Raw genomic sequence first — 115,343 nt, 5'->3', positions numbered from 1 at the left:
AGACGCAGCCGGAAGCGTCCGCACGGCGCGGATCATCCGCGCGCTCCGAAGCCCCGACACAGGCAAAGACCTCCTCCCGGACGACGTCCGCCTCGCAGGCGAAATCATCGGCGCGAACCAAAGCCAGAGCACGTCGCTCGGATTTTCCCGCCGAACTCTCGCCCCAGCTGGCCACACTGGTGGACCAGCCGCCGCGGGGCGAAGGCTGGTCGTACGAACTGAAGTACGACGGCTACCGCATCCTGTGCAGGCTGGAAGGCGGCAAGGCGCGGTTGCTGAGCCGCACCGGCAAGGACTGGACGCGCCGCATGGCCCCGCTGGCCCGCGCGCTGGAGGCGCTGGACCTTCCCGACGGCTGGCTGGACGGTGAAGTCGTGGCGTTGGACGCTCGCGGCATGTCCGATTTCCAGCGCCTGCAGAACACGCTGGACGGTAATGGCAAGGACCTGCGCTACGTCGTCTTCGACCTGCCGTGGTGGGACGGCGAGGATCTGCGCAAGGAACCGCTGCACGCCCGCCAGGACCGGCTCGCCGGCATTCTGGAATCGCTGCCCGACGGCACCCCGATGCAGATGACCCAGCGCTTGCAGGTGGCCGACCACACCGAGGGCGCCGCCGCGCTCACCGAGGCATGCCGGCTGAGCCTGGAAGGCCTGATCTGCAAGAAGCTCGACGCGCCCTACTCGTCCACCCGCTCGGCAAGCTGGCTCAAGCTGAAGTGCCGGCCGCGCCAGGAATTCGTGATCGGCGGCTATACCGAGCCCGCCGGATCGCGCAAGCATCTCGGCGCCCTGCTGCTGGGACTGCGCGAGGGCAACAAGCTGCGCTACGCCGGCCGCGTCGGCACCGGCTTCAACGCCGCCACGCTGCGCGGCCTGGCCGAACGCCTCGAGCCGCTGCGCGCGGCGCGCAGCCCGTTCGCCGCGCCGGCTCCAGCCGACAAGGCGCAGATCCACTGGGTGAAACCGCAACTGGTGGCGGAAGTGCGCTACGCCGGCATTACCACCGACGGCCTGCTGCGCCAGGCCGCGTTCGTGGGCCTGCGCGAAGACAAGCCGGCCGACGAGGTGGCGGACGAGGTGCGCACGACGGTGGCATCGATTGCGCGCGAGAATACGTCGCCCGCACAGGCAGCGAAGACGAAGAACGCCGCAGCGTCGGGAAAGACCACATCCACGAAGGCAGCCAAGACAGGCAAGAAAGCCGGGTCGCGTGCCACCTCGCCCGACGCCGGGGGCAATGTCGTGCGCGGCATCACCATCACCCATCCCGACCGCGTGGTGTTCCACGACCCCGACCTCACCAAGCTCGACGTGGCCCGCTATTACGAATCCGTGGGCGATCTGATCATGCCGCATCTGCAGGGCCGCCGCGTGGCGCTGCTGCGCTGCCCCGAGGGCACCGCTTCCCAATGCTTCTTCCAGCGCCACCTGAGCCCGCGCATGCCCGACGGCGTTGCCCGCAGCGGCGGCCACCTGGCCATCGAGTCGCTGGAAGGACTCATCGGACTGGCCCAGCACGGCGTGATCGAGCTGCACACGTGGGGCTCGCGCGAGCCCGATCCCGACCGGCCGGACCGCATCACCCTGGACCTGGACCCCGACGCCAATGTGCCGTGGACACAGGTAGTCGAAGGCGCCCTGCACGCGCGCACGCTGATGAGGGAGGTCGGCCTGGAGCCTTTCCTGAAGACCACGGGCGGCAAGGGTCTGCACCTGGTCGCCCCGATCCGCGCTACCCAGTCGTGGGACGTGGTGCGCGAGTTCGCACGCCGCCTGGCCGAACAACTGGTGGCGGAAATGCCGGAGAAGTTCGTGGCGACGATGTCCAAGGCCCGCCGTCACGACCGCATCTTCGTGGACTATCTGCGCAACGGCGATTCCGCCACGGCGGTCGCGGCCTGGTCGCTGCGCGCGCGCAATGGCGCGCCGGTCTCGATGCCGTTGGACTGGGACGACCTGGATCCGAAGCGCGACCTGCGCGGCGCGGCCTTCAATCTGCGCAATGCGTTGGCCATGGCTCGCGACCGGGCCGATCCATGGCGCGATTACGCGAAGGCGCGCCGCACGCTGGGGCCGCGCATGTTGAATCGCCTGGGCGAAGGCGGCTGAGCGCCACAGGCGAAACCGCTCGCTGCCTGTGGCGACGGGCATGTCGCTTGCGGCCTCGTGCAGTCCCAGCAATTCGCGACAGGAGCACGCAATGGCATCGAAGCAAGGCAACCCGTCCGGCGACACGGCGGACCAGCAACGGCAGATCCAGCGCGAGCAGGACGAGCGCGACGCCTCCGGTTCCGACAAGCCGCAGACCAGCCCCGGCACCAGCCAGCCCGACCGGCATCCCGAGCCGCCGCAGCCCGCGCAGCACCTGGAGAAACCGGGCAACGAAGCCGATCTGAAGCAGGCGCCGCAATTCCTCGCGCCCGACTATCGCGGCAGCGGCAAGCTGCAAGGCCTGACCGCTCTGGTGACCGGCGGCGACTCGGGCATCGGCCGCGCGGTGGCGGTACTGTACGCGCGCGAGGGCGCGGACGTGGCCGTGGTCTACCTCGACGAGCACACCGACGCGCAGGAGACCGCCCGCTGCATCGAGAAAGAAGGCCGGCGCTGCGTGCTGATTCCCGGCGACGTGCGCGATCCGGCCTTCTGCCGCGAAGCCGTGGAACAGACCGTGCGCGAGTTCGGCAAGCTCGACATCCTGGTGAACAACGCCGCCTTCCAGGAACACGCCGAGTCGCTGCTCGACATCACCGACGAGCGGCTGGAACAGACCTTCCACACCAACATCTTCGGCTACATGCAGATGGCGCGCGCGGCCCTGCCCCACCTGAAGAAGGGAGCCGCCATCATCAACACGGGGTCCGTCACCGGCCTGCGGGGCAGCGCCAAGCTGCTGGACTACTCCAGCACCAAGGGCGCGATCCACGCTTTCACCTGGTCGCTGGCCTCGAACCTCGCGTCGCAGGGCATCCGCGTGAACGCGGTGGCGCCGGGACCGGTATGGACGCCGCTGAACCCGGCGGACCGCCCCGCCGACGAGGTGGCGGAGTTCGGCAAGCAGACGGTATTCGGTCGCCCGGCGCAGCCCGAGGAATTGTCGCCGGCCTACGTCTTCCTGGCCAGCGCCGCCTGCTCGAGCTACATCACCGGGCTGGTGCTGCCCATCACGGGCAACCCGGGGTTTTGAACGCCCTACGACCGGTTGCCTGACCGGTTGTCCACGGGCGGCGCGTCCGGCGTCTGCCGGCCCGGGTCGGCAACGTCCTCGGCGTCCACGCCGGGCGGAAACCTGCCCTTCGCCGGCAGGCTGTTGGCATCGACGGGGCGCTTGTTCAGCGAACGGTTCTGCACGTCCTTGGGCCCGGCATCGTCGCCGGCGGGACGATCGCCGCGTTCGGTGTTCTTCACTGAGGGGGTAGTCATGCGCGTTCTCCTGGATGGGCGGCTGTGCGCGAGGGAGACTCAGCCCCGTTTGCGATCGCCGCGCGGCTCGGATGAGCCGGTGCTGGCGGCATCCTTCTCGCTGCTCTGTCGAGCGCCGGGATAGCTGCCGCCCTGTTCGAACTCGGGCCCCTGGGGATTGGCGCGTCCGCCCTTGCCCGGGTTGGGCTTGTCGCCTTCCGAACGCCCGTAATCGGGCTCGTCGGCGCCGAAGCGGCCGGTCTGGCGCGTGTGCTTGTCCTGGCCGGGTTGTTTTTCGCGCGACTCGCCCTGTTCGTTGCCCTGCGGGCGCCGCGCAGTGTCGGTGGTGGTGTCGGATGACGGTTTCGCAGCCATGGCGACCTCCTGTCGAGTGACGCCGGCGCGCTTTTCTGTGTCGCAGGGCCAGGCCGCGCTGCGGCGTCCTGAATTTCTTACCTGGCCTTGTAAAGACCCGGCGCCGCCACCCGTGCGGCGCCGGCAATCCCGTCAGCGGCGTCGGCTGTGGTCGCTCATCAGGCATATGCCCGCCAGCAGGCCCAGGGCAACGCCGATCCCGATGACTTTCCAGCTGTTCTGGTGCACGTAGCCGTCGGCGGCACCGGCGATACGGCGGTAGCCGTCCACCGCCGAGCGCTCCCACCCGGCGCTATGTTCGCGCGCGCGTTCCAGCTGCTGCTTCAGCCGGTCGCGCGCCGACTCCATCTCGGCCCCGCCGAACGAGGCGGTGGCGCGCAGCAGCTCGTCGGCGCCATGGGTCAGGTCGCGCAGGCTGCGCTTGACGCGGAGACGGGACTCGGACGTGCGGTCATGTTCGGTACGGAAAAACATGGAATCTCCTTCTGCTGGTTGCACACGGCCTCGCGAGCGCCGTGCTTGAAACGGCCTGCGCCGCAAGTACCGTGCCGGGGGCCGGCTACGAGGCCCACCACTGTTTCAGGGTCGCGCGCAGCGCCTCGCCGCCGGTGCGTCCCTCGCGCCGCAGCGCCTGCATGTAAGCCTTCACCTGCTTGAGATCCATATGCGGCGGAATCGGCGGCACCTCGGGATCGGCGACCACTTCGATCACGGTCGGCCGGTCGGCGCGCAGCGCGGCGTCCCAGGCCGGCCCCACCTGCTCCGGCCGCTCGACCTTGATGCCGCCCAGGTCCAGCAGCCGCGCGTACTCGGCATACCGGAAAGACGGCAGCCACTGCGATGGTTCGTAGCGCGGACTGCCCGAATTCACGCGCTGCTCCCACGTGACCAGATTCAAGTCCCCGTTGTTCAACACCAGCACCACCAGGCGCGGGTCCTGCCACTGCTTCCAGCGGTCCGCGATGGTGATCAGTTCATTGATGCCGTTCATCTGCATGGCGCCGTCCCCCACCAGGGCGATCACCGGACGCGCGGGATGCGACAGTTTGGCCGCCAGCGCGTAGGGCACCGCGCACCCCATCGTGGCCAGGCCGCCCGACAGCGACGCCATCATGCCGTCGCGCAGGCGCACGTCGCGCGCGTACCAGTTGGCGGCGGACCCGGAGTCGCAGGTGATGATGCTGTCGTCCGGCAATCGCGACGACAGTTCCCAGAACGGCAGTTGCGGATTCACGGGCTTGGCCTCGACCATCGCGCGAGCCTGCATGGTGGACCACCAGCGCGCCACGCGGGACTCGATCTGCTCGCGCCACTGGCGCTTCGTCTTGCGCTCCAGCAGGGGAACGAGCGCGGACAGGGTCAGCCGGCTGTCGCCCACCAGGCCCACCTCGACCGGGTAGCGCAAGTTCATGTTGCGGCCGTCGATGTCGATCTGCACCGCGCGCGCCTGGCCTTCGGGCGGCAGGAATTCCCCGTACGGAAACGAGGTGCCCACCATGAGCAGCGTGTCGCACTCGTTCATCAGATACCAGCTGGGCTGCGTGCCCAACAGGCCGATGGACCCGGTGACGTACGGCAGGTCGTCCGGCAGCACCGCCTTGCCCAGCAGGGCCTTGGCCACGCCGGCCCCCAGCAGTTCGGCCACCTCCTGCACTTGTTGCCCCGCCTTGAGCGCGCCGGCGCCCACCAGTATGGCCACGCGCTCGCCGCAGTTCAGGATGGACGCGGCGTTCTCCAGGGCCTGGCGGTGGGGCACCGCCGCGTGCGACGTGAGCCCGATGCCGGTATGCACCGTGCCATGCGCGCGCGGCGGACTCTCGACCGCGGGCATCTCCTGGACGTCGTTCGGCAGGATCACGCAGGTCACGGCGCGCCGCTCCAGGGCGATGCGCATGGCGCGGTCGATCAGGTGCCTGACCTGGGATGCATCGGAGGCCAGCTGCACGTAGTCGTGCGCCACGTCCTTGAACAGCGCCACCAGGTCGACTTCCTGCTGGTAATCGCCGCCCAGCGAGCTGCGGGCCTGCTGGCCCACCAGCGCCACCACGGGCTGGTGATCGAGCTTGGCGTCGTACAGCCCGTTCAACAGATGTATGGCGCCCGGGCCGGACGTGGCCAGGCACACGCCTATCTGGCCGGTGAACTTGGCATGCGCGCAGGCCATGAAGGCTGCGGTTTCTTCGTGGCGGGTCTGTACGAATTCCAGCGCATCGCCGGCCCGGCCCAGGGCGCCCATCATGCCGTTGATGCCGTCGCCCGGGTAGCCGTACACGCGGCATATGCCCCATTGCGTCAGGCGGCGCACGATGAAATCGGAAACGGTGTCCATGCGGTCTCCCAAAAAGGCGCGCCCAGAAAAGAAAGGGGCGCGCCCGCCGGGGCCGCAAGACCCATGCCCGGCGGGAAGACTCAGCCTTCCTTGCGGCCTCCGTCGGCGGCGTCGCCTTCCTTGGGATCCGGCGCCGCGTAACCGGTGAGTTCGTACTCTTCGAGCCGGTTGTAGAGGGTCTTGGCACTGATGCCCAGCACCTCGGCCGTCTGCTTCTTCACGCCGCCGCAACGCTCCAGCGTGGCCAGGATCAGGCGCCGGTCGGCCTCGGCCAGCGTCACGCCCACCGGCACCACGATGCGCCCGCCCGCTTCCTCGCGGCCCTTGCCCGGCGACACCTGCGGCATCAGCGTATCGGCCTGCAGATCCGTGCCGTCGGCCATGATGTACGCGCGCCGCACGAAGTTCTTCAGTTCGCGCACGTTGCCCGGCCAGGCATAGGCCCGGATGGCCTCGCGCGCCGCGTCGGAGAATTTCTTGGACGTGCCGTGTTCGGCGTTCTGCGCATCCAGGAAGCGCTCGGCCAGCAGCATCACGTCCTCGCCGCGCTCGCGCAGCGGCGGCAGGTGCACGGGAAATACGCTGAGCCGGTAGTACAGGTCCTGGCGCAGGCGCCCTTCCCGCACGGCCTGTTCCGGATCCCGGTTGGTGGCGGCCACCACGCGCACGTCGCACGAGATGTCGCGGTTGGTGCCCACCCGCATGAAGCGGCCCGTCTCGAGGACGCGCAGCAGCTTCACCTGCAGGTCCATCGGCATCTCGGTGACTTCATCGAGGAACAGCGTGCCTTTGTCCGCGCGCTCGAAGTAGCCCTTGTGCTGGCGCTCCGCGCCGGTGAAGCTGCCGCGCTCGTGGCCGAACAGCTCGCTCTCGATCAGGTTGGGCGAAATCGCGCCGCAGTTCACGGCCACGAATGACTCGCGCCGCCGCGGGCTGAGGGCGTGCACCGCATGCGCGGCCAACTCCTTGCCCGTGCCGCTCTCGCCCACCAGCAGTGTGGTCACGTCGGTCGGGGCCACGCGGCGCAATTGCTGGTAGAGCTGCTCCATCAGCGGAGAGGCGCCCACCAATTGGCCCATGCGCCCGGGCTCCTGCACGGCCCAGCCGCCGGACGCGTCGCCGGCCTGGCTCGCCACGCGGTCCAGAATTTGCTGGAGGCGCTCCATGGATACCGGCTTGACCAGGTAATCGGTGGCGCCGCAGCGCAGCGCCTCGACCGCGCTGTCCAGGCTTCCGTAGCCCGTGATCACGACCACCGGCACGCTGGCTCCGGAAATTCTTTCAAAGATTTCCATGCCGCTGGCGCCGGGCAGCCGGACGTCGGTCAGCACGAGATCGGGCAGATGGCGCTCGAACTGCAGGAAGGCCTCTTTCAGCGAGGCGGCGCCTGCAACCGAGTAGCCACTTTCACGGGCGATCTCCGACAGGACGTCCCGCACATCGTCGTCATCGTCGACGATCAGTAGATGAGGCATTGGTACTCCGTAACGCTTGATCTTTCTGTCAGTGTTGCGGCCGTCTGGTCGCCGAAGTGTCCAGCCTGCGTACGGACACCGCGCACGACCACACAGTAGGATGGATACACCGCCCGCCTTTCGCCGGGCAGTGAAGTCGGACGTTCAGCGTACAACGATGCGCGTATCGGCGACGTAAATAATCGAGACAAGGGAAGAACGTTTTCGACTCCTTGCATTTCGTCGCATCGCTGCGCGGCCTTGGGCCTACCATTTGCTGAGAAGGCCGCGTCCGAGCCGCCCCCCAAGGATTTTCCGATGTTGAAAGATACCTCATCCCGCCAAGAAAGCGCCCCTGCCCCCGCACTGGGACGCAGCGCAGCCATGCGCGAGGTGCAAGCACTGATCTCACGGGCGGCCCCGACCGATGCCAGCGTGTTCCTGGTCGGCGAAAGCGGCACGGGCAAGGACATGATCGCGCAGCAGATCCATGCCCTCAGCGATCGCCGCGACGGTCCCTACATCGCGCTGAACTGCGGCGCGGTCAGCTCCACGCTGGCGCACGCGGAACTGTTCGGCCACGAAAAAGGCAGCTTCACCGGCGCCCTGGCGCGCACGCCCGGATACTTCGAGCATGCCAGCGGCGGCACGCTGTTCCTGGACGAAATCACCGAAATGCCGATCGACATGCAGGCGCATTTCCTGCGCGTGCTCGAAACCGGCACCTACCGCCGCGTAGGCGGCACCGACGTGCTGCGCACCAACGTGCGCATCATCTCGGCCACCAACCGCGACCCGCAGGAGGCCGTGGCGCAGGGGCTGCTGCGCGAAGACCTGCTGCACCGCCTGCTGGTGATTCCCGTGCGGGTCCCTCCGCTGCGCGAACGCGTCGAGGACATTGTGTTCCTGGCCGAACAGGTGCTGGACGACCTGAACCGCCGGTACGGTTCGCAGAAGCAGCTGGGCAAGCGGCTGATCGAGTCCATGGAGGCGTACGACTGGCCCGGCAATGTCCGGGAACTTCGCAACGTCGTGCAACGCGCCTACCTTATGTGTGACGATGTGCTGCAGCACGACCTGGTTCCCACTCACCGCACCCCGCCGCCCGACCGCGGCGCGGATTCGCTGGCCTTCGCGGTTGGCACCCAGCTCAGTGAAGCGCAGCGCGAATTGATCTCGGCCACCCTGGCCCTGCATCACGGCGACAAGCGGCGCGCTGCGGCCACGCTGGGTATCAGCCTGAAGACCCTGTACAACCGCTTGAACGCGTATGGGCTGGATGCCCATGGCGCCATCTGACCAACCAACATAGGACATCACACCGCTTGTAATTCGAGGAGAGTTTCGTGGCACATGCAGCACAAGAACTCCGCATGCGTCAGCAGACCCTGCTGGCGCCTCGCCTGCAACAATCCATACGTCTGTTGCAGATGTCGGCACTAGAGTTCACTACTGCCGTGCAAGACGCTTTGGCGACCAATCCTTTCCTCGAAGACGGGGAAGACGCCGAGCGCGGCAACGGCGCCGCAACTCCCGACCAAGAGACGTCCCATGCCGCGGCAGACGGCGCGGCAGCCGAAGCGCCCCCCGAGGCCGCTCCCGAGCCGCAACCCGACGTAGCCGATCCCACACTGAACGTCGCGGACAACACCTATTCGGGCGATTACCCCACGCACGCGCGCAACGACGGTCCCGCCACCGATCTGAGCCAATGGATCGCGGCGCCAGTATCGCTGCGGAACCGACTGTCAAGCGAACTGGGCAACTATCCGCTGAGCCTGCGCGATCGGCTGCTGGCGGAACACATCGTCGACGCGCTGGACGACGACGGCTACCTGCACACCGAACTCGACGAGCTCGCGGACGGCGCCGCCTTCGACCCCCCGCCGGACGCCTCGGAATGGCAGGCGGCCCTGAAGCTGGTGCAGCAGCTGGACGTGCCGGGGCTGGGCGCCCGGGACCTTGCCGAATGCCTGTCGCTGCAGCTGTACGCGCAGCCGGCGCTGCGCGAGGACGTGCGCGACGTCGCCCTCGCCATCGTGCGCGGCCACCTCGACCGGCTGGCGCGCAACGACCTGACCGGGCTGCAACGCCTGCTCGGCGCCGACATACAGCTGCTGCAGATCGCCTGCGACGTGGTGCGCGGCCTGGACCCCAAGCCGGGTCGCCGCTACGCGGCCGACGCGCCCAACTACGTGGTGCCTGACGTCATCGTCAGCAAGGTGCGCTCGCGCTGGCAGGTGGTGGCCAATCGCCAGGCCATGCCGCAGGCCCGCCTGAACCGCACCTATGCCGAACTCTTCCATCGTGCGCGCATGGACGAACGCAGCCCGATGGCGCAGGAGCTCCAGGAGGCGCGCTGGCTGGTGCGCAACGTCGAGCAGCGCTACGTCACGATCCGGCGCGTGGCCGAAGCCATCGTGAAACGTCAGCAGACGTTCTTCGAATACGGCGACGTCGCCTTGCGCCCCTTGATGCTGCGCGACGTGGCCGACGAGCTCGAGATGCACGAATCCACGGTCTCTCGCGCCACGGCCAACAAGTACATGAGCACCCCGCGCGGCCTGTTCGAGTTCCGCCACTTCTTCTCGCGCGAACTGGGCACCGACACGGGCGGCTCGTGTTCCGCGGCCGCGGTGCGCGCGCTCATCAAGGAATACATCGACGAGGAAGATCCGCGCATGCCCTTGTCCGACGTGGTGCTGGCGCAAAGGCTCGCCAGCAACGGCGTGGTGGTGGCGCGCCGCACGGTGTCCAAGTACCGCATACAGATGAAGCTGCCGCCGGCCGAAATGCGCCGCCAAAGCTGAGACGTGCCGCCTGGACCCGCCTCGCGCGGGCATGACAGGGGCGATGGCCACGCCGTCGCCCCGTTTTCTTTCCGCCCGGCTCCCATCCTCCGGATCGTTGGCGCGGCGGTGTCCACACCAGGCAAAAAAAACGGCGCTTCAAAAGAAGCGCCGCCTGGCCTTGCGGGGGCCGAAGTCCGCTATCGCTTACTTCGAGCCGCCGGTGTTGGGGTATCCCGGAGGGGGCGAACCGCCGCCGGGCTGGCCGGCCGGCACGTTGTCGTTGATGCCGCGCTCGCGCGGAGCCATCGTCGAACCGCCGGTCTGCGTGCCCGAACCCTGCATATGCGCGCCCGTGCTGGGCGAGTACGTGCCGGTGCTGCTCTGGTTCTGGGTGGGAGGACCACCGGCCGGGGCGTCGGTCGGAGCGGCAGGCTGGCGTCCCGGAGCCGGAGGCGTGTTGGGCTGAGTGGCCGTCGTGTCGTTCGGCGTCTTGGACGGGGTGTTGGGAGGAGCCGCCGTCGGTTGGGTCGACGAGGTCTGCGCCAGAGCAGCGCCGCCAAAGGTCATGCCACCGGCTACCAGGGCGGCAGCCACGATTTCATTCAGGTATTTCCGGGATCTCATGAGCAAGCTCCTTGGGAGATTTAACGGAGCACACCTATCCGCAAACACCGTGCCTGCACCGATGGCACACCCGTGCCGCCGCGGTGTTCGGATAAGGGGCCGGAAAGGCTCGCCAGGGCCGGCAACGTCGACCACACCGCCGATCGAATTTACCCACGCGTGCAAATATCGCTGGCCTTCGACACTGACGGAACGCGCCGGCGGCCGGATGACCGCCGCTTCCCCCGTGCAAGGTTCAGGAACGGCATTTGCGAACAAGGGCGCGGACAGCAAGTCCCCTTACTGAATCATTCCGGAGAAACACATGGCCACTGCCAAGACCCTGAAAGACCTGTTCATCCATGAACTGTCGGACGTATACAGTGCCGAGAAGCAGTTGACTCGCGCCCTGCCCAAGCTTGCGCGCGCGGCCACGGACCCCAAACTGGCCGAGGCCTTCCGCACCCACCTGGAAGAAACCCAGGGCCAAGTGGAACGCATCGACCGCATCGTCGAAGGCGCCGACTTCAAACTGAAGCGGGTGAAGTGCATGGCCATGGAAGGCCTGGTGGAAGAAGGCGCCGAGATCATCGAGGAAGTCGAGAAGGGCCCGGTGCGCGACGCCGCCCTGATCGCTGCCGCACAGAAGGTCGAGCACTACGAAATCGCCAGCTACGGCACGCTGTGCACCTACGCCAAGCTGTTGGGCCTGAACGACGCCGAGAAGCTGCTGAAGGAAACCCTGGCCGAAGAGAAGAGCACCGACGAAAAGCTCACCACCATGGCCATCGCCCAGACGAACCTCGAGGCGTCAACCGCCTGACGACGTCCTCGCCCCCCGGCCCGCGGGGGGCGATTTGCTTTACCCTCAGTCGACGTCGAAATCGCCGGTACCCAGTTCTATCACGCCCTCGGCCGGCACCCACTGCGCCTTCTTGGCAAGTTCCTGGATCGAGTCGCGGGCCCTCTCGAAGGCCTTCAGCAATTCGCTGCCGCTGCCGTCAGCTGCGCCGAAACGCTCTCGCAGCGCATCGCCCGATATCTCGAACGGCCGCACCACCCCTCCCGTCTCCAAAGAAAACACCACGTCATCGCCGCGTACCTGGGCGCCGGTCAGCGTTGCGAAATCACCCATGATCGGTCTCCTTGACATCGAAGATTGAAGGAAGTGCGCCGCGCGATGCGCGACGCGAACGTGGGCTGTGGAGCTGACTTGCTTTCATGCGCTCTCCTTGCAAAAAAGAAACGGGCGGTCCGTCCAGCGACAGACCGCCCGTCGGGATCAACGTCCCGTAGCGCCGCAAGCGGCATGCCGGCGGCAGCGCCGCCGGCATGGCCTGCGTCAGGCCGACTCGGTGACCGAGGCGGCGCTCTTCTTGCGGCCGGCGAAGAAGCGTCCCAGGCCCACCACCAGCAGCGCGCCGACGACCTCGGCCGCGATCTTCGTCGCGCCCGACACTTCGCCGAACTGCTCCACGACGACCACGTCGGTGACCAGCATGCCGCCCGCGATCCAGCCCAGCAGCGCCGCGCCGAACGTGACAACCAGCGGATAGCGGTCGATCAGCTTGAGCACCAGGGTGCTGCCCCAGATGATGATGGGCACGCTGATCACCAGGCCGAAGATGACCAGGCCGATCTGGTGGTCCGGATGCGCGCCCTGCGCCGCCCCGGCGATGGCGATGACGTTGTCCAGGCTCATCACGAAGTCGGCCACGATGATGGTCTTCACCGCGCCCCAGATCGACGCGCCGCCCTTGATCTTGTCATGGCCCTCGTCCTCCGGAATGAGGAGCTTCACGCCCACCCACAGCAGCAGCAGCGCGCCAACGATCTTCAGGTACGGGATGGTCAGCAGCGTGAGCGCGAACGCGATCAGCACCACGCGCAGGCCGATGGCCCCGGCGGTACCCCACAGGATGCCCTGCATGCGCTGCTTGGGTTCCAGGTTGCGGCAGGCCAGCGCGATGACCACCGCGTTGTCCCCGCCCAGCAGGATGTCGATGAGAATGATCTGGAACACCGCGGCCCAGCTCAGCGTCTGAAGAAACTCGAGCACGTCTTAACCTCCCGGAAAAATGTCTTGTCTGTAGACGATCGTGTCGGATTGATGGAATGGCCGGATCATCCGGCCGCAGAAATCACGCGGACGCCCCTAGGGGCGCCCGCGGGAAAAGGGAAAAAGTCAGATGTCGTCCATGCCGCCGTCGTCGAAGCCGGCGTCGTCATAGCCGCCCTGGTCGGCGGCGGGATCTTCCTGCGCGGCCTCGGGCGCGGGCTCGGCGGGCGTCTCGGCCGCCTGGGCCTCGTTGCCGCCGAACAATCCGCCCAGCAGATTGCCCAGCATCAGGCCGCCGGCCACGCCCACCGCGGTCTGCATGGCGCCGGCCAGGAAACCGCCGCCGGCGCTACGGCCGAAGCCCGCATTGGCGGACAGGCCGCTGGCCGCGGCGGGCGCCGCGCCCTGGCCGCGCTCGCCCAGCGCTCCCACCGTGCGCCCGAAGCCCTGGCCGCCGCCCAGGGCGCCGGCCGCGGCCGCCGGCGCAGCGCCGGACTGTCCGGCCTTCGCGCCTTCGAGCTGCGAAATGCGCTCTTGCGCGGCCTTCAGCGCCTGCTCCTGCACCATGACGGTCTGCGCCAGGTAATAGGCCGAGCCGGGCTGGGAGGCGATGCGGTCGCTGATGTAGCGCTCGGCCTCGCCATCGCGCGGGGCGCCTTGCCGCTCGACCTGCTGCAGGCGGGTGAAGATGCTTTCGATTGCGTCGCGATCCTGTTGATTCATGAAAGTACTCCTAGTCCATCCAAAATTCGTCTCGGCCCATGCGCCGGGGCTCCAGCCGATCGACGCGCCAAGGCGCCAGTTTAGCCTTTCTTACAACAACCTGAATATGAATCGGCCACTGGGGAAAAGTTCCGCAGCGTCGCGGGCCGAATCCGTCTCAGGTTTGGTAGAATTAGTTACATCTTTACATTTCTTGCGTTAAACTCCGCTCGCCTGCATCCCCGTCGGCACGCCCATCCTGTAGCGAGACCATGAGCAACATCGCCAGTCATCAGCGCACCCTGTTCGTATACACCGAAGAGCAACGCGGCAACCAGCTCGTAGAATCTGTCGTAGTTGGAATGTTTTCCGATGTTGCCGGCGCGGAGAAGCTCATCGTGGTCAAGGATCCGCACAGCGGTCTGCAATTTGTGTACCGCGTGCAGCACGACACCAACAATCTCGACGCGGCCGCCATCACCGATCTGCCCCCCGCCTCTTTCGACGGCCGCGGGTCCACGCAGATCAACGGCATGAATTACCGCCTGGGCACGGCCGACAACGCCATGCGCCTGCTGCGAGGCAAGGTCAAGTGGATCCAGGACAAGGGCTGCGTGCTGTCGGTGCTGCTGCAGAACGCGGCCGCCCGGCGCGCGAACTTCATCAGCCGCAGCATCCACCGCGATCGCGTCACCCAGGTGCCCAACGGCGTGCCCGTCGAATATCTGGCCGACCGCGACGCCAATGGCGACGGCGGCAGCGCGCCCGTTGCGGAGACCGCCGTCCCGGCCGCCCACGCCGAGGGCGACGCGCAGGCCTGAGTACGCGCCGCGCGCGCTACACTGACCGGTCGGGCGCTCCTTCCCGCGCCTACGTCATCACCACGTTAGATGCCCATCAAAGACACGCTATTTCTGGCCAGCCAATATCTCGCGCCGCACCACCTGGTGTCGCGTCTGGCGGGCCTGCTTGCCGACAGCCGCGAGCCCTGGCTGAAGAACCGCCTGATCAGCAACTTCGTGCATAGCTATGGCGTCAACATGAGCGAGGCGCTGCTCGAAGACGCGCTGGCCTACGAAAGCTTCAACACCTTCTTCACGCGCGCGCTGAAGGCCGATGCCCGGCCGCTGGCGCGCGACGCCGGTGCGGTGCTGTGCCCCACGGACGGCTTCATGAGCCAGTTCGGCGCCATCGATCGCGACCGCGTCTTCCAGGCCAAGGGCCATTCCTACAGCCTGAATGCCTTGCTGGGCGGCGACGCCGAACGCGCCGCGCCGTTCACCGGCGGCAGCTTCGCCACCATCTACCTGTCACCCAGCGACTACCATCGCGTGCACATGCCGGTGGCAGGCACCCTGCGCGAGATGGTGTACGTGCCGGGCCGCCTGTTCTCGGTCAATCCGCTTACCGCCCGCAACGTGCCCGGCCTGTTCGCACGCAACGAGCGGGTCGTGTGCCTGTTCGATACCGAGGCCTACGGTCCCATGGCCGTGGTGCTGGTGGGCGCCATGATCGTGGCTTCGATCGAAACCGTCTGGGCCGGCCGCGTCGCGCCGCACCGCCGCGCCGTGCGCAGCACCCGCTACGATCCTGACGCCACCGTGCCGGTGCGCCTGGACAAGGGCGCCGAAATGGGGCGCTTCCTGCTGGGGTCCACGGTCGTCGTGCTGTTCGGCCCCGGACGCGTGCGCTGGGCGGGCGACACCGCCCCGGGCCGCACCATGCGCATGGGCGAACTGCTGGGCCTGCCCGCCTGACGCGACGGCCGGGTCAGGCGGCGCCGGCCCGGCGCCCGGGCCTTGCCGGCGGTGTCACCACGGAAAGTCGATCAGGTCGCCATACAGGCGGCGCAGCGTGGCCTTCACCTGCGGCGATTCCTGATAGATGCGGATGAACTGCCGCAGGCGCGGGTCGTCCGCGCGCTCGGGCTTGGCCACCCAGCGGATGGCATAGCGACGCACCGTGTCCGGATCCGTGTTGTCGAAGGCCAGACCGTCCTTTTCATCGATGCCCGCATGCTTGGCGAAGGTGGTGTAAGTCACCGACGCCGTCACGTCGTCGAAAGTACGCGCCGCTTGCGATCCTTCCAATTGCACCAGGCGCAGCTTGCGCGGATTGGCCGCGATGTCCTGCAGCGTGGCCTGGTGGCCCACCCCGGGCCGCAGCTGGATCAGTCCGATGGACTGCAGCAGCAGCAACGCCCGGCCCGTATTGACCGGATCGTTGGGCACCGCGATGGACGCGCCCTCGGGCACAGTGTCCCCGCGCTTCAGTTTCTTCGAGAACAGCCCGATGGTGGTCGAATAGCCGTATGCGATGGGCGCCAGGTTCGCGCCCCGGCTCTTGTTGAACAGTTGCAGGAAGGGTTCGTGCTGGAAGAAGTTGGCGTCGATGGAGCCGTCGGCCACGGCGATGTTGGGCAGCACCCAGTCGCTGAACTCGACCAGTTTCACCTCCAATCCCTGTCGGCGCGCCTCTTCGATGGCGATCTCCGTGGCCTGGTTGGCCACGCTGGCGATGACGCCGATGCGCAGCGGGGCCGGCGAGGCCGCGTGGACGGCGCCGGCCCAGGCCAGTACGGCGGCCGCCAAGGTCAGGCGGCCCAGAAAAGAGAAGCAACGCGGCATGAGGAAATTCCCGGATCGATAAGCAAGGAGAGGCTTGCGATGCCGCTATCATAGGCGGCTTCCCGTCTTGCGCATGCCGCAATCCAGCCATGACCGACCGCCAATTCATCGTGCTCGCCGCCCTCAACATGATCGCCGCCGTGGGCGCCGGCGCCTTCGGCGCGCATGGTCTGCGCAACACGCTGTCGCAAGACCTGTTCGCGGTATGGCAGACCGGCGTGCTGTACCACCTGGTCCACGCGCTGGGCCTGTTCGCGGTGGCGCTGCTGGTCCCGCGCTACGGTTCGCCGCTGCTGTCGGCCGCAGGGGTGCTCATGTTCGTGGGCATCGTGCTGTTCTGCGGCAGCCTGTATGTGCTTGCCGTCACCGGCACGCGCTGGCTGGGCGCCGTCACGCCGTTGGGCGGCGTCGCCTTCCTGGCGGCGTGGGCGCTGGTGGCGTGGGCGGCCTGGCGCGCGCCTGCCTGAGCGCCGCGATGGAAGACGCATCCCGCCAGGCCTCGCCGCTGGCCGGCATCGCCTGCGTGACCGCCGGCGTGATGTTCCTCACCGTCAGCGACGCCGTCGCGAAGCTGCTGGGCGAACGCTACAGCCCTCCCCAGATCCTGTTCCTGCGCGCCGCGATCGCGCTGCCCGTGGTCATGGCGCTGGTGGCCGCGCTGGGCGGCGGCCGGCGCGCATTGCGCACGCGGCATCCCTGGCTGCACCTGGGCCGCGGGGCGATCAACGTGGTGTCGGCCTGTTGCTTCTACCTGGGCCTGCAGGCCATGCCGCTGGCCGAGGCCACCGCCATCTCGTATGCGGCGCCGATGTTCGTCACGGCGCTGTCGGTGCTGGTGCTGAAGGAACGCGTGGACGGCGCGCGCTGGCTGGCCGTGTGCGCGGGCTTCGCGGGCGTGCTGGTCATCGTGCAGCCCGGCTCGGCCAGCTTCCAGCCCGCGGCCCTGCTGCCGCTCACCACCGCCCTGCTCTACGCGTTCATGATGATCACCGCGCGCGCCATCGGCCGCGGCGAAGGCATGCTGACCACCATGTTCTACATCGTGGCCGCGCAGCTGGTGTGCAGCGCCGTGCTGGCGCCGTGGTTCTGGACAGAGGTGCTGTGGCGCGACCTGCCCCGGTTCGCCGCCGTGGCGGTGTTCAGCACCCTGGGACTGACCTTCATCACGCAGGGTTTTCGCATCGGACCGGCGTCGGTGGTGGCGCCGTACGACTACACCGGGCTGCTGTGGGCGACCCTGCTGGGTTGGCTGATCTGGCGCGATGCGCCGGGCCTGGCGGTATGCGTGGGCGCCGTCGTCATCGCCGCCAGCGGCGTCTACATCGCGTGGCGCGAGACGCGTCCGGCCGGCGTACCATAGCGCACGACGTACGCGTCGTCCCATCCATTCCAGGAGACCTGCATCCATGAAGCTGTACTACCTGCCCGGCGCCTGCTCGCTGGCCGCGCACATCGCCCTGAAGTGGGCCGGCCTGCCCCATGATCTGCACAAGCTCGAGCGCGACCGGCTGAAGTCGCCCGAATATCTGGCCGTGAACCCGCTGGGCGCCGTGCCGGCGCTCGAAGAGGACGGCTGGGTGCTGACCCAGAACTTCGCCATCCTGGAATACCTGGCCGAGAAGGCGCCCCACGCCGGCCTGCTGGGCGACGGTTCGGCGCGCGCCCGCGCCGAGGCGCGCCGCTGGCTGGGCTTCATCAATTCCGACGTGCACAAGACCTTCTCGCTGCTGTTCGGCGCACAGCGCTACGTGGCGGCCGAGACGACGCAGGAGGAACTGCGTGCCTCCGTCGCGAAAATGCTGCGCGGCCTGTTGGGCGTGGTGGACACGCACTTGAAGAATCGTTCGTACCTGGTGGGCGACAAGCCGTGCGTTGCCGATGCCTACCTGTTCGTGGTGCTGCGCTGGGCCCACGCCAAGGCCCTCGACCTGGCCGGGCTGGACGCGCTGGACGCCTTCTTCAAGCGCATGCAGGCCGATCCCGCGGTGCAGGCCGCCATGCGGGAAGAAGGCCTGTAGGCCCCCGCGCAAGAAAAAGCCGGCCATCGTGGCCGGCTTCCCGACAGGGACAGCCCGGGACAGCCCGCGGCCAGGCTCGCGCCTCTTACTCGTCCGTGCCCTGCGGCAGCGCCGGTCCGGGACCCACGCGCTCGGTGATCAGCGCATAGTGTTCGGGACGGCGATGGCGCGCGAAGTCGAACACGTTCTTGCGGAAGGTCTCGGCCAGGCCCAGGTCGGCGTTCACAACCAGCACTTCGTCGTCTTCCGTGGTCGCCTGCGCCGCGATCTCGCCGGTGGGCGCCACAATGACTGAACCGCCGATCATGTGGTGTCCGTCCTCGGAGCCGCACTTTGCAGCCGCGGCGGCCCACACGCAGTTCTGATAGGCGCTGGCCTGCAGCGTGATCAGGTGGTGATGCATGCGCAGGTGCACCGGCTCGGGCCAGTGGATGTTGACCGACGGCGTGTTGTAGCCCAGCACCACCAGTTCGGCGCTCTGCAGGGACATCACGCGCCAGGTCTCGGGCCAGCGGCGGTCGTTGCACAGGCACATGCCGATGCGCGCGCCCAGGGCCTCCCACACGCCGAACGGCCGGTTGCCGACCTTGAAGAACTTCTTTTCCAGGTGCTGGAACGGCGCGTCGGGCTTGTGGTCGTCGTGGCCCGGCAGGTGGATCTTGCGGTACTTGCCCACGATGGCGCCGTGCTCGTCCACCAGGATGGCGGTGTTGTACGGCACGCCCTCGGGCGTCAGCTCGGCATAGCCCAGGTAGAAGCCCACGCCCAACCGGCGGGCGTCGTCGAACAGCGGCTGCACGTCGGCATTGGGCATGGCGCTTTCGAAGAAGCGCGCCTGCGCCTCGCTGTCTTCCATCCAGTAGCGCGGGAAGAACGTGGTCAGCGCCAGTTCCGGAAACACGACGAGCTTGGCGCCGCGGCCGTGCGCCTCGGCCAGCATGTCGCGCAAGCGCTTCACCACCACCGCGCGCGTGTCGGCCAGGTGCACCGGACCCATCTGCGCCACCGCCAATCCAATCGTTCTCTTGTCTGCCACCCCGTTCTCCCTTGCGTCGTCGTTCGGCAAAGAGCGCAGCATGCCGTGCCGCGCGCCGCGCGTAAAACCCCCGCGGCGGCGCGCCTGGGACGGGCGCTCTCTGTCGCGATACCGGCAGGTTATGCAAGACCTACATAATTCGATGGGAGTCGCGCCCGTTCCGTCCCGTGCCAGCTCAGCTCGGTTTGGCGAGCACCGCGCGCACGGCGTCCAGGAAGCGGCGGCCCAGCAGGGGCAGCGGCGTCAGGTTTGAATGCGTGGCCCATACCTGCGCCGACAACGCCGGCTCGATGGGCTTTACGGCGACCTCGACCGATGTCCTGGACAGCGACGTGCTGTCCACCAGCGCCGGACCGATCCCCTGCTGCACGCAAGCCAGCGCCGACACCGGAGAATGGGCCTCGATGGCCGCCGGACACACCGGACCTGCGCCGAAGAACGACTGCAGCGCCTGGCCCAGCGGCGTGCCCGGGGGATAACCGATCCATGCGCCGGAGGAGAAATCCTCAGGCCGGATGACCTCGTGGGCCGCCAGGGGATGATCCGGCGGCACGATGCACACCAGCGGGTGTTCGCCCAGCTTCTCGGAATCCAGGCTGGGATGGTCGGGAGGCGACATCGAGAGGGACAGGTCGGCCTGCCCGGTCAGGAAATAGCCCACCAGTTCGTCATAGGTGGCGCTGCGGAAATCCACCCTGGCCCGCGGATTGCGCGCCAGCAGCCGCGCCAGCGCCTGCGGCACCAGGCGCTGCCCATAGCTGGCGCTGGCGACCACGCGCAGCATGCCTGCTCCATCGCGGCCCAGGCTGGCTGCCAGGTCGTTCACGCGCTGGATGCCGCCATAGACCTGCTCGACCTCGGCGAACAGCCGGCGCGCCTCCGGCGTGGGCGAGAGCCTGCCGCGCACGCGCTCGAAGAGCGGATACCCCAGCCGGCTTTCGGTGAGCGCCAGCACGCGGCTCAGCGCGGGCTGCGACACGTGCAGCGCCCGGCCCGCCGCGCTGATCGAGCCGGCCATCATGATGGCGCGGAACACTTCGAGCTGTCGCAGATTCAGCGGCCGCGCGGCCGTGCCGGTATCCTGGCGCAGGTCGTCACGCGGCTCGTCGAACGCTTCCATCCCCGATTTCCTTTGGCTTGCATCAATAACCGACGATTATAGATTTCGGACATTTTTCGATAATCGCCCTGCCGGCCGCGGTGATAACCTGCCTCTCTCGCACTGCAACATTTCTGAGGGGAATCACACATGCTGCATCAGTTCATCAAGCGCGGCGTCACCGCCCTGGCCGTGTCGGGCGCGCTCGCCGCGTCGGCTGCCCAGGCCCAGGAAGCCTATCCCACCAAGCCGGTCACGTTCATCGTGCCGTCGGCCGCGGGCGGTTCGCCCGACGTGCTGTCGCGCCTGTTCACGAACCAGCTGTCCAAGGACCTGAAGGCCACGTTCGTGGTCGAGAACAAGCCGGGCGCCGCGGGCAACATCGGCATCATGCAGATCAAGCGCGCCGCTGCCGACGGCTACACGATCGGCTACGGCAACATCAACACGCTGGCGGTGAACCGTTCGCTGTTCAAGAAGCTGCCCTATGACGTCGACGCGGATCTGACCCCCGTCGCGCACCTGTTCAATCTGTACAACGTGCTCATCGTTCCCGCCGACTCGCCCGTCAAGAACGTGCAGGACCTGATCGACCGCGCCAAGGCCAAGCCCGGCCTCATGTCCTACGGCGCTTCGGGCGTGGGCACCACCGGCCACATGGGCGGCGAGCTGTTCAAGAGCATGGCCAAGGTCGACGTCATGTTCATTCCGTACAACGGCGGCCCCGCCGCGCTGCAGGATCTGATGGGCGGCCGCCTGGACTTCATGTTCTCGAACACGTCCGAAGCCCTGCCGCTGGTCAAGAGCGGCAAACTGCGCGCCATTGGCGTCAGCAGCCTGAAGCGCCTGGCTCAATTGCCCGACGTGCCCACCCTGGACGAAGCCGGCCTGAAGGGCTACGAGACCATCGCCTGGGGCGGCGTGGTGGCCCCCAAGGGCACCCCGGCCGACCGCGTGGCCACGCTGAACGCCGCCATGCAGAAGGCGCTGAAGGAAAAAGCCGTGCTCGACGGCCTGGAAGCCCTGGGCGCCGAACCCGCTGGCGGCACGCCGGAGCAGTTCGCCAAGCTGATGGCCGATGAAACCGCGAAGTGGACGCGCATCATCGAAGACGCCAAGATCGAAAAGCTCGACTAAGGGAACATAGAAGACCATGCAGCTGGAGGCAGACTTCATCGTGACCGGCGCCATGCTGGTCGACGGCTCCGGCGCCCCCGCGCGCCAGGCCGACCTGGCCGTGGCGGGCGGACGCATCGTCCGCATCGGCACGATCGACGCGCCGCCGGGCGTGCCGGTGATAGACGGACGCGGCCAGGTGCTGGCGCCGGGCTTCATCGACTCGCACACCCACGATGACGGCTACCTGCTGGCGCATCCCGACATGCTGCCCAAGGTGTCGCAGGGCATCACCACCGTGGTGACCGGCAACTGCGGCATCAGCCTGGCGCCTGCCGTGGCCGCGCCGGTGCCCCAGCCGCTGGACCTGCTGGGCCCTGCCGAGCTGTTCCGCTTCGATACCTTCGGCGACTGGATGGACGCGCTGCGCGCCTCTCCGGCCGCCGTCAACGTCATTCCCCTGATCGGCCACACCACGCTGCGTGTGGCCACCATGTCCGACACCGGCCGCGGCGCCGACGACAGCGAACGCGCCGCCATGCGCCGGCTGCTGGACGACGCGCTGGGGGCCGGCGCCTTCGGCATGTCCACCGGCACGTTCTATCCGCCGGCGGCGGCAGCCGAAACCGCCGAGATCATCGACGTCGGCCAGCCGCTGCGCGGGCGCAAAGGCATCTACGCCACGCACCTGCGCGATGAAGGCGACAGGATCGTGCCGGCCATCGAGGAAGCGCTGGAAATCGGCCGCGCGCTGGATTGCCGCGTAGTGTTCTCGCACCACAAGCTGGCTGGCGAGCACAACCACGGCCGCTCGCGCGAGACGCTGGACATCATCTCGCGCGCGGCCGCCAGCCAGCCCGTGTGCCTGGACTGCCACCCCTACCCCGCGACCTCGACCATGCTGCGCCTGGACCGCGTGCGCCTGGCCAGCCGCACCATGGTGACCTGGTCGCAAGGCTATCCCGAAGCCACCGGCCGCGACTTCTCGGACGTGATGGCCGAGCTGGGTCTGGACGACGAGGCCACGCTGAAACGCCTGGCGCCCGCCGGCGCCATCTACTTCCTGATGAGCCAGGACGACGTCGACCGCATCTTCCAGCACCCGCTGACGATGGTGGGGTCGGACGGCCTGCCCTTCGACCCGCATCCGCATCCCCGCCAGTGGGGCACCTTCACCCGCGTGCTGCGCAGCATGGTGCGCGAACAGAAGCTGCTGACGCTGGAACAGGCCATCCACAAGATGACCGGCCTGGCGGCGGAGCAATACGGTCTGGCCGAACGCGGCCTGCTGCGCGAAGGCTACCAGGCCGACCTGGTGCTGCTGGATCCCGACCACGTGACCGACGCCGCGACTTTCGAGGCGCCGATCCAGGCCAGCCGCGGCGTCAACGCGGTGTGGGTCAATGGCCAACAGGTGTGGGACGGCCGGTCGACGGGCGCCGCGCGGCCCGGCCAGGTGCTGGCCCGCGCACAGGCGTAGAATGCCTGCCCGTATGAACGCATCGAACCTCGAGAACGCCTGCGAAGGCTACCTGGGCATTCTGGGCGGCATGGGCCCGCTGGCCGGCGCGCAGTTCGCGCTGCGCCTGGTGGCGCTCACGCCCGCCGATTCCGACCAGGCTCACATCCCCACCCTGCTGCGCAACGACCCGCGCATTCCCGACCGCAGCACCGCCTACATGGCGGACGGCCCCAGTCCGCTGCCGGCCATGCTGGAGGGCATCCGCTTCCTGGAGGCATCCGGCTCGCAGGTCATCGCCATTCCGTGCAACACGGCCCATCTCTGGTATGACGAACTGGCCGCGGCCGCCTCCGTGCCGGTGCTGCACATCGTGCAGGCGGTCGTCGACGACCTGAAGCGCCAGGGCGTGCCCAACGGCCGCATCGGCCTCATGGGCACCACGGCCACCCTGGCGCTGGGGCTGTACCAGCGCCATCTCGAGGCGGCCGGCTACGAATGCATCGTGCCCACGCCCGAGGAAGTCGAAGCCGACTGCATGGGCGCCATCCGCGCCGTGAAGGCGAATCGCCTGGAGGAATCCAGCGTACCCGCCGTGCGCTGCGTGAACCGGCTGCGCGATCGCGGCGCGGATGCCGTGGTGCTGGGTTGCACCGAGCTGCCGCTGGCAATACCGCACGCGTTGCGCGCGGGATTGGGGCCGTTGTCGGATTCCATCGATGCGTTGGCATTGGCCGCCATCGCCCATTGCCGGCCGGCGATGAAGCTGGGCTGACGCCGGCGCTTGCGCATGCCGGCGCCGAGCGGCGCGGACATGCGCCTACGCGCCCAGATACGCCTTGCGCACGTCGGTATTGGCCAGCAGGTTGGCGCCGGTGTCCTGCAGCACCACCCGGCCGTTTTCCAGCACATATCCGCGGTCGGCGACCTGCAGCGCCTTGTTGGCGTTCTGCTCGACCAGGAAGACCGTCACGCCCTGCTCGCGGATGGTGCGGATGATGTCGAAGATCTGCGCGATGATCAGCGGGGCCAGGCCCAGCGTGGGCTCATCGAGCAGCAGCAGGCGCGGACGGCTCATCAGCGCACGGCCAATGGCCAGCATCTGCTGTTCGCCGCCGGACATGGTGCCGGCGCGCTGCGAGGCCCGTTCCTTCAGGCGCGGGAACAGCTGATACACGTGCTCCAGCCCTTCCTCGATCTGCTGGCGGTTCGAGAAGAAGCCGCCCATCATCAGGTTCTCGGCCACCGTCAGGTCTTTGAAGACCCGCCGGCCTTCGGGCGAGACCGCGATGCCGCTGCGCATGATGTCGTGCGTCTGCGCATGGGTGATGTCGCGCCCCTCGAACGTGATGCGGCCTTCGCGGGCGCGCGGATTGCCGCACACCGTCATCAGCAGCGTGGTCTTGCCGGCGCCGTTGGCGCCGATCAGGGTGACGATCTCGCCCTTGTTGATCTCGACGGACACGCCGTTGAGCGCCTGGATCGCACCGTAGTAGGTGTGGATGTTCTCCAGCTTCAGCATCATTCCTCTCCCAGGTACGCCTTGATGACGCGTTCGTCGTTGCGTACCTGCTCGGGGGTGCCGGTGGCAATCGGCTTGCCATGCTCCATCACCAGGATACGATCGGAAATTCCCATGATCAGGCTCATGTCGTGCTCGATCAGCAGCACCGCGACGCCGAACTCGCGCCGCAACTGGTCGATCAGCGCCTGCAGATCGCGCTTTTCCTGCGGGTTCAGGCCCGCGGCCGGCTCGTCCAGCATGAGCAGGCGCGGCTTGGTGATCATGCAGCGCGCGATCTCGAGGCGGCGCTGGTGGCCGTAGGCCAGGTTGCCCGCCTCGCGGTTGGCGTACTGGCGCAGGCCCATGAAGTCCAGCCACTGCGCGGCGCGCGCCACTGCATCGGCTTCTGACTGGCGATACGACTTCAGCTTCAGCAGGCCGGGCAGCAGGCGCGTCTCGACCTGGGTGTGCTGCGCCACCAGCAGGTTCTCGAGCACCGTGAGCTGCTTGAACAGCCGCACGTTCTGGAAGGTGCGCACCAATCCATGGCGCGCCACCTTGTGGCTGGGCAGGCCCGTGATGGACTTGTCGTCCATGACGATCTCGCCCTCGGTGGGCCTGTAGAAACCACCCACGCAGTTGAACACCGTGGTCTTGCCCGCGCCGTTGGGGCCGATGATGGCGAAAACCTCGTCGCGCTTGACCTCGAAGCCCACCGTGTCGACGGCCAGCAGGCCGCCGAAGCGCATGCACAATCCGGATACTTTCAGCAGAGCTTCACTCATTTTCCAAGCTCCACTTGCGGGCGTTTCATGGGCAGCAGGCCTTGCGGACGCCACATCATCATCAGCACCATCACCAGGCCGAACACCAGCATGCGGTACTCGGCGAACTCACGGGCCAGCTCGGGCAGCACCGTCAGCAGAATGGCCGCCAGGATGACGCCCACCTGCGATCCCATGCCGCCCAGCACCACGATGGCCAGGATCAGCGCGGATTCGATGAACGTGAACGACTCGGGATTCACCATGCCCTGCCGCGCCGCGAAGAATGCGCCGCCGAAGCCGGCGAACATTGCGCCCAGCGTGAAGGCCGACAGCTTGATGCGCGTGGGATTGAGGCCGAGCGAGCGGCACGCGATCTCGTCCTCGCGCAGCGCTTCCCAGGCCCGCCCCACCGGCATGCGTATCAGCCGCGTGGACACCAGCAGCGTGATCAGCGCCAGCAGCAGCGCCATCAGGTACAGGTAGACGACCATGTGCTGGTTCTGGAAGGTCCAGCCCATGATCTCGTGGAACGTGCGCGAGCCCTCCTCGCTGGAGCGGCGCGCCATCTCCATGCCCAGCACCGACGGCTTGGGAATGCCCGAGATGCCGTCGGGACCGCCCGTGAGCGTGTTCAGGTTGATCAGCAGCAGCCGGATGATCTCGCCGAAGCCCAGCGTGACGATGGCGAGGTAATCGCCGCGCAGCCGCAGCACCGGAAAGCCCAGCAGGAAGCCGAACAGCGCCGACATGGCGCCCGCGAACGGCAGCGCTTCCCAGAAGCTCCAGCCGCCCCAGTGATAAAGCAGCGCATAGGTATAGGCGCCCACGGCGTAGAAGCCCACGAAGCCCAGGTCGAGCAGGCCGGCGAAGCCCACCACGATGTTCAGGCCCAGGCCCAGCATCACATAGATGAGCACCAGCGTGGCGATGTCCACGGAACTGCGGCCGGCGAAGAATGGCCACACGACGGCCAGCAGGATGACGAGCGCGGCCAGGCCGCGGCGGCCCCTGGTGGGCGCCGCGGGCAGCGTGGGCAGCCCGGTCTTGAGCGCCTTGAACGGCAGGGCCAGCCAGGGACGCAGCAGCTGGAAGATAAACACCGCCGCGCAGGCGATGGCCACGAGATCCCAGCGCGGCTCCATCAGCGTGCGCGCGCCCTGGCGCACCAGCTGCAGGCCAAATACGGGAGTGACGATGACCGCCGTCAGCACGGCCGCCATCGTGGCGGTCTTGAGAGTACTTTGATTGGCGGCCATCAGACTTTTTCCACCTCAGGTTTGCCCAGCAGTCCGGTAGGACGGAACAGCAGGATCAGCACCAGCAGTCCGAAGGCGACGATGTCCTTGTACTGCGACGATATGTATGCCGCGGCGAAGGTCTCGGCCAGCCCGAGCAGCACGCCGCCCAGCATGGCGCCGGGGATGCTGCCGATGCCGCCCAGCACCGCGGCGGTGAACGCCTTGATGCCGGCGATGAAGCCGATGAAGGGATTGAGCTTGCCGATGGTGACGGCGATCAGCACGCCGCCCACGGCCGCCAGCATGGCGCCCAGCACGAAGGTGAACGAGATGACCTTGTTGGTATCGATGCCCAGCAGGTTGGCCATGTGCATGTCCTGCGAGCAGGCGCGCGAGGCGCGGCCCATGCGGGAATGCTTGATGTAGAGCGTGAGCGCGATCATCAGCGCCACCGTCACCACGATGATGACGATGCGCGAGTACGGCAAGGTGACGTCGAAGCCCCCGCCCATCGGGACCTGCACCGCGCCCGACAACAGGGCCGGCACGGCCATGTCGCGCGCGCCCTGGCCCAGAGCCATCCAGTTCTGCAGGAAGATGGACATGCCGATGGCCGAGATGAGCGCCACCAGACGCGGGCTGCCGCGCACCGGCCGGTATGCCACGCGTTCGACGCTGAAGCCATACACGCCCGTGACGGCGATGGCCACCAGCAGCATGGCCGCGATGATGAAAGGCGCGGGCAGGCCGCTGTCGAAGCCGAACGCGGTGAGCGTGACCAGGCCGACGTAGGCTCCGATCATGTAGATCTCGCCGTGCGCGAAGTTGATCATACCGATGATGCCGTAGACCATTGTGTAGCCGATGGCGATCAGCGCGTAGATCGCACCCAGGGACAGTCCGTTGAAGAACTGCTGGGTAAGTTGGGGGATCAGTTCTGACATGGGAGGGAAATGCTCCAAATGGTTCCGGCCCCGGTAATGTGACCCGGAGCCGGAGGACCTGGACTACATCAGGTCACCGGCGGATGGCCGGCGCCTGCGCAAATACGACGCATATTGCAGCGCGCGCGTTACAGCTGAGTCTTCTTGCCAGCCTTGTCCCACTTGTAGACAGCGAACTCGAAGTCCTTCAGATCGCCCTTGGCGTCGTACTCGACCTTGCCGATGGCGGTGTTGAAGGAGGTCTTGTGCAGGTAATCGGCCACCTTGGCGGGGTCTTCGCCCACGGCGGTGATGCCTTCGGCGATCAGTTGCACGGCCGCATAGGCGGGCATCTGGAAGGCGCCGTCGGGGTTGCGCTTCTTGGCCTCGAAGGCCTTCACCACGCCCTCGTTGCCCGGCAGCTTGGTGAAGTCGGCCGGCAGCGTGACCAGCAGGCCATCGATGGCGGGACCGGCGATGGCGACCAGGTCCTGGTTGGCCGTGCCTTCGGGACCCATGAACTGCACGTTCAGGCCCTGCTCGCGCGACTGACGCAGCAGCAAGCCCAGTTCGGGGTGGTAGCCGCCGAAATACACGAAGTCGACGCCGGCCGACTTCAGCTTGGTGATGACGGCCGAGTAGTCGCTGTCGCCGACGTTGATGCCTTCGAAGATCGCCACGGGCACCTTGTTGCGCTCGAGCGTGTCCTTGACCTGCGTGGCCACGCCCGACCCGTAGGTCTGTTTGTCGTGCAGGACTGCCACTTTCTTGGGCTTGATGGTGTTGGCGACGTAGCGCGCGGCGAACGGACCCTGCTGGTCGTCGCGGCCGATGGTGCGGAAGAAGAAATGCGGCTTGATGGTATCGGTGACCAGCGGCGAGGTGGCGCCCGGGGTGATGGCGACGATGCCCTCCTGCTCGTACACGTTGACGGCGGGCACGGTGACGCCCGAGCACGCATGGGCCACGGCGAACTTGGCGCCGGAATTGACCACGCGGTTGGCCGCGGGAACCGCCTGCTTGGGCTCGCAGCCGTCGTCGATCAGGATGGGCTCGAGCTGCTTGCCCTTGACGCCGCCCTTGGCATTGATCGTCTCGATCGCGGTCAGCGCGCCGGCCTGGATCTGGTCGCCATACTGGGTATTGGGACCGGTCATGGGCTGGGGGATGCCGATCTTGATGGTCTCGGCTGCCTGGACGCTGCCGGCCAATACGAGGGCGCTCAGTGCAACGGCAAGGGGGGTAAAGCGTTGCGCGATATTCATGCAGACTTCTCCAGCGGGAGGGGAATGGGATGGCCTTGCGATCCGGCCGGGAGGGTTTCCCGGCGGTTCTGTGCCTGCGTTCTGCGCCCTGTTTGTGCGAGCGGTAACGTGGGCGGTATTCTCGTGGCTCGCCCCCAGCGTGTCACTGCGTGGAATCCCCAATATTTCATCCAGATGAACAAAGGGGGACGGGCTGGGCCCTTCCCGCGGGGACACGCCGCCCGGCCTCAGCGCGCCTGCCCGAGCGGCGCCGGCCTGGCCTCTGCAGGCCGCGCCAGGTTCCACATCAGCGCACGGAACGGCGCCAGCATCCCGAGGTTGACGGCCAGCTTGATGGCCAGGTCGCCCAGCAGCCACGTCAGCCACGGCAGGCCGGTGCCGCCGAAGGCCACCCCGAAGAAGATCACCGTGTCGCACAGCGCGCCGGCCGTGCCGGCCAGAAGGGGCGCACGCCACCAGCGTTGATCGCGCAGGCGATCGAAGACGCGGATGTCGATGAGCTGGGCGCACAGGTAGGCCAGGCCCGACGCCAGGGCGATGCGCGGGGATGCCACCCAGAACGACACTGCCAGCGCCAGGGCGAAACCGCACCAGGCCACGCGCCGCGCCGCCTGCGGGCCGAAGCGGCGGTTCAGCAGGTCGGTGACGAGAAAGGCCACCGGGTACGACAGGCCGCCCCAGGTCAGCCAGTCGTTCAGCGGCACCTGCACCAGGATGTTGGAACCCACCACCACCACGCCCATGGCCAGCACGGCCAGTGCGAACTGGACAGGCGTCATCGGGACATAGCGACGGTTCACTTGCCGAACTCTGCCGCCAGTTCGCGGGAGCGCAGGGCGGCGGCCTGCATGGCTCGCTCGACCAGGGCGGTGAAGCCGCCCTGCTCGAATTCCGCCAGCGCGGCGGCCGTGGTGCCGCCCTTGGAAGTGACACGCTGGCGCAGCACCGCGGGGGGATCGTCGGACTGCACGGCCAGCTTGGCCGCGCCTGACAGGGTAGCCAGGGCCAACTGGCGCGATTGCGCCTCGTCCAGGCCCACTGCCAGGCCGCCGGCCATCAAGGCCTCGATGAACAGGAACACATAAGCCGGACCGCTGCCCGACAACGCCGTCACGCCGTCCAGCGCCGCATCGTCGGCTACCCAGACCACCTCGCCCACCGCCTGCAGCAGACGGCCGGCCAGCTCGCGGTCGGCGGCGCTGGCGCCCGGTAATGCCGCCAGGCCGGTGATGCCCGCGCCCACCAGCGCGGGCGTGTTGGGCATGCAGCGCACCAGCCTCTGCCAGGGCTTGCCGGGCTCGCCCAGCCATTGCGCCAGCGTGTCGGCGCGCAGCCCGGCCGCCACGCTGATCACCAGCGTGTCGTCGCCCAGCAGGCCGCGGGTGTCGGCCACCGCCTGCCGCATGTTCTGCGGTTTGACGGCGTAGATCCAGACCTTGCAGCGCGCCAGCGCCTCGTCCGGCCCGGCCGCCACGGTGGCGCCGCGCGCCCGCCAGGCCTGGTGGCCGTCGATATTGACGTCGACGACGTGCAGGTTGCCTGCAGGGCAGACCTTGTCTGCCAGGCCCGCGGCCAGCGCGGCCGCCATGTTGCCGCCGCCGATAAAGGCGATAGATAGGGTGTTGTCCATGGGACGGAATTGTAAACCCGCCCCCTCCCGCCATGCCGACCCGCGGCCATGCGGCCGGCGATGACGCCAGCGGCACATCGGCGCGGCGACTCAGTGTGCGGGCTGGGCAAACACGGCGTCGAGGCTGGGCGCGTCGAGCATGGCGATGGCCCAATGGCCGAGCTGCTCGGGCGATGCCGCGTCCAGGCGCATACGCAATGACGGGGGCAAAGGGCCGAACCGGTGGGCGAGCAGTTGCTCGAGCAGCGCGTGGCGGCCTTGCTCGAGCCCCTGCTCGATCCCTTGCTCGCGCCCTTGCTCGAGCCCCTGCGCCCACCCGGCCGCCCGGGCATCGTTGGCCGACTCGTTCAATATTTCCTCGATCATCTTTCCCAGCATGGTCCTGATCTCCCTTGCATCGTCTGGTTCCAGCAGCATATCGGCCTGCTCGTGGAATAGACGTTGTTCACGCAACCATCGGACCAAATCCCTGCGCAACTCGGCCACGTCCGAGGTCGACGTGCCTTCGTACAGTGTGCGCACTGCCTGGGTGAGAGACTCGGATGAGCCCCAAGCCTGGATCTGGAAGAAAACCGCCGCCAGGTTATGGCTGGGCAGCGCGCCCGACTGAGCCAGCCGCACCTGATCGACCAGCAGGTACTGCAGGCGCGGCTGAAACGGTTTCAACCCCTCGGGAAACGGCGCGACCGACTCGCCGAGTTCCCGCGGCGCATGCCAGCGTTGCGCACCGCTGTACAACACCATCGGCAGCACCGCCGGAAGGGGTTGCCGTGCTCCGCCGATGCCCTGCAGAAGCAAATCCTCGTACAACAAGCCCAGGTACGTCATCATGCGCAGCGCCATGTGCGCGTCGACCCGCGACTGGAACTCGAGCAGCAGATACACGGTTCCTTTTCCGGCGCCAGCGCGCGCACGCCATACCAGGTCGCTGTGGCCTGCCCGTCGATCCCGCGCCACGAAAGAGCCGGACACTTTCTCCAGAGACAGCAGATCGACCTGCCCGGCCAGGCCCTCGGGCGTGAAGCCCTGCAGCAAGGCCCGCATCATCGGCGCGTGCGAGAAAAGACGTTTGTACAGGGCATCGTGGCGCGGCATGGCGAGGTTCCTGGAAGCGGCATCCGGGCACTCTATCCATCGGGCCTCCAGCGCGCGGCCGCAGTGCACGCTTTCATCTCTTGCGGCAACTACGTACCGCTACCGCGTTCGGCCATGCCCGAAGAATTGACACGCCGCGCCGACGATGTGAAAGTCACGCCACTGACACAAACAATTCATAAGGTGTGTCGCTTGCATCGACCACGATGCCGAAGCACACGAACGGAGGAACCCTCACATGCGCACCCCTCGTCTGGCGCTGGGCGCTGCCGCGATCCTGGCCGCCGTGGCCGGTCTGCCGGCCCATGCCGCCACTGAAATCCAGTTCTGGCACTCCATGGAAGGCGCCCTGGGCGACCGGGTGAATGCCCTGGTCAACGACTTCAACAAGAGCAACACCGAATACCAGGTCAGGGCCGTCTACAAGGGCAACTACGGCGAATCGATGAACGCGGGCATCGCCGCGTTCCGCGCCGGCAACGCGCCCGACATCCTGCAGGTATTCGAAGTCGGCACTGCCACCATGATGTACGCCAAGGGCGCCATCAAGCCGGTGCAGCAGATGTCCGAGGAAGCGGGCGACCCGATCGACCCGAAGGAATTCATCGGCGCGGTGGCGGGCTACTACTCGTCGCCCGACGGCAAGCTCGAGTCGATGCCCTTCAACAGCTCGACGGTCGTTTTCTACTACAACAAGGATGCCTTCAAGAAGGCCGGCCTGGATCCCGAAAAGCCGCCCAAGACCTGGGAAGAACTGGCCGCCGCCGGCCAGAAACTGAAGGCCGCCGGCCAGGAATGCGGCTACACCACCTCGTGGCCGTCGTGGGTGCAGCTGGAAACGTTCTCGGCCTGGCACAACGTGCCGTACGCCACCAAGGACAACGGCTTCGGCGGCCTGGACGCGCGCCTGGCGGTCAACACCGACCTGCACGTGCGCCACATGGAGAACCTGGCCAAGCTCGGCAAGGAAGGCATCTTCCAGTATGGCGGACGCGGCGACGAGCCGAACTCGCTGTTCATCAGCGGCAAATGCGCCATGATCACCGGTTCCAGCGGCCTGCGCGCCAACATCGCCAAGAATGCCAAGTTCGAGTTCGGCACCTCTACCGTGCCCTACTACGGCGACGTCAAGGGCGCGCCGCAGAACACCATCATCGGCGGCGCGTCGCTGTGGGTCTTCGCCAACAAGAAGCCCGAGGTCTACAAGGGCGTGACCAAGTTCTTCAAGTTCCTGGCCAGCCCCGCCATCGCCGCGCGCTGGCACCAGGAGACCGGCTACGTGCCCGTCACCAAGGCGGCCTACGAGCAGACGCTGAAGGACGGTTTCTACGGCAAGAATCCCGGCACCGACGTCGGCGTGAAGCAGCTCAACGTCGAGACCACCGCGCAGTCGCGCGGCGTTCGCCTGGGCTTCCTGCCGCAGATCCGCGAGATCGAGGATGCCGAGATCGAGCGCATCGTCTCGGGCAAGACCACGGCCAAGGATGGCCTGGCCAACATCACGAAGCGGGGCGACGAACTGCTCGAGAAGTTCCAGAAGAGCGCCAACTGAGTCCCGCCGCCCCGGGGCCCGGAGGTAGCGCGGACGTTCATTCGACGTTCCGATTCAAGCCGCGCCGCGCGCGGCCGTTATCCACGAAGGCGGCGGTTCACCGGAACCGCCGCCTCTCTCGTTTCTGCCGCCAGGGCCCGGAGCATCACATGGAAAAACGCGTCGTATTCGGCCACAAGACCCTGCCCTATCTGCTGCTGGCGCCACAGCTGGTCATCACGGCCGTGTTTTTCTTCCTGCCCGCCGGCCAGGCCATGTGGCAGTCGCTGCGCCTCGAAGACGCCTTCGGCCTGTCCTCGGAATTCGTCGGCCTGGCCAATTTCGCCGACCTGTTCTCGCAGGACAGCTATCTCGAATCCTTCCGCGTCACCGCCGTCTTCTCGGCGCTGGTGGCTTTCGTGGGGCTGGCCCTGGCGCTGCTGCTGGCGGTGATGGCGGACCGCGTGGTGCGCGGCGCCGGCCTGTACAAGACGCTGCTGATCTGGCCGTATGCCGTGGCCCCCGCCGTGGTGGGCGTACTGTGGCTGTTCCTGTTCTCGCCCTCGGTGGGTATCCTGGCCGCCGCCCTGAACGGCATGGGCGTGCCCTGGAATCCGCGCCTGGACGGCGACCAGGCCCTGATCCTGGTGCTCATCGCCGCGGTCTGGAAGCAGATCTCGTACAACTTCCTGTTTTTCCTCGCCGGCCTGCAATCGATTCCACGCTCGCTGATCGAGGCCGCCGCCATCGACGGCGCCTCGCCGTCGCGCCGCTTCTGGACCATCGTGTTTCCCCTGCTGTCGCCGACGACTTTCTTCCTGCTGGTGGTCAACGTCATCTATGCCTTCTTCGACACCTTCGCGGTAATCGACACCACCACGCAGGGCGGCCCCGGCACATCCACCGCCATCCTGGTCTACAAGGTATACAGCGACGGCTTTCGCGGCCTGGACCTGGGCTCGTCGGCAGCGCAGTCGGTCGTGCTGATGCTGATCGTGATCGCGCTCACGGTGGTGCAGTTCCGCTACATCGACCGCAAGGTCCAGTACTGATTCGGCGATACGAGGCATCCCATCATGGTAGAACGCCGTCCCTGGCTCGACGCGCTGGCGCACATCATCCTGCTGTGCGGGGTGGCGCTGGTGGCCTTTCCCATTTACGTGACCTTCGTCGCGTCGACCCAGACCGCGCAGGAGGTCGCCTCGGCGCCCATGTCGCTGATCCCCGGACCGCACTTCGTCGACAACTACATGCGCGCCCTCTTCGCGGGGTCCGGCGGCGGATCGTCGGGCGCGCCGGTGGGCCGCATGATGACGGTCAGCCTCATCATGGCGCTGGCGATCTCGCTGGGCAAGATCGCCATCTCGCTGCTGTCGGCCTTCGCGGTGGTGTACTTCCGATTCCCGGGCCGCATGTTCTTCTTCTGGATGATCTTCGTCACACTGATGCTGCCGGTCGAGGTCCGCATCGCGCCGACATACAAGGTGGTGGCCGACCTGGGACTGCTGAACAGCTACGCGGGCCTGACGCTGCCCCTGATCGCGTCGGCCACCGCCACGTTCCTGTTCCGCCAGTTCTTCCTGACCGTGCCCGACGAACTGATCGAGGCCGCCCGCATCGACGGCGCGGGGCCGATGCGCTTCTTCTTCGACGTGCTGCTGCCGCTGTCGCGCACCAGCATCGCGGCGCTGTTCGTCATCCAGTTCATCTATGGCTGGAACCAGTATCTGTGGCCGCTGCTGATTACCACGCAGGAAGACATGTATCCCGTGGTCATCGGCATCAAGCGCATGATCAGCGGTGGCGACAGCGTCACCGAATGGAACATCACCATGGCCACCGCCATCCTGGCGATGCTGCCGCCCGCGCTGGTGGTGATCCTGATGCAGAAGTGGTTCGTCAAGGGCCTGGTCGACACTGAAAAATGATGCCCCCACGCCGCGCCTTCGGCTTGCTGCCCCCCAAGGGGGCGCGTTCTTCGGCTTGACATTCTTAACCTAGATATCCGTATGGCAACTCTGAGCTTCGAGCGAGTCAAGAAGATCTACGCCGGCAACGTGCCGGCGATCCACGGCATCGACATGGAGGTGGCCGACGGCGAGTTCATCGTCATCGTGGGTCCGTCGGGATGCGGCAAGAGCACCCTGATGCGCATGGTGGCCGGGCTGGAGACCATCACCGAGGGCCAGATCCGCATCGACGGCCAGGTGGTCAACGACCTGGAGCCGGCCGAGCGCGACATCGCCATGGTGTTCCAGAACTACGCGCTGTACCCGCACATGAGCGTGTACGACAACATGGCCTACGGTCTGAAGATCCGCAAGCTGCCGCGCGACGAGATCCGCAAGCGCGTCGAAGCGGCCGCGCAGATCCTGGAACTGGGCAAGCTGCTCGACCGGCGGCCCCGCCAATTGTCGGGCGGCCAGCGCCAGCGCGTGGCCATGGGGCGGGCCATCGTGCGCGAGCCCAAGGTGTTCCTGTTCGACGAGCCGCTGTCCAACCTGGACGCCAAGCTGCGCGTGGCCATGCGCCTGGAGATCCTGAAACTTCACCGGCGCCTGGGCACCACCAGCCTGTACGTCACGCACGACCAGGTCGAGGCCATGACGCTGGCGCATCGCATGGTGGTGATGAACCAGGGCGTGCCCGAACAGATCGGCACCCCCATGGAAGTGTTCGAGAAACCGGCCTCGACGTTCGTGGCAGGCTTCATCGGCTCGCCGCCCATGAACCTGCTGCGGGTACAGGTGGCCGGCGATGGCACCGTGCAGACGGCCAACGGCGCGCCGCTCGACATATCGCCGCTGGACGTGCCGCAGGCCGTACGCGGCCGCCGCGTCGTCATGGGCATGCGGCCCGAACACATGCTGCTGAACACCCGCGGCGTCACGGCCACCGTCGAGATGATCGAGACGCTCGGCTCTGAGCAACTGGTGCATTGCCGCAGCGGAGATGCCATGCTGGTCGTGCGCTGCTCCACGCGGCAGCTGAGCGATTCGCCGTCGAAGGTCACCGACCAGGTGCAGATCGGTCCTGACGGACGTCATCCGCTGCATTGGTTCGAAACGGACAGCGGACGGCGCGTGGAAGGCCTGTAGAGCGTGCCTAGTCGAGAGCCCTCGCCTTTCCGGCCGTCCACCGCCATGGTGTATGCATGGCTGCCGCACGACTGTACAGGCAGGCAGCAGGGCCCGACCGAGCCACCCCGCTCAGCGCGGCAGACCTAGGCTGGCCGTCACGTGATTCAGCAGCCGCTGCAACTGCTCGAGTTCCTCTGCCCCGACGAGCGCCGTGATCTCGCCATAAGTGTCCTCGGTGAGCGGACCGACAATGGCCACGAGGTCTTTGCCGCCCTTGCTGATGGACAACTGGGCGACCCGCAGGTCGTCCTGGTGCGCCGCGCGCTCGATGGCGCCGCGTGCTTCCAGCGTTTTCAGCAGGCGCGACAGGCTTGGCATGCTGATGAACGTGCGGTCGGACAGTTCGCTGGCGCGCATGGGCTCGCTGGACGCGTTGAGGGCGCGCAGCACCCGCCATTGCTGTTCTGTCAGGCCATGGTCGCGCAGGATCACGCGGAAACGGCCCATCACGGCTTCGCGCGCGCGCAACAAGGTCATGGGAAGCGAGCGCGAGAAGGCGCGCAGGCCTTCCCGCATGTCGTCCGGTGGGGCCGCGCCCCGGCCAAGGTCTGTGTGTTCCACGCCGCTATTCTAGTTCGACCATAAGGATGGCTGACTGCGCACCTCGTGTCAGGCAACAATCGTTCGAAACCTTGCGCCGCAAGGGCCCGCTTGATATAGTTAACTTGTTAATTATCGAGCTGCACATTAACACACCCGCATAGGGTTCGGCGCTGCCCCAGGCCTCACAGGCAGCGCTGCAAAAAGCAAGCATGGCGAATTGCTTTTCCTCTCCTCGTGTCATCTACGGCACGCTGTTGAACGACCGGGCCACGCTCACGCGGATGGCTGGCGCATTCACCCAGCAGCCGTACAAGGCGCCGCCGGTGAACCCGGTGCTATATATCAAGCCGGCCAACACCTACGCCCCGCCGGGCGCGCAGGTCGAGGTACCGTCCGACCCCGGCGTGGTCCGCATCGATGCCACGCTGGGCGTCGTTTTCCTGTGCGACACGCGGCGCGTCGAGCCGCATAGCGCCATGAGCCACGTGGCAGGCTTCGTCATCGCCAGCGACATCACGCTGCCCCATGACGACCTGTACCGTCCGCCGCTGCTGCAGCGCTGCCGCGACGGCTTCTGCCCGATCACGCCGCGCCTGCTGCCCCAACCCGACTTCGAGCCCGACACGGCGCGCATCGACATCTCCATCAACGGCAAACTGGCGCACCGCCGCAGCCTCGAAGGACTGCACCGCTCCATCCCGCAGCTCATCGCCGACGTCAGCGCGGACATGACCCTGTCCGCCGGCGACGTGCTGCTGGTCGGCGCCCCCGAAGGCGCCCCGCTGGCGCGGCCCGGCGACCACGTCCGCATCGACGTCGCCGGGCTGGGCAGCCTGGAGCACAGCCTGGTCGCCGAAGGAGCCCACGCATGAAGCGCGCCCGCGTCCTCTACGAAGGCGAAACCTACGACGCCACCGACGTCGACGGCGACAAGATCCAGCTCAGCGACGGTCGCGTCCTGGAAGAGACCGAGGTCACCTGGCTGCCGCCGCTCGAAGTGGGCACCATTTTCGTGCTCGCGTTGAATTACGCCGACCATGCCAAGGAGATCGCCTTCAAGAAGGCGCCCGACGCGCCGGTGGTATTCCTGAAGGGCCCGGGCTCGCTGACCGGGCATCGCCGCACCACCCGCCGGCCGGCCGGCGTGGCCTACATGCATTACGAGTGCGAACTGGCGGTGGTCATCGGCCAGCGCTGCAAGCACGTGCCGAAGGAACGCGCGTACGAGGTCATCGGCGGCTACACCGTGGCCAACGACTACGCCATCCGCGACTACCTGGAAAACTACTACCGCCCCAACCTGCGCGTGAAAAGCCGGGATGCCGGCACGCCCATCGGCCCGTGGCTGGTGGACGCCGCCGACGTGCCCGATCCCATGAACCTGCGGCTGCGCAGCTGGGTCAACGGCAAGCCCACGCAGGACGGCAACACGCGCGACATGGTGTTCGACATCCCGACGCTGATCGCATATCTGTCGAGCTTCATGACGCTGAACCCCGGCGACGTCATCCTGACCGGCACGCCCGACGGCGTGTCCGATGCCGCCGTGGGCGACGAGATCATTACCGAAGTCGAAGGAATCGGCCGCCTGATCAACACCATCGTCGGCGACGACGTGCCCGCCTGACATCCGCCGCGGCCGGGTTGCCGACCCGAGGCCGCGGTCCGCCTCTCACCGCCGCATCACAGTCCGCCCATGCTCTCGTCCGACACCGTCTCCTCGCTTGCCCGCCAGCTCTACCAGGCGCGCAAGACACGCACGCAGCTGCGCCATTTCTCCGCCCAGCATCCGGACATGACGATCGAGGACGGCTACCGCATCCAGTCGGAATGGGTGCGCCTGGAAATGGCGGACGGGCGCAGCATCCGCGGCCGCAAGATCGGCCTGACCTCGCGCGCGATGCAGCTCTCGTCGCAGATAGACGAGCCCGATTATGCGCCTCTGATGGACGACATGTTCTTCCAGACCGGCAGCGACATCCCCTTCGACCGCTTCATTTCGCCCCGCATCGAGGTCGAACTGGCCTTCGTGCTGCGCGAGCCGCTGCGCGGCCCCGACGTCAACCTGTACCAGGCCCTGGCGGTCACCGACTACGTCGTGCCGGCGGTGGAGATCATCGACGCGCGCATCGAGCAGTTCGACCGCGAGACCCGGGCGCCGCGCAAGGTGTTCGACACCATCTCGGACTTCGCCGCCAACGCGGGCGTGGTGCTGGGCGGCCGGCCCATCAAGCCCGACAGCGTGGACCTGCGCTGGGTCGGCGCGCTGCTGCACCGCAATGGCGTCATCGAAGAGTCGGGCCTGGCCGCCGCCGTGCTGAACCATCCCGCCAACGGCATCGCCTGGCTGGCCAACAAGATCGCGGCGCATGGCGAGCAGCTCGACGCCGGCGACATCGTGCTGGCGGGCTCGTTCACCCGTCCCACGCCGGGCCGCCCCGGCGACACCTTCCACGTCGACTACGGCCCGCTGGGCGCCGTGTCGTTCCGTTTCGTCTGAACAAGGCGCTTCCATGGACCTGCCCCACAATCACTTCAAGCAAGCGCTGCTGGCCGGCCGGCCGCAGATCGGCCTGTGGGTCGGCCTGGCCGACGCCTATGCCGCCGAACTGCTGGCAGGCTCCGGCTTCGACTGGCTGCTGATCGACGGCGAACATGCGCCCAACGACGTGCGCAGCGTGCTGGCGCAGCTTCAGGCGATCGCGCCCTATCCCTCGCATCCCGCGGTGCGCCCGCCCATCGGCGACGTGGCGCTGATCAAGCAACTGCTGGACGTGGGCGCGCAGACCCTGCTGATTCCGATGGTCGAGACCGCCGAGCAGGCGGCGCGGATGGTGGTCGCCACGCGCTATCCGCCCGCCGGCATACGCGGGGTGGGCAGCGTACTGGCCCGGTCCTCGCGCTGGAATCAGATCCCCGACTACGTGCACCGAGCCGATGCGGAGATGTGCCTGCTGGTGCAGGTCGAAAGCGCGGCGGCCCTGCGCAACCTGGACGCGATCGCGCGCGTCGACGGCGTCGATGGCGTGTTCTTCGGCCCCGCCGACCTCTCGGCTTCGATGGGACACTTGGGCAATCCCGGCCATCCCGACGTGCAGCGCGCGATCCTGTCAGGCATCGCGCAGGTGCGAGCCGCCGGCAAGGCTCCCGGCATCCTGGCGTCCGATCCCAAGCTGGCGCGGCAGTATCTGCAGGCCGGCGCGCTGTTCGTGGCGGTGGGCGTGGACACTTCCCTGCTGGCCGGCGCCGCGCGCACGCTCGCGGCCAGTTTCAAAGACCCCGCGGCGCCGCGACGGCCGGCCGCCGGCGACGCCACATACTGACGAAGCGCCCTCCGCGCCCGTAGAAAAGCACAGGGCCGGCGGCCCGTTCCATCGGAACGAGGCGGCCGGCCCCGCGCAGCCACTGGCGCTTACTTGAACGCGGTCTTGCTGCCGTCCTTGTGCCAGGTGAACACTTCGAACTCGAAGTTGGTCAGGTCGCCCTGCTTGTTCCAGGAAGCCTTGCCGATGGGCGTGTCGAAGCTGTTGGCGTGCAGGTACGCCGCCACCTTGGCGGGATCGGTGCTGCCCGCGCCCTTGATGCCGTCCGCAATGACCTGCGTGGCCGAATAGGCCGTCATCTGGAACGCGCCGCCCGGGTTGCGCTTCTTGTCCTTGAACGCCTTCACGATGTCGGCATTGGCCGGGTTCTGCGTGAAGTCGGCGGGCAGCGTCACCAGCATGCCTTCGACCGCGCCGCCGGCGATGGCATTGATGTCGGGATTGCCCACGCCCTCGGGGCCCATGAAGCGCGCCTTCAGGCCCTGTTCGGAAGCCTGGCGCAGCAGCAGGCCCATCTCGGGGTGGTAGCCGCCGTAGTAGACGAAGTCCACGCCCGCGCTCTTCAGCTTGGTGATGACCGCCGAGTAGTCGCTGTCGCCGGCATTGATGCCTTCGAACATCGCGACCTCGATGCCGCTCTTGCCCAGCGTGTCGCGCACCGCGGTGGCGATGCCCTGGCCGTACGACTGCTTGTCGTGCAGCACGCCCACTTTCTTGGGCTTGATCTTCTGCGCGATGAAGGTGGCAGCGGCGGGACCCTGCTGGTCGTCGCGGCCGATGGTGCGGAAGATGAACTCGTAGTTCTTCCCGTCGGTCACGGCGGGCGACGTGGCCGAGGGGGTGACCATGACCACGCCTTCGTTGTTGTAGATCTCGGTGGCCGCGATGGTCGCGCCCGAACACACGTGGCCCACGACGAAGCCGATCTTGTCATTGACGACGCGATTGGCCGCCACCGGACCCTGCTTGGGTTCGCAGCCGTCGTCGATCAGCACGGCCTCCAGCTTCTTGCCGTTGATGCCGCCCTGGGCATTGACGCGTTCGATGGCGGTCTCGACGCCCTCGCGCACCATGTCGCCGTACTGCGTCAGCGCGCCGGTGGTGGGGCCAACGACGGCGATCTTGATGTTCTGCGCCTGGGCGCCGGTCGACAGCGACAGGCCGGCCACCATGGCCAGGGCAGCGCAGATGGGCGCCAGCCGGATGTGGGATTGCTTGCTCATGCGAACCTCCTTTGTCGTCTTGTGATCTCCGGCCCCGGGCGAGTAGCCTGCGGCCTGCTCCCGTGCCTGGTCAGGCACGGGCGCAAGCATACACCCAAGGCTGCGCCCGCCGTACTCGCATCGTTATATGCATTGCAGCATATGCAATGGAGGATTAATTCGTTTGCGTTGTATAAGACGGGCGGCATGATCCTGCCCATGAGACTTCAACCCATTATCGTCCCCGGGTGGAAAGACTCCGGCCCCGGCCATTGGCAAACGCTGTGGGAACAGTCGTTGCCGCATGCCGTGCGCGTGCGCCAGCCCAGTTGGACCGAGCCGCGTCCGGCGACATGGCATGCCGCGGTCGCCGCCAGCGTGGATGCCGCTACCTGCCCCGCCCTGTTGATCGCGCACAGCCTGGGATGCCTGGCCGTGGCCAGCCTTCCCGTGCCGTTGCGCTCGCGCGTGGCGGGCGCCATGCTGGTCGCGCCTGCGGACGTCGAACGGCCCGACGCGCCCGAGTGCCTGCGCGGCTTCGCCCCGATCCCCAGGCTGCCGCTACCCTTTCAGAGCGTGGTGGTGGCGAGTGACGACGATCCTTATTGCAGCCTGAATCGCGCCGAGCAGTTCGCGCGAGATTGGGGCAGCCGGCTGGTGGTGGTACACGGCGGTGGACACCTGAATGCCGAGAGCGGGTTGCGGGACTGGCCGGCGGGGCTGAAGGTGCTGACCGCGCTGCGGCGGCGCGCGGCCTGGCGTGTGGCGGCGCCTTTGCCGAAGGTTCCGGCGGTGTCGTGTTGAACCCGCAGGTCTCACCACAGCCCGGTTTATTGTAAATAAGTATTTCAAAAATGTGTCGGCCATAATGCGGATGGCCGGCATGACGCGCCTGCAATCAGGCATTTACCAACGTGCCAGCGGCAAAACGGTCTTCCCTGCCGCGAGGTTCCTTAAGCTTCGGAGATATCGCGCCGTAAACAGGGCCGATTGCGCCTTGACGGGTACATCAAGTAGCAAATCCAAGAGCGCCGCTCGGGGGCCTCGGGGCGGCGTTCCAGGCGATTCCAATAAAATGCGTGACCTGTGTCCGACAGTGGACGCCGCTGCATTCAATGGAACACCGTGAAGGCCCCTCCTCCTCCGACGTACGATCGCCGCTTTCTGTGCCGCGCTTATCCCGGCATTTCCCTGGCCACCTGCGACAGCAGCAGTTGATGTTCGGCTTAGCGGTTACGGACTGCCCGTCACCGCCCGATGCCCCCCAGGGCGCCCCTCCCAAGCATGCCCGAGTCGTTACTCGAAGGAAAAAGAATTCATATGGCAAAGCGTGTTGCTATCGTCGGAATGTCGTTCCGGTTTCCCAGTACCAATACCCAGCAGTACTGGAACGATCTTCTCGAGGGCAAGGATCTCGTAACCGAGGTCGCGCCTGATCGATGGTCCCGCGATGCCTACCTGCATCCTGGCAAAGAGCACCCCGGCACCTCCTATACATTCTCCGCAGGCTCCCTCGGCGACGTCTCCGGGTTCGATGCCGATTTTTTCGGCATCTCGCCCCGCGAAGCAGCCCTGATGGATCCGCAGCAGCGCGTGCTGCTGGAATTGTGTTGGGAAGCCATCGAAAATGCGGGCGTCAGGCCCTCGGCAATGCGCGGCACCGACTGTGGCGTATATATCGGGATCGCGAGCGCGGATTATTCGTATCGGCTCGCGGAGGATTTCAACGCGCTGGACGCCTCTTTTGCAACCGGAAATACCGCCAGCATCGCAGCCAATCGCCTGTCTTATGTGTTCGACCTGCATGGGCCGAGCATGGCGGTGGACACGGCCTGCTCGTCCGCCTTGGTCGCCTTTCACCAGGCATGCCGCGCCATATCCAATGGCGAAATCAGCCAGGCCATCGCAGGGGGCATCAGCCTGCATCTGCACCCTTATGGCTTCATCACGTTCTCGAAAGCCTCGATGCTGTCGCCCCATGGCCGCTGCCGCGTCTTCGATGCGGCGGGAGACGGCTACGTGCGATCCGAGGGTGGCGGTCTGTTCCTGCTGAAGGACTACGAGCAGGCGGTGAACGATGGCAATACGATCCTGGCAGTGGTCGCTGGCACGTCAGTAAACACCGACGGCCGCAAGTCGGGCTTGACGGTACCGAACCCGGATGCGCAGATCGCATTGATGCGACAGATCTATGATGAGGCCGGCATTGCCGCGTCCGACATAGACTACATCGAAGCGCACGGCACCGGCACACCGGTGGGCGACCCGATCGAAGCGCGAGCCATCGGCTTTGCCCTTGGCCAGCTCCGTCCCACGGGGACGCCGCTGCCTATCGGCTCGATCAAAAGTAATCTGGGCCATCTCGAGGCTGCGTCGGGCGTCGCGGGCCTGGTCAAGGCCATCTACAGTCTGCGGCATCGCGTCGTACCCGCCACCATCGGCATCAGCGCGCTCAACCCTCACATTTGCTTCGACGAGTGGAATATCGAAGTCGTCACGCGTGCCCGCAAGCTGCGCGACACCGGCACACTGACGATAGGCGTGAATTCCTTCGGCTTCGGTGGCTCGAACGCGCATGCCATTCTGCAGACGCCTCCAAAGCTCGGGGCGCCGCGTGCCGCCGAACTGACAAATACCGCCGCCATACCGGTTGTAATTTCGGGTCGCACCAAGGCGGCGCTGCAGGATGCCGCGCGCGGCATGGCGCAGGCCCTGCGCAGCCATTCCCCTCGCGCGCTTTATGATGTGGCATACCACGCCGCCCATCGCCGCGACTGGCACGAAGAGCGCGCCGTAGTCTATGGCAACGACAACGAGGCCATCGCGCAATTGCTGGAGCAGTTCGCGCAGGGGGAAGCCCCCAGCCACCATATCAGTTCCGGCCAGCGGCTCGGCGATGCCAACGGGCCGGTATTTGTCTACTCCGGCAATGGGTCGCAGTGGCTCGGCATGGGCCGCAAACTGATGACCGACCCGGTATTTGCCGAAACCGTGGAGCAGATCGACACGCTGTTCGCCCAGCATGCCGATTGGTCCATTGCCCAGAGACTGCGGCGTACGGACGGCCCAACCGACTACGAGCGCACCGAGATCGCGCAACCGGCCCTATTCGCTGTGCAGTTGGGCATTACCCGCATGCTGGCTCAACGCGGCGTACGACCCGAAGCGGTGGTCGGCCACAGCGTTGGCGAAGTCGCCGCGGCCTGGGCGTGCGGCGCTCTCTCCCTGGACGACGCCGTAGCAGTAATCTTCCATCGCAGCCGGCTGCAGGGCGCCACCCGTGGCCACGGACGCATGGCGGCCGTCGGCATCGACGGCATTTCCGCCACGGCATTGATTGCTCAGCTTGGCCTGGAGGACGCGGTCTGCGTCGCGGGCAGCAACAGCACACGCGGCGCGACGCTAGCAGGCGATCCTGCCGCGTTGGAACGCATCGGCAGGATGATGGCGGAGCAGCGCCTGTTCTATCGACTGCTGGACCTCGACTACGCGTTCCACAGCAGTGCCATGGATACGCTGAAGACTCCGCTGCTGGAAGCGCTGAGCTCCCTGACGCCCGGAGAGAACCACACGCCGTACTTCTCCACCGTGACCGGCGCGGAAATCCATGGCACCCAGCTTGACGCGGCATACTGGTGGCACAACATCCGCCAGCCCGTGTGTTTCGAACAGGCGCTGGCCCAACTCGCCAAGCTGCGATTCAACGTCTATGCCGAGATCGGTCCGCATCCCGTGCTGCGTTCGTATGTCAACGATGCGTTGAAAGCCGCGTCCTTGACTGGCCGGGTCGTCGTCACCGCCACCCGGGGCGACGATGACCCGATCCGGGTACGGGATGCTGCGGGTCAATTGCTGCTCAGCGGTGCCAGCATCGACTGGTCCTTCCTATTCCCATGGGCTGGCCGCCACGTCACGCTGCCCTCTTATCCCTGGCAGCGGGAACGCCATTGGCATCCCGTCACACCCCAGACGCTGGGGCAGCTTGAACGCAAACGTGTACATGAACTGCTGGGCTATCGGTTGCGCCAGCACGATCACACCTGGGAGAACCAGCTCGACACGCAGTCTTCATCGTGGCTCGCCGACCATGTGGTCGGCGATGCCACCGTGTTCCCGGGGTCGGGCTTCGCGGAACTGGCGCTGGCGGTCGCACTGCAATGGCAGCCGGCCGAGTTCGCCCACGTCGAAGAAATCGAGATCCATGCGCCCCTGCTGTTGAACGCCGCGCCCTCGAAGCTGGTGCGCCTGTCGCTGGACACATCAGACGGTCGGTTCGCCGTGTTGGGCAACGACGTCGGGAGCTCCGCGCCCTGGACCCGCCATGCCAGCGGACGAGTGTTGGCCGAAGCGGGCAGCATGCTGCTGGACCGGCCGGCGCCCGCCCTGCCCGACCGCCCTCATGATTTCACCGGTCAGGACCACGTGGCACTGACCAAGGCCGCGGGCCTGGATTACGGGCCGGCCTTTCAGGCCGTTGCTCGCGGGTGGGTCGAATCCCCTGGCGCCGTGGTGGCGACATTGCGGCCGGATACCGTGCTGGACGCCAGCTTGCCTGGCAGCCTGCTGCATCCCGCCCTGCTTGACTGCACGTTCCAACTGATCATCCACATGTTGAAGGACGATTCCGCGCTGGGACAGGGGATCGCTTTCGTACCGGCCAAGATCGGACGGTTGCGCTGGCAGCGGGGCGGCGTACCGCAGATCGTGCAGGCCCGCCTGCTGGCGCGCTCGCCGCACTCCTTGACGGCGGAATTCGCGCTGTTCGATGAGCAGGGACGCCAGATCGCCATCGTGCAGGATGCCCGGTTCCGCAGCGTGCGCCTTTCCAGGACAGCCGCCGACCATCTGAGCTTCTTGGACTACGCGGCCGTACCGTGTCCACATCCGACGGCGAGTGCCGAGGTCAACGCGGCCCTGCGGACTGCCGCTATGCGCGGCGCGCTAGCGGAAGTCGTACGCCATGCCGAGGCCGACCGACTCCACCAGCGCTACGTCCATGAGGTGGATCCCCTGCTCGAAAGCCTGTGCGACCGCTTTGCGGCGCACGCGCTATATGGCCTTTCGACGGATGGCCGCTTGAGCGCGGCAGTAGTGCGCTCGCGCCGCGACGCCGCCCCGGAAGTCGCCGCGCTGCTGGATTGGTTGATCGCCCGCGCCGAGCGATCGGGCGACCTGTCGTCGAATGGCCGCGGCGACCTGTCGCTCGCCGCGCCGCAGGACGGTGATCCGCATGCCGCGGACATCTGGAACAGTCTCGTGCGCGAGTATCCCGACTACTTCGCGATCGTGCACGCGGTGGGCAGGATCGGTCTGCATCTGCCCGAAGTACTGGCCGGCACTCGGCCGGCGGCCGACCTCTACCCGCGCGGCGTGACCCCGACCGCCCTCATCCAGCAGGTGTTGGGCGAGGACGCGAGCCAACGCATCGGAGCGGCACTGCGGCAGCGTCTGGTCCATGCCATGCAAACCCGCAGCGCCGGCCAGCGCATCGCCGTGCTGGAGATCGGCGGACCGCAGCCTTTGTTCGCGCATGACATCTGCCACGTGCTGGACCCCGCGTCCTGCGATTATGTCTACGCAACGCCGTCGCGCGCGGCGCTGGAAGATGCCGTCCGCTTGCAGGAACGCTATCCGGACCTGCGTACCTGTCTCATCGATGCCGCCGAACCTGCCGCGTGCGTTAGCGCCGACCTGGCTATCCTGCACTGCGATTTCGACACGCCCGAAGCCATCGAACAGGTGCTGCGCTATACGCGCGCAAACCTGAAGCCAGGGGGCACCCTGATCCTGCGCGGTTTCCATCCCGCCGCATGGCTGGACTTCATTTTCGGCGCCCAGCAGACCTGGTGGACCAGCGGCGTGGACGGCGGCAACACCTCGATCCAGTATCCGCTGGCCTACTGGCAGGCGCTGCTGATCCAGTGCGGCTTCCACTGCGAACAGCCCCTGGAGTTCGTTCCCGGCGCGGCCGGCGGCCCATACCTGTTGACGGCCAGGCGCGACGAGAAGCTGGATACCACGCCGACAGCCACGTCCGAAGGCGGCTGGCTGCTGCTTTCCGGAAGCGCCCCATCGGCCAGTCGCCAGTTGGCCGATGGGCTGGCGGCCGGCCTGGCGGAGGCCGGCACGCCTGTGCTGATACGAGAGGCCTGCCCGCCGGCGGAGCTGTCGGCGCTGCTGGCGCAAGTGCAGCCCCGTCTAGGCCGCATCCAGGGCATTGTGCTGCTGGACGGCCTCGCCCTGGATCCGAACGCCACTGATGCGCGCCAGATACTGGATACGCAGGTATACCGGTGTGCCCTGGCAGCCGGACTCGCCCAGGCCTGCGAGCATGGCGGGTTGACCACGACGCTGTGGCTGCTGACCGCTGGCGCCGCGCCGTTCCAGACGGCATCCGCGCCGACGTCCATGGGCCCTTGGGCGCTCAACGATGCGGCGCTCTGGAACTACGGACGCACGCTGATCAACGAAGTCGCCGGCTTCAGCGTGCGCCTGGTGGACCTGCCTCAGCAAGGCGGCCTGTCCATCAGCGCCTTGTTGCGGGAGTTCCTGTCACCCGATGCCGAGCAGGAAATCGTCCTCGGGCCCGATGGCACGCGCCAGGCGCCTCGCCTGCGGCACAATGCCCGTCCCGCGGCTGCCGCCCCTGCTGCCCAGGACGATGGCGCCGTGCGCCTGGACTTCGAGCTGCCGGGCCAGCTGCGCAACTTGAAGTGGACGCGGCATCCGTTGCCCGAGCCCGGGCCGGAGCAGCTCCAGATCCGCATCCAGGCCACCGGCCTGAACTTCCGCGATGTGATGTATGCCCTTGGGCTGCTGTCGGACGAAGCTATCGAGAACGGCTTCGCCGGTCCCACGCTGGGCCTGGAGTTCTCTGGGGTCGTCGAGCGCGTGGGCAGCGACGTATCGGACTACCGGCCTGGTGACGCGGTGGTGGGCTTCGGTCCCGCCAGCTTCGGCACCCGCGCCCTGACCCATATCGATGCGGTGTCGCGCATACCCGAAGGCATGTCTTTCGAGGCGGCCGCTACGATACCCAGCACCTTCTTCACGGTGTACTACGCGCTGCATCACCTGGCGCGACTCGAAGAAGGAGAGAAGGTCCTGATACACGGCGCTGCCGGGGGGGTGGGCATCGCCGCGATCCAGTACGCGCAGTGGCGCGGAGCGGAGATACATGCCACCGCAGGGTCCGATGAGAAACGGGACTTTCTACGGCTAATGGGGGTCGAGTACGTCTACGACTCGCGTTCATTGTCCTTCGCCGACGAGATCCTTGCCCGCACGGGCGGCAAAGGCGTCGACGTCGTGCTCAACTCGCTGGCCGGCGAAGCGATCAATCGCAACCTGCAGGTGCTCAAACCGTTCGGTCGCTTCCTGGAATTGGGCAAGCGCGACTTCTACGAGAACACGCGCATCGGGCTTCGACCATTCCGCAACAACATCAGTTACTTCGGCATCGACGCTGACCAACTGATGCAGGAACGTCCGGCGCTGACCCGCAAGCTGTTCGCGGAAGTCATGGCCCTCTTCCACGAAGGCGTGCTGCATCCGCTGCCCTACCAGGCCTTCGACGCCAACAACGTCGTCGATGCCTTCCGCCATATGCAGCAGGCGCGCCAGATCGGGAAGATCGTCGTGACGTACCGCAACGGCATCCGGGACGTCCGCGCGACCGCCGCCCCGTCTGCAAAACTCGCGTTGTCCCCCGATGCCACCTATCTGGTCACGGGCGGCCTCTCCGGATTCGGCTTGCGCACGGCCCAGTGGCTTGCGGACAAAGGGGCGCGCCATCTGGTTCTGCTCAGCCGCAGCGGCGCGACGTCGGACGTCGCCCGGACCTTGATTGCGGCTCTCCAGGCGCGTGGCGTGACCGTGCACGCGCAAGCCTGCGACGTCACAGACCGCGGGGCGCTGGCCGCCGTGCTGGCGCATGTCGACGCTCGGATGCCGCCCCTGCGCGGCCTGGTGCATGCCGCCATGGTCATCGACGACGGGCTGGTCCGCAGCGCCGACGCGGCGCAGATCGAACGCGTGCTGGCTCCGAAGGTGCTGGGCGCATTGCACCTGGACGCGCTGACGCGCGGCCTGCCGCTTGATTTTTTCGTGCTCTATTCTTCTGGCACCACGCTGTTCGGCAATCCCGGCCAGGCGAACTACGTCGCGGCCAACGGCTGGCTCGAGGCGCTGGCCCGCCAACGCCGGGCCAATGGACTGCCGGCCACCTGCGTACGTTGGGGCGCCATCGACGACGTCGGATATCTGGCGCGCAACAAGAAGGTGAAGGATGCACTGCAAAGCCGCATGGGCGGCAGCGCGTTGTCCTCCGAAGCGGCGTTGCAGGTGTTGGAAGACATGCTGCTGGCCGATGCGTCGGACCTCGGTGTGCTCGAGTTGGATTGGCGGGCCCTGACGCGCTTTCTGCCCAGCGCCAACAGTCCGAAGTTCGCCTGGGCGGCGCGGCGCGCCGGCACCGCCGATGCGGATGACGCCGGCAGCGTCGACATCGCGCATATCCTGGCGACGCTGAATGACGAGGAACTTCATCCGGTCTTCATGGACATGTTGAAGAGCGAAGTCGGCGAGATTCTGCGCGTCCCCGCCGAGAAGATCGATCCCGAACGATCGATCTACGACATGGGGCTGGACTCGTTGATGGGCGTGGAATTGGTGGTCGCCCTTGAAAACCGCTTCGGTATCCGTCTGCCCGTCATGGCGCTGAACGAAAGTCCGACGATTTCCAGGCTCGCCCGCAAGCTTATCGAGCTGCTGCGCGGCGAAGGCGCCGAGCAGCCCGACGCGGTGACCAGTCAGGTTGCTCAGGTGGTGGCGCAGCACGTCGACGACGATGTGCCCAGCGAGGTGGTGGCGCAGATTGCCGATCAGTTGAAGGCCGCGCCGCAGTCCTCCAAACAACGCATGATTCATTGAACACTCTGTGAGCGACAACAAAAAGGGATTGCCCGGCCTGACGACAGGCCTCAAGAACAAGCTGATCCAGCAGGCCCTGGAGCGCAAGATGCGCCAGGTGGACAAGGATCAGGAGCGACGTCCGGCGCCGACCGCGCCCCAGACCGGCCGGCCATCCATCCCCGAGGCCTACACTCGCTTCGATCACCACCCGGGCTACCGGCATCTGCGCATCATGAACGACGGCGCCGCGCGCATCGGCGTGCGCAGCCCATTCTTCAAGCTGCACGAAGGTGTGGCCGGCTCGGAGACGCGTATTGGCGGCAAGAAGTACGTCAACTTCGCCAGCTACAACTATCTGGGCATGTCAGGGGACCCGGTTGTCGCCCAGGCCGCCAAGGACGCGATCGACAGGTATGGCACCTCAGTGTCGGCCAGTCGTCTGGTGTCTGGCGAACGCCCGGTGCATCGCGAGCTCGAGCGGGCCTTGGCCGAACTGTACGGCGTCGACGACGCGGTGACGTTTGTCAGCGGCCATGCGGCCAACGTCACCACGATAGGCTACCTTTTCGGCCCCCGCGATCTGGTCGTCCACGACGAACTGATACACAACAGTGTGCTGCAGGGCATACAGCTGTCGGGCGCCAAGCGGCTGTCCTTTCCGCACAACGATGCCGAGTCACTGGACAGGCTGTTGGAGAACCAGCGCCCCCAGTTCGAACGGGTGCTGATCGTGCTGGAAGGCATATACAGCATGGACGGCGACTTCCCCGACCTGCCACGCTTCGTCGAGATCAAGCGCCGGCATCAGGCTTTCCTCATGGTGGACGAAGCGCATTCGCTGGGGGTGATGGGCGCTACCGGCCGAGGCATCCGCGAACACTTCGGCCTGCCCGGAAAGGCCGTGGACATCTGGATGGGCACTCTGAGCAAGGCGCTCGCGGGCTGCGGCGGCTACATCGCCGGGGAAACGGCGCTGGTCGAGCACTTGAAGTTCCTGGCGCCAGGGTTTCTGTACAGCGTGGGCATGCCGCCGCCGGTGGCGGCCGCATCCCTGGCGGCCCTGCGCCGCATGCTGGAAATGCCGGAACGAGTCAGCGCCGTGCAGCAGCGCGGCGCCCTGCTGCTGGACCAAGCCAGATCGGCGGGCATCGATACCGGATACAGTACCGGCTTCGCCGTGATTCCGGCGATAGTCGGCAGTTCCCTGCGCGCCGCCAAATTGTCGGCCACGTTGTTCGAGCGCGGCATCAATGTGCAGCCGATCCTGTACCCGGCGGTGCCTGAAAAATCGGCGCGGTTGCGGTTCTTCGTGTCGGCGTCTCATACCGAGAGTCAGATATTGGAGACGGTCGAGATGCTGGTTCAGGCTGGAGGCACTCGGTAATCACCATAAGAGCGCAGCGGGGACCCGTAGCGTTCCTTGTTGAGGGATGCCCGGACGAAGAAGTCAAGATCGCGAGCGTTCCAGCCTCTGGCCATCAAATGAGAACGGGTCTCTATCGGCATTGTCTGACCGAAAGGCTAGTGTAGACGTTAATCGGCGCCTTCTCGCCATAGAGCAAAAAGCCGCTCGGCGTACGCCCAGTCCGATAGCGTATCGATGTCGACCACTCGATTGGCATCTAGCATTACTGGACGCGCACCATCCCAAACCCGTAGCCCCGCCGTCCGCCAAGTTTTGGCGCGGGCCCAATAGAACTGTCCGGCATCAAAAAATGCCTGCGGCAGATCCTGCGATCGCATGGGCATGTATTCCGGCATTGCAGGCTCGACTAGCCCATCCTCCTTCAATAAATAGGCGCGCTGGATCGGTGTGCGGTAGGCGGCCACAGAAATAACCCACGGTACGCCGCCCTCCCGCAATGCCTCCAGCCCTGAAGCCAGGTCTCTCGCTTGCACAAACGCCGCCGTGGGATACAGACAACAGACCGCAGCGTCATCAGGCAACCGCAACCGGACCACAGCATCGCGAACAACGTCTGTCGTGCCTGTCACGTCGTCGGCCAGACTGGCATCCCGGAGGAACGGGACCTCGGCCCCACCAGCGCGGGCAGCCTCGGCAATATCAGGATCATCCGTCGAGACAACAATCCGGTCGAAAAGGCCAGTGTCCTGAGCAGCGCGCAATGGCCAATGGAGCATCGGCTTGCCGTGAAACGGGCGCACATTCTTACGTGGCACCCGCTTAGACCCACCCCTTGCTGGTACGACGACGATGATAGGGTCACGCGCCATCAGGGCTTCCTTCCGGCGCAAGCCCGCACGCTTGCAATGACGTGAGCAATATCCCCTTCGAGCAGACCCGGAAACAGTGGCAGAGTGATCGCTTCGCCATAATATTCCTCAGCTTTCGGAAACTGGCCAAGTTTGAACCCGAGATCCTGATAATACGGCTGCAGATGCACAGGAATATAGTGCACGTTAACGTACAGACCATGCTCTTTAAGGTAATCGAAAGCCTGCCGACGTGTTCGCCCTCCGAGTCCGTCCGGCCAGCGGATCACATACAAATGGTAGCCCGAATACTGGCTTTTCGATTGAGCAGGGAGCCGGACTCCGATGTCGCGAAAGGCTTGGTCATACATGGACGCGATGTCGTGCCGGCGGGCGACGTAATCATCAACTCTCGTCAGTTGACTCAGCCCTAATGCAGCTTGGATATCCGTCATACGGTAGTTGTACCCAAGGCTTACCATCTCGTAATACCACGCGCCATGCTGAGACGCACGCATCAACGCCCCATCCCGGGTCACGCCATGAGCGCGGAACAAATCCATCCGGTTCTTCAACTCCGCGCTATTCGTGGTAGCCAGCCCCCCTTCGCCGGTCGTAATGATCTTCACGGGATGGAAGCTGAACACCGTTATATCGGAATAGCGGCAACTTCCTACCGGATGACCTTGGTAACGCCCACCAATCGCGTGGGAAGCGTCCTCGACAATACGGAACCCATAAGCCTTTGATAGAGCGGCAATTGCTTGCATGTCGCAGCATTGCCCTGCGAAGTGCACTGGGACCACGACTTTCGGCAGGCGCCCGAACTCCTTGGCTTGCTCGAGCTTACTTTGTAGCGCGTCGACGGACATGTTTAGCGTCGCTGCGTCAATGTCGACAAAATCCACGTCCGCACCCAGATAGAGGGCCGCGTTCGCCGTAGCTACGAACGTATTGGGCGTAGTCCACACCAAGTCGCCCGCGCCGACTCCGAGTGCATGATAAGCCCCATGCAAAGCCGCCGTAGCACTAGAGAATGCGGAACCTGCCGCTGCTTGGCAATAAGCAGCCACCGCGTTTTCGAAACGTCCGACTGCCGGTCCCTGAGTTAGAAAGTCGGACTGCAGGACTTCCTGCACCGCTAGGCAATCTTCACGAGTGATGTCCTGTCGCCCGTAGGGGATCATCGTTCAATATCCTGAATCTCGATTTCGGGAAAACGTCCCGCTTCCACATCGGCCAACGTGAAGCTCACTCCCGTCCGAGCCAATCGGTTGTACAGCCGGATCTCGTCCAGGGTAAGAAAGCGATCATTAGTGCCTGAATTGTACTCAAACATCTTTGGCACTAGTTCTCCCCGCTCGCCCAGCTCATTGGTCGTATAGTCGTGCTTTCCGCCGGCGAAGCTAATCGACGGAGAGATCACGAAATGGTCCTCGAACTCATAAGTGAGGTGGCAATCATCAGCGGGGCACATTATTTCGTGGAGCTTCTCGCCTGGCCTAATCCCCACTATTTCCTGGTCGAGGTCAGGACCCATAGCCTTCGCTAGGTCTACCATACGCGCAGAAGGGATCTTCGGAATGAAAATCTCTCCGCCCTGCATACGAGCAAAGTTCTTGATAACAAAATCCACGCCCTGCTGTAGTGTTATCCAAAACCGCGTCATCTCCCGGTCCGTAATCGGTAGCGCTCTAGCACCTTTCCTTATTAAGGACTCGAAAAATGGTACTACGGAGCCCGCCGACGCGCAGACATTTCCATAGCGCACGATGCTGAACTTCGTACCGGTGTTCCCAGCTATGTTGTTAGCTGCTGTAAATAGCTTGTCCGAGGCTAGCTTTGTAGCTCCATACAAATTGATGGGGTTGGCTGCCTTGTCCGTCGATAGAGCCATCACTGCCTTGACCTTGTTGGCCAACGCTGCTGCGATAACGTTCTCTGCTCCATGGATGTTCGTACGGATGCACTCCGTGGGGTTGTACTCAGCAAGGGGGACATGCTTCATTGCCGCGGCATGAATAACGTAGTCTATGCCGGCCATGGCAAAAATCAGGCGTTCACGGTCCCGGACGTCCCCGACGAAGTAGCGCAACCTCGGGTCGGAGAACTCTTGCTGCATCTGATAGTGCTTCTGCTCGTCGCGTGAGAATACGACGATCCGCGCGGGATCGAACCGATCCAATAGCGTGCGCACGTACTGCCGACCGAAGCTTCCAGTCCCGCCCGTAATAAGAATGGAAGAATTGTTTAGCATGCTGCTTCCCATTTTAAGCCTTTCCAATATGACGTATGAGTACAAATGCTTCGGCAGCTTGCGCGCCCACGCACGCGCCACGCCACCGAGCCAAATGCAGCAACGACTCGTTCGAACGAACATGCGGCCAGAGCCGCATCTCCGATTCGTAACAGCGCACTGCCGCCATTTTTTTGTCGAGAAACTGCGAGATATCCTCGTACCAATTGGGCACGAAAGCCGTCATCGGAGATGGTGCCCGCCATTCCGTACTGGAGACGGTCTCGAACGTTAGGATATCGGGTCGCGCACAATTAGGCTGAGGACGCCAGGCCGTCATTACGGCTTCGTGTGTAACCCGATGGTCGACATTCAAATCATGCGCGTGATGGGTATATATGACGTCCGGATCGAAGCCGGCGAACTGCCCCTCTATGGCTTGCACCACTTCAAGCAGCGGCACGCTGTCCATCGCGTTGTCCGGAAAATCCAACGCGACAGGATCCACCACGCCCAATTCGGCGCAGGCGGACTTGCAGGCCGCCATACGGGCCGCGGCGGCTTCCTGCCTATGCCCCCTCGAGCCGACACCGTCTGTCATAAGCAGCACTCGAACTTCGTCACCGCCCGCGACATGTTTCGCAATGGTGCCACCGCACCCCAAGACCTCGTCGTCGGCATGCGCAGCCAAGACAGCAACTTTCATGGTTTCTCCAATATTCCCACCGCCCTGGCGGCGAGCTCAGGGTCTCTTGCTACCAGGACCCCTTCGGGCTTCTCCATCGCGCCGTCGAATAAATACGGTGCACCATTTGGCAGGCTAAGGACGGCCCCTACTGCAGCCAGCACAGGCGCCGCCGGCGCGATGTCCCAATCACGCGTCACCACATCCTTGACGAACACGTCGGCCGTACCATCTGCAATCAGGCAGCACTTGATACCCAAGGACCCGCTTTCGACGTAACCCGTTGCTGGAAGTCGATCAACTAGCGTCCTGGCGGCGCGCCTAGCGTCAGGATAGTTGTCGCATACCAGTAGACGGTCGGAGGGGACAAGGCGCGGCAACGACTCGCCATTTCGCCAGGCGCCCTTGCCACTAATGCCTTCCCATACGACGCCCAACGCCGGCGCGCATACTACACCGTACAGCACCATACCGCGATCTATAAAGGCGGCCTGGGTAGCAAATCCGGAATAGCCTTCGTACCAGCTGGCAGTTCCATCAATCGGGTCGATCAGCCAATATGCCGATGGACGCGATCGTTTCCACTCTGCCTCTTCGGAAAGAACGGGCAGGCCCGGATACAAGCCAGCCAGCCTATCAGAGATCCATTCATGAGCGCGTGCGTCCGCCTGAGTCTTGAAATCGCGGACGGAGTGCAGGCGACGCTGAGCCTTATCGTGCCGCCAGTCAAGTATGAGGTCACCAGCTTGGCGCAACACGTCGGCAACTGGAGCGAAGTCGATGGACGTCATTCAAGCTCCTGTTTCAGTTGTTCCAAGGCCTGCTTGAAATCGCGACGAGGAACAAGGCCGAGCTCTCGAGCACGACGCAGATCAAAAGAAAACTTCGGATGGACAATATCGTATGGAATAGGCTTGGCATAAAGTTCTTCCAGTATCTGAACGAAGTAGGACACGGAGAACGTGCCTTCATAGCCGACATTGACCGGCGCAAAACCCGGGCCGGGGGACCGAGCGCAGAGGCGAGCAACCTGCTCCGCCGCATCGCTGACGTGCATGGCGGCCCAGAGCAGCGGTCCTGGAGGTAATGTCGGCAACTCCCCGCGACCGAGGGCCTCCATCGCTCCGCGCACCAAGCCGCCACACCGCGACCCGCCGAACAAACCGGGCAGTCGAACGGCGAACCCGCTTCGATGGGCGCAGGCGAACTTTCGTTCGCCCTCCCACTTTGCAATGCCGTAAGATGATTGTGGCCTACCAGCATCGTCTTCGGAGCGCGGCACATGTGCCTCGCCGTCGCCGTAGACTGCCATTGAGGAAATGTAGATGACTGACGCGTCCGTGGCAGCCAATAGATTGTCGACCATTGCTAGACCTCGGGCGCTGCTCAGCTTGTCGCCATAACCCGCGCTGGTTTTCGGTGTTTCCCAGGCGGAGTGAATCACGACGGACGGCTTGGCCTCGTCCATGAACCGGGCCAACTGCTCGTAATCGAGCATGTCGCACAACTCGAGTCCGGCACGAGGCTGGCGCGAAAGTCCTATTGCATTCTTTCCCGAAGCCCTGACGCAGCGCAAGACCTCATCTCCAAGGTAGCCGCCCGCTCCTGTGACGACGACCAGTTCCATCGTCAGACCATATCCCAAGTAATCCACTCATCTGCTTCGATCCTGCGCCGAGCCGTCCGACCAAGGATGTGCGGGCGCAGGAACGGCGCCAATCCATGCCCTGGTCGCTTAATGACGAGCATGTCGGCCGATATCTTCTCACCTTCCTCGATGTCCCTGGCTGCGTGCAAGGAGCGCCGTACCTTCTCAGCCATCTCCTGCTCCTCTGGACGCGGGCCGTTCTTCGACCCGTCACCAAGAGCGCTCTCTATCTCGCGCATCCCGCGAACCATCTCGCTGAACTCCTGCGGCTCCATGGCGAAACTGTGATCGGGCCCAGGGAGGGTGCGGTCAAGCGTGAAGTGCTTCTCGATCATGCACGCACCGCGCGCCACAGCCGCCATAGAAACCGTACTCCCCAGCGTATGGTCGGAATAACCGGTCAACACGCCGAAGGCATGGCGCATCGTGTCCATCGCGCGCAGATTGGACAAGTGAGGCGGGGCAGGATACAGCGAAGTGCATTGCAGCAGCACAAGTTGGTCGTTGCCAAGCTTCTTGGCTGTGTCTATACCTCTCTGGATATCCATCCAGTCAGCCAGACCGGTCGATAGAATCATTGGCTTGCCGGTGCGCGCGATATACCCAATCAGGTCGGTGTCCGTGAGGTCGAAAGAAGCAACTTTGTGGGCGGGAGCTCCGATGGCTTCGAGGCCGTCTACGGCCTCGAAGTCGCAAGGCGATGAGAAGAAAATGCCTCCCTGGCCCTCCGTGTGCGCCTGCAGGCCTGCCTGCCAGTCACGGTTCAACTCCAGGCTCCGCAACAGGTCTTGAATATTGCGGTCCTTCAGATATGAGGGACTCTCCGCACGACGCGATACATGCCTGTCTGCTTTGAATGTCTGGAACTTGACAGCGTCCGCCCCGGCCATCAGCGCTGCATCAATCATCCGCAAAGCCAGATCGTAATCTTGATTATGGTTCGAGCCGATTTCGGCGATCACGAATGCGGGCTGTCCATCGCCCACCTTTCGCCCGTTGATCTCAATCTCCATATCTTCCCTCACCTCGTTTTCGTGATCGCGCTGAACCAGCTACGATGCAAGCTCCATTCCGCATGGCGTTCGAACTTCCCCATTTCGATCTCTCCGCCGAGCGCCATAGGAATGGGATCGAAACCCGTTGCGATAGCAAGAACGAACGTCGTCGAGATCCGTGGATTCACTTCAAATGGCAGCACTTTCCCATCCGGAGTCAACATACACTGTATGTTGTAGCAACCAGATGCGCGAAAATGCGCCTGAAATGCCTTCGCGTACTCAATTACCGATGTCGCGCGGTCGGTTTTCGCACGGAGCGTGATGCCGCGTTTCTCCATTGCGCGAACAGGAATCACCTCTCGCGGTAGGATGCCACCATCAGCTGCCACGCAGACCGTGTACTCGTCTCCGAGGACCAACTGCTGTGCGATGAAATCTTCCGGTTTCCCCGCTTGCAACGCCAGATATGCCGCAACCTGTTCGGGCCTATCAAGACGCATCACTCCTCGCGACCCTCGGCCCGTTCTTGGTTTCGCGATCAGCGGGAACCCGACCTCCGACGCCCGCTCCAGCGGCCGGGTCATCGGCACATCAAGTCCCGCCGCCTCGATTGCTTGAGCGCTGACCAACTTATCTAACATTTGCTCTATGAATTTGGTTTCGGGAAGCATGATGCGGGGCCACCCCGGCGCGCCGTGCATACGCGCGAACGCAAGCAACTCCTCGTCCACGCCGGGCACGATCAGATCGATCCTCTCCCGCTTGCATAGCGCGGCGACTGTTTCGGTGAACGCAGGGTCTCGAGCTAACGGAATCACGCAGCGCCGCGATTGCGGTATACCGGGAGGAAAAGCCTCTGGGTTCGCATCGGCAAAATAGAGCTCATAGCGTTCGGACCACTGCTCCTGCAACGATTGCGATGCCGAGCCACCGCCGCCAGTGAACAGTACTTTGGGCTTGGGCCGCTGGAATTCGGAGAAAAGTGCTTCGTGGATCGCCCCTCGAATGCCGGCCCACTCTTCAGCCAACAGCGCGTACTCATGTACGTCCATCCAGGTCCCCGCCTTGTGGACATGGGCAGTCCGAATCCCTTCACGGCGAAACCCCAGTCGTCGGTGCATGCGCAGCGACCTCTCGTTGTCCGCGAGCACTTCACCGCATAGTTTATGCCGGCCCAGCTCTCGGAACGCACGGTCCACGGCCAAGAATCCCATGGCAGTTCCAGCGCCTGGGATTCTCAGATCCGGGCGCACATGAAAGGTCCACCGCGCACGCAGATCCCGGTCGCCCATTTCTGAAAAACCTACTAGTCCCGCGGGGCGCTCAGCGATTTCGAAAATGAAATATGCACATGAAGGATCGCCAAGTGTCCGCGACAGCCAAGCCTCATGCTGGGAAATTTCAATCAGGTCGCCGCTGAACATGGCCTTTCGAACATTCGCATCGTTGCGCCACGCGAATATCAGCGAGGAATCTGAAACTGCCAGCGGGCGAAGCGTCAAGCTTTCATATCTCAATTGTATTGTCATAAAGAAATGCGCCCGTGGGTCAAGTGGGATGTAATTCCGACATCAAGGCCAGCAAACGGCTGACGCCGCCACCATCTATCATCTGTTTGCCACGCAAGCCAGCCCGCTGCCGCCACGCGGAATCCTCGACAGCATCAAACAGCGCAGCTCGCAAAGACATGACGTCAAGACTTCCCGCGAAGCCGAGGTTGCGGGCGCAGCCCAGACGGTCCAACTTGGCAGCCAAATCCCTTTGGTTATCCGCCAATACCAGCACCAACGCCGGCAGGCCCATGTAGCATCGCTCCCAAGCCGTGGTCCCGCCTGCCCCTAGGCAGAGATCGGCTTGCTCCATCAGGTCGACCATGCGGGAATGCTGCACGTATGCATTAACATTTGGCATATTGGCAGCCTTATCCTGCAAGCTTCGCAGGCGAGGGTTTGATGTACCCAAAGTAACGTCGACCTGAATATGCGCGAACTGGGCACTGTTCAGTGCGTCCAGTGCCAACTCGGTAGCATTCAAAGGGTCGTTTCCCCCTAGTGTCACCAGGATGCGTCGCACGTCATGGTGGCTACGCACCGGTGGTCGTCTCTCGAAAAACTCTCTCCGCAAGGGTACGTAACCTAACCCAATAGCCAGCCGGCACCCCGAGGGAGTTAGAGGACGGTATAGGCAGGACTCAGCAGGATCGTGAGAACTGTCGACCAACAAGTCGGATGCGTGCGGGCGGTTGGCTAGGTCATCGAAGACCGCGATGCGGTCAACATATGCCCTGACGGCGCTCTCCCAACGAGCATCCAAACCGTAATGGTCGACAACTAGCCAATCTACAGTGCCGATCGAACGTAGCACGTGGCTTGCGGCACGGGCATCAACCTCCCAGTCTTCATCGTCGTCCACAAAATGCACGCGGTACCCGCGTGCAGCCAGCAGCTCACCCAGATGCCCGGGTGCGGCTCGACAGATGAAAGCAACGGCCCAATCGCACATCCGGGCTTCGTCCGCTAACGCAAGACAGCGATACACATGACCCGTTCCAACGACCTCAGAGGCGTCGGCGCGGATCACTAAACTGCGCTTCATGAGCCCCATCAGTCGCAGGCTCCTTCGAACCGCTCCAGGATGCGTGCTGCTGCACGCGCCATCTCTGGATCCCCATTCCTGAGTAAGCTATCGACACGCTCCGGGCGCCACGACGGGACGCCCACACTATCGTTGGTCACAGGTCGCCAGGCGTAGTCGTTCCTGATCGTGACGTCGGACGTTTCCAGATAAGCGATCAGGTACGCTGCTCGACGTCTGGTCTCATCGTCGGGCCTCTTATAGAGGCCGCCTCGGATAAACGCTTCATAATCGTCGCGATCAGTCGGATAAAGCAAGTCGATGGGATAGTCGTGCCGCCCAAAATGCGAAGCCATCATTACGGGAACTCCGAGCGCGGCCAATTCTGCTGCTGATGAACCGTTCCACATCAGCGTCAAGTCTAGACAAGGCGCAAGCTGATGGTTATTGATCTCGCGATGGCCCAAGAGGCGGACATTCGACGGTATCGGCCCTTCGATCAGATCCGCGAAGCCATCCAACAGGTCCAGCGCGATGGACGGTTGAATCTCATGCGGATGCGGCTTGATCAACAGCAGGATATCTTCCTGGCCACGCACTACATCTATCGTGTGGTTCAGCCAGTCTTTCAGGTCCTCGTGGGCAGGCCCACCATCGAACGGCACTCCCAAGTCGATTGGTATTTTGCCTAGACAGCATACAACTCTCCGCCCTGTGGATCGCTGACCCTGCAGATACTCAATCAGCGCACGGCTTGCCCCATCTCCATGCGCATGTACGCGGTTAGTCTGAATCAGTTCGTCGGCGCGCTTCCGATAGACTTCATTATCCTTCTCAGCAGCGTACCAGCGCTCGAAACGGTCTGGGCGCGCGAGGAAGGGAGCGCGGTGGTTTGGAAACAATGTATGGTCGGTCACCGTCATCGTGGACGAGTAGCGCCCGCCCAGATTGGTGAAATAATTCTCGTAGCCGATGTTTACGTTGACATATGACAGCAACGGGTGATTCTGAGCGCGACAAAAATCGCGGAATATGGAATGTGGCACAACGTGCCCATCCCCGCTCAAGATTATGCAAGGCATCCCGCGCCGGACCACATCCCTATAAATGCGATTGCAAGCCTCCAGGCTATCGTCCGCTCGCACCAACCGGTAGAAAAAATTTCGCCTGACGGCTTGGTCGTTCAGGTCGACGACATAACGCCTGAAGAAATTAGAAAGTGACTCATAGAAGCCCTGGTAGTAATTGACACCATTGCAGGACACTTCCCTTTCGTTCCAGTGCACATACCAGTCATTCTTATGGCTGCTTTTCCGTGACGCTGTGGACGCTGGCAATAAGCCAATCAACTGGTCTATGAATGGCAACCCCGTCGGAGTTTGCCGCAGCACGCCATTGATCAGAGAAACGACAGCATAGCCTTTCCTACGAACCTCCATCAGTGCCGGCACTAGCATTGCCAATGCTTTATAGTCGGTGAATGTGCCGAGCACAACCACACCTTTAGGCAAATGTGGTTGCGGGACGGCGTCGAGAATGCGGCTAGCCTCCAGAGAGAACGCTATCTTCTCTTGCTGCTCGTATAGCAGCGCGCGCTTCCGACGCGTAATGTTCGTTTGGTTCAACGCAGCCCGCACGATGCGATGAGCCGACAAGAAGTCGCCTTGTTCCATAAGGGCGCGGACGTGCATTTCGTTCACATCCAGCCGCGCCTTCAGTTCCTCAGAGAGCCCGGCGTGCAGCGCATGGAACTTTGCGAACTCGTGCCGCTCCACTAGGATCCGCAGTCTTTGCAACACGGCCCGGTCGTCCTTCTGTTCGTCGCACTCAAGCGCGGCCATCAAGCGGTCGACCGTGTCGTGCATGGACTGACGGGTAAGATAAGAGACCAGCATGTATACCTGGCCACTATTCCTTTTGTACTGTTCGAGCAATGGTCGACTCTCACCCGCCGCCTCGGCATCCAGGCGCTCGAGCATCTCTTCGCAGACGGCTTTACAAGCATGCGGTGCGTCCAGCGCCAAGTCCGCCAGCGCCCTAGCAAATAGCGGGTCGGTTTTGCCTTCGAGCAAAAGACTGTTTTGGTAAAGTCGCGCCGCCCGTTCCGACAATTCGGCGCGCTTCCCCGCGTTACGCTCGCTGCGCGCTGGTTTGGCAGTTAACAGAGCCGTCAAGGCACGCAGCAGGGGGACGCCATATGCCATGCTGTCGGCAGCAGCGTGCTCGATGTTAAACACGACCCTCTCCAACAGATCGTACTGCAGGTTGTTGGATAGAGCCCGGGCGTATCCAAGGAGCAAGTCGTCGGGAATGATGTAGCCAGGAAATTTTTGGGGCGCGATCCAATCCACGACGTCCGGCAGCAAAAAGCCTACCCGGCCTCTGAGTGCCTTCTCATTGTCGACAATGATGTCAAGCACCCTCGCCATCAATGCCTTGCGGTTCTTGAGAATCTCGATCTCCGCGGAGAACTGGTGAACCGTTTTGGACAAATAAAGCGCCAGCGCATCGAATCGGCAGGCCTTGATAAGAAGTTCCGAGAACTGCGGAACGTCCTGATAACGCAAAGGCGATCCTGCAAGGCCGACGATCTCTTGCGGGCTGTCTACCCCGAGCCGCCCCACCCTAAGCAAGTGAAGGAACAGTTTGAGAGGCGGCGATAGGTAATCTGCAATCCGTTCAAGAGCCGGTACGTCCAACTCGTGGGCAGGAACGCCATCTAGAACCAAATGCTTGAACTTCTCTACGACGAAGTAGGAAGCAATATCGAAAAAATCCGCCAATTCGTCGCTGTCGGGATGCACATACTTCGGATAATCGAGGTAGACCGCCTGAAATAGCGCCGAAATGCCTAAACGCGGCATTGGCGTCACACGGGAACTCTGCAGGGAGCGGATCTTCTCGGTCGCGGCGTAGAACGGCAAGCCCAACGTAGTGACTGGAATGCCCCACAACGCGGCCTCCAACCCAACGAGAGAGGTGCCCACATAAACATGCTTCACATACGGGAAAACCGCATGAAGCGGGACCGTTGGCGCGATCATTGTACATAGACGCGCAATTTCTGCCTCGCGCCTAGACTTCCGGCCATTATGGAATGTATCGGGATGGGGTCGGTACAGCACACATGCGCCTGGGTGCGATTCTACTGCTTGCTTTACTAACAAGTAGTTCGAGAAGCGCGGTTCATGGGCGTGGCGCTTATAGCCCAAGCGAATCGACGCATCGTCTTCAACTTGCCCTACCACCAACACGAGAGCCTGCCCCCCTAAAGGCGGAGGCGTCCAAACTTCGCTTTCAATCCTCAGCGAATAGTACTTCGTTAGGAACGCAGCGCGCATAAGTGCAATGCCGGCCTCCGCTTTATTAGCGGCCACTTCGTCCTGGGTGGCTGGTGCGGACTCTAGTATTCGGCGGAGATCCGTGGTACTGCTTGTATCATAGTAAGGTGCCGAAGCGTCAATCGCTAGCGAGTAAGGTCGCGTATGAAGCGCACCGGGATGGAACGATCGCAGAAAGCCGTCCTCAACGAAGCGCATGCTAATACTATGTCGTTGCGCAAAACGCCGAGCGTATGCCGGCAGCTTGGTTCCCCAGCCGACAAAAATAACCTCACGGTGCTGCGGAAACCGAGTTAGAAACTTGGCCAAACCCAAGTACGTCCTCGTACCTCGCACGAATGCCAGCTTATGGCCAGGAAAGAACGCCTGCATGTACGGTCGCTTCCAGGGATTGAATCCCCAGAAAATAGCAATCGGGAGATCCTCATCTTGGAACCAGTTATCGCCTTGAAGGTCGAAGGGAGCGAGCGCATCGTGTATTACGCCGGGCATGCGATAATCCGGCAACTTGTAAATCGGCTCGCCAGGACCAGCTACGCGCCGGAGCGATTGTTTCGCGGCTTTGACGGCGGACGTCAGAAAATGAAGGCTATCGAATAACGCTTTTGCAGCTGCCATGCATCACTCTGGTTGTGGTCAGACGATCGGACGTAGAGTCCTAGGAATCTTCAGCCTCAAGCGCGAGCATCGCCCTACGCCAGTACAAGGCAAATCTGCACGCCCCGGCCTACCGGTAGCCCGTCAGACAAAGCCATTGGACCAACCCACCCAAACGAATCGCTTCAGACGCGCTACGCCGGGTTGCATGCTCGTTTTTGCCGGGCCATGTGTTTATTAGAGGGCGGCGAGATCCGTTGCCGCTTGCGAGGACACCCCACGCGCAAGCAGCCGGCCGGACCATAGAGGCGAGGAGCAGCTAGCGCCATGCATGTAGCAATCCGCCAGCAAGAACCTATTAGCACGCGGTCAGTTGGCGATTGCGCAAAGCAAGAGTGAACCCGCGGCCAGACCATCGTCGTGCGAGAAAGGAGAAACAACAGGAAGACCGACTTGAGAACCGCAGCGGGGAGCCAGTAGGCTACTCGGCGACGCAGCATTATTCCAGTAGTCCACCACAAAGGCAACTCGAACCATCATCGATCCGCCACCATTTCCTGATCGACCTTTCCGAATGCTACGAAACCCCAGCGATGTTTACTGCGATATCGGGCTCACGCGGATATTCCCCCTCCCGAGACCCCGACTGACCGCTAGACGTAACGTTAGTTACGAAAGGCCCGAGATCGGTATCCGTCGAACGATAGTCGCTGGATCCCGTGCCCGTAGCGTGACAGAGCCTCGTAGGCCTCGCATCGGACCCATGGTTGTTGGATGATCCGAGAGTATTGACATGTCCCCGACGCACACTCGACGGCAGCGACCCACTGGATAGCCCATGCCACGCTTCGGGGCCGCTAGGACAAATCGGAGCTTTGTGGCTCCGTCCACGAGCGGAGGGTTGGCGTCGGTGCGATCCCGCTACCTTCGAGCGAGCGATAGATCGGCACATTGTCTCTGAGTGCCTTAACGAGTCTAGGCGGCGGATCTATGAACGCCCCGGCATGGTTGACCGAGTTCGAGAGGATGCGGCGCACGATTTCCCGGCAAGCCACTTCCCTACCCGCCCGGTTGTAGAACGAGCCGCGTACTTGGATGGTGGCGGCCAGCGCATTGACGAATGCGTCGAGCAGGGCCCGATCCACCTTCTGCGGGTTCGTCCAGAATGAATCAAGTGGGCCGTCATGTGTCAGTCCGACGATGTCGTAGACGGCCACGCCCAACACTTTGACCGGCGACCCCGCACGCAGCGCATGCAGGCCGACCGTGGAATTGACGGTAATGACGCCTCGGCTGCGCTTGATGGTTCGCTTTAGGTCGCAGTCGCTAACAGCCACCACCCGATCGCCCACGCCGTGACGCTTGGCCAGCCGCATCACGACGCTCTCCCATCGTTCCATGCCATTGTCCAGCGGATGTAGCTTGACAATAAGGTGTCCGTCTCGCGGTGCGTGCGCTGCGAAGGAGCCGACGACCTCATCGATCATGTCGGACTGATGCTGAAAGCGAGAATTGGCGCGTAGCTGGTAATCGGCCTGCATTTGCAACGCAAGCACCCAATAGCGCTTGCGTTGACTGCCAATGCGCGTCGCGGTCCATACTCGCGCTGGCTCTCGGATGCGCTTGCCGATGATGCGCGGCAGCCAGCTCAGGTAGTCGACAAGAGGAGGATAGTACTTGTCGGATCGATAAAGTGGAAACAGATAGGGAACCAGCGATGCCAGCAGGTTGTACAGCACCTCGTTGAGCGCTTCCTGCCCGAAGCTATGAGAATAGCGAGCCACCTCGTTCAACTGCGGACCGACACGTTCGGCGATCGCCCGTATCGCTTCCGGGTCCGTGGGAAAATGGGATAACGCGCCCATGCCGCCGCGCTCTAGCGTCAACCAATCCGGACGCAGATAGCCGAACTCCAGCGAGTAGGTGCGCACGCCCAGTTCCCCGGCCACTTCACGAGCGACCGCGTGGTACGGCAGGCGGTCAGCATAGTAAAGGATATCCGTTATGCCATGCTGGATGATGTAGCGCCGCAAGAACTCGGCCCAGCGACTGAAGCGGCCGCGATAGTTGACGGCGCTGGGACGCCGCCAATAAGCCCAATCGCCCATGGACAGATTGATACGGCGCGTCTGCACACCAGCGTCATTGAAGTGATCGCAGAGCTGGCGCCAGAACGTGGAGGGGGGGCCTTGCAGGAATAGAATCGTCCGCCGCGCCTGAGACATACGGGAGAGCCAAGTCCGAAATCGAAGAATAGCGGAGTGTACTCGCAGCGACGCCAGCGGACTCTATCAGACGGCCCCTACGCGCCCATTTATCCATGATGAAATACGCCGGCTCCAGCGCTGCACGCGCCAAGACTACCGTGGAGCCGGATGCGCCGCAATTGACGAGCAACGATGAGGACGGAGCTCAACGTCGCTCTGATTCGGCCAGCTTAGAAGCCCCTCTCTAATGTTCTGCCGAACGCCATGGCTTGGATTATCGGGGAAATGATCTTCTGCCACTCATAGATGGCGGCATTCGTCACGTAGACCGCATCCTCAGGCTGCACCAGGAACTGGCGGGCCAGAAAAATCGCGGCAGGGTCGCGCATGTTCAAGCGGAAGACTTCGGGCACCGGACGTTCGACGCCGGCCACGCGCGACAATCGGAACACGAACACGCCTTGCGGATCCGCCTTCGTCTCGTCCAGCCACCCTGCTTCCCCGAGAACTTCCAGCAGGCTGGGTTGTTCAGACGGCAGGTCGTGCAGACCGGGGGTAGCCACCGCGCCCATGGCTACGAAACGCTTGCGAGCCCGCGAGACGACAATTTCAGACCTCGGAGCGACCGGCGCGTTAAGGCCCTGGAGCAGGCTCTGGTACGAATAGACGTTCGCGTCCTTACCGTTGCGCACGGTCACTTCGACCAAATGTGGCTCTAGCATGGGACCGCCGGCCAAGTTGATAGCGTCGAGCAACGTCAAGGGGCCTTGCAGCGCCGAAAACCGGCCGGGCTTGTTGACGGCCCCTGCCACCAGCACCGAACCAGATACGTCGCCCACCATACTAACCATGACTTGGGGATCGGCTGTGACGCCGCGTATGCGCTGCTTGATCTCGCGCTCTACCTCGCCCGGCGTGTGGCCGGCGACGCTGAAGCGACCTGCGTACGGCAAGGAGATCTTGCCGTCCACATCGACCCGGACGTCGAAGCTGGTGCCACCCGCAGCCAGGGGCGCGAACATTGCGTTGGTCTCGCCGATGTCGGCGATCATCACCTTGATTACGTCTCCTGGAACCAAGCTAATCTCGTATGCGGTGGTGGTGGAGGACACATTGGCGGCGGGTGCTGGTTCGGGCGGACGCACGTACGGCGCAATTGTCTCGCCGCTGAGATCGATGAGGGTATAGGGCACCGAGGGATTCGACGACTCGGCGTCGATCGCGCTGATACGTGGGCCGGCACCGGAAAGCAGCCCGCCGGCGCAACCGGTCAGAACGAGGAGCAGCGGTGCAACGAAGACGACACGCGCGGACGAGAAAAAGGAGAGAGCTGACCTAATCACGATGATCCTCAATGCTCGCGATGATGAAACGGGTGATGCCGTAAATGAAAACGAGTACGACGAGCAGAGTGAACAAGTCATATAGCTTGTACGGGTAAGTGGGGTCTTCCGGCATGTTCGGCTGGATAACCGTGACTAGGCTGTGCACTTTCTTGTTGGCCTCGATCTTCGCGTTCTGCAAAGCCGTGACACTGAGCTTATACGCTTCCTCGGCCACCTCCGCGTCTACCGACAATTTGCGGTAGGCGGCTGCCACGACGTTCAGATGGCCTTCCTGCGAAGATGACACCAATGTTGCCTTTTCGGCGGCCAACTGCCTCTCGAGCGCCGTGACCTTGTTCCTCTGCTGGCGCACCTGCGGAGAATCAGCATTCAGTGTGCTCACCAGCCCCTTCAGATTGGCGCGCTCGGTGGCCAAGGACGTCTCCAGGCTGACGATGATGCCAGCTTGCGCCTTTGCCGAGGCCTCTGCATCCAGCAGACGGTTCTTACTCTGAAAATCGATCAGTTCGGAACGCTTGTCTTCGTAGGCGACGCGAGCCTTGACCAGTTCTTCTTCGGCGAAGCGAACCTGATCGCGTGCGAGCTTGCGCGAGATGTCGTTGATGAACTGTTCGCTCTGCTGGAGCATTAGCGTCAGGGTTCGATTGGCGAATTCAGGCGACAAGCCTTGGACCTCCACCGTCAGTAGCCCCGTAAACTCGTCGACGTGCACCGTGACGAGCCGCTGGAAATATTCCAGCAGGTCTTCGCGCGAGATCTTCTGCGCCACCCAGTAGATGGGATCCGACCATTGCGCGGCGAAATGTTCGTGCCATTTGATCTTCTCCTGCAGCACGGCGAGCATGTCGGGCGAAGCCATGTACTCGAGCAGGAAGATCGTTTCCTGCCGCGCAACTGTACGCGCGCTAGGCGCCAGTACTGCAGCACCGGGCGCCTGTTGTCCAGCGCTGGCAGCATCGGCCGTGATAACCACAATTTGAGCCGTGCTGGCGTACCGATCTACCGCCAGAAGCGTAAAGTAAATGAACGCCAGCACCATAGGAAGGACTATGATCAAGAACGCCAGTAGTCTGTTCCGCCGTTTATTTTGATTGCTCATTTTCCCATGTCCGCCCATCATTTGGCACGATAGGCTGCGATGCCCTCGGCTACATCCTCGTATACGGTTATTGTCCCCGCGCCCACCAATAAAACGATGTCGCAGAGCCGTTCAACTTCTTTCATATTGTGCGTGGTCAGAAAGATCTTCGACCGAACAAGCTTTTCACGGAACACCTCCTGGCACTTCACCCTGAAAGAGTTGTCCCCCGCCGCCATGACTTCGTCGATCAGGTAGTAGTCGAAATCGAAGGCCATGCTCAGGCCAAAAGCGATGCGCGAACGCATCCCTGACGAATAGGTGCGCACCGGCTCATCGAACCACGAACCGATGTCGGCGAACTCTTCGACATAGCGCATCTTGCTGCGCATCTCATCGCCTTCGAATCCGTAGATCCGGCAGACAAATTTGACGTTGTCCCGCGCGCTCAGGCTACCTTGGAATCCGCCGGACTGGCCGACAGGCCAAGAGATACTTTTGTCGGTGCGTACGCTTCCCGAGTCAGGCGCATCGACCCCGGACAACAGGCGCATCAGCGTCGATTTGCCAGCGCCGTTTTTGCCAATCAAAGCAATGTTCCGGTCGGGTGGAATGACCATCGATAAGTCGCGGAATATGTATCTTCGTCCGGAGGTCGTCAGATATGACTTGGTGAGATTATTGAGGGTAAACATCTATCAGGTGATCCCCTTGATCGCCAGCATCCTGAGTCGACGCACGCGGAACAGCCCAAGTCCCGAAATTAGCAGCACACCCATGCATGCCAGCACGTAGCTCACCGATATGCCGTCGATCATCCGATAGAACGGGAACACCGCATCCCGCAGCAATTCGGTTAGGTGCAGGAAGGGATTCCAGAGTAGGTACTGCAGCAGATACGGATGTAGGCGGGACACCGGGAACATCGCCCCAGACGAGAAGTAAAGCACCAGGAAGAAGAAGCGGATGAAGGTGCGCACCTCGGGCAGCGCATCGGCGATTACCGCGAGCAGCATACCCATGCCGAACGACAGCGCGATGCCTACCACGAGAAGCCCGAACCACTCCAGCGGCGCGTGGACACTCATGTCGAATCCGTACCAAGCAAAAAGGCCCATGACGAACAGGTACGACAGGCTCGAGATACTACATTGCATGATCGTGCGCGCGACGAATGTATCCATCGGCATAATCTGCTTGTACGCAAACAGCCCACGGTTCGCCGAAATTCCATCCATCAGAAGCGTGGCCACGCTACGGAACATGATGAAGGGCGCAATACCGGTCAGCAGGAAGACGGGGAACGGGATGCCCTGCACGGGACCTCGACCGCGAAAGAGCCCTATCACGATCGTCAGCACGAAGAGTTGCACGATCGGCTCGGCCAGCATCCAGAACGCCCCCATTCGGCGTTGACCAAAGCGCGTGCGCATCTCGCGCAGAAGCAGCGCAAAAATAACGGCTCTTGCAATCTGTAGCGGTGAACGAGACTTCACTAACAAAGGCCCTTTGGTTCGAAGTTGCGCCGCAGTATACCGACGCCGGGAAACGAATGTAGGAGTCCCGCCCCGCGGCAGGAGGTCTCCCACCCCGCAGGGACGCACGTTTGCGAGCGATATTCGTGATCGTTAGGCACCGCGCGGGCATCCCTATTACGCCCGGGTGCGTTTCGAATAGCCAGCCGTAGGAACGGCCACGATGCATCGGCGGGCACGCAAAGTTCGTCCACGCATCGTCCGGTAAGAGTCCGCAGGCGCATGGCGGCGACTGACGCAGCATCGGACAGCCTGACGCTGCCCTCAGCACGTGGATCCCCGACGCCTACGCTGGCGTACAGCGCATCGCCCAACCCCGCCATCTCCGCCGTTCCAGACATTGCCACGAGCAACGGCTCATGGCCGCGCAGTGCTCGCTAATGAGCCGTCGACGCAGACCTCAGGCGCTGTCACTCATCCCAGGGACGAGATGATAACCGTTACCGGCGCACATTTGGAAGGCGCGGCATAGCGGAAGCGACGTCTAGCTGCCGTAGCAGCCTGCGCGCTTCAGCAGCACTGCTTGAACGAGCCAGCATTGAACGGCAGTACCGTTACGACTATGGGCCGGAGGACTAATAACGATGGTCGCAGGACCGTGGCAAGTAGCGCTGCCATGTTGGTCCCGCGGTGGTCACGGCTTCCTTTCCATGTTCAAAAATTTGCACCGGACCGGCACAGAACGTTCGCGCCCTCATGCCTGCCGGAAGACCCGGGCAATCAAGCGTATCCAAGCGGGCGTTGCTGTTGCCGCCGAACGCCACTCTTTCAGCTCTCGCAACGCCTGTTCCGGAGTCGTGTAACGATGCGTTATGCGGCTAACGTAGGTCGGATACAGTATCAGGACTCCCGCGACGAGTTCGTCCAACGCTAGCAACCGGCCGCGCCGCTTGCGAACCGCGCCCGTCAGCGACATGTCCTCGGTTAGGCCCCATCCGGCATAGAATGGCTGCCCGTACGTGACCACCGTCTTATCCCGCAAGAGCGCCTCGAATCCCGCCAGTGAGGTCAACGCGTGTACCTCGTCCACGTGCTCCAGCAATTCCGGCAGCGCTACTCTGCCAACGATTTCGTCGCACCAATGCCCGGCATCCCCTTCGCTTCGTCCCGCGGCGCGCAAGCCCGCCGCAACGTCGGGGTGAGGCTTGTACAAGATGTGGGCCTCCGGACGCGCTTCGCGCACTGCCCGGAGCAACGCGATGTTGCCCGCGATGCCATTGGCCCCGTAGCGTATGGATGCATCGGTTTCAACCTGCCCGGGCACCAAGATCACCCGCCGCACGGACGCTGGTCGTTGCCAATCCGCCGCTCCAGTAAGGTTGTACTTTGTGATCCCGGCCGCCCGGATTTCCCTCCGTAGCTGCGCCGCTCGGGCTACTAGCGAGTCTGGGAAGCGGGTTTCGGCAAGGATGCGCTCCAGCCGCGATGGCCGCGTTGCGTCGTAATAGATTCCCAAATCATCCTGGACCCAGGATATCGGTCGGGTCAACTCCGCACCGAGGCCCACCGAACGCAGGAAGCCATCCTCGACCCGGATAGACTGCCCTTGCGCCTCGGCGGCGCGCAGCGCTAGCGCATCGCTGCCCCATCCCGCCGTGGCATGCCCTTCGGGCAGTCGCCGTAGGTTGTGCACGAAATGAACGTCGCTGCCGTTGAAGAACTCGCGGACGTAACGCCGTTTCCATCCAGAAAAGCCCACCGCGGCGATACGAGGTTCGAACCGCTGGCGCATGCGGCGCTGCAAGGCAAGCCATGCCATGACGGTCTCGGGCTGGCAACGCTCGCCCGTTTCCGGATCAACGTAGCGACAATATTCCACCAGCACAGCATGGATCAGTTGCTCGATGTCGGCCGGGCACCGGCGAGCGGGTGCGGGCAATTCGTCCTGCGTCAAACCCCAGCCACCGTAGAAGGGCATGCCGAACAACCGGACGGGCAAGCCCCATAGCAAGGCCTCAAAGCCAAGTTGGGATGAAACCGCATACACGGCACACACTTGGTCCAACAGGCTTGCGGGATGCAAGTCCCGGTCGAGCACAGTCACGCGCGCATGGCCACGCAGGACGCTCAAGTCAAAGTGGCCGCGCTTACGTCCGGAGACGACGTCCGGATGAACCTTCAGCAGGATACGTCGATGCGGATGTTCGTCCAGTGCCGCCTGCAGCATGCGCGTGAACGAAGACGTGTCGGCGCCGCCGCATAGGATCGACGCATCGCCCATGGTTTGATCGACCACCAATACGCTATCGCGCCACAGACCTGGAGCCGCGTCCCGTGCGTGGTTGTACTTGGACAGACGCCCTTCCCGCCACGCAGCGGCCAAGGTATTGGCCCTTGCGCGCTGCTGCATCGTCAGCGGTCGAGGTATCAGGATTTCGAGCCGCGATGGATGCTCCGCGTCCAAGTAGAGGCCGACGTCGTCCGCCACAATGGACAAAGGCGGGTCGGACGGGCCCAAGCCGACGGACCGCAGGAACCCGTCCTCGACATGCAGCACACCGAGACCGCAGGCGCGCGCCCGCCGCTCCGCACGAATGGCGCTGGGGCGCTTTCCCCAGAGCAGCACGCGGTCGTGCGGCGCTGCGTCGGCCGGGAGGGCACCGTGCAGTTCGTAATCATCAAGCAGCGCGGCAAGCCGTGGGATACGGCGCACGCCGCGGGTAAGCAGAAAAAGTCGTGGACGCGTCATCAGCGATACAGCGGGGAGCAGCGGCTTACGCACGCACGCCGCGCCAAAAAAAGATCATCATTACAAGGATCGTGAGTTCACCTGCACAAGTGCCACGGGCCTCTTCTGGCGAGGTGTCGTAGAGACGCCCGGTGACGTCGGACAGCACCTTGAGTCGACGCGCGGGCCCATCCGGCACCCGAAGCTGGCAATTGTTGTCGCGGAGAGTAACGCGCCCGCAAATTTTCCGGAAGTGTGAGAGCCGCCCGGCGGGACGACCTTTACGTCGTAGATCTCGAAGTGGAATGCTCTGGCCAGTCCGCCTTTGGGCCATGGCGACACCGTCTTAGCGTAGAGAGTGAGGCGAACGATGTGAAAGGGTCTTCGCCCACTCAGCCCGGCGTCGCCTCCTATAAACCGCTGCGATAGCCAATTCGCGCCAGTATCCATCCAGACACCGCCGGATGAATCCCTGCCAGCAGAAAACACCCTAGGTTCAGCGGAAATGGGAAACTGATCCGCGCCCTATTGGCGCGGAGGCCTATACGAATGGCGCGCGCCGCGCGCGGCGCCGTCCACAGTAACGGCTTGGGCCCAGGCATTTCCGCGCACATGCGCGACTCGACATAGCCTGGCATGACGACGCTGATGCGCACCCCCTCGCCCGCCAGCGCATCACGCATGGCCTCTCCATAGGCCTTGACCGCGGCCTTGCTGGCGCTGTAGCTGGGCGTCTCCGGCAGTCCGCGCCACGCGGCTAGCGAGCTGATCAACGCGATCTGGCCATTGCGCCGCGCGCGCATTGCAGGCAACGAGGCGTGCATAGTCGCCATCACCGCCTTCACGTTGACGTCGAGCAATCGGTGCAAATCTTCCCACCGCTCGCCTTCGTGCCCGGGACCGGTGTTGATGTTCACGCCAGCGTTGGCGACGACAAGGTCGGGCGCGTATTCACGGCTCATCTCGACGAGCCACTGCATCAGCGCTTCATGGTCTCGCACATCGAGCGTCGCCGTGATGACACGAGAACCCGTCGCGCCACACTGGTCCGCTAGTGTCTGCAGACGCTGGCTGTCTCGGCCCTGCAGTATCAGGACTGCCGTACCGGCACGCGCATACTCCTGAGCCAATGCGCCGCCGATGCCTCCGGTGGCACCGGTGATGAGAACGCAGCGCGGCACGCCGCTGTTGTCGGTAGAACCCATGCGGATCGGCTCCTGGCCGGCGCACAATGTATGAACCATTGACCGCCGGCAATGACACGGCCTCCGCAAGGGAGGCCGTCGTTTGAAAGGTAGTGCAGGCCGGAGGCGGCCGCCTGGAAATCACTGCAGCAAGCTACGCAGCATCCACGCATTCTTCTCGTGGACATCCAGCCGCTGCGTGAGCAGATCCGCCGTGGGCTGGTCATTCGCGGCGTCGGCCTTGTCGAACGCGGCGCGGGCGGTCTGGGCCACGGCTTCATTGCCCTGGACCAGGATGCGGACCATTTCCAGGGCCTCGGGCACGGTCTTGGGCTCTTCGATGGAGGTGAGCTTGCCGTATTCGCGGTAGGTGCCGGGCGCGTAGTGGCCCAGGGCGCGGATGCGCTCGGCGATGCTGTCCAGCGCGTTCCACTCTTCGGTGTACTGCTCCATGAACATGGTGTGCAGCGTGTTGAACAGCGGACCGGTCACGTTCCAGTGGAAGTTGTGGGTCGTCAGGTAGAGCGTGTACGAATCGGCCAGCAGCTTGGAGAGCTCGGCGGCGACTGCGGCGCGGTCCTTGTCGGAGATGCCGATATTGATGCGGGGTGCCGAGGCAGCGCTGCTCTTGGAAGTCTTTGCCATCTAAATGCTCCTTCTAAGCGAACGGGGACCAGCGAAGGATACCACTATGGCGGCGCCGGTTCCGCGAAATATCCGCTTCGCCCGGCGGTCGATGACAACCGGCGAGCGTTCAGAAAACGTTCAGCGGGATGCGGAGATAGCGGGTGCCGTTGGCGTCGGGCGGCGGCGGATGGCCCGCGCGCAGATTGATCTGGATGGCAGGCAGCATCAGCGCGGGCAGCGGCAGGGTCGCGTCGCGACGCGTCCGCATGGCGACGAAATCGGCCTCGGATACGCCGTCGCGCACGTGGATGTTGCCGCGCCGCTGCTCGCCCACCGTGGTCTGCCAGGCGACGGCGCGGCCAGGCGGCGGATAGTCGTGGCAAACGAACATGCGCGTCGCGTCGGGCAGGGACAACAGCGTGCGCACCGAGGCATACAGGGCATGCGGATCGCCGCCCGGGAAGTCGCAGCGCGCGGTGCCCACGTCCGGCATGAAAAGGGTGTCGCCGACGAAGACCGCATCCTCGACCTGATAGGCCATGTCGGCGGGCGTATGGCCCGGCACGTGCAGCGCGCGGGCCGACAGATTGCCGATGCCGAAGGTCTCGCCCGGTGCGAACAGGTGGCCGAACTGCGAGCCATCGAGCCGGAATCCGGGCTCGAGGTTGTAGATGGGCTTGAAGACGTGCTGCACGGCGCTGACGCCCTGTCCGATGGCCAGCGTGCCGCCCAGCTGGCGCTGCAGATACGGCGCGGCCGACAGGTGATCGGCATGCACGTGGGTCTCGAGCAGCCACTGCACATGCAATCGATTCCGCCGGACGCAATCGGCGAGGCGGTCGGCCGACGCCGTGCCGGTGCGGGCGGCGCGGCTGTCGTAGTCGAGCACGGGATCGATGATGGCGCACGGTCCGCCGGGCGCCTCGTAGACCACGTAGCTGATGGTTGAGGTGGCGGAATCGAAAAAGCCCTCGACCTGGACATTCATGCCGGAATCTCCGATGGCGACATCACCTGGACAGGCCGGGATCCGGCCTTCGAAAACCGGCGCATCCGCAGGAAATGCGTAAATCTGTTGCAATGTAGCCCGTTCCAGACCGGAACGGACCGGGGCACACCCCGGATTTTCCCTTTGTACCTTCCTTCTACGGAGAACCCATTGATGAAGAAGACGCTGCTCGCTGCCACCCTGTCCATGCTCGGCATGGGTGTCGCACAGGCAGAGCCGTCGGTCACCCTGTACGGACTTATCGACACTGGTATCGGCTACAACAAAGTGAAGGGCGCGGGCTATGACGCCAGCCGCCTGGGAATGATCAATGGCATCGAAGCGGGCTCGCGCTGGGGCCTGCGCGGCATGGACGACCTGGGCGACGGCATGCGCGCCGAGTTCGTGCTGGAAAGCGGCTTCGACTCCAGCACCGGCGACCGCGCGCAGGGCGGGCGGCTGTTTGGCCGCCAGGCCACCATCGGGCTGGCCAACGACGCCTGGGGCAAGCTGGAATTCGGACGCCAGGTGACCGTGTCGTCGCGCTACCTGGCCGACATCGATCCCTTCTACACCAGCTACACGCAGTCGAACCTGGGCCTGGGCTTCAGCGCCTCGAACACCAACCGCTGGGACAACATGGTCATGTACCGCAGTCCCTCGATGGGCGGCCTGGAGATGAATGTCGGCTACTCGTTCAACGTCGACGCCAACGACGCCACGCAGACCGGCTTCGCCACCGCGGACAACGCGCGCGGCATCACGGCCGGCGTGCGCTACCTGAGCGGACCGCTGAACCTGACGGCGACGTTCGATCAACTGAACGGCAGCAACGCCGCCGGCAGCGAAGACGCGACGCCGCGCCAGTACGCCATCGGCGCCAGCTACGACTTCGAGGTGCTGAAGGTGGCCGCCGCGTATGGCCGAACGACGGACGGCTGGTTCGTCGGGCAGGACCTGCCCGCGGGCACGCCGTTCAGCAGCGAGCTGGGCATCAACCGATACGTCGATGGTTTCAAGGCCAACTCGTACATGCTGGGCGCCACGGTGCCGCTGAGCGCAGCGGCCAGCGTCTTCTTCTCGTGGCAGAACGTCAACCCCTCGAACGACCTGCTGACCGGGGACGACGAGACCATGAACTCGTACAGCGTGGGCTACACGTACGACCTGTCCAAGCGCACCAACCTGTATGCCTACGGGTCGTACGCCACCGACTACGCCTTCATCGACGGGCTGAAGAGCACCGCGGGCGGCGTGGGCATCATGCACCGCTTCTGACGAAGCGAGGCGTCTGACGCGCTACCCCTGCGTCTGCGCCTCGCCCGCCAGCATCTTCACGCCCGGCAGGCCGCAGGCATACACCGCCTCGGCCAGCGCCTCGATGGCGGCCAGTCGGGGGAAGCTGCGGCGCCAGGCCAGCACCACGCGGCGCTCGGGCGCGTGGCCCGCGAACGGCACATAGCGCAGCAGCGCCCTGGCGGGCGGATTCTCGGGCACGGCGGTGACCGGCAGCACGGTAACGCCGATGCCCGCGGCCACCATGTGGCGGATCGTTTCGAGCGAAGACCCTTCGAAGGTGCGCTGAATGCCGTCGCTGGCGGCCGAGAAGCGCGACAGCTCGGGGCAGACCTCCAGCACCTGGTCGCGGAAGCAGTGGCCGCTGCCCAACAACAGCATGGTCTGCTGCTTCAGGTCCTGCGCGTCGATGGACTTGGCGTCGGCCCACTCGTGATCCTGCGGCACGGCCACGACGAAGGGCTCGTCGTATAAGGGCTGCATCACCAGCCCGGCCTCGGGCAGGGGCAGCGCCATGATGGCGCAATCGATCTCGCCCTGGCGCAGCAGCTCGACCAGCCGCACCGTGAAGTTCTCCTGCAGCAGCAGGGGCATCTGCGGCGTGCGCTCGATCTGCACGGGCACCAGGCGCGGAAGCAGATAGGGGCCGATGGTGTGGATGATGCCCACGCGCAGCGGCCCGGCCAGGGGGTCGTGCCCCTGTCGCGCGATCTCCTTGATGCTCGCGCTCTCTTCCAGCACCTTCTGCGCCTGCGCGACGATGCGCTGGCCGATGGGCGTGACGCCCACCTCGTTGCCGCCACGCTCGAACAGCGTGACGCCCAGCTCGTCCTCGAGCTTGCGGATCGCCACCGACAGAGTCGGCTGGCTGACGAAACAGGCCTCGGCCGCACGGCCGAAATGGCGCTCGCGCGCCACGGCGACGATGTATTTCAGTTCGGTGAGGGTCATGGCTGGATCCGCAGTGGAGGAAAAAAGGAAGGCGGCGCGGCGGGCGCGCCTGCATGGCAACGGGCAATCGCGGCGATGCGCGGGGACGTGGAGATGGACATGGTCAGGTCCGCAGGAAGTCTTCGCGTCCGCGCATCCAGCGCGCCAGATGGGACTCGACCACGCCGGGATGGTCGCGCCGCAGCCATGCCGCGGCCTCGCGCGCCTGCTCGGCCAGGGCCGCGTCGGCGTCCAGATCGGCAAAGCGCAGCAGCGCCATGCCCGACTGGCGCTTGCCCAGGAACTCGCCGGGACCGCGCTGTTCCAGGTCGCGGCGCGCGATCTCGAAGCCGTCGGAGGTTTCGAACATGGCGCGCAGCCGTTCGCGCGCCACCTGCGACAGCGGCGTCTGGTACAGCAGCACACAGACGGATTCGGCGCTGCCCCGCCCTACCCGGCCGCGCAGCTGGTGCAACTGGGCCAGGCCGAAGCGCTCGGCGTGCTCGATGACCATGAGCGAGGCGTTGGGCACGTCCACGCCCACCTCGATGACGGTGGTGGCCACCAGCAGGTGGACCTCGCCGTCGCGGAAGGCCTGCATCACGGCGGCCTTCTCCGCCTGCGGCAGCCGGCCGTGGACAAGACCGATGCGCAGGTCGGGCAGATCGGCGCGCATGCCTTCGTATGTGTCCACCGCGGTCTGCAGTTCCAGCGCCTCGCTCTCCTCGACCAGCGGGCACACCCAGTAGGCCTGCCGCCCCTGGCGCGCAGCCTGGGCGATGTGGCCGATGACTTCTTCGCGGCGCGCATCGGAGACCAGCTTGGTGACGACCGGCGTGCGGCCGGGCGGCAGTTCGTCGATGACGGACACGTCCAGGTCGGCGAAGAAGGTCATGGCCAGCGTGCGCGGGATGGGCGTGGCGCTCATGTGCAGTTGATGCGGGGCCAGCTCCTCGTCCTCGCCCTTGCGGCTGAGCGCCAGGCGCTGGCCCACGCCGAAACGATGTTGTTCGTCGACGATGGACAGGCCCAGGTTGTGAAAGGACACGTGATCCTGCACCAGGGCCTGGGTGCCCACCACGAGTTGCACCGTGCCTTGCGCCGCGGCCGCCGCGGCCTCGCGGCGCGCGCGGGCGGGCAGGCTGCCGCTGAGCCAGGCCACGCCGACTCCCAGGGGTTCGAGCCAGGACACGAGCTTGCGGAAATGCTGTTCGGCCAGCAGTTCGGTGGGCGCCATCAGCGCCACCTGCGCCCCGCAGGCGATGGCCTGCGCCGCCGCCACCGCGGCCACCACGGTCTTGCCGCTGCCCACGTCGCCCTGCAGCAGGCGATGCATGGGATAGGGTTGGTCCAGGTCGGCGGCGATCTCGTCCACCACACGCTGCTGCGCGCTCGTCAGGGTGAAGGGCAGCGCGGCATACAGGCGCGCCACCAGGTTGTCCGGGTCGCGCGGCATGGGCAGCGGGGTGGCGCGCCGGCTGCGGCGCCCCGCCCGCGCGGCGGCCAGCGACAGTTGCTGGGCCAGCAGCTCATCGAACTTGATGCGCCGCCACGCGGGATGGGCGCGCTCGACCAGCTCTTTGCTGGAGACGCCGGGCGGCGGCGCATGCAGCAGGCGCAGCGCCGGCTCGAACGGCATCAGGCCATAGCGCTCGCGCACGGCTTCGGGCAGCGTGTCGGCCAGGTCTGCCTGGGCCAGGGCCTGCGCGACCGCGCGGCGCAGCGTGGGCTGCGGCAGGCCGTCGGTGCTGGGATACACCGGCGTGAGCGCATCGGGCAGCGGCGTATCGGCGTGGCTCATGCGCGGATGCACCATTTCGCGGCCGAACAGGCCGCCGCGCACGTCGCCGCGCGCGCGCAGCCGATGGCCCGCCTGCAGCTGCTTCTGCTGGCTGGGATAGAAGTTGAGCCAGCGCAGCTGCAGTTCGCCGCTGTCGTCGGCCAGCACGGCCGTCAATTGCCGGCGCGGCCGATACAGCACTTCAGAGCGCAGGACCTCGCCCTCGACCTGGGCCGGATAGCCGGGCCGCAGGCTGGCGATGGGCACCACGCGCGTCTCGTCTTCGTAGCGCAGGGGCAGGTGCAGGATGAAATCTTCGGGGGCCAGCAGGCCCAGCGACTGGAACTTGCGCTCGACCTGGCTGGCGGCCGGCCGGGCAGCGTCCTTGGATGCCGCGGGCGCCGCGGTCTTGCGGCCGGCGCGCGGCGCCGACGCTGGCTTGGAGGCCGCGGCCTGCCGGTTGCCCATGGAGGTGCCGGAGGAAGACAGGGCGTGGGCTCGGTGGCGGCCTTACAGCACTAGGACGGCTTCCACCTCGAACTGCGCGCCCTTGGGCAGACTGGCCACGCCCACGGTGGAACGCGCCGGGAACGGCTGGGGAATCAGCTCGGCCATGATGGCATTGGCGGCGGTGAACTTGCTGAGGTCGGTGAGGAACAACGTGAGCTTGACGATGTTTTCCAGCGTGCCGCCGGCGGCCTCGATGACGGCCTGCATGTTGGCGAAGGCCTGGCGCACCTGGGCGTCGAAGTTCTCGGACACCAGATCGCCGGTGCCGGGCTCCAGGCCGATCTGGCCCGACAGGTAGACGGTTCTGCCCGTAGCGGCCACTGCTTGCGAATACGGCCCGACCGCGGCGGGCGCGGCGTCGGTATGGATGATCTGCTTGCTCATGGCGTAGTCCTGGATAAGGGGATGCAATGGAGAACTATCGAAGTTTAAACAGCAATAGTTCAACTTGAAAGGGACATTTTTTTGCTTCAGCTTGCGGCCTCTTCAGCACGCGCGCAAGCGGGGTTCAGCCCAGCTCCGCCCGGTGCGCCATCAGCAGGTCATACAGCGTCTGCGCCGCCACGGACAGCGCCCTGCCCTTGCGGCGCACGAGGTACAGCGGCCGCGTCAGCGCGCGCCCCTGCAGCGGCTTGATGAGCAGCCCCGGACGCTGGAAATGGAACAGCGTCATGGCCGGCACCACGCTGATGCCCAGGCCGGCCGACACCAGGCCGGTGACCGTGGCCAGGTGCTCCACCTCGAGCAGCGGCGTGAAGGCGTCCGCGCCCAGGGTCTCGTCCAGGCGCTGCCGCACGCTGCTGCCGCGCGCCAGCTGGATGACGGGCCACTTGGCCACCTCGCGCAGCCGGATCTGGCGCTGCGAGGCCAGCGGGTGGTCTTCGCGGCACACCAGATAGTAGCGGTCGGCATGCAGGAAGGCGCTGTCCAGGCCGCTCATGTCGGCGCGGCGCGCGGCCACGGCGAAATCCACTTCGCCGTTGTGCACCATGTCGAGGCAGGGATCGAGCAGCGCATCGCGCAGATGCATGACGATGCCGGGATACTCGGCATGGAACTGCGCCAGCAGCCCCGGCAGCCAACCCGCGGCGAGGGAGGGCAGCGCCGCGACGGCTACGCGGCCCCGGCGCCGTTCGGCATGGTCGCGCAGCCCCTCCATGGTCAGCTCGAACTCGCCAAGCAGCCGCTTCGCGGTGGTCTCGAGCACGCGGCCCTCGACCGTCAGTTCGACGCGCCGCGTGTTGCGATCGAACAGGCGCACGCCGGCGGCCTCTTCGAGCGTGCGGATCAGCGCGCTGAAAGCGGGCTGGGTCAGGTGGCAACGCTGCGCGGCGCGCGTGAAGTGCTTTTCTTCGGCCAGGGCCACGAAGGCGCGCAATTGTCGGGTGGACAGATTCATACAAGAGTTGGATAAATCAATCTTATATTTCTATTTTACGTATGAAGCGGCCGTGCCTATAGTGCGTTCATTACATCGCTGTTGCGGGCGCATCGAACGCCCTGGAGACAATCGCAATGCCTGCCCTGCCCTCGCCTTGCCTGGTCGGATGCGCGACCGGGTTTTCCGGAGACCGCACCGATGGCGCGCAGCCCGTGGCGCGCACGCTCGCGCGGCAGGGCGGCGGCACGCTGATCTTCGAAACGCTGGCCGAGCGCACCCTGGCGCTGGCCCAGATGGCGCGCAACCAGGACCCCGAAGCCGGCTACGAGCCGCTGCTGGACGACCTGGTCGGCCCCGTGCTTCAAGACTGCCTGCGCCACGACATCCGCATCGTCAGCAACTTCGGCGCGGCCAATCCCCCGGCCGCGGCGCGACGCATCGCCGCGCTGGCCGCGCAGCGCGGACTGCCCGCGCCGCGCGTGGCGACGATCCATGGCGACGAACTCAACACACCCGAGCAGCGCGCGCTGCTGCGCGAGAAGCTGGGCCCGCGGCTGGACGAGCTGGACGTGGTCAGCGCCAACGCCTACCTGGGCGCCACCGAGATCGCGCAGGCCTTGCGCGCCGGCGCGCAGATCGTCGTGGCGGGCCGCGTCGCCGACCCCTCGCTTACCGTGGGACCCGCGCTGGCGCATTACGGCTGGGCGGAAGACGACTGGGCCAGGCTGGGCCGTGCCACCATGGCCGGCCACGTGCTGGAATGCGGCACGCAGGTCACCGGGGGCTATTTCAGCGTGCCCGGTCTGAAGGACGTGCCCGGCGGCCTGCATGAAACGGGCTTTCCCGTCGCCGAGATCGACGCGGACGGCGGCTTCGTGGTGGGCAAGGCGGATGGCACGGGCGGCCTGGTGGATGCCCGTACCGTGAAAGAGCAGCTGCTTTACGAAGTGCACGATCCGGCGCGCTATCTCACGCCGGACGTGATCGCCGACCTGAGCGGCGCCACCGTGCGCGAGCTGGGCGGGGACCGCGTCGCGGTGAACGGCGTCACGGGCCATGCACGTCCGGACGAGCTGAAGGTGAACGTGTGCTACCGCGGCGGGTGGCTGGCCGAGGCCGAGATCTCTTATGCCGGCGTGCAGGCCGAAGCGCGGGCGCGCCTGGCAGGCGAGACGGTGGCGCGCCGCATCGGCCCGGCCCTGCGGCTGCGCATCGACCTGATCGGCGCCATCAGCATCCTCGCCGATGACGGCGGCGCCATGCGCGAAGGCCGCGCGCCGGGCCATGGTCGCGACGTGCGCTTGCGCGTGGCCGCGGAGCATGCCGATCGGGCCGTGGCCGAGCGCGTGCTGCGCGAGGTGACCGCGCTGTACTGCTGCGGTCCGGCGGGCGGCGGCGGCGTGCGCACCTCGCTGCGGCCGCGACTGAACATGCTGTCGTGCACGGTGCCGCGCTCGGCCGTGGCGGCAGGCTGGACCATGATGGAGCCGCAGCGATGACGAATACCGTGGAAGTGCCGCTGTATCGCCTGGCGCACAGCCGCTCGGGCGACAAGGGCGACATCTCGAACCTGAGCCTGATCGGCTGGGACGACGAGTGCCATGCGGTGCTGCTCGAGCAGGTGACCGAGGAACGCGTGGCGCAGTGGTTCGCGTATCGCCGCCCGGCCCGTGTCACGCGCTACGTGCTGCCCGGCCTGTCGGCCATGAACTTCGTGCTGGAAGGCGTGCTGGACGGCGGCGTGAACGACGCGCTGAACCTGGACGCACACGGCAAGAGCCTGTCTTTCCATTTGCTGGACCTGCCCGTGACGGTACCCGCCGCACTGGCCGCGCGGCTGCCCGATGTACCGGGCTGACGCCTGCTTCATCCGTTTCGCGTTCAATAACGATATCCCTCAGGAGACACTCATGCGATTTGCCCCCCTGCCCCGATTGGCCGCGCTGTGCGCCGCTGCGATCCTGCCGCTGACCGCGGCGGCGCAGGACTTTCCGAACAAGCCGATCACCTTCGTGGTGCCGTTCGCCGCCGGCAGCGCGACGGACCAGATCGGCCGCGCGATCGCGCAAGGCGTGACGGAGCAGACGGGCCAGGCCGTGGTCATCGAGAACAAGCCGGGCGCCAGCGCCATGATCGGCGCACAGGACGTGGCGCGCGCCGCGCCGGACGGCTATCGCGTGCTGATCACCACCAACACCACGCATGCGGCGAACGAACACCTGTACAAGACGCTGCAGTACGACCCCGTGAAGGACTACGCGCCGATCACCCTGCTGGGCAAGGGCGGCCAGATCATGGTGGTCAATCCCAGCTCGCCGGCCAAGTCGGTGTCCGACTTCCTGGAGATGGCGCGCAAGACGCCGGGCAAGCTGAGCTTCGGCAGCGGCAGTTCCAGCAGCCGCATCGCGGGCGAACTGCTGCAGCAGATGGCCGGCGTGCAGCTGCTGCACGTGCCGTACAAGAGCAACCCGCCTGCGGTCACCGACCTGATGGGCGGCCAGATCGACATGATGATCACCGACACGGCCACCGGCCTGCCGCAGGTCAAGGCCGGCAAGCTGCGCGCATTGGGCGTGACCGGCCTGAAGCGCTCGCCGCTGGCCCCCGACGTGCCGACCATCGACGAGGCCGGCGTGCCGGGCTACGAGATGGGCTACTGGTTCGCCGCCTATGCGCCGGCCGGCACCCCGCAGGCCGTGGTGCAACGCCTGCATGAGCTGCTGAGCAAGGCCACCGAAGGCAACGCGGCCAAGCAGTTCTACGCCAACACCGGCACCGATCCCGCGACCTCGACGCCGCAAGAGCTGGCGCAGTTCCAGCAGGCCGAGTCGAAGAAATGGGGCGAGATCATCAAGAAGGCTGGCATCCAGCCTGAATGAGCCGATGCGGACGGCGCGTGGAGGCCGTCGCGCCAGTCCGATGGGCGATCCGCGATGATGCGCCCCGCTGGCCGGCCGCACCTGAAAAGCTGACCAGCCGCAGCCGGCCAGCCGCACTGGCCGGCCTTGCCTGACCGGACGCACCTGAGCGGTTCCGGCCGAAAACAATAAGACGCCGGCCGGCCGGCGCGCCCTTTCAAGACCGACAAGAGTTGCAGTCCCCGTGGACCTGCGGCGCGTTCCCGCGCGCCGCGGGCGCGGGACGCCGCCGGTACGGGACGTTCGCCACGGGGTGACCACCACGAGGAGACAAGATGAAACCCGTTCGTACCCCTGTATTGCGCATCCCCATGATGCTGGCGCTGGCAGCGGCCCTGGCCGCCTGCGGCGGCGATGGCGATGGATCCGGCGACGATGACGAGAACCCACCCGCGCAGCCGCCCGCGCAGAGCGCGCGCGCCTGCGATCCGGCCGCGTTCGCCGACGTGGAGCTGGATGGCGCGCGCATCACGGCCATCACGCCGGTCGCCGCCGGCGACTACACGCCGGAAGGCTCGCGGCAGGCGCTGAGCGACCTGCCGGCCTTCTGCCGCATCGACGCCGTGGCCACGCCCACGAGCAGTTCGCTCATCAACTTCCAGCTGTGGGTTCCGGACGGCGAGGCCTGGAACGGCAAGCTGGTGACCACGGGCAACGGCGGCTACAGCCCCGCGCTGAGCTACACGGACATGGCCTACGCGATGCGGCAGGGCTACGCCGTGATGGGCGGCGATACCGGCCACCAGACCGAGGACATGCTGTGGGGCGTGACCAGCGCCGAGAAAATCATCGACTGGGGCTCGCGCTCGATCAACGCCATCACGGTGCCGGGCAAGCAGTTGCTTGCCGAGCTGCGCGCCGAGGGCGCCAGACGCTCCTATTACATGGGCTGCTCCACCGGCGGCCACCAGGGCTTTGCCGAGGCGCAGCGCTATCCCGAGGATTTCGACGGCATCATCGCCGGCGCGCCGGGCAACAACCGCACCGCGCTCAACATCGAGTTCATGTGGCGCTTTCGCGCCAATCGGCCGGCCAACGACAACCTGACGCAATACCTTACCGGCGCCAAGCTGAACCTGCTGACGCGCGAGGCGGTGCAGGCTTGCGATGCGCTGGACGGCGTGACGGACGGCGTCATCGACGATCCGCGGCAATGCACTTCGGCGCGCTTCGACGTGGACGCGCTGCTGTGCACGGGCGCGGACTCGCCCGACTGCCTGACGGCCGACCAGCTGGCCGCGGCCAAGGCCATCTACCAGGGCCCGCGCAATCCCCGCACGAACGCGCAGCTGTATCCGGGCTGGCCGGTGGGCAGCGAATCGGGCTGGTCGGGCTACATGGGCGTGAACGAACCGGTGCGCGCGGACTTCTGGCGCTATTGGGTCTTCGACGATCCCAGCTGGAACTGGTGGACGTTCGACTTCGATCGGGACGTCTCGTACGCATACGCGAAGATCGCGCCGCTGGTCGACCAGACCAGCACCGACCTGTCGGCGTTCAAGTCCGCGGGCGGCAAGATGATTGTCTACCACGGCTGGAATGACCCGGTGGTCAGCACCTACGACAGCATCGACTACTACGGCAAGGTGCGCGACGCGCAGGGCTCGCAGGCGGCCATGGACGAGTTCTACCGCATGTTCCTGGTGCCCGGCATGGGGCACTGCGGCGGCGGTCCCGGCGCCACGGTCTTGCGCAGCGAGGACGGCAGGCCGACCGCGGATCGCGACATCCTGGCCGCCCTGGATCGATGGGTGGAACAGGGCCGGCCGCCCGACGACCTGGTGGCCTCGCGCGTGGCGGGCGGCGCGGTGCAGCGCACGCGTCCGCTGTGCGCCTATCCCGCGCAGGCCGCGTATGCGGGCACAGGCGACACCAACGACGCGGCCAACTACGTCTGCCGATAACCCAAGACCGCCGGGCCGGCGCGCGCCGGCCCGGCACGACCACGCTGGAGGAGACATGAAAGCACGATATGCCTTGCCCATGCTGGCGCTGCTGCTGGCCGCCTGCAATTCGGGCGGATCGGACGACGACTCGCATGAGCCCGACCCGCCGCCGCCCACGGCCAGCACGCCGCGGATATGGATGAGCGTCGATTCCGTCGAGAGCGTGCCCGCGGCCGATGGCGCGCCCGAATACGAGAAGCTGACCGGCCGCATCCGCGGCGAGGTGGACCCGGCCGCGCCCGCCAATGCCATCATCACCGACATCCAGCTGGCCCAGCCGCGCAACGACGCGGGCATGGTCGAGTACGTGTCGGACTTCGTGCTGTTCCGGCCGCGCAATGCGGCCGACGGCAACGGCATCCTGCGCTACGACGCGCCGAACCGCGGCAACCTGCTGACGCAGGTGGCCGGCAAGCCCGAACCGCTGCTGCTGCGGCGCGGCTACAGCGTGCTGTACTCGGCGTGGCAGGGCGACGTGCCCAAGAGCTCTCCGCAACGGCTCACGCTGCAAGTGCCCGTGGCGCGGGCGGCCGATGGCGGCGACATCACCGGGCCCTATCGCGCCGAACTGATCGCGCGCACCGCGACGCCGCAGCTGACGCTGCCGGGCGGCGTGTTCAACGGCACCATGATTCCGTATGCGCCCGTCAGCCTGGACAACACGCAGCCCGGCTATCAGCTGACGCGCCGGCTGCGCGAGACCGATCCCCGCGAGCCCATCCCCGCCGCGCGATGGAAGTTCGCGACGTGCGACACGGGATCGAATCCCTTCCCCGGCACACCGGACCCGGCCACCGTCTGCCTGCAGGGAGGCTTCGATCCGACGTATCTGTACGAGCTGACCTACGTGGCCAAGGACCCGAAGGTGATGGGCGTGGGGCTGGCCGCGCTGCGCGACACCGTCTCGTTCCTGCGCCATGGACAGCAGGACGCCGATGGACAGCCGAATCCGGTTGCCGGCCGCATCCGGCACGCGCTGGGACAAGGCACCTCGCAAAGCGGCAACTTCATGAAGACCTTCCTGCACCTGGGCTTCAATGCAGACCTGGCCGGACGCAAGGTGTTCGACGGCCTGTACGCCCACGTGGCGGCGCGGCAGACGAACCTGAACACCCGCTTCGCGGTGCCCGGCGGCGGCGGCGGGCTGCGCACCGACCACACGGCCTTCGGCCAGACGGCGCCGCGCGCGCTGGCGCCCGACTATGTGGACGCGCTGACCGGCCGGCAGAGCGGCGTGATGACGCGCTGCTCGCGCACCGATACCTGCCCGAAGTTCTTCCTGGGCCTGAGCGGCACCGAGTTCTGGGTGCTGCAGGGCTCGCCCGTGCTGACCGATGCGTTCGGGCTGCAGGACCTGCGGCAGCCGGACAATGCGCGCATCTACTACTACGCCGGTACGCAGCACGGCGACGGCACGCCCGCCTACGCGCCCGCGCAGGGCCGCTATCCGGTGGGCACCGAGGCAACGTTCGGCGCCACATTCCGTGCGCTATGGGTGGCGTTGGAAGAGTGGGTGGCGCAGGACCGCCTGCCGCCCGACAGCCGCACGCCGCGCCTGGACGACGGCACGCTGGTGCGCGCGGACACGCTGCGCTATCCCGCCATGCAGGGCCTGAACTGGCAAGGGGGCGCGGCGCTGCCGGCCTTCGAGTACCTGGGCCTGTACAACAGCTACCCGCTGCTGGACTTCGGCCCGGATTTCGTACATGAAGACGAGTCCGGCATTGCCAGCCGGCTGCCGCCCGACTACGCCGGCCGCGACTACGCCATCCTGGTGCCCAAGCCGGATGCGGACGGCATGGACATCGCGGGCATCCGCAGCGTGAATGCCATGGCGCCCACGGGCACCAGCCTGGGCTACAACTACACCCCGCCGGGGCCGTGGACCGACCTGCTGGGCCTGTCGGGCAGCTTCCTGCCCTTCCACACCACAGAGGCGCAGCGGCTGTCGGCTGGCGATGAACGTCCGTCGCTGGAGGAACGCTACGGCGACCATGCCGGGTATGTAAGGGCCATCGAGGCACGCGCCGAAACGCTGGTGCAGCAGCGCTTCCTGTTACGCGAGGATGCCGACCGCGCGATAGCGGCGGCGCGGGCGTCGAATGTGCTGCAGGGCACGATGCCCTGAAACGATCGTGGCCGCCCAAGGGCGGCCACGATGCGATGACACTGCGCGAGAATCAGGCGCGCGGCGTTACGCTGCCAAAAGCGGCTGCATACCCATCGCAGCCGCTGGTCCGGCGATTTACTTCTCGACGAAGGCCCGCTCGAACACGTAGTCGCCCGGCTCGCCCACGCCCGGGGACACCTGGAAGCCGCGGGCATCCAGCAGCGCACGGATGTCGGCCAGCATGTGCGGGCTGCCGCAGATCATGGCGCGGTCGACGGCCGGATCCAGCGGGGGCAGGCCCACGTCCGAGCACAGCTTGCCGTTTTCGATGAGCTGCGTGATGCGGCCCTGGTTGCGGAAGGGCTCGCGCGTGACCGTGGGGTAATACACCAGCTTCTCGCGCACCACGTTGCCGAAGAACTCGTTGTTCGGCAGTTCGTTCTCGATGAAGTCGGCGTAGGCCAGTTCGCTGACCCAGCGTACGCCGTGCACCAGCACGACCTTCTCGTAGCGCTCGTAGACGTCGGGGTCTTTGATGATGCTCATGAAGGGCGCCAGGCCGGTGCCCGTGCCGAACAGGTACAGGTGTTTGCCCGGTTTGAGGTCGTCGGCCACCAGCGTGCCCACCGGCTTGCGGCTGACCAGGATGGTGTCGCCTTCCTTCAGGTGCTGCAGCCGCGAGGTGAGCGGGCCGTCCTGCACCTTGATGCTGAGGAATTCGAGATTCTCTTCGTAGTTGGCGCTGGCGATGCTGTAGGCGCGCATGAGAGGCTTGCCCTCGACCTCCAGGCCGATCATGACGAAATGACCGTTGTGGAAGCGCAGCGCGGCATCGCGCGTGGTGGTGAAGGAGAACAGGGTGTCGTTCCAGTGGCGCACGGTGAGCACGCGCTCGGTATTGAAAGCTGCCATTGTCGGTATGAAAGATTGCGGCGCGGGCGCGCCGGATGGCCGGAAGGCGCGACAGAAAAAGCAGCGCGCGGGCCTGGGATCTCTCGAGTTTACCCGATCCATTCGAGAATCGCTCTCATCTTTCCGTTATACCCTTATTCCACAGGCGATTAATGGCCCCCTAGGCGCTCCGAAAAACCTCGGCTTTCACGTAGTTGAACGCCCCCGCGCTTCCTGTTATCGTCGCCCTTCTCGAGGTGTTGATAATCATTTTCGTTAGCATGGCGCGAGCGAGCGCGGCCATGCCGTCCTATCGGAGTTCCCATGTCCTTCCAGCGCACTCCCCTGTCACTGCTGCGCGTGCTGGCCCTGGCCGGCGCGGCCGCCCTGTCGATGCCCGTCCAGGCCGCCGACGGCGAAGTCAGCCTGTACACCACGCGCGAACCCAAGCTGATCCAGCCGCTGCTGGACGCCTTCACCAAGGAAAGCGGCATCAAGGTCAACACCGTGTTCGTCAAGGACGGCCTGCTCGAGCGCGTGAAGGCCGAGGGCGACAAGTCGCCCGCCGACGTGCTGATGACGGTGGACATCGGCAATCTGATCGACCTGGTCGACGGCGGCATCACGCAGCCGATCAAATCGCAGACGCTGGATTCGGTATTGCCGTCCAACCTGCGCGGCGCCGACGGCAGCTGGTACGCGCTGTCGCTGCGCGACCGCGTGCTGTACGCCGAGAAAGACCTGCCGCTTACCAGCTTCCGCTACGAAGATCTGGCCGATCCGAAGTACAAGGGCAAGGTCTGCATCCGCTCCGGCCAGCACCCGTACAACACCGCCATGGTGGCGGCCATGATCGCGCACGACGGCGCCGAGGCCACCGAGAAGTGGCTGCGCGGCGTGAAGGCCAACCTGGCCCGCAAGGCCACGGGCGGCGACCGCGACGTGGCGCGCGACATCCTGGGCGGCATCTGCGACATCGGCCTGGCCAACGCCTACTACGTGGGCCACATGAAGAACGCCGAGCCGGGCACCGACGCGCGCAAGTGGGGCGACGCCATCAAGGTCATCCGCCCCACGTTCGCCAACGACAAGAGCGGCGGCACGCACGTGAACATCAGCGGCGCCGCGGTCGCCCGGCACGCGCCCAACAAGGACAACGCGGTCAAGCTGCTCGAGTACCTGGTGTCCGAGCCCGCGCAGACCCTGTACGCGCAGGCCAACTACGAATACCCGATCCGCAAGGGCGTGAAGCTGGACCCGGTGGTGGCCAGCTTCGGCGAACTGAAGGTGGATCCGCTGCCCGTGGCCGAAATCGCCAAGTATCGCAAGCAGGCCAGCGAACTGGTCGACAAGGTCGGCTTCGACAACTGACGCGACGGTCCGCGCGCGGCGCGGACCCGCGGCGTGGCAAGCAAGGCGGCCGTGGGCCGCTTTGCGTTTTTTACGGCCGGGTCGGCCGCGGCTTCGGCTAAAGTCGCCCCCTGGCATTTTTTGAATTCTTCGCTGCATGCATACCGAAACGCTGCCGCGGGCGCTGCGCCCGCGAGCCGAACGCGGCGCGGGCTGGCTGATCGCAGCCATGCTGATCGCCCTGGCCGTGCTGGCGCCGCTGGCTGCGCTGGCCTGGTGGGCGTTGCAGGCCGATCTTGCCCACTGGACGCATCTGGCCGCCAACGTGCTGCCCACGGCATTGAGCAACACGGCCAGGCTGCTGCTGGGCGTGGGCGTGGTGGTGACGCTGCTGGGCACGGGCGCCGCGTGGCTGGTGACGGCCTATGACTTCCCCAGCCGGCGCGTGCTGACCTGGGCCCTGCTGCTGCCGCTGGCGGTGCCCACCTACATCATCGCCTTCGCGTACCTGGACCTGCTGCATCCCATCGGTCCGGTGCAGACTGCGATCCGCGCGCTGCTGGGCTACGACAGTCCGCGGCAGTTCCGCCTGCCCGACCTGCGCTCCATCTACGGCGCGATCTTCGTGCTGGGCTTCGTCCTGTATCCCTACGTGTATCTCAGCACCCGCGTGATGTTCATGACGCAGGCCGCCAGCCTGCTGGAAGCTGCCCGCACGCTGGGCGCGGGGCGGCTGGGCGTGTTCTTCCGCGTGGCGCTGCCGATGGCGCGGCCCGCCATCGCAGTGGGCGTGAGCCTGGCGCTGCTCGAGACCTTGAACGACATCGGCGCTTCGGAATTCCTGGGCGTGCAGACGCTCACCGTGTCCATCTACACCACCTGGGTCACGCGCTCCGACCTGGCCGGGGCCGCGCAGATCGCGCTGGCCATGCTGGTGCTCGTGGTGGCGCTGATCCTGCTGGAACGGCACGGACGGCGGCGCCAGCGCTATGCCAATACGCAGCGCATGCGGCCCATGCAGCCGCGCCGGCTGCGCGGCGCCGCGGCGCTGCTGGCGGTGGCGCTGGGCTGGATTCCGGTGTTGCTGGGCTTCGTGGCGCCCGCGCTGTACCTGGTGGCCGAGACGGCCAAGCGGCTGCATCTGGTGGGCGGGGTGTCCGACCAGTTGCTGCGCGGCCTGGGCAACACGATGCTGCTGGCCGCCACGGCCACGGCGGTGACCGTGCTGTGCGGCCTGATCGTGGCGTGGTCGGGCCGCACGCTGCGCGAAAGCTCGCGCGCAAATCCTGGCCGCGTGTGCCTGCGCATCGCCAGCCTGGGCTACGCGGTTCCGGGTACCGTGCTGGCCATCGGCCTGCTGACGCCCTACACCATGATCGATCATGCCCTGGCCGATCTGTTCTCGCTGAATCACCTGGTCCTGATGGGCTCGATGACCGCGCTGGTGATCGCCTACACGATGCGCTTCCTGGCCATGCCGGCCGGCGGCATCGAGGCCGGGCTGGCGCGCATTCCGCCCTCGCTGGAGCAGGCTTCGCGGCTGCTGGGCGAGGACGCCGCGGGCACGCTGCGGCGCGTGCACCTGCCGCTGCTGCGGCCCGCCATCGCGGCCGCCGCGCTGCTGGTGTTCGTGGACGCCATGAAGGAACTGCCCGCCACCCTGCTGCTGCGCCCCATGAATTTCGACACGCTGGCGACCTGGCTGTACGCCGAGGCCGCGCGCGGCACCTATGAAGAAGGCGCCGTGGCGGCCCTGGCCATCGTGCTCGCCGGCCTGCTGCCGGTGATCCTGCTGGCGCGCACCAACCTGAAGATGGGACATTGATGGCCGACCTGCTCGAACTCGACCATATCCTGCTGGGCTACGAGACGCCGCATGGCGACAAGCTCGTGGTCCGCGACCTGAGTCTGGGCTTGCCCGCCGGCCACATCGGCTGCCTGCTGGGCGCCTCGGGCTGCGGCAAGACCACCGCGCTGCGCGCCATCGCGGGTTTCGAGCCCGTACGCGCGGGCCGCATCCTGCTGGACGGCACGGTGATCTCGTCGCCGCAGGTGCAGGTGGCGCCCGAAAAGCGCCGCGTCGGCATGATGTTCCAGGACTATGCGTTGTTTCCGCACCTGACGGTGGCGCAGAACGTGGGCTTCGGCCTGCGCCGCATGGGGCGCGCGCAGCGCGAGTCGCGCATCGCCGAGATGCTGGAACTGGTGGGCCTGCGAACCGCCGGCGACAGCTATCCGCACGAACTGTCCGGCGGCATGCAGCAGCGCGTGGCGCTTGCGCGCGCGCTGGCGCCCTCGCCCGACCTGCTGCTGCTCGATGAACCGTTCTCGAACCTGGACGTGGACACGCGCGAACGCCTGGCGTTCGAGGTGCGGGACATCCTGAAGACCACGGGCCACACGGCCATCCTGGTGACGCACAACCAGGCCGAGGCCTTCGCCATCGCGGACCGCATCGGCATCATGTCCGAAGGCCGCCTGGCGCAATGGGACACGCCGCACAATCTGCTGCACAAGCCTGCGGATGGGTTCGTGCGCGATTTCGTGCGGCGCGAGGATCTGGCGGAGCAGCGGCAGCAGGCGTACGCCCGAGGGGCGTGAGCGATACGCCTGCTGTGCGGCGTCAGGCGCGCGGCTCGGGCAGCGGAATGAATTCCGTCTCGTCGCCCGGCACCGTCTGGCCGAAGCGGTCGCGCTGCCACTCCTGCTTGGCCTGCTCGATGCGATCCTTGCTGCTGGACACGAAGTTCCACCACAGGAAGCGCGGGCCATCGAGCGGCTCGCCGCCCACCACCGCGAAGCGGGCCGGCGTGCTGCCGGTGTTGGTGACGGTGACCGGCCGGCCGGGCGCGAACACCAGCAGGCGGCCGCGTTCGTGCTGTATGCCTTCGATGGTGACGCTGCCCTCGGCCAGGTAGGCCGCGCGTTCTTCGTGCTCGGCGGGCAGGTCCACCGACGCGCCCGGCTGCAGCGTGATGTCGCCGTAGAACAGGGGCGACAGGGTGCGCACCTGCGAGGTCTTCCCGAACAGTGAACCGGCCACTACCTGGGCCCGCACGCCCTCGCCTTCGACCACCGGCTGCGCGTCGCGGCCGTAGTGCACGAAGCCGGGGTCGGTTTCCTCGTGCTCGTGCGGCAGCGCCACCCACATCTGCAGGCCGAACAGGCGCTGGTCGACGGCACGCGCTTCGGGCGAGGATCGTTCGGAATGCACGATGCCGCGCCCGGCCGTCATCCAGTTGACCTCTCCGGGAAGAATGGTCTGCGTGTTGCCGGCGCTGTCGCGATGGACGATCGAGCCGTCGAACAGATAGGTGACCGTTTCCAGCCCGATGTGCGGATGAGGGCGCACGTCGATGCCGACCTCGGCCGGGATCACGGCCGGACCCATCTCGTCCAGGAACACGAAGGGGCCGACGGTGCGGCGCTGCGCCGAGGGCAGCGCGCGGCGCACCTCGAAATTGCCGATGTCGCTGGTGCGGGGGACGACGATGGTGTCGACGGAGGTGGACAGGTCGGACATGAGAGACTCCAGGTAAGCGCAAGAATGGGGCGCAGCACTGCGCGACGGATCAGGGAATGCTGTGTAGGAACGGGATGCGGCGATGGTTGCCGCGGCGTCGTTTGCGCAACGATGCCACGGCCAGCCGGCGGCCCGCAATCGCGCGGGCCGCCGGACGCCGTTACGGCAGGTCGAAGACCAGCACTTCGGCGCCCTGTCCTTTCGACAGGTCGAGCGCGGCCTCTTGCGACGCCGCCAGGCCGTCGCCCGCCTCCAGCGCATGCCCGTTCACGGTGACCTTGCCGCGGGCCACGTGCACCCAGGCCTTGCGGCCTTCCGCCAGTTCGAGCCGCGCCGACTCGTCGCCGTCGAACAGGCCCACGTACAGACGGGCATCCTGGTGGATGCGCACCGCGCCGTCCGCGCCGTCGGGAGCAGCAACCAGGCGCAGCCGGCCGCGCTTCTCGTCTTCGGGAAAGCGCTTTTCCTCATACTCGGGCGCGATGCCCGTCACGTCGGGCTCGATCCAGATCTGCAGCAGGTGCGTGGGCTGGTCGGGCTGCGGATTGAACTCCGAGTGCAGCACGCCGCGGCCCGCGCTCATGCGCTGCACGTCGCCCGGGCGGATGGTGGAACCGTTGCCCATGCTGTCCTTGTGCGCCACGGCGCCTTCCAGCACATACGTGATGATCTCCATGTCGCGATGGCCATGCGTGCCGAAGCCGCGGCCCGCGCCGATACGGTCATCGTTGATCACGCGCAGCGGACCGAAGCCCATGTGCTCGGGATCGTAGTAGTTGGCAAACGAGAAAGTGTGATGGGTATCGAGCCAGCCGTGGTTGGCGTGGCCGCGATCGGCAGCGCGTCGAAGCGTGATCATGGCAAACTCCTTTGAAAATTATGAATGACTTGGCTTAGGTGGGACCGGGCCGCTTGGGCGTCGTGTCGTTCACCGCATGAAAGGCATTGTGCGCCTGCCGATTCAGCTTGAGGGTGAGCCGTTTTGATGGAATCATTCAATACATTTGAATGACTTCTGAGGCCTTTTGGCGATGAACCAGCCCATCACTCCCGAACTGCTGTCCATGGTCGACGCCATCGCGCGCCACGGCAGCTTCGCGCGCGCCGCGCGCGAACTGGGCAAGGTGCCCTCGGCCGTCACCTATGCCATCCGCAAGCTGGAAGACGGGCTCGACGTGCTGCTATTCGATCGCAGCGGGCATCGGGCGCAGCTGACGCCGGCCGGCCAGACCTTGCTGCAAGACGGCCGCCACGTGCTGCAATCGCTGGACGAACTGGCCTATCGCGTGAAGCGCGTGGCCACGGGTTGGGAAGTGGAACTGCGCATCGCCGTCAGCGCGGTGCTGCCCTGGCAGCCGCTGTACGAAGTCATCGAAGCGTTTCGCGAGGCGGGTCCGGGTACCACTTTGCGCTTTACCAGCGAGGTGCTCAGCGGCACCTGGGACGCGCTGGCCTCGGGCCGCGCCGACCTGATCATCGGCGCGGACGCGGCGGGGTCGCCACCCGGCAACGCTTTCCGGTCGCAGGCGATGGGCCAGACGCAGTTCGCTTTCTGCGTGGCGCCGCAGCACCCGCTGGCCGCGCTGAATCGCCCGCTGGTCCCATCCGACATCGCGGCCTATTGCGCGGTCGTGGTGGCCGATACCTCGCGCGACCTGCCCGCGCGCACGCGCGGCTTGTTGAACCAGCAGCCCATGATCGTGATGCCCAATATGCAGAGCAAGCTGGAAGCGCAGATGCGCGGCCTGGGCTGCGGCTATCTGCCGCTGACGCTGGCCGCGCCCTACATCACGCAGGGCCGGCTGGTGGTGTGCCCTATCGAGGGCGGCGTACCGCTGGACGAGAACGTGGTGTATGCGTGGCAGGCGCGCCAGCCGGGCGCGGGGCTGGCGTGGTGGCTGGAGCGGCTGAAGTCGCCGAAGCTGTGCGAAAGCCTGCTGGGATTCGGGCTCTGACGAGGCCGTTGCGCTTGCTCAACGAGGCGCTCGGTGGATCGATACCGGCAAGTCGTCAGGGCGGGTGGCAAGCCGCGGCGCGCGCACGCGGCCTGGCTGCCGCACGCGGCGAAGCCGACGCCCTGCCCGCCTCGGCCTGCGCACACCATCGCCGAGGCAATCCCCGCCGTGGCCCGCTGACACCGACCCGGACCGTCTCGCCGCAGGCCTGCGCACAGTAGTCCAGCGCCTGCCGCAGCACCGTGTCGACGCGGCGCAGCGACATGCCATGCCGCTGCGCCACCTCGCCTCGCGTCTGGTCCTCCAGCCGCAACGCAGACAGCACGGTGCGATGGCCGGCCGGCAGGCGATCGAGGGCCCGCTCGACCGCGGCCAGGCCCGAGCGCGCGGACGCGATCATTTCGGGACCGGGCGCCTCGTCGGGCATGGCTTCCATCCCCGCCTCGTCCAGGCATTGATGCTGGCCGGGACGCTGCGCCCGCAGCATGTCCACCGCCACGTTGCAGGCAACGCGATAGACATAGGCCTGCGGATGCCGGATCGACGCCGGCACGCTGGCGTCCCCCAGGCGCAGCCAGGCTTCGTGCAGGCACTCGCTGGCCAGGTCCGCACTGCCCAGGCGACGCCGCAGCCGGCCTTGCAGCAGCACGTAGTTCGACGCCAGTACTTCGCGCAGCGTGGGCACGAACTTCCCGGTCGGGGCCATGCCGACATCGCCCCAGCCGGAGCCGAGACCGGCGACGGAATCCATGCCATGGCTGTAAACACCGATCATGTCCATGTCGGGATCGCCTCATCGTTCCCGCTGCAGCAGCCGCCGCTGCTCGTCGGTCAGGTGCGTCAGCAGCTCGGGTCGCAGCGTGTCGCCATGTCCCAGTACCCGCACCCGGCCGCCGGCCGAGTCCGCGCGCGCCGCCGACGGGCCTGGCTCGGGCGCGCTGCGCGGCGCAGGCTCGTTGCCGAAGCCCAGCACCTGCACGCTGATGATCGACGGCAGGTTCTGCCTTGCCGCGGCCCGAGAGCGCGCCACCGCATCCTGCGCCGAGGTCGCCGCGCTGCTTGCCGCCGCGCTGGCGTTGCTCAGCGCACCCACGTTCACCGCCGCCACGACCGGGATGCCCTTGGAGTCGCCCTGCACCTGGATGTTGGCCGCGTTGACCACCTGCAGCGCCGCGATGTTGACGTTGCCCGACACGCGGATGCCTGCCTCGCCCGCGTCGATGGTGCCCAGCGGTGCGATCAGGTCCACGTCGCCCGGCGGCACCTCCGGAATCGGGTTCAGCGTGGCGATGCCGGCGCCGGTGCTGGGCACGGTGGGGCTGAGCGCCACGTTGCCCACCGCGTCGTACACGCGCCGCGGCGGCGTGTAGACCACAGTGGTCTTGGCGCCCCGGCCCGCGTTGATGTCGCCCGTGGCCGACCACGCCAGCACGTGCCCGCCGAAGGTCGTCATGATGCGGCTCTGGCCCAGCAGGATGCTGGACTGCGCGTACATCTCGATGTCGCCGCGGCCTTGCGTGACCACGCCGGCCGTCGAAGGCGGCGCTTCGCCTTCCAGGCCGATCACCTGCTGTCCGCCCGGCGTGAGCACCTGGATGCCGCCGCCGAAATCGGTGTGCAGGCCGGCGCCGCCATACATGGTGAAGTCGCCGCCATAAGCCATTGCATTGCCCTGCGAGTCGGTCTCGGGGAAGAACGCGCCGATGGCGCGCCGGCCGCGCAGATAGCTGCCGAAGCGCGGGCCGCCCTCGTCGTTGTACTCGCGGCCGCCCTTGCGCAGTTCGGCGAAGTACAGCTGGCGGGCGTAGATGTCGCGCTGCGCGGGCGCCAGGGCGTCCAGCGCGGCGCGCGCGCCGGCCGCATCGCCTTCGTAGCCGTGCGCGTCGCGCAGCCAGTTCACCAGGTACAGCTGGCTTTCCTGGCGATAGTCCTGCGCCAGATCGCGGCGCGGGCCGCTGGTGTCGGCATCGCGCAGCGCCTGCTGGCGCGCCAGTTCGGCGGGCGCGTCGGCTTCGGTGCCGGTGTAGCCATACTCCGCGGCCAGCCAGTCGCGCAACGTCAGCTCGCCGCCATAGGTCTGCACGACGCGGTCGGGCTGGGCATCCAGGCCGTTGCCGGGCCCCGTGGCCATCGCGTTGGCCGGATCCAGGTAGCGCGCCAGGAAGCCCGCGTAATCGGGGCCGGCGGCGCCCACGCCGGCCAGCACCGCGATGCTGGCGCCGGGACGGGCGTCGCCGCGGATCAGCGGACCGATGCTGCGCACGCTGGCCACGTCGTCCTGACGGAACTGGCGGGCGGCATGCAGCACGACCGTGCCGGGCCCCGCCACCGTGAAGTCGGCGTGCACGATGTCGCGGCCGGCCTGCACCATCGAGACGTCCGCCGCGTCGTTGTGCAACGCCACGCCGGTAAAGCCCAGAATGTCCTGCCCCGCGCGCACCGCAAGGGGCGTGGCCGCCTCGAACCACCGCGCCGCGGCGACGGTCGTCCAATCCGGGTAGCCGCGGGCGAGCATCGATGTCGTGGTGCCCGCCGTCAGGCCAACGATGTCTCCGTCGACCGCATAGAAGCGCGCGGGCGTACCGTTGCCGGCATGCAGTGCTCGCTCCAACGGCGAATTGACGCCGAAGGCGAACAGCGGATAAGCCCCCGCGTCGACGGTGCGCGTGCCGTCCTTGGAGGTGTTGGACAGCGTGCTCGCGCCGGTTAGCGGGCCCGTCGCGAATGCGGGGCGCAACGGATTGGGCAGTGCCGTATCGGCGCCCGACATGGAAACGCCAGGCCCGCCCTGCGCCAGCACCGAACCGCCCGCGAGGAACGCCAGTTCCCCGGACGAAGACGGGGCGAGCATCAGGGTGTATCGCTTGACGGCGCTCGCGGAAGGAACGACGGGAAGGATGATGTTGCCGTCCGCCGCCACCGCACGCAGAATCGAGGGATAGATCACATAATTGTTGGAGTCGTCCCCGGGAACGTAATGGGTGCCCTCCGTCCAGAGATTCGATCCCGAGTTGTAGTTGTTGTGGAAACTGATCGGCACCAGGTTGCCACCCCCCGACGCCAGATTGACCGCCGTGGCGGGTGTCCAGAGCGAGAACCAGCTCTCGCCGCCTGCGGCTTCGGGGTCCGTGGCGCCGTCCAGGCGGTACGGGGTCGTGTTCAAGAGTCGAGTGCGGCCCGGGTCGCCAGCGCCGCCCAGCACGAGGTCGCCACGCGTCTGCAGCCACGCCGTCGAATCGCCCAGCATCAGCACCGGGCCGCCCATGCCCTGGCCGCCGCGCACCGCGAAGGGATCCCTGGCGCGCAGATCGGCGCCATCGCCATAGGTCAATGAAACCGCGCCCACCTTGCCCGCCGACAGTGTCAGGCTGCCGCGCAGGTTGGTCAGCACGCCGTTCAGGTCCAAGTGGTCGATGGTGCCTCCGTTCTGCATGAAGGTGCCGCCGTTGCCCACCGTGCCGTCGCTCTGCTGCGTGGCCCGCACGCCAGGATTGAGGGCGCCGCCGATACGCAGATCCAGGTCGCCGCCACCGGTCAGCACGAGTTCGCCGTCCACGACCCGCCCGGTGCCGCCCACGGCGGCCACCAGGCCTTGCGAGCGCGGGGTGGCATCATTCATCGGCGCCAGGGCATCCCCGCGCGCATCGCGCACGCCGGCATGGCGATCCGCCGAAATGCTGAGATTGCCGCCCCCCAGCGTGCCGAAGCCCGTGAAGCCGACCAGGCGCGGCTGGCCGTCCGCACGCTCCGACTTGTTGACGTAAGTGCCGAAGTTGATCCACCAGCTGGTGGCGATGTCCTGCACGCCAGCGATGTCCTGCCCGCCCTGGCGCCAGAGCCAAGTGCCCACCGCCGCACTGGCCTGGCGCGACCAGTCCTGGTTCGGGTAGGTGACGCCGTTCTGGGCGTTGTCGCCCCAGGCATCGCCGTACACATCCCGGCTCGCGGACACCGTCAGGTTGCCGCCCAAGTCGGGATACCAGGCCTGGTAGACCGCCATGGCGCCGGCGAATTCGCTCCCCTGATAGGGCCCCAGCGCGCTGCCTTCGCTAATGCCGCCACGCGCCAATTGGAAGCGGGCATCCGCAACGCCCAGCGAGGTGGGCGTGCCGGCCGTGTAGACGCCATAGACAGACATCATGCCCACGTCCCGCCCGGCGATCAGGGACAGATCGCCCGTGCCGGTACGCAACACGCTGAAGGAAGGTGTGCCGTACCGGTACGCGTACTCGGTGATGACTTCGGGCGCCTCGCCCGAATCATCGCCCCCCTCGCAACTGCCCGGTACCGTGCAGGTCTCCTCGAACGAGATGCCGAACCAGTCCATCCAACTGACGAAGTAGTTCGTCTGAAGCCAGTTTTCGGCTTCGGCATACGTCATGCCCGCCAGTTCGGGAAGCCAGTTGTTGTTCGCCCATTCCAGCGTCAGGCGCGGTCCGCCGCCGCCGATGACGGTGCGCCGGGTATAGCTGCCGAGCTTGCCGTAATGGGCATCGGCCAGCACGACGTCGCCCGTTCCCAGCGCGTTGCGCGCCTGCATGTCGGCCGAGTCCAGGTCCGCCCCCGCGACCAGCGTCATATCCCACGACGAGGCGCCGGCCTGCAGCATGGGCGCCACCGCCCAGTTGCGGCCCTGCCTGCCATCAGGCCCTGCCGGACGCAGGCTGACCGGCGCGTCGTCGGGTAGTTCGATCTTGGTCTGCGAGGGGATGATCGCGCCGCGCGCCAGCACGATCCGCCGGCTGGCCGTCAACGCCGTCGGCAACGCCACGCCCCTGGGCCACGTGAAAGCCTGCACGGCCACGGCAGTGCGCAGACGGAAACCGGCGCCCAGGCGTGCGCCGCTGCCCAGCGTCAGTGCGTCCTTCAAGACCGTACCGGCCGCCAGTACGGTTCCGTCGGCCATGATCACCTCGCCCGTCAGCACCAGGCCGGGCGACAGGGCCAGATTGCCTGCCAGGGTGACGGCCATGGGCAGTTCGGTGCCCGCGGGCAAGGTTGCCTGGCTAGCCGGCAGGTCGTAGTTCAGCGCACGGCCCGCGGGAAAGACCGTGCCCATATCCAGGGTCACGCTGTCCACGGGGATGACGAGATCGCTGCCGAACGGGGTCTGCCCGGTCGACGCGTTGTAGCGGCCTTCGAAAAGTTGCCAGCCATCGATATCGTCCGGCGTGTCCGGCGGCGGCGCGAAGCCGTCGTTGATGCTGCCGTGGATGTTCAGATTGCCGCCGGCGCGCAGCACCAGCACGCCGGGCTCGCCAAAGCCGCGGCGCGTCGTGTCCACGCCCGGGCCGTAGCGGTACCCCGACAGATCGAGGTCGCCTACCACCGTGAGGTCGCCGTCCGGCGCGGCGCTGGCGATTTCCACGCCAGGCCGCAGGCGCGCGCCCAGGCGGGACAAGGTGTCGCCCAGCGACGCGTTGCCCCCCGCCAGCGCCATGAAGTCCAGATTCTCTTTGTGGATGCCCTGGGTGTCGTCGCCGAAGTAGCCCTGCGAGATCAACTGCGGCGTCTTGCCCGTGACGTCGGGCTGCGCGGCCACCGGCGCATCGGTGTAGCGGCGGAAGGCATTGACCGCCACGAGACTGGCGCCCTGGATCACGGGCGTGCCCGCCACGGTCAACGCCACGCCGCTGGCCCCGTCGCCCGATCCCGCCAGCGCGCCGCGCGCGTCGTTGCCGCCCGTGCGCCGTGCGTTCAGGTCCAGCGTGCCGCGCGCCACGCCGTCGTGCAACGCGGGTTGCGCGGCGCCCGCGCGCAGGTCGAACGACGCACCCGTGCCCAGCGTCAACGTGCCCTGGCGCGAGGTCAGGTCGATGATGGCGCGGTTCGGACTGTCGATGATCTTGCCGTAGCTGTCGCGGCGCAGGTGCGTACCGTGCGCGTCCAGCAGGCCATCGATGATCAGATCCCGCTGGGCGGCCAGGTAGATGCTGCCCACCTGCACCCCGCTGGCGTCGATGGTGCCGTTGACGGTCAGGCTGCCGCCGTCGGCCACGATCTCGACGTGGCGCGCACGGACCTCGCCGCCCACCGTCAGGTCGCCCTGCTTGACCTGGAAGCGCCGCGCGCCGAACACCTGGCCGTCGTTCAAGCGGGTGTTCAGGCCCGTGAAGTCGGCCAGGGTTTGCGCGCGCAGCGTGACCTCGGCAGCGTCGTAAGGCACGTAGGTGCCGCCCGCGTCGTACAGTCCGCTGGCACTGCCCAGCACCGCGCCGGCCAGGTTCATGCTGCCGGCCGAAGCGCCCAGCGCGGTGGCCTGCAGGCGGCCCGCCCGGTTGTAGCGGGCCGACAGATCGATCACCGAACCGCCCGCCTGCGTGATGTTGCCTTCGGCGCTCTTCATCACCAGATCGCCGCCCCAGCTGTACTGGCTGACGTCATGCATGGCGATCTCGCGGCCCGCCAGGTCGATGCGGGCGGCGCCGCCCAGCACGATGTCCTCCTGCGCGTCCAGCGTCAGCTTGCCCGAGGGCAGCGCGACGGCGGTATCCAGCGTGATGAGCCGAGCGGCCAGGCTCAACGCGCCGCCCAGCGCGTCGCGCACGCCAGGCGCGGCGCCCGTGCCCAGCACGGTCAGCGCGCCGCCGGCGCGCAGGTCCAGCGACGCGCCTGCCTCGCTCGTCAGCAAGGGCGTGCGCGCGGTGATGTCGCCGCCGCGGTACTGCCAGCCCTTGCCCGCCTCGTATCCCGTCACCGCATGGTGCACGGCGAGACTGCCCATGCCGTTGGCCGTGATCTGCGTGGCGGCATCCAGCGTCAGCGCGGAGAAACCCAGCACCAGGCGGTCGGCCGGCACCAGCGAGGTCGCCGTCCGGTATGGCGCCGCATCGAAACGGATGACGTCCGCGGAGATGGCCAGTGTGCCGTCGCCCAGGCGGTCCAGCACGGCGCCGCCTGGCGCGGCAGGCGTTTCGTAGCCGGGAATCCGGGTCCCCGGATCCTCCGCCAGCGAACCGGCCCACACGAATTCATTGGCGCGGATCGTCGCGGTATCGCCCGCGGCGCCATAGCCATAGATGGCCGGCGCGCCCAGTACCAGCCGCTGCAAGGACGACACGCCGTTCGTGCCGCGGGTATCGAGCAGCATCGACCCGAACACGTTCACGGACTCGCCCGCCGTCAGGATGAGGCTTTCCAGCGCGGGCGTGCCCAGCGCCGTGTTGCCGCGCAACAGGCTGTCCAGCACGTCCTGGCTGAGGGCCATGCCGGGCGGCAGGACGCCCGCGGCCTGGGCGGCCGCCAGCGACTGGGCGGATCCCAGGTTCAGCGAAGACACGCTCAGCATCAGGTTGCGCGTGCCGTACTCGACCGCGTCGCCCATCGAGAAGACGCCGTTGGTGGCCACGGAGATGGAGCCTTCGGACACGATGCGCGCCACGCCGCCGCAATGCGACAGGCAGGTGCCCAGATCGATGCGCGTGGCATTGCTGTACTCGGGCGCCAGCAGGGTGACATAGCCGTTGGAGACGACCAGCGCGCCCGTGTTCTGCGTCTCGAGGTAGTACCCATTGCGGGCGTCCATGGGCATGGAGCCCTGGCCCAGCGTGCTCAACGTGGCGCCCGGTTCGACCGTGATGCTTCCCGTTGCGTTGCTGGCCAATACGATCTCGGCGGCCTTCAACGTGACGCCGCTGCGCACGACCAGTTCGCCCCCGCCGGCCACCAACTGGCTCCCCGAGCCGTATTCCCCCGACAATATGCCCCCCACCGCCAGCCGGACCGGCGCCAGGGCGTTGAGCGCGTCGGCATGCACCGCCGTGGCGCCAGGCCCCAGGATGGGCGCCTGCCCGGCGGCCAGGACCTCCATCCCGGCATCGGAGCCGCGTATCGTCAGCGTACCGCCGTAACCCGCGCTGCCCGCGGCGGGCGCGAAACGTGCCTTGCCTTCCACGCGCAAGGCGGTCTTGCCGTTCATGCCCGCGCCGGCCTGCAGGCTGAGCGCCAGCATGGCCGCGTCCACCGGCAGCATGGCGCGCGGGATGCCCCGCCGCGCCGCATCGGCCAGCAGGAATTCCGCGTACGACGTCTCGTTGTATTGCGAATGCCGTCGCACTACGTCGGCCGGCGTCACCAGCAGCGCGTTGGGCAGGGCGTTGAGCTGGCCGATGTTCGCCGTCCCCAGGAAGCCCTGTGTAGCCACGGAGCCGCCGCGGGTGCGCGCCGTCACGGCGGATGCCCCGGAAGACGCCGCGCCGATCTCGACGCGAAACGCACCGGGCAACAGCGCATAGGTGGAAGGCAGCAGTGTGTAGGTGCCGGCGGGCAGGCCCGGCAAGCCATGCTCGATCGTCACCTGGCGGCCGACGGTCGGCAGGCCGGCTCCGGACTCGGCCACCACGGGCGCATACGCGCCGTTGAATGACGGCACGATGGCATACACGCCATTGCCTGACGGCGCGAAACCCGCGGCCGGATTGCTGTCTGCCATCGCATGCTCGAGAATGTCGACCGAGCCGCCGCGCCCGTTGACGAAGGCCGCGCCGCGCAGATCGCCCCCGCCAGACAGATCCAGCAGAGCGCCCTGCTCCACCGCGATTTCCGCACCCTCGATCTCCACCCTGCGATAGGTCGTGTTGGAAATGGACCTGCCGCCCGCCGGCGTGGGTTCGATCCGCGCACCGGCGTATTGGTAGTTGATGCCATCGGCGGTGCCTCCATAGGGCATGACCAGGCCGGCCGCGCTGACGGAGGTGACGCTGCCGGGCAGGAACGTGACCTTCGACGGGCCGATGTCCGTGCCGCTGACGGTGACGATGCCCATCGGCGCGCGCAGCACGCCGCCCTGCTCGATGGTGGGCGCGATCACAGAGAGCGCGCCGAACGCCGAATAGGGCACGTCTGGCAGCGCGCCATCGGCGCGGCGCAGGGTGAGGATGGCGTCGGGGTTGCGTACGTTGTCCAATCTGTGGCCATAACCCGCGGATATCGCGCCCGCGGCACCGGTCACCGGGTATATCTGCGCGGCGACGATCGTCAAGGCCTGCGGGGCGGACAGTCTCGTCCCGTCGCCATACACGTCCGGGATGTTCTTGTGCACCCGGATGTCGCCCCGGCTGGCGATCAGCACGTCGTCGTAGTGGTTGAAGTCCAGCACACCGCGCACGTCGATGAGATCCGCGTCCAGGCGGGCCTGGTGGCCGCGCTCGATCCAGCCGGTCGTCAGGCCCGGGATGTCGCGGCCCGGAGAGCTGAACGAATCGCCGCCTTCCAATTGGCGGAAGCCTGCCGCGTCCAGGAACAGATGCGGCGCGGCCAAGCGCAACGTGGTGCCCGCCGGCGCGTCATCATGGACGAACGGCACGCCGACAAGACGCAGGCTGTGCGGCATCGAGAGATCCACGTCGCCATGGATCAGGGTCGTCGCAAACAGCGAGAGGCTGCCGAAGCCCCCTGCCCGGATACGGTCCACGCCCAGTGCAGCCGTGCCGTAGGCCAGGGCGGGATCGCTTTCACCGGCACGCAGGCCCTCGTCCAGCACGCTGGCGCCCTGCACTTGCGACAGCGTCAGCACGCGCGGCAGCATCACGCCTGCAGTGAGGCCGTTCTTGTTGTAGAACGCGCCGCCCAGCGCCACGCCCAATGTGCCGCCCACCGCGCCCTGACCGCCCGCGGCCGCGCGCAATTGGCCGTCCAGGTACAGGCTGTTGGCCGAGGCCAGCACGATGCTGCCACCGTCGGACGCCACGGCCGTGGCGCCTCGGCCCGGCAGGTCCAGCACCGCCCGCGTGCCCGAGGCGTCCAGCAGGGCGCCCGGGCGCAGGACCAGGTGGCGGTCCATGTAGCGCTCGCCGTGGGCCATCAGGTCGCCCGTCTCCCAGTTCAGCGTGCCGCCGATTGCTATGCTGCCGCCGTCCTGCACGACGCCGTAGCGCTGGCCCTGGCGGCCTGTCGCCACATGGCTGCGCCCGGCCACGTCCAGCACGGCGCGCTCACCGATCCAGACCGACCTCGCATGGGCCGTGTTGTCGAACGCCACCGCATCCGGCCGCGCATCGTCGATGGAAATATGGCCGCCCGGCGCCACCAGGCTGCCCAGCACGGTGATCTGCCCTGCGCCGCGCAGCGTGATGGATTGGCCGGGATCGACGGCAAGCCGCGCGCCCTCGCCCACTTCGATGGCCGAGCCCGTGCCATTACGGTCCGACTGCAGCGTCAGGCTCGCGCCCCGGCGTTGCGTAAGCACGGCTTTGGCAGGGTCTTCCTGATAGATCGGCGGAGTCCACAGGGACAGCAAGGTGCCGGGCGACGCGGCCCCATCGCTGGTGCCGGGAGCCTTGCGATAAACCGGCACCGTCACGTCGATGGCCGCGCCATCGGCCACCGCGACCCCACCGTGGCCGTTCACCGTGTATTGCGCGAAACCGGTCTGGAAAGTGCCGGCGGCCAGCCACAGGGCGTCGGCGTCCTGCGCGGCCTGTGGCTCGCCGCCCAGCAGAATGGCGCCGCCGCTGGAGACGGACAGGGTACCGCCGCCGGTCACGCCGTAGCCTTGCACGCGGCCATCGATCGCCAGGCGGCCGCCGGTGGGCAGGCTCTTGTCGCTGATCACGTCGGCCGCCAGCGTGACGCTGCCGCCGCGACCGCCTTGCAGCGTGCCATCAGGCAGCAGCACTGCGCCCGCCGACACGTCGATCAGGCTGCCCGCGGCCACGCTGACGTCGCCGGTGCCGCGCAGCGCCACGCTGCCACCATTGCGATGCACGCTTGCCGCCAGGGCCTGCGCGCCGTCCATCCCGTTGCTCCAGAGGCCGCTGGCGTCCAGGCGCACGCCTTCGGCCACGGACAGGTACGTCGCCTGGCCGGCCGGCGGCGCCAGCGCCACGTCCCCAACGCGCGGACCGTTGGGCTGGCTCAGCACGTTGCCGGCCTGGATGCTGCCGCCCCGGGTGACCACGTCGGCGCGGATGTCCACCTGCGGCGCGTACAGCGTGATGCTGCCGCCGGCGGCGGCGTTCAGGCCGGCATCGACCGCGATGCTCTCGCGCGCCGCGAGGCGGACGGCGCCCAGGGCCGCCTCGTCCAGCAGCGCCGCGTCCAGGCGCAGCACGCCCTTGCGGTCATCGGGCAGCGCGACCTGCAGGTCCAGGCCCTGCGCAATCGACGCGACGTCCCTTTCCACCACCACCTTGCCTATGTTCTGACCGGTCGCGCCCAGCGCGGGCAGCAGCACGCGGTTGCGCGCGTCGTAGGAATAGCGCCAGTCGCCCACGATCAGCTGCCCGCGGCGCGACTGCGCACGATGCGACTGCCCGTATCCCTCCGTCTCGGGCAGCGGCGCCTCGGTCTGCCGCGCGCCCTGGAAGGTCTCGCCGACCAGCCGCCCTTCCAGCACGGCGCCGGCCGTGGACACCACCAGCGCACCCGCGTCGCGGCCCACCGTGTAGCCCGGCTCGAAACGCGACGCGGGCGCGATCAAGGGGCTGTAGAAGCGGCGCGTGGCGTCCTCGCCCCAGCGCGCCGACATGGCCTCGTAGCCGCGATAGACGCCCTTGTAGAGCAGATCGCCCGGGGCGCGGTCGACGCTGTACAGGCGGCCATCCTCGCCGCGCAGCCACGTCATGTTGATGCGGCCCGCCTGCACGTCCAGCGTGCCGCCCGACAGGTTGATGAGCGAGCCGGACTGCGTCACGACCTCGCCGCCGTCGAAGCGCACGATGCCGCCCTGCGCCAGCCAGTGGCCGGCGGGCACGGCTCGGGTGCCCAGGTAGCCGCCCACCTCGAGCAGCCCGCCCGCGGTGTACCAGCGATCGCTGGCGTAGCCGCCCGTGCCCGCGGGCACGTAGACCAGGTCGCGCACGTCGATCCAGACGTCGCTGTTGGCCAGCTTGCCGCTGTCGCGGTTGCCCGGCGCGTCGCGCTGCTCGTTGCCCTGGACGTTGATCTTGAGGTTGTTGGACGCCATCGACACGGGCACGCCCACCGCGCCCGACACGTCGATCTGCGCGCCGTCGCGCACCAGTGCGCGCGTACCGGCCTTCACCGCCACCTGGCCGCCCGTGGCCAGCGTCAGCGTGCCGGCGTGGAAATCCACCGAGCCGGCGCTGTCGATCCGCACCAGCGACAGGTCGCGGCGATAGAGGTCCGCCGGCTGCACATCCGCGTCGTTGGCAAGCGACGGCGCCAGCAGGCTGTCTCGCTGGCCGTCCAGCGCCGTGGCGGTGCTGGCGTCCAGCAGGATCGCATTGACGGCGCCTTCGCGCAGCGTCACCGCGCTGTCCGCGCCGGTTGCCGTCAGGTGGATCGTGCCGCGCGCGTCCACCGAGGTGGTGGCGGCCAGCACGCCGGCCTGCTCGATCCGGTTGGCCGCCAGCGTCACGTCGCCCAGCGGCGATTGGATCAGGCCGGTGTTGCGCACCGTGCCGACGCCCGCCGCGAGCACTTCGCTACCGCGCGTGGTGGAATCCTGATTGCCCTCGGAGCCCTGTCCGCGACGGATGACGAAGCTGTCGCCCGCGGCCAGCAGCGCCTGTCCGCGCGGCGCGTGGATCGTGCCGCCCTGCTCGACGTCCTTGCCCAGCAGCAGCGCATAGCCGCCGCCCTGCGTGACGGTCTTCGGCACGCTGGTGCGGATCTGCGCGCCAGGGCGCACTTCGACGCTGCCCAGCGCCTCGGTGAATGTGGCGGCCGTGCCGTCGGCCCCGTAGATGCCGCGGTCGATGAACTGTTGGTCGCCGATCCTGGCGGCGGCGGCCACCAGGTTGCGCACGTCCACCTGCGCCCCGCCGCCGAACACGATGCCGTTGCGGTTGGCCACCAGCACCGTGCCGTCGCCGCGCAGCGCCCCTTCGATCTGCGAGGGGCGCGCCAACGGATCGTTGACGCGGTTCAGCACTGCCCAGTCGGCCTGCTGGCGGAAGTCCACCGTGGTGTCGCGGCCGACGTTGAAGGTTTCCCAGTTCAGGATGGCGCGGTCGGCCGTCTGCTGCACCGTGACCGTGGTCTTGCCGTTCGCGACGGTCTGCACCGGCGCCTGTGCGTTGCGCCAGCCGGCCGTCAACGCGTTCGTGTCGACCTTCAGGCCGCCGTCGGCCAGCCCGTCGGGTATGTGCGCGCCAGCGGCCAGCGCCGCATCGCGCGCGGCCGCCTGCGCGGCCTGCTGCGCGGCGATGGCCTGCGCCGCCACGTTGAGGTTGCCGATGGAACGATCCAGCTTCTGGCGCGCCGCGGCCTGTTGCGCGGCGGTGCCGCTGCCTGCCGCCACGCCGGCGGACATCGCGCGGGCGCGGGCGTCGGTGCTGAATCCGGCGCCCTTGCTCGATCCGGATGCCGCGAACCAGGCCTGCGCCTGTGCGTCGCCATGCCAGGCGAATCCGCCGGCCGCCAGCGCCAGGGCCAGCGCCCGCGCCACCGGCGCCAGGCGCAAGGCGCCGCCGCCTCCGTACAGTCCGGGTTGATGTGTCGCGTCGCCGTGCATGCCCATGTGCCTATCCCGCCGAAAGTTGTAGCGGCCGATCCGGGCCGCCGTATCCATCCGGATCGTCAGGCCGCGCCCCGCGGCGCCGGCATGTCGATCCCCTCATGTGGAAAGACACGCGGGCATATGCAAACCCGTAAACTTTTTTGCGACGACCAGAATCACGGACCTGGTGGCAGCGGCGCCGCCCGGCGGCTCAGCTCAGCAGCAGCACACCGGCGGGCAGCTCGCGCGCGCGCAGATCGAAGGTGTGCTGCAACTGCAGGATGGCTTCGTCCAGCACCGCCGTACGGAAACGTCCGCTGACGGGCACGTCCCGCTTGGCGTCGTTCATCAACACCACGCGGCCGGGCCGGTAGCGGTTGATCTCGTCCACCACCTGTGCAAGCGGCGTGCGGCGGAACAGCAGTTCGCCGCGCCGCCAAGCCGAGACTTCGTCGGGCTCGATGCCCACCGTGCCGCTGACCATACGGTCGTCGTACAGCACCTGCTCGCGCGCCTGCAGCACGCGTGCGCCCATCGGATGTTCGACGCGCACCATGCCGTCCAGGCAGGTGACGCACGCCTGCCCCGCCAGATAGCGCACCTGGAAACGCCCGCTCTCGGCCAGCACGCGGCCGGGGCCGGCCTGCACGCTGAAAGGTTCGGCCGATGCGGCCAGATCGATGGCGGCCTCGCCGCCCAGCAGCGAGATGCCGCCTGCGTCACCGTCCGCGCGGCGGATGCTGGTGCCTGTGTTCAGCACCACGCTGACGCGATCGGCCAGCGCCACGGCGCGCTGCTCGCCGGTCGCCGTGCGATAGTCGGCGCCCCACTCTGCCGGCGCGGGCCACAGGCCCAGCGGCGGATGCATGATGGCCACGCCCGCCACCGCCGCGGCCCCGACCGCCGCGCCCAGGAAGGCGCGCCGGCCCATGGCCTGCGGCCCGCGCGCCAGGCGCTCGTGGCGCGCCGCCGCGCGCGGATCGGTGCGCAGCAGTTCTCCTGCGACCGGCTTCAAGGCATGCCAGCGCCGCTTCGCTTCTTCGAACGCTGCCGCGTGCGCGTCGCTGGCCCCTTGCCAACGCCGGAACGCGCGCATGTCGGCTTGCGTGACGCCGCCCAGCGCCAGGCGCTCGAGCCAGATGCGGGCTTCGGCGCGCACTGAATCGGCGGAGTCGTGACCGCCGCCGGAAGACGACGTGGATGAGGTCATGCGCAAGCTACCTTGGCCCGGTCGGGCGGCAATCCGGGGCGCGCCGCGCGGCGCGCCCGCATGGATATCGAGGGGTATTCAAAAGGAAGACACATAGGCGTGCTGAAACCCGCAAACTATTTTTTCGAGCCCAGACGGGCGGCGAAATAGTCGTTGGCGCGCTTGAGCTCGAGCTCGACCGTACGCAGGGACACGCCCAGGCGCTCGGCCACTTCTTTCTGGGGCATGCCTTCCCAGCGCACCAGCAGCAGCACGTCGCGACGGCGCTGCGGCATGCGCTGCATGGCCTGCAGCAGCTCCTCCATCTCGGAGCGCGCCGCTGCGATCTGCTCGGGCCCGGGCGCCGGATCGGCCAGCTCCAGCGCCGAGTCCACCTCGCTTTGCGGCACCATGGGGCTTTGGCTGCGCAGTTGGTTCAGCGCGGTGTTCACCGCCATGCGCAGCAGGAAACCGCGCGGATTGATGACGGGCGACTGGTTCTCGAGCCGCCGCACCCGCAGCCAGGTGTCGTGCAGCGCGTCGTCGGTCAGGTCGGTGCTGCGCAGGAAGCGCAGCAGGCGCCGCCGCAGGTCGCCATAGTTCTTCGACAGGAAATCGAGCAGCAGCAGCCTGACTTCTTCGGACATCAGCCGGCTCCCGCGGGACAAGCCGGGCGATCCGATCGCCCCGGAAGAATAAGCAAGGTGACGGGCTGCGCCAGTTCGGCGGGCGGCGCGCTGCCCATGCGCACGCTGCCCAGCGCGTCCAGCAGCGCGGCGTCGCGGCGCGGATCGCCGGTGGAGCCGATCACGCGCCCGCGCGCCAGGCGGCCCGACTGGGTCACCTCGAAACGCAGCACCGACTGATAGTTGGATGCGGCGGTCAGCGGGCGCCTGCACAAGGCGGACCAGACCTGGGCCTGCAGTTGCCGGTCGAAAGCGGCCAGGCGCGTCCGGAGGGCCCCTTCATCGGCATCGCCCTCGCCGCTGGAAGCCGCGTCGGCGCGCTTGATCACGAATGCCTCCACGCGCCCCGACACGGCGTGCTCGACCGCCAGTCCGGTGCCGGCCAGCATGCGGCGCAACGCGCGTTCGGGCGTATGGCGGCCGCGCAGGGCCGCGGACATTCTTCCGGCCACCATGGCGCTGCTATACAAGGCCGATCGGCCGGATACGACGGCAAACTGATCCAGCGCGGCCTCCAGGGGTTGCGAGGGAATGTCGAACAGGAAGACGGCGTCGTCGGCCGACGGCTCGGCGGCGGCATCGCGGTCGGACGGCATGGCCGCGGCATCGGCCGGCGCGGCCACGCCAGACGCGGCGCAGACCGCGGCGCTCAACATGCACGCGGCCGCGCGGCGCCGGTTCAACCCGCCCCGATGCGAGCGCATATCCGCGACGCGGGCAACGCGCGACCGGCGGCAGAGCCGACCCGGAACCTTGACGCAGCAAGCGATCGCGCCGGCAAGCCTCTTACCCCATCCTGAAAAACACCGCATTGTGCGGGCGCGGAATGACGATTGCGTTACACGCGGATGCAGCGGCCGTGCGCCGCCGCGCATCGCGATCCGGACGCGTACGGCGCGTCGATGGACCGCAAGACCGCCGGCCTGCCCCGCTTGCGCACCGCTTGCATGGCTTATGCAGTCGATAGTTTTGGACAAGGATCGTAGAGGAACGCGCCTTCGCCGCCGCGTCCTCCCTTCCTAACATCACGTCCATGGCCATACGAAACGCGGCCGCTCCATCAGGGCGTCGGCGATATCGACGACGCTCCCCGGACGACCGCCGCCAGCCATCGCCTCAATCTCGACGTTCCGGAGGAACCATGATGAATCGACCGCACCTCATGCCGTCCGCATCGGGCCCGACCGCGAAGCACACCGTGCCGGTACTGAAAGCCGCCGCGATGCGTACCTTCGCCGCTCCGTTGCTGGCCGCGGCCATCGCAAGCACCTGCACGGGCCTGGCCGCCGCCCAGCCCGCGCAGGCCGACTCCCGCGCGGCAACGGAGCCTGCCATGGCAAATCATCCTTATGTGGGCATGTGGGTCACCGAGGACGGCTATATCCGCCACGAACTGCTGCCCGAGAACCGCTACGACGAAGCGCGCGGCGACCGCGCCAGCGCCTACCGGGGCCGCTATGAGGTCACCGGGAACCGCATCGAATACTGGGACGACACCGGTTTCACCGCCGACGGCGTGTTCGTTTCCAAGGACGTGCTGCACCACGGCGGCATGGTGTTCCGCCGCGAAGCCGAATAAGGAGGCCGGGATGCCGATACGCAGACATGCGCTGGCCCTGGCCGCGGGACTGCTGGCCGGCGCCGCAGTGGGCCTGCCGGCAGGCGCGGAGCCGGCCCGCGACGCGCAGGCGCAGGCGAACGAGAGACTGGTCAGGCAGGCGTTCGATCAATGGAGCCGGGGCAACGGCACGATATTCGACCTGCTGCACGAGCAGGCTCGATGGACCATCGCGGGCGCCAGCCCGGTGTCCGGCGTGTTCCATTCCAGGCGGGAACTGCTGGACGTGTCGGTGGCGCCGATCAGCGCGAAGCTGGCCAAGCCCATCGTTCCTCTCGTGCGGCACATCCACGCCGACGACGACACGGTGATCGTTTTCTGGGATGGTCGCGCCACCGCGAAGGACGGCAGCGCCTACGACAACAGCTACGCGTGGCGCATGCAGATGCGCGACGGCAAGATCGTCGACGTGCTGGCGTTCCTGGATACGTGGCGACTGGTGGAGCTGCTGAAGCCGCAATGAAAAGCGGGCCCTCGCGGGCCCGCTCGCATCGGCACGAGGCGGCGACCGGCTTACCGCCTAGTCGTCCTCGATGCCCAGCTCGCGCAGTTTGCGCGTGATCGTATTGCGCCCGATACCCAGCCGCGACGCCGCCTCGACACGCCGGCCGCGGCTGGCGTCCAGCGCGCTCTGCAGCAGGATCTTCTCGAACTGCCGCGTCAGCGTGGCCATCACGGCGGGCTCGCCGCGCTCGAGGCGGCGCTGCGCGTCGCGCAGCAGCGCATCCTGCCAACCGCCGGCGGGGATGGCCTCGTCGGCATAGATCACCGTGCCGGTGTGCCCCGGCGGGGCGGATACCGGCGTGTCGGCCGCGGCCGCCGTGCGCATGACCGCGGCCGCTGCGGACGCATGCTCGACGGCTCTGATCTCCGGCGGCAGGTCGTTGCGATCGATGGTCTGCCCCGGCGCCATCACGGTAAGCCAATGGCAGAAGTTCTCGAGCTGGCGCACGTTGCCCGGGAAATCGAAGCGGGTCAGCACCGCCGTGGCCTCGGGCGTCAGGCGCTTGACCGGCACGCCCAGCGAACGGGCGCTGGCGGCCAGGAAATGATTGGCCAGCGCGGGGATGTCTTCGACCCGTTCGCGCAGCGGCGGCAGCCGCAGGCGGATGACGTTCAGGCGATGGAACAGGTCTTCGCGGAACAGTCCCTGCTCGACGCGCTGCTCGAGCGGCTGGTGGGTGGCGGCCACGATGCGCACGTCCACGCGCACCGGCTGGGCGCCGCCCACGCGGTAGAAGCTGCCTTCGGCCAGGACGCGCAACAGGCGGGTCTGCAGCTCGATGGGCATGTCGCCGATCTCGTCCAGGAACAGCGTGCCGCCGTGCGCTTCCTCGAAACGGCCGCGCCGCAGCGTATTGGCGCCCGTGAACGCGCCGCGCTCATGGCCGAACAGCTCCGCCTCGAGCAGGTCGCGCGGAATGGCCGCCGCGTTCAGCGCCACGAAGGGTCCCGAGGCGCGCGCGCCATGGCCGTGCAGCGCCCGCGCCACCAGTTCCTTGCCGGTGCCCGACTCGCCGGTGATCAGCACCGTGACCTTGGACTGGGCCAGCCGGCCGATGGCGCGGAAGACCTCCTGCATGGCGGTGGACGAGGACTGCGTCATCATCCAGCGCTCGCCGGTCTGCTGGCCCTCGGCCTGCTCCGGCGCGTCATCCTGCGGCTCGGCCTCTTGCATGGCGCGCTGGATCAGCGCCACCGCCTCGTTGATGTCGAAGGGCTTGGCCAGGTAGTCGAAGGCGCCGCCCTGGAAGGCGGACACCGTGCTGTCCAGGTCGGCGAAGGCCG

Annotated in this window: 90 protein-coding genes (2 of these 90 cut by a window edge); 36 read left to right on the top strand and 54 right to left on the bottom strand. The window is 66.3% G+C overall.

What is annotated here, in order from left to right:
- Positions 1-2,111: the 3' portion of a DNA ligase D gene (ligD, locus tag CAL15_RS06810; RefSeq protein ID WP_086077888.1), read on the top strand. 544 nt of this gene lie to the left of the window's left edge; the window shows 2,111 of its 2,655 coding nt (coding positions 545-2,655); its start codon lies beyond the left edge, outside the window; it ends in the stop codon at positions 2,109-2,111.
- 91 nt (positions 2,112-2,202) lie between these two features.
- A complete protein-coding gene (locus tag CAL15_RS06805) occupies positions 2,203-3,186 on the top strand; it encodes an SDR family oxidoreductase (RefSeq protein WP_198299163.1) in 984 nt (327 codons plus the stop codon).
- 5 nt (positions 3,187-3,191) lie between these two features.
- Here CAL15_RS06805 and CAL15_RS06800 read toward each other — a convergent pair whose 3' ends face one another.
- From CAL15_RS06800 to CAL15_RS06780, 5 genes are all read right to left on the bottom strand, one after another.
- Positions 3,192-3,422 carry a hypothetical protein gene (locus tag CAL15_RS06800; RefSeq protein WP_157666614.1) on the bottom strand — a complete coding sequence of 77 codons (231 nt, stop codon included), beginning with the start codon at positions 3,420-3,422 and terminating at the stop codon, positions 3,192-3,194.
- Positions 3,423-3,461: 39 nt separating this feature from the next.
- On the bottom strand, positions 3,462-3,776 hold the full coding sequence (locus CAL15_RS06795) for a hypothetical protein (RefSeq protein WP_086077885.1): 315 nt from the start codon (positions 3,774-3,776) through the stop codon (positions 3,462-3,464).
- A 132-nt stretch (positions 3,777-3,908) separates the two neighbouring features.
- Complete coding sequence (locus tag CAL15_RS06790; protein WP_086077884.1) at positions 3,909-4,250, bottom strand: DUF883 family protein; 342 nt, start codon at positions 4,248-4,250, stop codon at positions 3,909-3,911.
- Between the two features lie 85 nt (positions 4,251-4,335).
- The gene (locus tag CAL15_RS06785) at positions 4,336-6,105 is read right to left on the bottom strand and encodes a thiamine pyrophosphate-requiring protein (RefSeq protein ID WP_086077883.1); all 1,770 of its coding nucleotides are present in this window, start codon (positions 6,103-6,105) and stop codon (positions 4,336-4,338) included.
- A gap of 80 nt (positions 6,106-6,185) precedes the next feature.
- Entirely contained in the window at positions 6,186-7,580 is a 1,395-nt protein-coding gene (locus CAL15_RS06780; RefSeq protein WP_086077882.1) for a sigma-54-dependent transcriptional regulator, read from the bottom strand.
- A 363-nt stretch (positions 7,581-7,943) separates the two neighbouring features.
- Between CAL15_RS06780 and CAL15_RS06775 the strand changes: the two genes are divergently transcribed.
- The gene (locus tag CAL15_RS06775; protein WP_232468141.1) at positions 7,944-8,858 is read left to right on the top strand and encodes a sigma-54 interaction domain-containing protein; all 915 of its coding nucleotides are present in this window, start codon (positions 7,944-7,946) and stop codon (positions 8,856-8,858) included.
- A 47-nt stretch (positions 8,859-8,905) separates the two neighbouring features.
- Positions 8,906-10,369: an RNA polymerase factor sigma-54 gene (locus CAL15_RS06770; protein ID WP_086077880.1), complete on the top strand. Its 1,464-nt coding sequence runs from the start codon at positions 8,906-8,908 to the stop codon at positions 10,367-10,369.
- A 186-nt stretch (positions 10,370-10,555) separates the two neighbouring features.
- Here the strand turns inward: CAL15_RS06770 and CAL15_RS24365 are convergent, their stop codons facing one another.
- Positions 10,556-10,975 (bottom strand): hypothetical protein, encoded by a 420-nt coding sequence (locus tag CAL15_RS24365; RefSeq protein ID WP_157666613.1) that lies wholly within the window; start codon positions 10,973-10,975, stop codon positions 10,556-10,558.
- Between the two features lie 304 nt (positions 10,976-11,279).
- Between CAL15_RS24365 and CAL15_RS06760 the strand changes: the two genes are divergently transcribed.
- Positions 11,280-11,777: a YciE/YciF ferroxidase family protein gene (locus tag CAL15_RS06760; RefSeq protein ID WP_086077879.1), complete on the top strand. Its 498-nt coding sequence runs from the start codon at positions 11,280-11,282 to the stop codon at positions 11,775-11,777.
- 45 nt (positions 11,778-11,822) lie between these two features.
- Here the strand turns inward: CAL15_RS06760 and CAL15_RS06755 are convergent, their stop codons facing one another.
- The 3 genes from CAL15_RS06755 to CAL15_RS06745 all read right to left on the bottom strand — a co-directional run bounded on the left by CAL15_RS06755 (position 11,823) and on the right by CAL15_RS06745 (position 13,736).
- Positions 11,823-12,089, bottom strand: a complete 267-nt coding sequence (locus tag CAL15_RS06755) for a DUF1488 family protein (RefSeq protein ID WP_086077878.1) — start codon at positions 12,087-12,089, stop codon at positions 11,823-11,825.
- A 207-nt stretch (positions 12,090-12,296) separates the two neighbouring features.
- A complete protein-coding gene (locus CAL15_RS06750) occupies positions 12,297-13,013 on the bottom strand; it encodes a TerC family protein (protein ID WP_086077877.1) in 717 nt (238 codons plus the stop codon).
- Between the two features lie 126 nt (positions 13,014-13,139).
- Positions 13,140-13,736 carry a DUF2076 domain-containing protein gene (locus CAL15_RS06745; RefSeq protein ID WP_086077876.1) on the bottom strand — a complete coding sequence of 199 codons (597 nt, stop codon included), beginning with the start codon at positions 13,734-13,736 and terminating at the stop codon, positions 13,140-13,142.
- Positions 13,737-13,987: 251 nt separating this feature from the next.
- On the opposite strand from CAL15_RS06745, the gene CAL15_RS06740 reads away from it, so the two are divergent.
- Both CAL15_RS06740 and asd read left to right on the top strand, forming a co-directional pair.
- Complete coding sequence (locus tag CAL15_RS06740) at positions 13,988-14,536, top strand: hypothetical protein (protein WP_232468139.1); 549 nt, start codon at positions 13,988-13,990, stop codon at positions 14,534-14,536.
- Between the two features lie 69 nt (positions 14,537-14,605).
- Positions 14,606-15,472 (top strand): archaetidylserine decarboxylase, encoded by an 867-nt coding sequence (gene asd, locus CAL15_RS06735; RefSeq protein ID WP_086077875.1) that lies wholly within the window; start codon positions 14,606-14,608, stop codon positions 15,470-15,472.
- A 54-nt stretch (positions 15,473-15,526) separates the two neighbouring features.
- Here asd and CAL15_RS06730 read toward each other — a convergent pair whose 3' ends face one another.
- Entirely contained in the window at positions 15,527-16,342 is an 816-nt protein-coding gene (locus CAL15_RS06730) for a MetQ/NlpA family ABC transporter substrate-binding protein (protein WP_086077874.1), read from the bottom strand.
- 89 nt (positions 16,343-16,431) lie between these two features.
- Here CAL15_RS06730 and CAL15_RS06725 point away from each other — a divergent pair, with 89 nt between their 5' ends.
- Genes CAL15_RS06725 through CAL15_RS06715 form a run of 3 tightly spaced genes read left to right on the top strand, consistent with a single transcriptional unit; the run spans position 16,432 to position 18,360 of the window.
- Positions 16,432-16,809 (top strand): DUF423 domain-containing protein, encoded by a 378-nt coding sequence (locus CAL15_RS06725; protein WP_086077873.1) that lies wholly within the window; start codon positions 16,432-16,434, stop codon positions 16,807-16,809.
- Between the two features lie 8 nt (positions 16,810-16,817).
- A complete protein-coding gene (locus tag CAL15_RS06720) occupies positions 16,818-17,702 on the top strand; it encodes a DMT family transporter (protein WP_086080968.1) in 885 nt (294 codons plus the stop codon).
- A 46-nt stretch (positions 17,703-17,748) separates the two neighbouring features.
- The gene (locus tag CAL15_RS06715; protein WP_086077872.1) at positions 17,749-18,360 is read left to right on the top strand and encodes a glutathione S-transferase N-terminal domain-containing protein; all 612 of its coding nucleotides are present in this window, start codon (positions 17,749-17,751) and stop codon (positions 18,358-18,360) included.
- Positions 18,361-18,445: 85 nt separating this feature from the next.
- Here CAL15_RS06715 and CAL15_RS06710 read toward each other — a convergent pair whose 3' ends face one another.
- On the bottom strand, positions 18,446-19,396 hold the full coding sequence (locus tag CAL15_RS06710; RefSeq protein WP_269768315.1) for an N-carbamoyl-D-amino-acid hydrolase: 951 nt from the start codon (positions 19,394-19,396) through the stop codon (positions 18,446-18,448).
- A gap of 175 nt (positions 19,397-19,571) precedes the next feature.
- On the bottom strand, positions 19,572-20,516 hold the full coding sequence (locus tag CAL15_RS06705; RefSeq protein WP_086077870.1) for a LysR family transcriptional regulator: 945 nt from the start codon (positions 20,514-20,516) through the stop codon (positions 19,572-19,574).
- 129 nt (positions 20,517-20,645) lie between these two features.
- Between CAL15_RS06705 and CAL15_RS06700 the strand changes: the two genes are divergently transcribed.
- The 3 genes from CAL15_RS06700 to CAL15_RS06690 are packed head-to-tail and all read left to right on the top strand — an operon-like array spanning position 20,646 to position 23,845.
- Positions 20,646-21,632, top strand: a complete 987-nt coding sequence (locus CAL15_RS06700) for a Bug family tripartite tricarboxylate transporter substrate binding protein (protein WP_086077869.1) — start codon at positions 20,646-20,648, stop codon at positions 21,630-21,632.
- Positions 21,633-21,648: 16 nt separating this feature from the next.
- On the top strand, positions 21,649-23,091 hold the full coding sequence (locus tag CAL15_RS06695) for an N-acyl-D-amino-acid deacylase family protein (RefSeq protein WP_086077868.1): 1,443 nt from the start codon (positions 21,649-21,651) through the stop codon (positions 23,089-23,091).
- A gap of 13 nt (positions 23,092-23,104) precedes the next feature.
- Positions 23,105-23,845, top strand: a complete 741-nt coding sequence (locus tag CAL15_RS06690) for an aspartate/glutamate racemase family protein (protein ID WP_086077867.1) — start codon at positions 23,105-23,107, stop codon at positions 23,843-23,845.
- Between the two features lie 45 nt (positions 23,846-23,890).
- On the opposite strand, the gene CAL15_RS06685 is transcribed toward CAL15_RS06690, so the two are convergent.
- From CAL15_RS06685 to CAL15_RS06650, 8 genes are all read right to left on the bottom strand, one after another.
- Positions 23,891-24,592 (bottom strand): ABC transporter ATP-binding protein, encoded by a 702-nt coding sequence (locus tag CAL15_RS06685; RefSeq protein ID WP_086077866.1) that lies wholly within the window; start codon positions 24,590-24,592, stop codon positions 23,891-23,893.
- Entirely contained in the window at positions 24,592-25,359 is a 768-nt protein-coding gene (livG, locus tag CAL15_RS06680; RefSeq protein ID WP_086077865.1) for a high-affinity branched-chain amino acid ABC transporter ATP-binding protein LivG, read from the bottom strand. Before livG ends, CAL15_RS06685 begins: the two co-directional genes overlap by 1 nt.
- Complete coding sequence (locus CAL15_RS06675; protein WP_086077864.1) at positions 25,356-26,597, bottom strand: high-affinity branched-chain amino acid ABC transporter permease LivM; 1,242 nt, start codon at positions 26,595-26,597, stop codon at positions 25,356-25,358. Before CAL15_RS06675 ends, livG begins: the two co-directional genes overlap by 4 nt.
- Positions 26,597-27,523, bottom strand: coding sequence for a high-affinity branched-chain amino acid ABC transporter permease LivH (gene livH, locus CAL15_RS06670; RefSeq protein ID WP_086077863.1), 927 nt, complete (start codon positions 27,521-27,523; stop codon positions 26,597-26,599). The genes CAL15_RS06675 and livH overlap by 1 nt, the downstream gene beginning before the upstream one ends.
- 128 nt (positions 27,524-27,651) lie before the next feature.
- Complete coding sequence (locus CAL15_RS06665; protein WP_086077862.1) at positions 27,652-28,767, bottom strand: branched-chain amino acid ABC transporter substrate-binding protein; 1,116 nt, start codon at positions 28,765-28,767, stop codon at positions 27,652-27,654.
- A gap of 227 nt (positions 28,768-28,994) precedes the next feature.
- The gene (locus CAL15_RS06660; RefSeq protein ID WP_086077861.1) at positions 28,995-29,546 is read right to left on the bottom strand and encodes a VUT family protein; all 552 of its coding nucleotides are present in this window, start codon (positions 29,544-29,546) and stop codon (positions 28,995-28,997) included.
- Between the two features lie 17 nt (positions 29,547-29,563).
- Positions 29,564-30,397, bottom strand: a complete 834-nt coding sequence (gene proC, locus CAL15_RS06655) for a pyrroline-5-carboxylate reductase (protein WP_086077860.1) — start codon at positions 30,395-30,397, stop codon at positions 29,564-29,566.
- A gap of 90 nt (positions 30,398-30,487) precedes the next feature.
- Positions 30,488-31,492: an Rpn family recombination-promoting nuclease/putative transposase gene (locus CAL15_RS06650; protein ID WP_086077859.1), complete on the bottom strand. Its 1,005-nt coding sequence runs from the start codon at positions 31,490-31,492 to the stop codon at positions 30,488-30,490.
- Positions 31,493-31,730: 238 nt separating this feature from the next.
- Here CAL15_RS06650 and ugpB point away from each other — a divergent pair, with 238 nt between their 5' ends.
- From ugpB to CAL15_RS06630, 4 genes are all read left to right on the top strand, one after another.
- The gene (gene ugpB / locus CAL15_RS06645) at positions 31,731-33,044 is read left to right on the top strand and encodes a sn-glycerol-3-phosphate ABC transporter substrate-binding protein UgpB (RefSeq protein ID WP_086077858.1); all 1,314 of its coding nucleotides are present in this window, start codon (positions 31,731-31,733) and stop codon (positions 33,042-33,044) included.
- A gap of 149 nt (positions 33,045-33,193) precedes the next feature.
- Positions 33,194-34,075 carry a sn-glycerol-3-phosphate ABC transporter permease UgpA gene (ugpA, locus tag CAL15_RS06640; protein WP_086077857.1) on the top strand — a complete coding sequence of 294 codons (882 nt, stop codon included), beginning with the start codon at positions 33,194-33,196 and terminating at the stop codon, positions 34,073-34,075.
- A 24-nt stretch (positions 34,076-34,099) separates the two neighbouring features.
- A complete protein-coding gene (ugpE, locus tag CAL15_RS06635) occupies positions 34,100-34,951 on the top strand; it encodes a sn-glycerol-3-phosphate ABC transporter permease UgpE (protein WP_086077856.1) in 852 nt (283 codons plus the stop codon).
- 81 nt (positions 34,952-35,032) lie between these two features.
- Positions 35,033-36,121, top strand: coding sequence for a sn-glycerol-3-phosphate import ATP-binding protein UgpC (locus CAL15_RS06630; RefSeq protein ID WP_086077855.1), 1,089 nt, complete (start codon positions 35,033-35,035; stop codon positions 36,119-36,121).
- 111 nt (positions 36,122-36,232) lie between these two features.
- On the opposite strand, the gene hpaR is transcribed toward CAL15_RS06630, so the two are convergent.
- On the bottom strand, positions 36,233-36,724 hold the full coding sequence (gene hpaR / locus CAL15_RS06625) for a homoprotocatechuate degradation operon regulator HpaR (protein WP_232468138.1): 492 nt from the start codon (positions 36,722-36,724) through the stop codon (positions 36,233-36,235).
- Between the two features lie 191 nt (positions 36,725-36,915).
- On the opposite strand from hpaR, the gene CAL15_RS06620 reads away from it, so the two are divergent.
- The 4 genes from CAL15_RS06620 to hpaI all read left to right on the top strand — a co-directional run bounded on the left by CAL15_RS06620 (position 36,916) and on the right by hpaI (position 40,029).
- A complete protein-coding gene (locus tag CAL15_RS06620; protein WP_086077853.1) occupies positions 36,916-37,578 on the top strand; it encodes a fumarylacetoacetate hydrolase family protein in 663 nt (220 codons plus the stop codon).
- Entirely contained in the window at positions 37,575-38,333 is a 759-nt protein-coding gene (locus CAL15_RS06615; protein ID WP_086077852.1) for a fumarylacetoacetate hydrolase family protein, read from the top strand. The genes CAL15_RS06620 and CAL15_RS06615 overlap by 4 nt, the downstream gene beginning before the upstream one ends.
- 69 nt (positions 38,334-38,402) lie before the next feature.
- On the top strand, positions 38,403-39,206 hold the full coding sequence (gene hpaH / locus CAL15_RS06610; protein WP_086077851.1) for a 2-oxo-hept-4-ene-1,7-dioate hydratase: 804 nt from the start codon (positions 38,403-38,405) through the stop codon (positions 39,204-39,206).
- 13 nt (positions 39,207-39,219) lie between these two features.
- Positions 39,220-40,029, top strand: coding sequence for a 4-hydroxy-2-oxoheptanedioate aldolase (hpaI, locus tag CAL15_RS06605; protein WP_086077850.1), 810 nt, complete (start codon positions 39,220-39,222; stop codon positions 40,027-40,029).
- 89 nt (positions 40,030-40,118) lie between these two features.
- Here hpaI and CAL15_RS06600 read toward each other — a convergent pair whose 3' ends face one another.
- A complete protein-coding gene (locus tag CAL15_RS06600; RefSeq protein WP_086077849.1) occupies positions 40,119-41,252 on the bottom strand; it encodes a branched-chain amino acid ABC transporter substrate-binding protein in 1,134 nt (377 codons plus the stop codon).
- A gap of 198 nt (positions 41,253-41,450) precedes the next feature.
- Here CAL15_RS06600 and CAL15_RS06595 point away from each other — a divergent pair, with 198 nt between their 5' ends.
- From CAL15_RS06595 to CAL15_RS06585, 3 genes are all read left to right on the top strand, one after another.
- Entirely contained in the window at positions 41,451-42,035 is a 585-nt protein-coding gene (locus tag CAL15_RS06595; protein WP_086080967.1) for an RBBP9/YdeN family alpha/beta hydrolase, read from the top strand.
- Positions 42,036-42,551: 516 nt separating this feature from the next.
- Positions 42,552-50,162, top strand: a complete 7,611-nt coding sequence (locus CAL15_RS06590) for a type I polyketide synthase (protein WP_086077848.1) — start codon at positions 42,552-42,554, stop codon at positions 50,160-50,162.
- Between the two features lie 28 nt (positions 50,163-50,190).
- A complete protein-coding gene (locus tag CAL15_RS06585) occupies positions 50,191-51,528 on the top strand; it encodes an aminotransferase class I/II-fold pyridoxal phosphate-dependent enzyme (RefSeq protein WP_232468137.1) in 1,338 nt (445 codons plus the stop codon).
- A 149-nt stretch (positions 51,529-51,677) separates the two neighbouring features.
- On the opposite strand, the gene pseF is transcribed toward CAL15_RS06585, so the two are convergent.
- From pseF to CAL15_RS06490, 19 genes are all read right to left on the bottom strand, one after another.
- Complete coding sequence (gene pseF / locus CAL15_RS06580; protein WP_086077846.1) at positions 51,678-52,379, bottom strand: pseudaminic acid cytidylyltransferase; 702 nt, start codon at positions 52,377-52,379, stop codon at positions 51,678-51,680.
- Positions 52,379-53,545: a UDP-4-amino-4,6-dideoxy-N-acetyl-beta-L-altrosamine transaminase gene (gene pseC, locus CAL15_RS06575; protein ID WP_086077845.1), complete on the bottom strand. Its 1,167-nt coding sequence runs from the start codon at positions 53,543-53,545 to the stop codon at positions 52,379-52,381. The genes pseF and pseC overlap by 1 nt, the downstream gene beginning before the upstream one ends.
- Positions 53,542-54,615 carry a UDP-N-acetylglucosamine 4,6-dehydratase (inverting) gene (pseB, locus tag CAL15_RS06570; protein ID WP_086080966.1) on the bottom strand — a complete coding sequence of 358 codons (1,074 nt, stop codon included), beginning with the start codon at positions 54,613-54,615 and terminating at the stop codon, positions 53,542-53,544. The genes pseC and pseB overlap by 4 nt, the downstream gene beginning before the upstream one ends.
- Before the next feature lie 13 nt (positions 54,616-54,628).
- Positions 54,629-55,300 carry a PIG-L deacetylase family protein gene (locus CAL15_RS06565; protein ID WP_086077844.1) on the bottom strand — a complete coding sequence of 224 codons (672 nt, stop codon included), beginning with the start codon at positions 55,298-55,300 and terminating at the stop codon, positions 54,629-54,631.
- Positions 55,297-56,070 carry an inositol monophosphatase family protein gene (locus CAL15_RS06560; protein WP_086077843.1) on the bottom strand — a complete coding sequence of 258 codons (774 nt, stop codon included), beginning with the start codon at positions 56,068-56,070 and terminating at the stop codon, positions 55,297-55,299. Before CAL15_RS06560 ends, CAL15_RS06565 begins: the two co-directional genes overlap by 4 nt.
- Positions 56,067-56,906, bottom strand: a complete 840-nt coding sequence (locus CAL15_RS06555; protein WP_086077842.1) for an NAD-dependent epimerase/dehydratase family protein — start codon at positions 56,904-56,906, stop codon at positions 56,067-56,069. Before CAL15_RS06555 ends, CAL15_RS06560 begins: the two co-directional genes overlap by 4 nt.
- Before the next feature lie 2 nt (positions 56,907-56,908).
- Positions 56,909-57,940 carry an N-acetylneuraminate synthase family protein gene (locus tag CAL15_RS06550; RefSeq protein ID WP_086080965.1) on the bottom strand — a complete coding sequence of 344 codons (1,032 nt, stop codon included), beginning with the start codon at positions 57,938-57,940 and terminating at the stop codon, positions 56,909-56,911.
- A gap of 8 nt (positions 57,941-57,948) precedes the next feature.
- On the bottom strand, positions 57,949-59,454 hold the full coding sequence (pseH, locus tag CAL15_RS06545; protein WP_086077841.1) for a UDP-4-amino-4,6-dideoxy-N-acetyl-beta-L-altrosamine N-acetyltransferase: 1,506 nt from the start codon (positions 59,452-59,454) through the stop codon (positions 57,949-57,951).
- A gap of 19 nt (positions 59,455-59,473) precedes the next feature.
- Positions 59,474-60,529, bottom strand: coding sequence for a UDP-2,4-diacetamido-2,4,6-trideoxy-beta-L-altropyranose hydrolase (pseG, locus tag CAL15_RS06540; RefSeq protein WP_086077840.1), 1,056 nt, complete (start codon positions 60,527-60,529; stop codon positions 59,474-59,476).
- The gene (locus CAL15_RS06535; RefSeq protein ID WP_086077839.1) at positions 60,529-64,458 is read right to left on the bottom strand and encodes a capsular polysaccharide export protein, LipB/KpsS family; all 3,930 of its coding nucleotides are present in this window, start codon (positions 64,456-64,458) and stop codon (positions 60,529-60,531) included. Before CAL15_RS06535 ends, pseG begins: the two co-directional genes overlap by 1 nt.
- 836 nt (positions 64,459-65,294) lie before the next feature.
- Positions 65,295-66,662, bottom strand: a complete 1,368-nt coding sequence (locus CAL15_RS06530) for a capsule biosynthesis protein (protein ID WP_086077838.1) — start codon at positions 66,660-66,662, stop codon at positions 65,295-65,297.
- Positions 66,663-66,874: 212 nt separating this feature from the next.
- Complete coding sequence (locus CAL15_RS06525) at positions 66,875-67,999, bottom strand: polysaccharide biosynthesis/export family protein (protein ID WP_232468136.1); 1,125 nt, start codon at positions 67,997-67,999, stop codon at positions 66,875-66,877.
- A complete protein-coding gene (locus tag CAL15_RS06520) occupies positions 67,980-69,089 on the bottom strand; it encodes an ABC transporter permease (protein WP_086077836.1) in 1,110 nt (369 codons plus the stop codon). Before CAL15_RS06520 ends, CAL15_RS06525 begins: the two co-directional genes overlap by 20 nt.
- A 17-nt stretch (positions 69,090-69,106) precedes the next feature.
- Positions 69,107-69,763 (bottom strand): ABC transporter ATP-binding protein, encoded by a 657-nt coding sequence (locus CAL15_RS06515; protein WP_086077835.1) that lies wholly within the window; start codon positions 69,761-69,763, stop codon positions 69,107-69,109.
- Between the two features lie 3 nt (positions 69,764-69,766).
- Positions 69,767-70,564, bottom strand: a complete 798-nt coding sequence (locus CAL15_RS06510) for an ABC transporter permease (RefSeq protein WP_232468135.1) — start codon at positions 70,562-70,564, stop codon at positions 69,767-69,769.
- 733 nt (positions 70,565-71,297) lie between these two features.
- Positions 71,298-73,325: a capsular polysaccharide biosynthesis protein gene (locus tag CAL15_RS06505; RefSeq protein ID WP_232468134.1), complete on the bottom strand. Its 2,028-nt coding sequence runs from the start codon at positions 73,323-73,325 to the stop codon at positions 71,298-71,300.
- Positions 73,326-73,681: 356 nt separating this feature from the next.
- Positions 73,682-74,476, bottom strand: coding sequence for an SDR family NAD(P)-dependent oxidoreductase (locus tag CAL15_RS06500; RefSeq protein WP_086077832.1), 795 nt, complete (start codon positions 74,474-74,476; stop codon positions 73,682-73,684).
- A 120-nt stretch (positions 74,477-74,596) separates the two neighbouring features.
- Complete coding sequence (locus tag CAL15_RS06495; RefSeq protein ID WP_086077831.1) at positions 74,597-75,100, bottom strand: Dps family protein; 504 nt, start codon at positions 75,098-75,100, stop codon at positions 74,597-74,599.
- Between the two features lie 109 nt (positions 75,101-75,209).
- Positions 75,210-76,070 carry an MBL fold metallo-hydrolase gene (locus CAL15_RS06490; protein ID WP_086077830.1) on the bottom strand — a complete coding sequence of 287 codons (861 nt, stop codon included), beginning with the start codon at positions 76,068-76,070 and terminating at the stop codon, positions 75,210-75,212.
- A 174-nt stretch (positions 76,071-76,244) separates the two neighbouring features.
- Between CAL15_RS06490 and CAL15_RS06485 the strand changes: the two genes are divergently transcribed.
- Positions 76,245-77,348, top strand: coding sequence for a porin (locus CAL15_RS06485; protein ID WP_086077829.1), 1,104 nt, complete (start codon positions 76,245-76,247; stop codon positions 77,346-77,348).
- A 21-nt stretch (positions 77,349-77,369) separates the two neighbouring features.
- Here the strand turns inward: CAL15_RS06485 and CAL15_RS06480 are convergent, their stop codons facing one another.
- From CAL15_RS06480 to CAL15_RS06465, 4 genes are all read right to left on the bottom strand, one after another.
- On the bottom strand, positions 77,370-78,317 hold the full coding sequence (locus tag CAL15_RS06480) for a LysR substrate-binding domain-containing protein (RefSeq protein WP_086077828.1): 948 nt from the start codon (positions 78,315-78,317) through the stop codon (positions 77,370-77,372).
- Between the two features lie 103 nt (positions 78,318-78,420).
- Positions 78,421-80,544, bottom strand: coding sequence for an ATP-dependent DNA helicase RecG (gene recG, locus CAL15_RS06475; protein ID WP_086077827.1), 2,124 nt, complete (start codon positions 80,542-80,544; stop codon positions 78,421-78,423).
- A 42-nt stretch (positions 80,545-80,586) separates the two neighbouring features.
- On the bottom strand, positions 80,587-80,970 hold the full coding sequence (locus CAL15_RS06470) for a Rid family detoxifying hydrolase (RefSeq protein WP_086077826.1): 384 nt from the start codon (positions 80,968-80,970) through the stop codon (positions 80,587-80,589).
- A gap of 124 nt (positions 80,971-81,094) precedes the next feature.
- Positions 81,095-81,985 (bottom strand): LysR family transcriptional regulator, encoded by an 891-nt coding sequence (locus CAL15_RS06465; protein WP_086077825.1) that lies wholly within the window; start codon positions 81,983-81,985, stop codon positions 81,095-81,097.
- Positions 81,986-82,101: 116 nt separating this feature from the next.
- Between CAL15_RS06465 and CAL15_RS06460 the strand changes: the two genes are divergently transcribed.
- From CAL15_RS06460 to CAL15_RS06440, 5 genes are all read left to right on the top strand, one after another.
- Positions 82,102-83,466 carry an acyclic terpene utilization AtuA family protein gene (locus CAL15_RS06460; RefSeq protein ID WP_086077824.1) on the top strand — a complete coding sequence of 455 codons (1,365 nt, stop codon included), beginning with the start codon at positions 82,102-82,104 and terminating at the stop codon, positions 83,464-83,466.
- The gene (locus tag CAL15_RS06455; protein ID WP_086077823.1) at positions 83,463-83,825 is read left to right on the top strand and encodes an AtuA-related protein; all 363 of its coding nucleotides are present in this window, start codon (positions 83,463-83,465) and stop codon (positions 83,823-83,825) included. Before CAL15_RS06460 ends, CAL15_RS06455 begins: the two co-directional genes overlap by 4 nt.
- A gap of 52 nt (positions 83,826-83,877) precedes the next feature.
- Positions 83,878-84,846: a Bug family tripartite tricarboxylate transporter substrate binding protein gene (locus CAL15_RS06450; protein ID WP_086077822.1), complete on the top strand. Its 969-nt coding sequence runs from the start codon at positions 83,878-83,880 to the stop codon at positions 84,844-84,846.
- Between the two features lie 314 nt (positions 84,847-85,160).
- Positions 85,161-86,789: a tannase/feruloyl esterase family alpha/beta hydrolase gene (locus CAL15_RS06445; protein ID WP_086077821.1), complete on the top strand. Its 1,629-nt coding sequence runs from the start codon at positions 85,161-85,163 to the stop codon at positions 86,787-86,789.
- 55 nt (positions 86,790-86,844) lie between these two features.
- On the top strand, positions 86,845-88,959 hold the full coding sequence (locus tag CAL15_RS06440; protein ID WP_086077820.1) for an alpha/beta hydrolase domain-containing protein: 2,115 nt from the start codon (positions 86,845-86,847) through the stop codon (positions 88,957-88,959).
- Positions 88,960-89,076: 117 nt separating this feature from the next.
- Here the strand turns inward: CAL15_RS06440 and CAL15_RS06435 are convergent, their stop codons facing one another.
- The gene (locus CAL15_RS06435; RefSeq protein WP_086077819.1) at positions 89,077-89,853 is read right to left on the bottom strand and encodes a ferredoxin--NADP reductase; all 777 of its coding nucleotides are present in this window, start codon (positions 89,851-89,853) and stop codon (positions 89,077-89,079) included.
- 303 nt (positions 89,854-90,156) lie between these two features.
- Between CAL15_RS06435 and CAL15_RS06430 the strand changes: the two genes are divergently transcribed.
- The 3 genes from CAL15_RS06430 to CAL15_RS06420 all read left to right on the top strand — a co-directional run bounded on the left by CAL15_RS06430 (position 90,157) and on the right by CAL15_RS06420 (position 93,783).
- Positions 90,157-91,203, top strand: a complete 1,047-nt coding sequence (locus CAL15_RS06430) for a Fe(3+) ABC transporter substrate-binding protein (protein ID WP_086077818.1) — start codon at positions 90,157-90,159, stop codon at positions 91,201-91,203.
- A gap of 136 nt (positions 91,204-91,339) precedes the next feature.
- Positions 91,340-93,007 (top strand): ABC transporter permease, encoded by a 1,668-nt coding sequence (locus tag CAL15_RS06425; protein ID WP_086077817.1) that lies wholly within the window; start codon positions 91,340-91,342, stop codon positions 93,005-93,007.
- Positions 93,007-93,783: an ABC transporter ATP-binding protein gene (locus CAL15_RS06420; RefSeq protein ID WP_086077816.1), complete on the top strand. Its 777-nt coding sequence runs from the start codon at positions 93,007-93,009 to the stop codon at positions 93,781-93,783. Before CAL15_RS06425 ends, CAL15_RS06420 begins: the two co-directional genes overlap by 1 nt.
- Positions 93,784-93,805: 22 nt before the next feature.
- Here CAL15_RS06420 and CAL15_RS06415 read toward each other — a convergent pair whose 3' ends face one another.
- Together CAL15_RS06415 and CAL15_RS06410 are read right to left on the bottom strand one after the other, a co-directional pair.
- A complete protein-coding gene (locus tag CAL15_RS06415) occupies positions 93,806-94,705 on the bottom strand; it encodes a pirin family protein (RefSeq protein ID WP_086077815.1) in 900 nt (299 codons plus the stop codon).
- A gap of 160 nt (positions 94,706-94,865) precedes the next feature.
- Positions 94,866-95,564 (bottom strand): pirin family protein, encoded by a 699-nt coding sequence (locus CAL15_RS06410; protein ID WP_086077814.1) that lies wholly within the window; start codon positions 95,562-95,564, stop codon positions 94,866-94,868.
- A gap of 172 nt (positions 95,565-95,736) precedes the next feature.
- Between CAL15_RS06410 and CAL15_RS06405 the strand changes: the two genes are divergently transcribed.
- Positions 95,737-96,660 (top strand): LysR family transcriptional regulator, encoded by a 924-nt coding sequence (locus CAL15_RS06405; protein ID WP_086077813.1) that lies wholly within the window; start codon positions 95,737-95,739, stop codon positions 96,658-96,660.
- Between the two features lie 55 nt (positions 96,661-96,715).
- Here the strand turns inward: CAL15_RS06405 and CAL15_RS06400 are convergent, their stop codons facing one another.
- The 5 genes from CAL15_RS06400 to CAL15_RS06380 form a co-directional block, all read right to left on the bottom strand.
- A complete protein-coding gene (locus CAL15_RS06400; RefSeq protein ID WP_086077812.1) occupies positions 96,716-97,441 on the bottom strand; it encodes an RNA polymerase sigma factor in 726 nt (241 codons plus the stop codon).
- Between the two features lie 12 nt (positions 97,442-97,453).
- Positions 97,454-110,083: a filamentous haemagglutinin family protein gene (locus CAL15_RS06395; RefSeq protein ID WP_198299160.1), complete on the bottom strand. Its 12,630-nt coding sequence runs from the start codon at positions 110,081-110,083 to the stop codon at positions 97,454-97,456.
- Between the two features lie 190 nt (positions 110,084-110,273).
- Positions 110,274-111,272 (bottom strand): FecR family protein, encoded by a 999-nt coding sequence (locus tag CAL15_RS06390; RefSeq protein ID WP_086077811.1) that lies wholly within the window; start codon positions 111,270-111,272, stop codon positions 110,274-110,276.
- A 116-nt stretch (positions 111,273-111,388) separates the two neighbouring features.
- Positions 111,389-111,898 carry an RNA polymerase sigma factor gene (locus CAL15_RS06385; RefSeq protein WP_086077810.1) on the bottom strand — a complete coding sequence of 170 codons (510 nt, stop codon included), beginning with the start codon at positions 111,896-111,898 and terminating at the stop codon, positions 111,389-111,391.
- Positions 111,898-112,593 (bottom strand): secretin and TonB N-terminal domain-containing protein, encoded by a 696-nt coding sequence (locus CAL15_RS06380; protein WP_157666612.1) that lies wholly within the window; start codon positions 112,591-112,593, stop codon positions 111,898-111,900. The genes CAL15_RS06385 and CAL15_RS06380 overlap by 1 nt, the downstream gene beginning before the upstream one ends.
- 485 nt (positions 112,594-113,078) lie before the next feature.
- On the opposite strand from CAL15_RS06380, the gene CAL15_RS24605 reads away from it, so the two are divergent.
- Both CAL15_RS24605 and CAL15_RS06370 read left to right on the top strand, forming a co-directional pair.
- Positions 113,079-113,516, top strand: a complete 438-nt coding sequence (locus CAL15_RS24605) for an Atu4866 domain-containing protein (protein WP_232468133.1) — start codon at positions 113,079-113,081, stop codon at positions 113,514-113,516.
- A 10-nt stretch (positions 113,517-113,526) separates the two neighbouring features.
- A complete protein-coding gene (locus CAL15_RS06370) occupies positions 113,527-114,018 on the top strand; it encodes a nuclear transport factor 2 family protein (protein WP_086077808.1) in 492 nt (163 codons plus the stop codon).
- 57 nt (positions 114,019-114,075) lie between these two features.
- On the opposite strand, the gene ntrC is transcribed toward CAL15_RS06370, so the two are convergent.
- Positions 114,076-115,343, bottom strand: the 3' portion of a protein-coding gene (ntrC, locus tag CAL15_RS06365; RefSeq protein WP_198299238.1) for a nitrogen regulation protein NR(I). 238 nt of this gene lie beyond the right edge of the window; the window shows 1,268 of its 1,506 coding nt (coding positions 239-1,506); its start codon lies off the right edge, out of view; the stop codon is at positions 114,076-114,078.

It is taken from the genome of Bordetella genomosp. 13 (assembly GCF_002119665.1).
Taxonomy (GTDB): Bacteria; Pseudomonadota; Gammaproteobacteria; order Burkholderiales; family Burkholderiaceae_B; genus Bordetella.
This window is presented reverse-complemented; position numbering and strand designations above follow the sequence as displayed.

Coding starts and splice junctions, on each gene's coding strand:
- CAL15_RS06460 (WP_086077824.1), top strand. CDS start 82,102: ATGCCTGCCCTGCCCTCGCCTTGCCTGGTCGGATGCGCGACCGGGTTT.
- CAL15_RS06740 (WP_232468139.1), top strand. CDS start 13,988: ATGAGCAACATCGCCAGTCATCAGCGCACCCTGTTCGTATACACCGAA.
- CAL15_RS06790 (WP_086077884.1), bottom strand. CDS start 4,250: ATGTTTTTCCGTACCGAACATGACCGCACGTCCGAGTCCCGTCTCCGC.
- CAL15_RS24365 (WP_157666613.1), bottom strand. CDS start 10,975: ATGAGATCCCGGAAATACCTGAATGAAATCGTGGCTGCCGCCCTGGTA.
- CAL15_RS06490 (WP_086077830.1), bottom strand. CDS start 76,070: ATGAATGTCCAGGTCGAGGGCTTTTTCGATTCCGCCACCTCAACCATC.
- CAL15_RS06565 (WP_086077844.1), bottom strand. CDS start 55,300: ATGAAAGTTGCTGTCTTGGCTGCGCATGCCGACGACGAGGTCTTGGGG.
- CAL15_RS06725 (WP_086077873.1), top strand. CDS start 16,432: ATGACCGACCGCCAATTCATCGTGCTCGCCGCCCTCAACATGATCGCC.
- CAL15_RS06385 (WP_086077810.1), bottom strand. CDS start 111,898: ATGTCCGAAGAAGTCAGGCTGCTGCTGCTCGATTTCCTGTCGAAGAAC.
- CAL15_RS06500 (WP_086077832.1), bottom strand. CDS start 74,476: ATGGGTTCTACCGACAACAGCGGCGTGCCGCGCTGCGTTCTCATCACC.
- CAL15_RS06695 (WP_086077868.1), top strand. CDS start 21,649: ATGCAGCTGGAGGCAGACTTCATCGTGACCGGCGCCATGCTGGTCGAC.
- hpaH (WP_086077851.1), top strand. CDS start 38,403: ATGCTCTCGTCCGACACCGTCTCCTCGCTTGCCCGCCAGCTCTACCAG.
- CAL15_RS06520 (WP_086077836.1), bottom strand. CDS start 69,089: ATGAGCAATCAAAATAAACGGCGGAACAGACTACTGGCGTTCTTGATC.
- CAL15_RS06450 (WP_086077822.1), top strand. CDS start 83,878: ATGCGATTTGCCCCCCTGCCCCGATTGGCCGCGCTGTGCGCCGCTGCG.
- CAL15_RS06705 (WP_086077870.1), bottom strand. CDS start 20,516: ATGGAAGCGTTCGACGAGCCGCGTGACGACCTGCGCCAGGATACCGGC.
- CAL15_RS06550 (WP_086080965.1), bottom strand. CDS start 57,940: ATGGAGATTGAGATCAACGGGCGAAAGGTGGGCGATGGACAGCCCGCA.
- CAL15_RS06700 (WP_086077869.1), top strand. CDS start 20,646: ATGCTGCATCAGTTCATCAAGCGCGGCGTCACCGCCCTGGCCGTGTCG.
- CAL15_RS06430 (WP_086077818.1), top strand. CDS start 90,157: ATGTCCTTCCAGCGCACTCCCCTGTCACTGCTGCGCGTGCTGGCCCTG.
- CAL15_RS06785 (WP_086077883.1), bottom strand. CDS start 6,105: ATGGACACCGTTTCCGATTTCATCGTGCGCCGCCTGACGCAATGGGGC.
- CAL15_RS06675 (WP_086077864.1), bottom strand. CDS start 26,597: ATGGCCGCCAATCAAAGTACTCTCAAGACCGCCACGATGGCGGCCGTG.
- CAL15_RS06630 (WP_086077855.1), top strand. CDS start 35,033: ATGGCAACTCTGAGCTTCGAGCGAGTCAAGAAGATCTACGCCGGCAAC.
- CAL15_RS06720 (WP_086080968.1), top strand. CDS start 16,818: ATGGAAGACGCATCCCGCCAGGCCTCGCCGCTGGCCGGCATCGCCTGC.
- CAL15_RS06745 (WP_086077876.1), bottom strand. CDS start 13,736: ATGAATCAACAGGATCGCGACGCAATCGAAAGCATCTTCACCCGCCTG.
- proC (WP_086077860.1), bottom strand. CDS start 30,397: ATGGACAACACCCTATCTATCGCCTTTATCGGCGGCGGCAACATGGCG.
- CAL15_RS06620 (WP_086077853.1), top strand. CDS start 36,916: ATGGCGAATTGCTTTTCCTCTCCTCGTGTCATCTACGGCACGCTGTTG.
- CAL15_RS06600 (WP_086077849.1), bottom strand. CDS start 41,252: ATGAGCAAGCAATCCCACATCCGGCTGGCGCCCATCTGCGCTGCCCTG.
- ugpA (WP_086077857.1), top strand. CDS start 33,194: ATGGAAAAACGCGTCGTATTCGGCCACAAGACCCTGCCCTATCTGCTG.
- livH (WP_086077863.1), bottom strand. CDS start 27,523: ATGTCAGAACTGATCCCCCAACTTACCCAGCAGTTCTTCAACGGACTG.
- CAL15_RS06555 (WP_086077842.1), bottom strand. CDS start 56,906: ATGGAACTGGTCGTCGTCACAGGAGCGGGCGGCTACCTTGGAGATGAG.
- CAL15_RS06390 (WP_086077811.1), bottom strand. CDS start 111,272: ATGACCTCATCCACGTCGTCTTCCGGCGGCGGTCACGACTCCGCCGAT.
- CAL15_RS06415 (WP_086077815.1), bottom strand. CDS start 94,705: ATGTCCGACCTGTCCACCTCCGTCGACACCATCGTCGTCCCCCGCACC.
- CAL15_RS06795 (WP_086077885.1), bottom strand. CDS start 3,776: ATGGCTGCGAAACCGTCATCCGACACCACCACCGACACTGCGCGGCGC.
- CAL15_RS06780 (WP_086077882.1), bottom strand. CDS start 7,580: ATGCCTCATCTACTGATCGTCGACGATGACGACGATGTGCGGGACGTC.
- pseC (WP_086077845.1), bottom strand. CDS start 53,545: ATGATCCCCTACGGGCGACAGGACATCACTCGTGAAGATTGCCTAGCG.
- CAL15_RS06420 (WP_086077816.1), top strand. CDS start 93,007: ATGGCCGACCTGCTCGAACTCGACCATATCCTGCTGGGCTACGAGACG.
- CAL15_RS06470 (WP_086077826.1), bottom strand. CDS start 80,970: ATGAGCAAGCAGATCATCCATACCGACGCCGCGCCCGCCGCGGTCGGG.
- pseH (WP_086077841.1), bottom strand. CDS start 59,454: ATGACAATACAATTGAGATATGAAAGCTTGACGCTTCGCCCGCTGGCA.
- CAL15_RS06400 (WP_086077812.1), bottom strand. CDS start 97,441: ATGGACATGATCGGTGTTTACAGCCATGGCATGGATTCCGTCGCCGGT.
- CAL15_RS06380 (WP_157666612.1), bottom strand. CDS start 112,593: ATGTTGAGCGCCGCGGTCTGCGCCGCGTCTGGCGTGGCCGCGCCGGCC.
- livG (WP_086077865.1), bottom strand. CDS start 25,359: ATGAGTGAAGCTCTGCTGAAAGTATCCGGATTGTGCATGCGCTTCGGC.
- CAL15_RS06405 (WP_086077813.1), top strand. CDS start 95,737: ATGAACCAGCCCATCACTCCCGAACTGCTGTCCATGGTCGACGCCATC.
- CAL15_RS06805 (WP_198299163.1), top strand. CDS start 2,203: ATGGCATCGAAGCAAGGCAACCCGTCCGGCGACACGGCGGACCAGCAA.
- recG (WP_086077827.1), bottom strand. CDS start 80,544: ATGGGCAACCGGCAGGCCGCGGCCTCCAAGCCAGCGTCGGCGCCGCGC.
- CAL15_RS06485 (WP_086077829.1), top strand. CDS start 76,245: ATGAAGAAGACGCTGCTCGCTGCCACCCTGTCCATGCTCGGCATGGGT.
- CAL15_RS06530 (WP_086077838.1), bottom strand. CDS start 66,662: ATGTCTCAGGCGCGGCGGACGATTCTATTCCTGCAAGGCCCCCCCTCC.
- CAL15_RS06560 (WP_086077843.1), bottom strand. CDS start 56,070: ATGACGTCCATCGACTTCGCTCCAGTTGCCGACGTGTTGCGCCAAGCT.
- CAL15_RS06595 (WP_086080967.1), top strand. CDS start 41,451: ATGAGACTTCAACCCATTATCGTCCCCGGGTGGAAAGACTCCGGCCCC.
- ugpE (WP_086077856.1), top strand. CDS start 34,100: ATGGTAGAACGCCGTCCCTGGCTCGACGCGCTGGCGCACATCATCCTG.
- CAL15_RS06535 (WP_086077839.1), bottom strand. CDS start 64,458: ATGGCAGCTGCAAAAGCGTTATTCGATAGCCTTCATTTTCTGACGTCC.
- CAL15_RS06435 (WP_086077819.1), bottom strand. CDS start 89,853: ATGGCAGCTTTCAATACCGAGCGCGTGCTCACCGTGCGCCACTGGAAC.
- CAL15_RS06395 (WP_198299160.1), bottom strand. CDS start 110,083: ATGGGCATGCACGGCGACGCGACACATCAACCCGGACTGTACGGAGGC.
- CAL15_RS06495 (WP_086077831.1), bottom strand. CDS start 75,100: ATGGCAAAGACTTCCAAGAGCAGCGCTGCCTCGGCACCCCGCATCAAT.
- CAL15_RS06410 (WP_086077814.1), bottom strand. CDS start 95,564: ATGATCACGCTTCGACGCGCTGCCGATCGCGGCCACGCCAACCACGGC.
- CAL15_RS24605 (WP_232468133.1), top strand. CDS start 113,079: ATGATGAATCGACCGCACCTCATGCCGTCCGCATCGGGCCCGACCGCG.
- CAL15_RS06760 (WP_086077879.1), top strand. CDS start 11,280: ATGGCCACTGCCAAGACCCTGAAAGACCTGTTCATCCATGAACTGTCG.
- CAL15_RS06660 (WP_086077861.1), bottom strand. CDS start 29,546: ATGACGCCTGTCCAGTTCGCACTGGCCGTGCTGGCCATGGGCGTGGTG.
- CAL15_RS06715 (WP_086077872.1), top strand. CDS start 17,749: ATGAAGCTGTACTACCTGCCCGGCGCCTGCTCGCTGGCCGCGCACATC.
- CAL15_RS06775 (WP_232468141.1), top strand. CDS start 7,944: ATGCGCGAGGTGCAAGCACTGATCTCACGGGCGGCCCCGACCGATGCC.
- CAL15_RS06480 (WP_086077828.1), bottom strand. CDS start 78,317: ATGACCCTCACCGAACTGAAATACATCGTCGCCGTGGCGCGCGAGCGC.
- hpaI (WP_086077850.1), top strand. CDS start 39,220: ATGGACCTGCCCCACAATCACTTCAAGCAAGCGCTGCTGGCCGGCCGG.
- pseF (WP_086077846.1), bottom strand. CDS start 52,379: ATGGCGCGTGACCCTATCATCGTCGTCGTACCAGCAAGGGGTGGGTCT.
- CAL15_RS06590 (WP_086077848.1), top strand. CDS start 42,552: ATGGCAAAGCGTGTTGCTATCGTCGGAATGTCGTTCCGGTTTCCCAGT.
- CAL15_RS06690 (WP_086077867.1), top strand. CDS start 23,105: ATGAACGCATCGAACCTCGAGAACGCCTGCGAAGGCTACCTGGGCATT.
- pseB (WP_086080966.1), bottom strand. CDS start 54,615: ATGCTAAACAATTCTTCCATTCTTATTACGGGCGGGACTGGAAGCTTC.
- pseG (WP_086077840.1), bottom strand. CDS start 60,529: ATGGGGCTCATGAAGCGCAGTTTAGTGATCCGCGCCGACGCCTCTGAG.
- CAL15_RS06755 (WP_086077878.1), bottom strand. CDS start 12,089: ATGGGTGATTTCGCAACGCTGACCGGCGCCCAGGTACGCGGCGATGAC.
- CAL15_RS06370 (WP_086077808.1), top strand. CDS start 113,527: ATGCCGATACGCAGACATGCGCTGGCCCTGGCCGCGGGACTGCTGGCC.
- CAL15_RS06465 (WP_086077825.1), bottom strand. CDS start 81,985: ATGAATCTGTCCACCCGACAATTGCGCGCCTTCGTGGCCCTGGCCGAA.
- CAL15_RS06650 (WP_086077859.1), bottom strand. CDS start 31,492: ATGCCGCGCCACGATGCCCTGTACAAACGTCTTTTCTCGCACGCGCCG.
- asd (WP_086077875.1), top strand. CDS start 14,606: ATGCCCATCAAAGACACGCTATTTCTGGCCAGCCAATATCTCGCGCCG.
- ugpB (WP_086077858.1), top strand. CDS start 31,731: ATGCGCACCCCTCGTCTGGCGCTGGGCGCTGCCGCGATCCTGGCCGCC.
- CAL15_RS06685 (WP_086077866.1), bottom strand. CDS start 24,592: ATGCTGAAGCTGGAGAACATCCACACCTACTACGGTGCGATCCAGGCG.
- CAL15_RS06615 (WP_086077852.1), top strand. CDS start 37,575: ATGAAGCGCGCCCGCGTCCTCTACGAAGGCGAAACCTACGACGCCACC.
- CAL15_RS06440 (WP_086077820.1), top strand. CDS start 86,845: ATGAAAGCACGATATGCCTTGCCCATGCTGGCGCTGCTGCTGGCCGCC.
- CAL15_RS06515 (WP_086077835.1), bottom strand. CDS start 69,763: ATGTTTACCCTCAATAATCTCACCAAGTCATATCTGACGACCTCCGGA.
- CAL15_RS06455 (WP_086077823.1), top strand. CDS start 83,463: ATGACGAATACCGTGGAAGTGCCGCTGTATCGCCTGGCGCACAGCCGC.
- CAL15_RS06445 (WP_086077821.1), top strand. CDS start 85,161: ATGAAACCCGTTCGTACCCCTGTATTGCGCATCCCCATGATGCTGGCG.
- CAL15_RS06730 (WP_086077874.1), bottom strand. CDS start 16,342: ATGCCGCGTTGCTTCTCTTTTCTGGGCCGCCTGACCTTGGCGGCCGCC.
- CAL15_RS06800 (WP_157666614.1), bottom strand. CDS start 3,422: ATGACTACCCCCTCAGTGAAGAACACCGAACGCGGCGATCGTCCCGCC.
- CAL15_RS06665 (WP_086077862.1), bottom strand. CDS start 28,767: ATGAATATCGCGCAACGCTTTACCCCCCTTGCCGTTGCACTGAGCGCC.
- CAL15_RS06425 (WP_086077817.1), top strand. CDS start 91,340: ATGCATACCGAAACGCTGCCGCGGGCGCTGCGCCCGCGAGCCGAACGC.